This window comes from Sphingobacterium sp., from assembly GCF_032065005.1.
Classification (GTDB): domain Bacteria; phylum Bacteroidota; class Bacteroidia; order Sphingobacteriales; family Sphingobacteriaceae; genus Sphingobacterium.
In genome coordinates, this window is sequence record NZ_DAMBMM010000004.1 from 57,672 (window position 1) to 173,014 (window position 115,343).

Annotated in this window: 100 protein-coding genes (2 of these 100 cut by a window edge); 42 read left to right on the forward strand and 58 right to left on the reverse strand. The window is 41.2% G+C overall.

The genetic code is table 11. The features are described from left to right. The 9 genes from RT138_RS07710 to RT138_RS07750 all read right to left on the reverse strand — a co-directional run. A protein-coding gene (locus RT138_RS07710) for a SusC/RagA family TonB-linked outer membrane protein (protein WP_313190205.1) crosses the window boundary here: on the reverse strand, positions 1 to 935 show its start. The gene continues 2,248 nt to the left of window position 1, outside the view; the window shows 935 of its 3,183 coding nt (coding positions 1-935); it begins with the start codon at positions 933 to 935; its stop codon lies off the left edge, out of view. 639 nt (positions 936 to 1,574) lie between these two features. Further along, a complete protein-coding gene (locus RT138_RS07715; RefSeq protein WP_313190206.1) occupies positions 1,575 to 1,880 on the reverse strand; it encodes an FtsB family cell division protein in 306 nt (101 codons plus the stop codon). A 220-nt stretch (positions 1,881 to 2,100) separates the two neighbouring features. Beyond that, positions 2,101 to 3,399, reverse strand: coding sequence for a phosphopyruvate hydratase (gene eno, locus RT138_RS07720; protein WP_313190207.1), 1,299 nt, complete (start codon positions 3,397 to 3,399; stop codon positions 2,101 to 2,103). Between the two features lie 318 nt (positions 3,400 to 3,717). Beyond that, a complete protein-coding gene (carA, locus tag RT138_RS07725; RefSeq protein WP_254529861.1) occupies positions 3,718 to 4,818 on the reverse strand; it encodes a glutamine-hydrolyzing carbamoyl-phosphate synthase small subunit in 1,101 nt (366 codons plus the stop codon). Between the two features lie 287 nt (positions 4,819 to 5,105). Then, complete coding sequence (gene rseP, locus RT138_RS07730) at positions 5,106 to 6,416, reverse strand: RIP metalloprotease RseP (RefSeq protein WP_313190208.1); 1,311 nt, start codon at positions 6,414 to 6,416, stop codon at positions 5,106 to 5,108. A 38-nt stretch (positions 6,417 to 6,454) separates the two neighbouring features. Continuing rightward, positions 6,455 to 7,615, reverse strand: a complete 1,161-nt coding sequence (locus RT138_RS07735; RefSeq protein WP_313190209.1) for a 1-deoxy-D-xylulose-5-phosphate reductoisomerase — start codon at positions 7,613 to 7,615, stop codon at positions 6,455 to 6,457. Between the two features lie 13 nt (positions 7,616 to 7,628). Further along, positions 7,629 to 8,417 (reverse strand): hypothetical protein, encoded by a 789-nt coding sequence (locus RT138_RS07740; RefSeq protein ID WP_185218188.1) that lies wholly within the window; start codon positions 8,415 to 8,417, stop codon positions 7,629 to 7,631. Between the two features lie 116 nt (positions 8,418 to 8,533). Next, complete coding sequence (locus tag RT138_RS07745; RefSeq protein ID WP_313190210.1) at positions 8,534 to 10,654, reverse strand: DPP IV N-terminal domain-containing protein; 2,121 nt, start codon at positions 10,652 to 10,654, stop codon at positions 8,534 to 8,536. 259 nt (positions 10,655 to 10,913) lie between these two features. Then, on the reverse strand, positions 10,914 to 11,252 hold the full coding sequence (locus RT138_RS07750) for a DUF3276 family protein (protein WP_093098970.1): 339 nt from the start codon (positions 11,250 to 11,252) through the stop codon (positions 10,914 to 10,916). Positions 11,253 to 11,521: 269 nt separating this feature from the next. Here RT138_RS07750 and RT138_RS07755 point away from each other — a divergent pair, with 269 nt between their 5' ends. From RT138_RS07755 to RT138_RS07770, 4 genes are read left to right on the forward strand one after another with little or no spacing between them, the layout of a single operon-like run. Next, positions 11,522 to 12,397 (forward strand): LiaF transmembrane domain-containing protein, encoded by an 876-nt coding sequence (locus tag RT138_RS07755; RefSeq protein ID WP_313190211.1) that lies wholly within the window; start codon positions 11,522 to 11,524, stop codon positions 12,395 to 12,397. Between the two features lie 8 nt (positions 12,398 to 12,405). Beyond that, on the forward strand, positions 12,406 to 13,446 hold the full coding sequence (locus tag RT138_RS07760) for a histidine kinase (RefSeq protein ID WP_313190212.1): 1,041 nt from the start codon (positions 12,406 to 12,408) through the stop codon (positions 13,444 to 13,446). Next, on the forward strand, positions 13,443 to 14,186 hold the full coding sequence (locus tag RT138_RS07765) for a response regulator (protein ID WP_313190213.1): 744 nt from the start codon (positions 13,443 to 13,445) through the stop codon (positions 14,184 to 14,186). The genes RT138_RS07760 and RT138_RS07765 overlap by 4 nt, the downstream gene beginning before the upstream one ends. 20 nt (positions 14,187 to 14,206) lie before the next feature. Then, a complete protein-coding gene (locus RT138_RS07770) occupies positions 14,207 to 15,643 on the forward strand; it encodes a serine hydrolase (protein WP_313190214.1) in 1,437 nt (478 codons plus the stop codon). 337 nt (positions 15,644 to 15,980) lie between these two features. Here the strand turns inward: RT138_RS07770 and RT138_RS07775 are convergent, their stop codons facing one another. The 3 genes from RT138_RS07775 to RT138_RS07785 all read right to left on the reverse strand — a co-directional run bounded on the left by RT138_RS07775 (position 15,981) and on the right by RT138_RS07785 (position 17,851). Further along, positions 15,981 to 16,355, reverse strand: coding sequence for a RidA family protein (locus RT138_RS07775; RefSeq protein ID WP_313190215.1), 375 nt, complete (start codon positions 16,353 to 16,355; stop codon positions 15,981 to 15,983). 74 nt (positions 16,356 to 16,429) lie between these two features. Further along, positions 16,430 to 16,858: an AraC family transcriptional regulator gene (locus RT138_RS07780; RefSeq protein ID WP_313190216.1), complete on the reverse strand. Its 429-nt coding sequence runs from the start codon at positions 16,856 to 16,858 to the stop codon at positions 16,430 to 16,432. A gap of 495 nt (positions 16,859 to 17,353) precedes the next feature. Continuing rightward, positions 17,354 to 17,851, reverse strand: a complete 498-nt coding sequence (locus tag RT138_RS07785) for a hypothetical protein (RefSeq protein ID WP_313190217.1) — start codon at positions 17,849 to 17,851, stop codon at positions 17,354 to 17,356. Positions 17,852 to 17,986: 135 nt separating this feature from the next. Between RT138_RS07785 and purN the strand changes: the two genes are divergently transcribed. Further along, positions 17,987 to 18,562 (forward strand): phosphoribosylglycinamide formyltransferase, encoded by a 576-nt coding sequence (purN, locus tag RT138_RS07790; protein WP_185210444.1) that lies wholly within the window; start codon positions 17,987 to 17,989, stop codon positions 18,560 to 18,562. 241 nt (positions 18,563 to 18,803) lie between these two features. Here the strand turns inward: purN and RT138_RS07795 are convergent, their stop codons facing one another. Next, entirely contained in the window at positions 18,804 to 19,991 is a 1,188-nt protein-coding gene (locus RT138_RS07795) for an esterase (protein ID WP_313190218.1), read from the reverse strand. Positions 19,992 to 20,131: 140 nt separating this feature from the next. Here RT138_RS07795 and purH point away from each other — a divergent pair, with 140 nt between their 5' ends. The 5 genes from purH to rimK all read left to right on the forward strand — a co-directional run bounded on the left by purH (position 20,132) and on the right by rimK (position 25,126). Beyond that, entirely contained in the window at positions 20,132 to 21,658 is a 1,527-nt protein-coding gene (purH, locus tag RT138_RS07800) for a bifunctional phosphoribosylaminoimidazolecarboxamide formyltransferase/IMP cyclohydrolase (protein ID WP_313190219.1), read from the forward strand. A gap of 121 nt (positions 21,659 to 21,779) precedes the next feature. Then, positions 21,780 to 22,391 carry a hypothetical protein gene (locus RT138_RS07805; RefSeq protein ID WP_313190220.1) on the forward strand — a complete coding sequence of 204 codons (612 nt, stop codon included), beginning with the start codon at positions 21,780 to 21,782 and terminating at the stop codon, positions 22,389 to 22,391. A gap of 141 nt (positions 22,392 to 22,532) precedes the next feature. Next, on the forward strand, positions 22,533 to 23,711 hold the full coding sequence (locus RT138_RS07810) for an AIR synthase related protein (RefSeq protein ID WP_313190221.1): 1,179 nt from the start codon (positions 22,533 to 22,535) through the stop codon (positions 23,709 to 23,711). Between the two features lie 8 nt (positions 23,712 to 23,719). Then, positions 23,720 to 24,151, forward strand: coding sequence for an ATP-dependent zinc protease (locus RT138_RS07815; RefSeq protein ID WP_185218196.1), 432 nt, complete (start codon positions 23,720 to 23,722; stop codon positions 24,149 to 24,151). Positions 24,152 to 24,190: 39 nt separating this feature from the next. Continuing rightward, the gene (rimK, locus tag RT138_RS07820; RefSeq protein WP_185210464.1) at positions 24,191 to 25,126 is read left to right on the forward strand and encodes a 30S ribosomal protein S6--L-glutamate ligase; all 936 of its coding nucleotides are present in this window, start codon (positions 24,191 to 24,193) and stop codon (positions 25,124 to 25,126) included. A gap of 327 nt (positions 25,127 to 25,453) precedes the next feature. Here rimK and RT138_RS07825 read toward each other — a convergent pair whose 3' ends face one another. From RT138_RS07825 to RT138_RS07870, 10 genes are all read right to left on the reverse strand, one after another. Continuing rightward, a complete protein-coding gene (locus RT138_RS07825; RefSeq protein WP_313190222.1) occupies positions 25,454 to 28,123 on the reverse strand; it encodes a DUF3857 domain-containing protein in 2,670 nt (889 codons plus the stop codon). A gap of 186 nt (positions 28,124 to 28,309) precedes the next feature. Further along, a complete protein-coding gene (locus tag RT138_RS07830; protein ID WP_313190223.1) occupies positions 28,310 to 29,185 on the reverse strand; it encodes a glycerophosphodiester phosphodiesterase family protein in 876 nt (291 codons plus the stop codon). A 24-nt stretch (positions 29,186 to 29,209) separates the two neighbouring features. Continuing rightward, a complete protein-coding gene (locus tag RT138_RS07835) occupies positions 29,210 to 29,806 on the reverse strand; it encodes a histidine phosphatase family protein (protein WP_313190224.1) in 597 nt (198 codons plus the stop codon). After that, positions 29,807 to 31,240, reverse strand: coding sequence for an FGGY-family carbohydrate kinase (locus RT138_RS07840; RefSeq protein ID WP_313190225.1), 1,434 nt, complete (start codon positions 31,238 to 31,240; stop codon positions 29,807 to 29,809). After that, a complete protein-coding gene (locus tag RT138_RS07845) occupies positions 31,241 to 32,689 on the reverse strand; it encodes an FGGY family carbohydrate kinase (RefSeq protein ID WP_313190226.1) in 1,449 nt (482 codons plus the stop codon). It lies immediately after the preceding gene. A gap of 2 nt (positions 32,690 to 32,691) precedes the next feature. Further along, entirely contained in the window at positions 32,692 to 33,702 is a 1,011-nt protein-coding gene (locus tag RT138_RS07850; RefSeq protein WP_313190227.1) for an NAD(P)-dependent oxidoreductase, read from the reverse strand. A gap of 36 nt (positions 33,703 to 33,738) precedes the next feature. Next, entirely contained in the window at positions 33,739 to 34,992 is a 1,254-nt protein-coding gene (locus RT138_RS07855; RefSeq protein WP_313190228.1) for an MFS transporter, read from the reverse strand. Between the two features lie 145 nt (positions 34,993 to 35,137). Further along, entirely contained in the window at positions 35,138 to 36,064 is a 927-nt protein-coding gene (locus RT138_RS07860; RefSeq protein WP_313190229.1) for an endonuclease/exonuclease/phosphatase family protein, read from the reverse strand. A 10-nt stretch (positions 36,065 to 36,074) separates the two neighbouring features. Continuing rightward, a complete protein-coding gene (locus RT138_RS07865; protein WP_313190230.1) occupies positions 36,075 to 37,469 on the reverse strand; it encodes an FAD-dependent oxidoreductase in 1,395 nt (464 codons plus the stop codon). A gap of 28 nt (positions 37,470 to 37,497) precedes the next feature. After that, positions 37,498 to 38,766 (reverse strand): MFS transporter, encoded by a 1,269-nt coding sequence (locus RT138_RS07870; RefSeq protein WP_313190231.1) that lies wholly within the window; start codon positions 38,764 to 38,766, stop codon positions 37,498 to 37,500. Between the two features lie 153 nt (positions 38,767 to 38,919). On the opposite strand from RT138_RS07870, the gene RT138_RS07875 reads away from it, so the two are divergent. The 4 genes from RT138_RS07875 (at position 38,920) to RT138_RS07890 (ending at position 45,975) form a co-directional block, all read left to right on the forward strand. Then, a complete protein-coding gene (locus RT138_RS07875) occupies positions 38,920 to 39,684 on the forward strand; it encodes a DeoR/GlpR family DNA-binding transcription regulator (protein ID WP_175486313.1) in 765 nt (254 codons plus the stop codon). A 291-nt stretch (positions 39,685 to 39,975) separates the two neighbouring features. Continuing rightward, entirely contained in the window at positions 39,976 to 43,020 is a 3,045-nt protein-coding gene (locus tag RT138_RS07880; RefSeq protein ID WP_313190232.1) for a TonB-dependent receptor, read from the forward strand. A gap of 5 nt (positions 43,021 to 43,025) precedes the next feature. Beyond that, entirely contained in the window at positions 43,026 to 44,786 is a 1,761-nt protein-coding gene (locus RT138_RS07885; protein WP_313190233.1) for a RagB/SusD family nutrient uptake outer membrane protein, read from the forward strand. Between the two features lie 85 nt (positions 44,787 to 44,871). Then, positions 44,872 to 45,975, forward strand: coding sequence for a metallophosphoesterase (locus RT138_RS07890; RefSeq protein WP_313190234.1), 1,104 nt, complete (start codon positions 44,872 to 44,874; stop codon positions 45,973 to 45,975). 936 nt (positions 45,976 to 46,911) lie between these two features. Here RT138_RS07890 and rplT read toward each other — a convergent pair. The 4 genes from rplT to thrS all read right to left on the reverse strand — a co-directional run bounded on the left by rplT (position 46,912) and on the right by thrS (position 50,097). After that, positions 46,912 to 47,256: a 50S ribosomal protein L20 gene (rplT, locus tag RT138_RS07895; RefSeq protein ID WP_093098929.1), complete on the reverse strand. Its 345-nt coding sequence runs from the start codon at positions 47,254 to 47,256 to the stop codon at positions 46,912 to 46,914. Between the two features lie 100 nt (positions 47,257 to 47,356). Then, positions 47,357 to 47,557 carry a 50S ribosomal protein L35 gene (gene rpmI, locus RT138_RS07900; RefSeq protein ID WP_185210477.1) on the reverse strand — a complete coding sequence of 67 codons (201 nt, stop codon included), beginning with the start codon at positions 47,555 to 47,557 and terminating at the stop codon, positions 47,357 to 47,359. Between the two features lie 38 nt (positions 47,558 to 47,595). After that, on the reverse strand, positions 47,596 to 48,159 hold the full coding sequence (gene infC, locus RT138_RS07905) for a translation initiation factor IF-3 (protein WP_214648496.1): 564 nt from the start codon (positions 48,157 to 48,159) through the stop codon (positions 47,596 to 47,598). Positions 48,160 to 48,171: 12 nt separating this feature from the next. Further along, positions 48,172 to 50,097, reverse strand: a complete 1,926-nt coding sequence (thrS, locus tag RT138_RS07910; protein ID WP_185218208.1) for a threonine--tRNA ligase — start codon at positions 50,095 to 50,097, stop codon at positions 48,172 to 48,174. Positions 50,098 to 50,583: 486 nt separating this feature from the next. Between thrS and RT138_RS07915 the strand changes: the two genes are divergently transcribed. Next, positions 50,584 to 51,207: a 7-carboxy-7-deazaguanine synthase QueE gene (locus RT138_RS07915; RefSeq protein WP_185210479.1), complete on the forward strand. Its 624-nt coding sequence runs from the start codon at positions 50,584 to 50,586 to the stop codon at positions 51,205 to 51,207. 89 nt (positions 51,208 to 51,296) lie between these two features. On the opposite strand, the gene RT138_RS07920 is transcribed toward RT138_RS07915, so the two are convergent. Genes RT138_RS07920 through RT138_RS07930 form a run of 3 tightly spaced genes read right to left on the reverse strand, consistent with a single transcriptional unit; the run spans position 51,297 to position 55,055 of the window. Next, on the reverse strand, positions 51,297 to 52,703 hold the full coding sequence (locus tag RT138_RS07920) for an arylsulfatase (RefSeq protein ID WP_313190235.1): 1,407 nt from the start codon (positions 52,701 to 52,703) through the stop codon (positions 51,297 to 51,299). A 1-nt stretch (position 52,704) separates the two neighbouring features. Beyond that, positions 52,705 to 53,778: a Gfo/Idh/MocA family oxidoreductase gene (locus RT138_RS07925; protein WP_313190236.1), complete on the reverse strand. Its 1,074-nt coding sequence runs from the start codon at positions 53,776 to 53,778 to the stop codon at positions 52,705 to 52,707. Positions 53,779 to 53,795: 17 nt separating this feature from the next. Further along, positions 53,796 to 55,055: a Gfo/Idh/MocA family oxidoreductase gene (locus RT138_RS07930; protein ID WP_313190237.1), complete on the reverse strand. Its 1,260-nt coding sequence runs from the start codon at positions 55,053 to 55,055 to the stop codon at positions 53,796 to 53,798. A gap of 115 nt (positions 55,056 to 55,170) precedes the next feature. Here RT138_RS07930 and RT138_RS07935 point away from each other — a divergent pair, with 115 nt between their 5' ends. The 5 genes from RT138_RS07935 to RT138_RS07955 all read left to right on the forward strand — a co-directional run bounded on the left by RT138_RS07935 (position 55,171) and on the right by RT138_RS07955 (position 60,944). After that, a complete protein-coding gene (locus RT138_RS07935; protein WP_313190238.1) occupies positions 55,171 to 56,436 on the forward strand; it encodes a DUF819 family protein in 1,266 nt (421 codons plus the stop codon). Between the two features lie 251 nt (positions 56,437 to 56,687). After that, a complete protein-coding gene (locus RT138_RS07940; RefSeq protein WP_313190239.1) occupies positions 56,688 to 56,918 on the forward strand; it encodes a hypothetical protein in 231 nt (76 codons plus the stop codon). A 23-nt stretch (positions 56,919 to 56,941) separates the two neighbouring features. Then, positions 56,942 to 58,615 carry a fimbrillin family protein gene (locus RT138_RS07945; protein WP_313190240.1) on the forward strand — a complete coding sequence of 558 codons (1,674 nt, stop codon included), beginning with the start codon at positions 56,942 to 56,944 and terminating at the stop codon, positions 58,613 to 58,615. A 408-nt stretch (positions 58,616 to 59,023) separates the two neighbouring features. Next, positions 59,024 to 59,242 carry a hypothetical protein gene (locus RT138_RS07950; RefSeq protein WP_313190241.1) on the forward strand — a complete coding sequence of 73 codons (219 nt, stop codon included), beginning with the start codon at positions 59,024 to 59,026 and terminating at the stop codon, positions 59,240 to 59,242. A gap of 28 nt (positions 59,243 to 59,270) precedes the next feature. Continuing rightward, positions 59,271 to 60,944 carry a fimbrillin family protein gene (locus RT138_RS07955; protein WP_313190242.1) on the forward strand — a complete coding sequence of 558 codons (1,674 nt, stop codon included), beginning with the start codon at positions 59,271 to 59,273 and terminating at the stop codon, positions 60,942 to 60,944. A gap of 103 nt (positions 60,945 to 61,047) precedes the next feature. Here RT138_RS07955 and RT138_RS07960 read toward each other — a convergent pair whose 3' ends face one another. Then, positions 61,048 to 62,103: a phytase gene (locus RT138_RS07960; RefSeq protein ID WP_313190243.1), complete on the reverse strand. Its 1,056-nt coding sequence runs from the start codon at positions 62,101 to 62,103 to the stop codon at positions 61,048 to 61,050. A gap of 12 nt (positions 62,104 to 62,115) precedes the next feature. Further along, positions 62,116 to 64,926, reverse strand: coding sequence for a TonB-dependent receptor (locus RT138_RS07965; RefSeq protein WP_313190244.1), 2,811 nt, complete (start codon positions 64,924 to 64,926; stop codon positions 62,116 to 62,118). A gap of 266 nt (positions 64,927 to 65,192) precedes the next feature. Between RT138_RS07965 and RT138_RS07970 the strand changes: the two genes are divergently transcribed. From RT138_RS07970 to RT138_RS07990, 5 genes are read left to right on the forward strand one after another with little or no spacing between them, the layout of a single operon-like run. Continuing rightward, positions 65,193 to 65,636 (forward strand): acyl-CoA thioesterase, encoded by a 444-nt coding sequence (locus RT138_RS07970; protein WP_313190245.1) that lies wholly within the window; start codon positions 65,193 to 65,195, stop codon positions 65,634 to 65,636. A gap of 20 nt (positions 65,637 to 65,656) precedes the next feature. Further along, the gene (gene rsmI / locus RT138_RS07975; RefSeq protein WP_185210491.1) at positions 65,657 to 66,322 is read left to right on the forward strand and encodes a 16S rRNA (cytidine(1402)-2'-O)-methyltransferase; all 666 of its coding nucleotides are present in this window, start codon (positions 65,657 to 65,659) and stop codon (positions 66,320 to 66,322) included. Between the two features lie 36 nt (positions 66,323 to 66,358). Then, on the forward strand, positions 66,359 to 67,180 hold the full coding sequence (locus tag RT138_RS07980) for a PH domain-containing protein (RefSeq protein WP_313190246.1): 822 nt from the start codon (positions 66,359 to 66,361) through the stop codon (positions 67,178 to 67,180). A gap of 4 nt (positions 67,181 to 67,184) precedes the next feature. Beyond that, entirely contained in the window at positions 67,185 to 68,789 is a 1,605-nt protein-coding gene (gene lnt, locus RT138_RS07985; protein WP_313190247.1) for an apolipoprotein N-acyltransferase, read from the forward strand. A gap of 41 nt (positions 68,790 to 68,830) precedes the next feature. Further along, positions 68,831 to 69,964: a cysteine desulfurase family protein gene (locus RT138_RS07990; RefSeq protein WP_185210494.1), complete on the forward strand. Its 1,134-nt coding sequence runs from the start codon at positions 68,831 to 68,833 to the stop codon at positions 69,962 to 69,964. Between the two features lie 55 nt (positions 69,965 to 70,019). Here RT138_RS07990 and RT138_RS07995 read toward each other — a convergent pair whose 3' ends face one another. The 3 genes from RT138_RS07995 to RT138_RS08005 all read right to left on the reverse strand — a co-directional run bounded on the left by RT138_RS07995 (position 70,020) and on the right by RT138_RS08005 (position 71,551). After that, entirely contained in the window at positions 70,020 to 70,598 is a 579-nt protein-coding gene (locus RT138_RS07995; RefSeq protein ID WP_313190248.1) for a hypothetical protein, read from the reverse strand. A gap of 136 nt (positions 70,599 to 70,734) precedes the next feature. Beyond that, positions 70,735 to 71,151 (reverse strand): copper resistance protein NlpE, encoded by a 417-nt coding sequence (locus tag RT138_RS08000; protein WP_185218218.1) that lies wholly within the window; start codon positions 71,149 to 71,151, stop codon positions 70,735 to 70,737. Between the two features lie 67 nt (positions 71,152 to 71,218). Further along, the gene (locus RT138_RS08005; RefSeq protein ID WP_313190249.1) at positions 71,219 to 71,551 is read right to left on the reverse strand and encodes a tetratricopeptide repeat protein; all 333 of its coding nucleotides are present in this window, start codon (positions 71,549 to 71,551) and stop codon (positions 71,219 to 71,221) included. 291 nt (positions 71,552 to 71,842) lie between these two features. Between RT138_RS08005 and RT138_RS08010 the strand changes: the two genes are divergently transcribed. The 4 genes from RT138_RS08010 (at position 71,843) to RT138_RS08025 (ending at position 75,721) form a co-directional block, all read left to right on the forward strand. Beyond that, positions 71,843 to 72,574 carry an electron transfer flavoprotein subunit beta/FixA family protein gene (locus RT138_RS08010; protein WP_313190250.1) on the forward strand — a complete coding sequence of 244 codons (732 nt, stop codon included), beginning with the start codon at positions 71,843 to 71,845 and terminating at the stop codon, positions 72,572 to 72,574. A gap of 26 nt (positions 72,575 to 72,600) precedes the next feature. Next, a complete protein-coding gene (locus RT138_RS08015; protein ID WP_313190251.1) occupies positions 72,601 to 73,575 on the forward strand; it encodes an electron transfer flavoprotein subunit alpha/FixB family protein in 975 nt (324 codons plus the stop codon). Between the two features lie 104 nt (positions 73,576 to 73,679). Beyond that, positions 73,680 to 74,333 (forward strand): bifunctional nuclease family protein, encoded by a 654-nt coding sequence (locus RT138_RS08020; RefSeq protein ID WP_093098894.1) that lies wholly within the window; start codon positions 73,680 to 73,682, stop codon positions 74,331 to 74,333. 32 nt (positions 74,334 to 74,365) lie between these two features. After that, positions 74,366 to 75,721: a nucleoside permease gene (locus RT138_RS08025; RefSeq protein ID WP_093098893.1), complete on the forward strand. Its 1,356-nt coding sequence runs from the start codon at positions 74,366 to 74,368 to the stop codon at positions 75,719 to 75,721. A gap of 547 nt (positions 75,722 to 76,268) precedes the next feature. Here RT138_RS08025 and RT138_RS08030 read toward each other — a convergent pair. Beyond that, on the reverse strand, positions 76,269 to 77,435 hold the full coding sequence (locus RT138_RS08030; RefSeq protein WP_313190252.1) for a hypothetical protein: 1,167 nt from the start codon (positions 77,433 to 77,435) through the stop codon (positions 76,269 to 76,271). Between the two features lie 70 nt (positions 77,436 to 77,505). Then, positions 77,506 to 80,256 carry a TonB-dependent receptor gene (locus RT138_RS08035; protein WP_313190253.1) on the reverse strand — a complete coding sequence of 917 codons (2,751 nt, stop codon included), beginning with the start codon at positions 80,254 to 80,256 and terminating at the stop codon, positions 77,506 to 77,508. Between the two features lie 176 nt (positions 80,257 to 80,432). On the opposite strand from RT138_RS08035, the gene RT138_RS08040 reads away from it, so the two are divergent. Genes RT138_RS08040 through RT138_RS08050 form a run of 3 tightly spaced genes read left to right on the forward strand, consistent with a single transcriptional unit; the run spans position 80,433 to position 83,006 of the window. Beyond that, complete coding sequence (locus tag RT138_RS08040; protein WP_313190254.1) at positions 80,433 to 81,080, forward strand: ABC transporter ATP-binding protein; 648 nt, start codon at positions 80,433 to 80,435, stop codon at positions 81,078 to 81,080. A 1-nt stretch (position 81,081) separates the two neighbouring features. Next, positions 81,082 to 82,518: an FtsX-like permease family protein gene (locus RT138_RS08045; protein WP_313190255.1), complete on the forward strand. Its 1,437-nt coding sequence runs from the start codon at positions 81,082 to 81,084 to the stop codon at positions 82,516 to 82,518. Beyond that, positions 82,518 to 83,006 (forward strand): hypothetical protein, encoded by a 489-nt coding sequence (locus RT138_RS08050; protein ID WP_313190256.1) that lies wholly within the window; start codon positions 82,518 to 82,520, stop codon positions 83,004 to 83,006. Before RT138_RS08045 ends, RT138_RS08050 begins: the two co-directional genes overlap by 1 nt. On the opposite strand, the gene RT138_RS08055 is transcribed toward RT138_RS08050, so the two are convergent. The 10 genes from RT138_RS08055 to RT138_RS08100 form a co-directional block, all read right to left on the reverse strand. Beyond that, the gene (locus RT138_RS08055) at positions 83,003 to 83,722 is read right to left on the reverse strand and encodes a 16S rRNA (uracil(1498)-N(3))-methyltransferase (protein WP_313190257.1); all 720 of its coding nucleotides are present in this window, start codon (positions 83,720 to 83,722) and stop codon (positions 83,003 to 83,005) included. The two genes, RT138_RS08050 and RT138_RS08055, sit on opposite strands and share 4 nt — an antisense overlap. 11 nt (positions 83,723 to 83,733) lie before the next feature. Further along, positions 83,734 to 85,047: a hemolysin family protein gene (locus RT138_RS08060; protein ID WP_313190258.1), complete on the reverse strand. Its 1,314-nt coding sequence runs from the start codon at positions 85,045 to 85,047 to the stop codon at positions 83,734 to 83,736. After that, positions 85,037 to 85,654 carry an inorganic diphosphatase gene (locus RT138_RS08065; RefSeq protein ID WP_313190259.1) on the reverse strand — a complete coding sequence of 206 codons (618 nt, stop codon included), beginning with the start codon at positions 85,652 to 85,654 and terminating at the stop codon, positions 85,037 to 85,039. Before RT138_RS08065 ends, RT138_RS08060 begins: the two co-directional genes overlap by 11 nt. 8 nt (positions 85,655 to 85,662) lie before the next feature. Further along, complete coding sequence (locus RT138_RS08070; RefSeq protein ID WP_093098881.1) at positions 85,663 to 86,205, reverse strand: inorganic diphosphatase; 543 nt, start codon at positions 86,203 to 86,205, stop codon at positions 85,663 to 85,665. 7 nt (positions 86,206 to 86,212) lie between these two features. Next, on the reverse strand, positions 86,213 to 86,869 hold the full coding sequence (locus tag RT138_RS08075; protein ID WP_185210508.1) for a DedA family protein: 657 nt from the start codon (positions 86,867 to 86,869) through the stop codon (positions 86,213 to 86,215). Positions 86,870 to 86,895: 26 nt separating this feature from the next. Beyond that, positions 86,896 to 87,309, reverse strand: coding sequence for an HIT family protein (locus RT138_RS08080; RefSeq protein ID WP_185210509.1), 414 nt, complete (start codon positions 87,307 to 87,309; stop codon positions 86,896 to 86,898). 471 nt (positions 87,310 to 87,780) lie between these two features. After that, positions 87,781 to 88,254, reverse strand: a complete 474-nt coding sequence (greA, locus tag RT138_RS08085) for a transcription elongation factor GreA (protein ID WP_093098877.1) — start codon at positions 88,252 to 88,254, stop codon at positions 87,781 to 87,783. A 143-nt stretch (positions 88,255 to 88,397) separates the two neighbouring features. Then, positions 88,398 to 89,105, reverse strand: coding sequence for a response regulator transcription factor (locus tag RT138_RS08090; protein ID WP_093098875.1), 708 nt, complete (start codon positions 89,103 to 89,105; stop codon positions 88,398 to 88,400). 13 nt (positions 89,106 to 89,118) lie between these two features. Then, the gene (locus RT138_RS08095; RefSeq protein WP_313190260.1) at positions 89,119 to 90,783 is read right to left on the reverse strand and encodes a HAMP domain-containing sensor histidine kinase; all 1,665 of its coding nucleotides are present in this window, start codon (positions 90,781 to 90,783) and stop codon (positions 89,119 to 89,121) included. Between the two features lie 6 nt (positions 90,784 to 90,789). Then, positions 90,790 to 92,676 (reverse strand): prolyl oligopeptidase family serine peptidase, encoded by a 1,887-nt coding sequence (locus RT138_RS08100; RefSeq protein WP_313190261.1) that lies wholly within the window; start codon positions 92,674 to 92,676, stop codon positions 90,790 to 90,792. A 97-nt stretch (positions 92,677 to 92,773) separates the two neighbouring features. Here RT138_RS08100 and RT138_RS08105 point away from each other — a divergent pair, with 97 nt between their 5' ends. Continuing rightward, on the forward strand, positions 92,774 to 93,067 hold the full coding sequence (locus RT138_RS08105) for a DUF4286 family protein (protein ID WP_185210514.1): 294 nt from the start codon (positions 92,774 to 92,776) through the stop codon (positions 93,065 to 93,067). Here RT138_RS08105 and RT138_RS08110 read toward each other — a convergent pair. From RT138_RS08110 to RT138_RS08135, 6 genes are all read right to left on the reverse strand, one after another. Further along, a complete protein-coding gene (locus tag RT138_RS08110) occupies positions 93,064 to 93,411 on the reverse strand; it encodes a DUF983 domain-containing protein (RefSeq protein WP_313190262.1) in 348 nt (115 codons plus the stop codon). The genes RT138_RS08105 and RT138_RS08110 overlap by 4 nt on opposite strands. A gap of 63 nt (positions 93,412 to 93,474) precedes the next feature. After that, positions 93,475 to 93,753 carry a hypothetical protein gene (locus tag RT138_RS08115; protein WP_185210516.1) on the reverse strand — a complete coding sequence of 93 codons (279 nt, stop codon included), beginning with the start codon at positions 93,751 to 93,753 and terminating at the stop codon, positions 93,475 to 93,477. A gap of 41 nt (positions 93,754 to 93,794) precedes the next feature. Beyond that, the gene (locus RT138_RS08120; RefSeq protein ID WP_185218231.1) at positions 93,795 to 94,496 is read right to left on the reverse strand and encodes an RluA family pseudouridine synthase; all 702 of its coding nucleotides are present in this window, start codon (positions 94,494 to 94,496) and stop codon (positions 93,795 to 93,797) included. A gap of 72 nt (positions 94,497 to 94,568) precedes the next feature. Then, positions 94,569 to 95,561: an MlaD family protein gene (locus tag RT138_RS08125; RefSeq protein ID WP_313190263.1), complete on the reverse strand. Its 993-nt coding sequence runs from the start codon at positions 95,559 to 95,561 to the stop codon at positions 94,569 to 94,571. 8 nt (positions 95,562 to 95,569) lie between these two features. Beyond that, positions 95,570 to 96,346 carry an ABC transporter ATP-binding protein gene (locus RT138_RS08130; RefSeq protein ID WP_313190264.1) on the reverse strand — a complete coding sequence of 259 codons (777 nt, stop codon included), beginning with the start codon at positions 96,344 to 96,346 and terminating at the stop codon, positions 95,570 to 95,572. Positions 96,347 to 96,352: 6 nt separating this feature from the next. After that, positions 96,353 to 97,111 (reverse strand): MlaE family ABC transporter permease, encoded by a 759-nt coding sequence (locus RT138_RS08135; RefSeq protein WP_093098864.1) that lies wholly within the window; start codon positions 97,109 to 97,111, stop codon positions 96,353 to 96,355. A gap of 218 nt (positions 97,112 to 97,329) precedes the next feature. On the opposite strand from RT138_RS08135, the gene RT138_RS08140 reads away from it, so the two are divergent. The 3 genes from RT138_RS08140 (at position 97,330) to RT138_RS08150 (ending at position 100,951) form a co-directional block, all read left to right on the forward strand. Then, positions 97,330 to 98,832, forward strand: coding sequence for a DUF6600 domain-containing protein (locus RT138_RS08140; protein WP_313190265.1), 1,503 nt, complete (start codon positions 97,330 to 97,332; stop codon positions 98,830 to 98,832). Between the two features lie 228 nt (positions 98,833 to 99,060). Then, on the forward strand, positions 99,061 to 100,239 hold the full coding sequence (pncB, locus tag RT138_RS08145) for a nicotinate phosphoribosyltransferase (RefSeq protein WP_313190266.1): 1,179 nt from the start codon (positions 99,061 to 99,063) through the stop codon (positions 100,237 to 100,239). Next, entirely contained in the window at positions 100,232 to 100,951 is a 720-nt protein-coding gene (locus RT138_RS08150; protein WP_313190267.1) for a class I SAM-dependent methyltransferase, read from the forward strand. The genes pncB and RT138_RS08150 overlap by 8 nt, the downstream gene beginning before the upstream one ends. 143 nt (positions 100,952 to 101,094) lie before the next feature. Here RT138_RS08150 and serS read toward each other — a convergent pair whose 3' ends face one another. Then, a complete protein-coding gene (gene serS / locus RT138_RS08155) occupies positions 101,095 to 102,366 on the reverse strand; it encodes a serine--tRNA ligase (RefSeq protein WP_185218234.1) in 1,272 nt (423 codons plus the stop codon). A 117-nt stretch (positions 102,367 to 102,483) separates the two neighbouring features. Here serS and RT138_RS08160 point away from each other — a divergent pair, with 117 nt between their 5' ends. Further along, positions 102,484 to 103,026 (forward strand): hypothetical protein, encoded by a 543-nt coding sequence (locus RT138_RS08160; protein ID WP_185210538.1) that lies wholly within the window; start codon positions 102,484 to 102,486, stop codon positions 103,024 to 103,026. Here RT138_RS08160 and RT138_RS08165 read toward each other — a convergent pair. Continuing rightward, a complete protein-coding gene (locus RT138_RS08165; protein ID WP_313190268.1) occupies positions 103,023 to 105,329 on the reverse strand; it encodes a BamA/TamA family outer membrane protein in 2,307 nt (768 codons plus the stop codon). The two genes, RT138_RS08160 and RT138_RS08165, sit on opposite strands and share 4 nt — an antisense overlap. 52 nt (positions 105,330 to 105,381) lie before the next feature. Between RT138_RS08165 and RT138_RS08170 the strand changes: the two genes are divergently transcribed. From RT138_RS08170 to RT138_RS08180, 3 genes are read left to right on the forward strand one after another with little or no spacing between them, the layout of a single operon-like run. Then, positions 105,382 to 106,143 (forward strand): RNA methyltransferase, encoded by a 762-nt coding sequence (locus RT138_RS08170; RefSeq protein ID WP_313190269.1) that lies wholly within the window; start codon positions 105,382 to 105,384, stop codon positions 106,141 to 106,143. Continuing rightward, a complete protein-coding gene (locus RT138_RS08175) occupies positions 106,136 to 107,329 on the forward strand; it encodes an MFS transporter (protein ID WP_313190270.1) in 1,194 nt (397 codons plus the stop codon). The genes RT138_RS08170 and RT138_RS08175 overlap by 8 nt, the downstream gene beginning before the upstream one ends. A 7-nt stretch (positions 107,330 to 107,336) precedes the next feature. Next, positions 107,337 to 108,614, forward strand: a complete 1,278-nt coding sequence (locus tag RT138_RS08180) for an AI-2E family transporter (protein ID WP_313190271.1) — start codon at positions 107,337 to 107,339, stop codon at positions 108,612 to 108,614. Positions 108,615 to 108,668: 54 nt separating this feature from the next. On the opposite strand, the gene RT138_RS08185 is transcribed toward RT138_RS08180, so the two are convergent. The 3 genes from RT138_RS08185 to RT138_RS08195 form a co-directional block, all read right to left on the reverse strand. After that, positions 108,669 to 111,605, reverse strand: coding sequence for a DNA polymerase III subunit alpha (locus RT138_RS08185; protein WP_313190272.1), 2,937 nt, complete (start codon positions 111,603 to 111,605; stop codon positions 108,669 to 108,671). 139 nt (positions 111,606 to 111,744) lie between these two features. Further along, positions 111,745 to 112,674: an endonuclease/exonuclease/phosphatase family protein gene (locus tag RT138_RS08190; RefSeq protein WP_313190273.1), complete on the reverse strand. Its 930-nt coding sequence runs from the start codon at positions 112,672 to 112,674 to the stop codon at positions 111,745 to 111,747. A gap of 70 nt (positions 112,675 to 112,744) precedes the next feature. Beyond that, the gene (locus RT138_RS08195; RefSeq protein WP_313190274.1) at positions 112,745 to 113,782 is read right to left on the reverse strand and encodes an endonuclease/exonuclease/phosphatase family protein; all 1,038 of its coding nucleotides are present in this window, start codon (positions 113,780 to 113,782) and stop codon (positions 112,745 to 112,747) included. A gap of 207 nt (positions 113,783 to 113,989) precedes the next feature. On the opposite strand from RT138_RS08195, the gene RT138_RS08200 reads away from it, so the two are divergent. Further along, positions 113,990 to 115,165: a glycosyltransferase family 1 protein gene (locus RT138_RS08200; RefSeq protein ID WP_313190275.1), complete on the forward strand. Its 1,176-nt coding sequence runs from the start codon at positions 113,990 to 113,992 to the stop codon at positions 115,163 to 115,165. Next, on the forward strand, positions 115,150 to 115,343 hold the 5' end (the start) of the coding sequence (locus RT138_RS08205; protein ID WP_313190276.1) for a lysylphosphatidylglycerol synthase transmembrane domain-containing protein. 841 nt of this gene lie beyond the right edge of the window; only the first 194 of its 1,035 coding nucleotides appear in the window; it begins with the start codon at positions 115,150 to 115,152; the stop codon falls past the right edge of the window. The genes RT138_RS08200 and RT138_RS08205 overlap by 16 nt, the downstream gene beginning before the upstream one ends.

Genomic DNA, 115,343 nt, shown 5'->3' on the forward strand with positions numbered 1-115,343 from the left:
ATTTCATTGTCCGCAACATTGAATGGGTTGTAAGCTAGGAATCTCTTGATATTATCGAATGCATATTTATTCGCATCTGCTTCTGAAGCACCTTGAGCTCCGCTAGCAGGGAACATTCTTGAGTTTTTGATAGCCTGGAATGCAACAGGATAATAATCATTGATACCTACTGTTTCGTATTCTTTGATACCTCTTTCCGTAATACCTTGAGTTAAGCCAACATTTAATTTTGCCGGACCGCGACCTTTTTTCGTTGTGATCATGATCACACCGTTACCAGCTCTAGATCCATAAAGAGCAGCTGAAGTCGCATCCTTTAAGATGGAGATACTTTCGATATCATCAGCGTTAATATCACCGATGTTACCGTCAAATACAGCACCGTCTACCACATATAATGGAGAACTTGAAGCACTCATGGATCCGATACCTCTCAAGCGTACGCTAGCACCAGATCCGGGTTGACCGTTTCCTGAAGAAACAGAGATACCTGGAGCCATACCAGCTAATGCATTGGATACGTTGGATACGGTACGTTTGTCCAAATCTTCAGCACTCATGGTAGCCATGGAACCTGTTACTTCAGATTTCTTAGCTGTACCATAGGCAACGACAACCACTTCATCAAGTTCTTCACCTGCTGAGCTTAATTGAACATTGATAACTGCATTGTTGTTAAAAGTTACCGTTTGAGACGAATAACCGATAAATGAGAATGTGATGCTGCTTCCAGAAGACACATTGGTTAATGTGTACTTTCCGTTTGCATCTGTTTGAGTAGCATTCGTTGAACCAGACACACGAACTGACACACCAGGCAAGGCCTGCCCGTCATTCGCTGAGGTCACAGTACCACTCAGATTTTGATTTTGTGCAAACGTTTGCCCAATTAGGCATGTAAACACAAAAAGAAGACAGAGTAATTTTTGTTTCATAAAAAATTGATCTTTTAATTGTAATTGTTAATAAAAATTAGACTTACGGCTAAATAAATAGTTATTAATGCCGTAAAAATATTAAAAAAGTCAATATTTTATCTAAACAAAGCGTTTTAAGTAAAAATATTTATTGAACAGAATCAGCGCGTATTTTTGTTAAATCAACTGTCGTTAATATTTATTAATGTAATTTATAATTATCTAATATTCTTACCGATAAGAATTAACATTACATATTTACCAAATAAACGAAATATAGTTTTTGAATATTTTCAATTTACAACCTATACTAAAGGACATTTAAAACATATTTGGCTCATTTGTATAATTATTTATAATTTTTACGGCAAAATATAACTACCATGGCAATTCCAAACACAATTTGAATTAATCATTATAAGAACAATTATTTCAATACATATATTATTTAGTTGCAAATAGATTTATTTGATTTCATTTTGATGAGGGAGTCAAAAAAACAGCCCTCAGATACTCCTAACACATGTTTATTAATGAAAACAGAAGGGAAGAATCGGAAAAACCTTATCGAACTGATGGTCAGATTAAATGACAAAACCGTGATAATTGCAAAGCAATATCATGGAGAGAATGGTAAAACTAGAAAGGGGATTGTAACTATTTTGACTCCTGAGCGTCTATTTCGGTAATGATATAGACATCTTCTTGGTCTTTCTTCATTTTGTATTTTTCGCGGGCGATACGTTGAATCTCACTTTGGTTGTATTGCACATCTTTGATGGACTGGGATATGCTTTCAATTTCATTGGTATAATACTCTTTCTCCTGCTCCAATTTGGTTTTCTCAGTCTGAAAATTGTACTGGGTAGTAATATCGTAACGATCGAAAAAACACATCCAAACTAAGAATGCAACTCCTGCGATAAGATATTGATTACGGATAGTATTAATGAAACGTTCCATAGGCTAGACCAAAGCAATTAAAATTCGGTTAAAGATAACTATTTTAAGATGAACTATACAAGTACAGAAACAGCATATTGGAATAATTAAATTAACCATTGTGGAAAAATAAATATTTTAACAACCTAAAGGCCTTTAGAAGCCATAAACTGATCTGCTAAAACAGAAGCCATTAAAAAAGGGAACCCAAAGGTCCCCTTTTCCCTGACTAGAAAGTCAATTATTTTTTCGGAGCGTATTTAAAATCTTTTCCGATGAATTTTGCGTTCTCGCCCAACTCTTCTTCGATACGCAACAACTGATTGTATTTAGCGATCCGGTCTGAACGAGAGATTGATCCAGTTTTGATCTGACCACAGTTTAGAGCTACCGCAAGGTCAGCAATGGTTGTATCTTCGGTTTCACCTGAACGGTGAGACATTACCGAAGTATATCCATTGGTTTGAGCCAAATGAACAGCGTTGATAGTCTCTGTCAAAGAACCGATCTGGTTAACTTTAACCAAGATGGAGTTACCAATTCCTTTATCGATACCCTCTTGAAGACGTTTTGTATTTGTAACAAACAAATCGTCACCAACTAATTGTACATGGTCACCGATCTTCTCTGTCAATAATTTCCAGCCTTTCCAATCATCTTCTGCCATACCGTCCTCAATAGAGATAATAGGGTATTTAGCAGTCAATTCAGCTAGGTAATCTACCTGCTCTTCGATGCTGCGAACTGCTCCACCTTTACCTTCGAACTTAGCGTAATCATATTTACCTTTTTCGAAGAACTCAGTAGAAGCACAGTCAAGCGCAAGACAGATTTCTTTTCCTGGTTTGTAACCAGCTTTTTTAATTGCTTCCAAAATAGTTTCGATAGCATCTTCAGTACCTTCAAAAGTTGGAGCAAAACCACCTTCATCACCTACAGCAGTAGATAAGTTACGGTCGTGTAGAATTTTCTTAAGGCTATGGAAAACCTCAGCACCCCAACGTAGGGCTTCCGAGAAAGACTCAGCGCCTACAGGCATGATCATGAACTCTTGGAAAGCGATAGGCGCATCGGAGTGAGCACCACCGTTTACAATGTTCATCATTGGAAGAGGAAGAGTATTGGCATTTACTCCACCGATATAACGATATAGAGGCTGACGGCTTTCTTGAGCTGCAGCTTTAGCAACCGCTAAAGAAACACCTAAGATAGCGTTAGCACCTAATTTACCTTTGTTTTCAGAACCATCTAAATCGATCATCAATTTATCGATTGCGTTTTGTTCAAATACGTCAACACCTTCTAAAGCTTTTGCAATCTTTGTATTTACGTTTTCAACAGCTTTCAAAACACCTTTTCCCAAGTATTTCTTTTTATCACCGTCGCGTAATTCTACCGCTTCGTGTGCACCTGTAGAAGCTCCTGAAGGAACTGCTGCACGGCCAACAAAACCGTTTTGCGTTGTTACATCAACTTCTATCGTAGGATTTCCGCGCGAATCTAAAATTTGGCGCGCATGTACGTCAATTATCAAGCTCATTTTATGTGTGGTTTATTTAAATATCTTACTTCGTTAAATACCTTACTTAGTGTATCTAAGACACTAATATAACAATAATTCTTACTTTATCAAAAATATGAAAAATCTAAGTGATTCGGCTTAATGCTTAGAAAAATTAAATCATTGCTAAATTGAATATTATGAAAATCGCAAAACTCAACCGAAAATCCCGCACACAGCAACTTTCAAAATATACAAAACCATCCAATATCCCCTACTGTCCTTCTCACTCGAATTTAAAGTCACAAAAAAAGGCCGCAACATAAAGATGCGACCTGATTTATATTTTATCTGAAATTATCCTTTTACCATAGCGATAAAATCATCGAACAGATATCTTGAATCGTGAGGACCTGGAGAAGATTCAGGGTGGTATTGTACCGAGAATGCATTCTTACCTTTTACACGGATACCTTCGATCGAATTATCATTTAGGTTCACGTGCGTGATCTCCACTTTATCCGAGTTTTCAATATCTTCCGCTACTACACCAAAACCGTGGTTTTGGGAAGTAATCTCACATTTATTAGCGATAATATTCTTAACAGGATGGTTGATACCTCTGTGTCCATTGTGCATTTTTTGTGTTCTGATATCATTTGCAAGTGCCAAGATTTGGTGACCAAGACAAATCCCGAACATTGGTTTATCAGCAGCTAAGATATCTTTAACCGTTTGGATCGCGTAATCCATTGCAGCAGGGTCACCAGGACCATTTGAAATGAAGTATCCATCAGGGTTCCACTCTTGCATTTCTGCAAATGTAGTCTTAGCAGGGAAAACCTTTGCATATACCTGACGAGAATCAAAGTTCCTCAAGATGTTCTTTTTGATCCCTAAATCCAACACAGCTATACGAGTAGGAGCACCTTCTTCACCATAGTAGTATGGTTCCTTAGTAGAAACACGGGAAGAAAGCTCTAAACCATCCATAGAAGGCACCTTAGCCAATTCTGCTTTCAAGGAGTCTACATCTAGGTTCTCAGAAGAAATGATCGCATTCATCGCACCTTTACTACGGATATGACGAACCAAAGAACGCGTATCGATATCAGAGATACCCACCAAATTCTCTTCCTCGAAATAATTCTGGATAGATTGGTCAGCCATTTTACGACTGTAGTTGATGTTGTAGTTCTTACAAACTAAACCTGCAATCTGAATCTCTTTAGACTCTTCATCCTCATCATCGATACCATAGTTTCCGATATGCGCATTGGTCGTAACCATGATCTGTGCATAATAGGAAGGATCCGTAAAGATCTCTTGGTAGCCAGTCGTACCAGTGTTGAAACAAATCTCACCTGTAGTAGTACCGATCTTTCCTGCGGCTTTACCATGAAAAACTGTTCCATCCTCTAGGACTAAAATTGCTGGCAATTTGCTGTAGTTGGTCATTCTTATTTCTAGTTAAAACGTATCACTAATTTACTGATAGATTTCCTTAACTCCTAAACATAAAAAAAGCCCAAACGGGCTAACAGATCAATTAATATATTGACGAGAAGTAGAAACTACTTTTTGAAATGCTATTGGGTAGAAGGTCTCTTTCATTTTTATCGGGAGACAAAGGTACAAATTATTTTAATTCGCAAACAATAGTTTTTTAATTTATTCTCTACCTTATTTCCATTAAAAAAGCCCTGTGGTTATACACCGCAGGGCTTCCCATATCTTTGAATAAATTACTTCGTCAATTTGAAAATATCGTTTCCAAAAACGAATATCATCAGTGCGATAATGATGAAGAACCCAACGATCTGGGCTTTCTCCAAGAACTTATCACTCAATGGCTTCCCTTGGATCATCTCAATCAACAAGAAGATCACGTGACCACCATCCAATGCTGGAATGGGCAAGATATTCATAAAGGCCAAGGCCATAGAAAGCATACCTACCAGACTCCAGAACCTCAACCAATCCACCTCTGTACCGAACATGGTTGCAATCCCTACCGGGCCTGAAAGCGCTTTATCAGCACGAACCTCACCTTTGAAAATCTTTCCGAATCCCTTGATGTTATCCGTAATCACCGAGAAAGCTTTGCTTGCGCCCAATGGCAAGGACTCCATAAAGCCATATTTATGCTGAACTACTGGAAGGTTTAGGAAACCTAGGGTAGCAGAGCTATCTGCAGCTGCCGTTAAAGCCATTGGACTTCCTTTACGAACAATATCCAAGTTCACTTCCTTATTCTTATTTGCCGCCAATTCTGATTTGAATTGATCCAATTGCTGCACTTGAACACCATTGATCGAAACAATGCTATCCCCTACTTGCAATCCCATCTTTTCTGCCCTACTGTTCTTCTCGACCATCGTTACGGGAAGCATCTTGAACATAGGCTGAACCAACTCGTTCTTCTTATGTTCAGAGACATCATTCAGGATGTCGCTAGGCAATTTTATCTCCATTTGCTGACCTGCACGGTCTACCGTCAACACCGCATCCCCCATCAACACATCCGAAGTCAACAGGTCCTGATAGAACAGATTCGCTTTTTTGCCATTTACGGCAAGGATCTTATCCCCTTCTTTCAAGCCTACCTTTTCACCGATAATGCCTGGTTTTACACCATAAAGCTGCGTATTGTTAAAGTCGGTAGTTCCATATTTAAAGGTCAACATCCAGAAAACGACGATACCAACGATAACATTGACAATGATACCGCCCAGCATAACGATCAAACGTTGCCAAGCCGGTTTAGAACGGAATTCCCATGGCTGTGGTTCGCCTTTCATCTGTTCAGTATCCATCGATTCATCGATCATACCCGCGATCTTCACATAACCACCCAACGGCAACCAGCCCACACCATACTCACAACCTTTATAATTGAATTTGAACAATTTCACACCCCAGGCATCAAAGAAAAGATAAAACTTCTCCACCTTGATTCCGAATGCCCGAGCAGCTAGAAAGTGCCCAAGCTCATGCAAGATGATTAATAATGACAAGCCTAAAAGTACTTGCCCAACCATGATTACAATTCCCATTGATTATATTTTTATTATTTTATTTACTATTTAATTATTTAAATACGTTCTATTAAACTTCGTGCCACAGTCCGGCTTTCCAAATCGAACTGTAAATAATCCTCTAAACTTAACGTTTTTTGTGATTTCACCTGACACAATGTCTCTTCAATGATTTCACTCATCTGTAGAAAACCAACCTGGTCATTCAAAAAAGCATCAACAACCACCTCATTGGCACCATTCAGCACACAGGCCGCATTACCACCCGCTTCTAGGGCTTGAAATGCCAGCTTCAGATTTCGGAAAACCTCCATATCGGGCTGTTCAAAAGTCAAATTTGGGTAGTCCAAGAAACTAAATCGCTTAAAGTTATTTTCAAATCGCTGTGGATAGGTCAAGGCATATTGAATGGGGAGCTTCATGTCTGGTAAGCCCAGCTGAGCTTTCAGGGAACCATCTTCAAATTGCACCAACGAATGGATAATGGATTGCGGATGGATAATGACATCGATCTGGTCATATTCTAAACCGAACAGCCATTTAGCCTCTATCACTTCCAATCCTTTATTCATCAGAGAAGCCGAGTCAATGGTTATTTTAGCCCCCATTGTCCAATTCGGATGCTTCAAAGCTTGCGCTTTCGTCACCGACTTTAAATCTTCGATTGATTTCCCACGGAAGGGACCTCCCGAGGCTGTAAGAATAATTTTCTCTATAGGGTTAGCCTCTTCACCGGCCAGGCATTGAAATATAGCGGAATGCTCCGAGTCAACCGGCAACAGTTTAACCTGATGTTTTTCAACCAAGCCTGTAATCAGTTCCCCAGCAACCACCAAAGTCTCTTTATTGGCCAGAGCGATATCCTTCCCCGATTCAATGGCCGCAACAGTGGGCCTTAGCCCTACAGCACCAACCACTGCCGTCAGGACGATATCTATATCATCCCGTTTCACGGTCTCCACCAGTGCATCTTCTCCGAACAGGACGTCGATGCCCTTGCCCTGCAACGTATCGCTTACCTTCTCAAAAGCCGTCTTTTCACAAACGACCACTGCAGCTGGCCTGAACTTAAGAGCCTGTTGAATCAATAAATCGGCGTTTCTTCCGGCAGATAGTACAGTAATCGAAAAATGATCAGGATATTGTTCTACTACTTCTAAGGTCTGTGTCCCAATACTGCCCGTAGAACCTAATATGGCTAATTTCCTTTTACTCAAAACTTAAATGATTTTATATAATGTTATCCATAAGGGAAGGATCAGAACTGCCCTTATAGGCTTTAATCATGTCAATATACACAATTGACATAACAACGCTGACCACAGGAATAATCACAAAGGAATTGATAAGACTCAAGATCTTTGAAACCAAGGAATACCCCATGTATTCAGTACCTAATTGTAGTAGATGAGTGAATGCAATAATAAAGATAATGGCCAATAGCCTCAAAACATTCCCCTTCGTCATTGCCAGACTGAACCGATATGACTTGAAGGTATTGAAGCCATTCTCCACGATGAAGAATGGAAAGAAGGTGGTCCTTATCAATACGAACAACATGATTACACCTGTCAAAAACGGGTGAATCTCGGTCTGAACCGTATTCATGTTGACCCCTAGATACAATAAAGGGAACAATGCCACATACATAACGATGTAAACCACAAATGCGATCAAACTGTAAAGCAAAAGCCCCAAGATGTAATAGCAAAATTGAGACATGGTCGGCAGGTAATCCATCAAGCCATGGCTTTTCTCATCTTTAGCCAAGAAAATAGCCTTCTTTAAAAGCACTAATTGCAGACCAAAATAGATAGCCACAAAAAGCAGCAATAAAAGCACTTTCACGATCAGATTCGAAGAATCCAAATACATCGCTAGAAAAGAGGAAAGATTAGAAGTTACAAAAATTAAAAAACACAGCCCAGCGATAGAAATATAATTCCTCATGAGGATATCTATTGCTCTTAAAACAACGTCGTTAGCTTTAAATGTAATGTCTTTTAGAAAATCTAGCATGGCATGAATAATATTGCAAATATGATAATTTTTTCGGTGGAATCAATTATTTTGAACCGCTATGTGTTATAAAAAAAGGCTAAGATTTTATATTCTTAGCCTTTTATCGACAATTCTTACCTTAAATTTTCTGGAACAGGTTTGTCCAATAGGTATTGGTAATAAAACCTTGTTCTTTCCTTGAAATCATAAGCACTTTTCGAACGGTTGAATCCATGTCTGCTTCCAGGATAGATCATCAGTTCAAATGGAACCGCCCTATCGGTCAATGCATCCACCAACTGAATTGTATTTTGCATATGCACGTTATCATCCATATCGCCATGCATGATACGCAACCTACCTTTGTATTGATTTACATAAGGCAAAATAGAACCATTTTTATAGCCTTCAGGGTTAGATTGAGGGGTATCCATCCAACGCTCGGTATAGTGGGTATCATATAATTCCCAGCTCGTTACAGGCGCACCCGCTATTCCGTAGTCAAAGTAGTCGGCACCCTTGGTCAATGCCAGACAGGTCATGTAACCACCGTAACTATGTCCAGTGATCAATAGTTTATCTTTAGCCACAAAAGGCTTAGCTTTGAGCCATTTGGCAACGGTGATATAATCCACCAATTCCCAGTTCCCTAAGTTTCTGTGCATCCATGCCACACCTTGCTTTCCAAAATGGCCAGAAGCCCTATGGTCAGCTTCAATTTGAATAATACCTTCTTGAGACCAATATTCACCGTTCACCCCTTTCCATGTGTTTCTCACGGTACCCGCATCAGGGCCACCATAGATACTCATGATCACAGGATACTGTTTCGTTTCGTCAAAATCCGTAGGATAAGTGATGATCAATGGAAGATTAAACTTCCCATCTTCCGAAGGAATGGTCATGTACTCGCGTTTTGCCACTTTATAGTTTGCATAATCATCAGCTTTGCTATCCGCCAATTCTTTCAAAACCTTTCCTTTGTTGTCCAAAAGGGCAACCTTATTTGGCGTGTGGATATTGGAGTAGTTCGTGATGAAATATTTCCCATCAGGCGACACCAATACATTGTGTGTATAGTCGCCAAATGTCAATCTCTGCATATTTTTGCCATCAAAGCCGATTCTATATAGATCCTTGGTTGCTGAATTCTCTTTTCTCGCAGAAAAATAAAGGATTTTACCTTTCTCATCGATACGCTCAATGGAAGTCACCTGCCAATCACCCTGTGTAATAGGGTTCAGCAATTTACCATCCAAGGTATATAGGTAGTAATGTGCCCATCCCGTCTTATCCGATTTCAGGATATAGTGTTTGTTATCTGCCAAATAAGTGATACGCTCATCATGGTCCAAATTGATCCATGTTGGCTGCTCCTCATTATAGATTTCCGTTTTTTGTCCATTATCAGGGTTCACAGCATAGAACTTCAAGGTATTTTGCTCCCTGTTCATCCATTGCACCATGATCGATTTACTGTCAAAGCTCCAGTATGGCTGTCCAAAGTATTGATCATCTTTCTCGTTGAAATCTGCCCAAACGATTGGAGACCCCTCAACTTTCACAAATCCTACCTTTACTTCCGGGTTAGGGTCGCCTGCTTTAGGGTATCGAGTTTCTTCGAGATAGCCGTGCTGACCTTTTGAAACATAGATCGGGAACATGGGAACCTTGGTGTCATCAAAACGCATAAAAGCAATTTCCTTACTATCAGGTGACCACCAGAAAGCCCTATAATTGGTAGGGCGACCTAGGATTTCCTCATAATAAACCCATGAAGACCAACCGTTGTAGATTACGTCCGTCCCATCTGTGGTATAGCGAACCTCTTTACCAGAGGCTATTTCTAGGCCATACAAATCGCTTTTTCTCGTAAAGGCTACATATTTACCGTCTGGCGAAAGGGTTGGATTTTGCTCTTCCACTTCAGGGGAATTCGTCAATTTCTTGGCCTCTCCTTCCGGATATTGGATAAAAACATCCTTGTCCTTTACAAAAACCTGAGTCGAACTGTTCACAGGATAGCTGTAACTTTCTTTCTTCCCAGTCTTTACATTGACTTTGAAGAGCTGATTGTTAGCCCTTTCTATATAATGATTGGCATCGGCCCAACCTTCAAAACGACTGATCGTCTTGGTCAATGAAGGTGCTTGGTTCCAAGCCTGTTCATAGGATAATTTTTTCGTTTGTGCGTCTGCCCCTGCTGTCGACAAGATAAACAGCGTAAGACAAGCCGCTGAAAACAACTTGTTCATATGATTTCGTAATTAGTAATTTGTTTCAATAAATCTTCGAAAATAGGAAATTCTTACCGATCTAGTAAAATAATACCTGTAACATATTTAACGAAATCGATAGCATAAACTGCAATGGGATCAAACGGTTATTATTGGAGGATTATCAGACGGACCATCTTACTGTCCGTCAATAAGGGAATTGCAATGAAGATGCAGCTGCCAATAAAAAAGAGCCACTAAATCTTAGTGGCCCATTAATTATGTATTCAAAACTAAATTAAAAAGAGTAATTGTCTTTTTGTACTAGTTCGCCATTGTTCTCAAAACCATTTTCGTCTTGATTTGGCTCATATCTTTTTTCAACAACTTCTTGGTTAGCTTTAATGTATTCAACTACATCCTGAAGGCCTTCTGCAAACTTTTCAAAGTCTTCTTTATAAAGGAAGATCTTGTGTTTAATAAACTGTCCGTCTTCGAAACGCTTTTTACTTTCTGTAATTGTCACATAATAGTCGTTCGAGCGAGTGGCTTTCACATCAAAAAAATAAGTACGTTTGCCCGCTCTCACCTTTTTTGAAAATACCTCTTCACGCTCTTTATTGTCAAAATCTCCCATTAGATTAATATAAAATTTAAGTTTAACCCTCTATTTTCAGTCATAAATATATAATATTTAATTTCAATCATCCAAATTTTATTTAAAAATTATTATTATAATAATTAAAAATTTGCACTTGACTTGAAGAGATTGCAAATCGAATTTGGATTTTTACCGATTAAATACAGTTATTCACCGAAAAAAATGCCCAAGAGACCTATTTGCTCTGTGGCTATGCTTATATTCGCTATACTTTTGAGTAAACTAATTCAAAAGGAAACAATATCATGAATAATCAAACAACGAAAACAGATTACGAAAAGCCACCTAAAAACAACAAATCTTCCAACTTAGTCGGATTTATCATTGTTTTTTTAGGAGTAGCCATCCTATTCAAAAACCTGAACATGGGCAATATCATCCCGAATTGGATGTTCGGATGGGAGACCATCTTGATTGTCATCGGTCTGGTAATTGGGGTCAATTCAAAATTTGAAAAGAAATCCTCTATTGTCCTGATCATTATCGGTTCAGTATTCTTATTAAAGAATGAATTGGATATTCACTTAGGTAGGTTCTTGATCCCTGCAGCCGCTATTGCACTGGGCTTCTATTTGATCAATCGTAACAAAAACACCCCGCAATTGCCTCCAACGACTCCTCCGCGCAACGATGAGTACGACTGGGACAAACGCGTAAACCAAGACTATCCAGGGAATACAGAAGGGCCAACTAACCCCGGCACTCAAAACCCTAACGATACCTATGCTCAGGCCCCCGGTACTGAGCATAGGCCATACGGTAGAAATTTCCTGCCCGATTTCGAAAACTACCTGAAAGTAGACAACTTCTTCAGTGACACCAAAAAGGTCATCCTGAGCAAAAATTTCTTGGGTGGCAATATTACCTCGGTATTTGGAAGCACCCAGTTGAACTTTCTACAGGCCGATCTGAAACAACCTGTCGTTATAGATACCTTCCAATTGTTTGGAAGCACCAAAATCATCGTCCCTACCAATTGGAAAGTATATTCCAACGTATCTTCTATTTTTGGAGAGGTAGACGACAGAAGACCCATGATCGAAGTCGTTACGGACGAGAACAAAAAGATCTATATCACAGGTACCTCGCTATTTGGAGGATTAACCATTAAGAACAGTTAGTTTTAGGCATGCAAAAACCCATTAGTGAACAATCCAAACGCTATGTAATCCATGCCTCCTCGTGGATTATTTGTGTTTTATATTTCCTTATTGTTTATGGACTTTTGCTTTGGTCAAACATTGCCAAGGTCACTGCTGCTTACGATGCAGTCATCGGCGCCTTGACCATGACCGGAATTTCCTATCTGATCTATAGCACCCTTCAGTTCTATCTTCCAAACAACAAGAACTATTGGAAGCTTTTTTCCATGGCCGCAATCTTCTCAGCCATCAGTGTTCTCATCATCCGCATCTTGATTATTCAGCTTTCCCCCGATGAAAACCTGGTCTATTTAGATTTTAGCCTTCCATTTCGCTTTGTGATCAACTTCTTGATCATCACTTGCGTCATGACCATCAATATCTTCTGGAATATCCAGGAGGAACTCGTATTCAACAAAAGACGAAAAGACGAAAGTGAACGTATGGTTCGAGATGCCGAGCTCTACAATTTAAGACAGCAATTGCAACCCCACTTTCTATTCAATAGCTTAAATTCCATCATCGCGCTCATCGGCAGCAAACCTACGGAAGCCCGAAACATGGTCTTCCAACTTTCAGACTTCCTTCGGGGTACCATGAGAAAGGATGAAAAACAGTTTACGACCGTAGAAGAAGAAATAAATCATTTAAGCTTATATTTGGATATTGAAAAAGTAAGGTTCGGACATCGACTCAGTACCGAATTTGATTATGATGAAAGCGTTCTCAATGGCACGATCCCTGTAATGATCTTGCAGCCATTGGTAGAAAACGCCATTAAATTCGGCCTTTACAATGTGACGGACCAAGTAACCATTAGAACCAGTATCCATTTAGAGAACAATATGTTGACCATCCAAATCAGCAATCCCTTCGAACAGGATCAACCTGAACAGAAAAAAGGAACTGGCTTTGGCTTGACCAGCATTCAGCGAAGACTGTACCTCCTATTTGGCAGGACTGACCTATTGGAAACAGCTGTCGATGGAAGTACATTTATATCCACCCTAAGAATCCCTCAACTATGATAAAGACAATCCTTATAGACGATGAACCATTAGCGAGAAGCATGGTCCTGGAATATTTAAAAGAACACCCAGATTTTGAAGTATTGGCAGAATGCAACGATGGATTCGAAGGCGTAAAGGCTATACAGCAATTCCAACCTGATTTGGTGTTCCTGGACATTCAAATGCCAAAACTGACCGGATTCGAAATGCTGGAACTGTTAGACAACCAGCCCCATGTCATATTTACGACAGCTTTTGATGAATATGCACTCAAGGCCTTTGAAAAAAACGCCGTGGACTATCTCTTGAAACCAATCCGACCGGATCGCTTTCAAAAGGCAATTGACAAATTCAAGGCCTCATTCAATGGCCAGCAAGCACCAAAAATAGACTCTGCCAAGCTTCAGGAATCCATGGAAGAGGATACTTCCTTGGAACGCATCGTGGTTAAAACGGGTAACCAAATCAAGATTATCCCGGTCCAACAGATCAATTTCCTGGAAGCCTATGATGATTATGTGAAAATCCACACCCCAGACGGCATGTTCTTAAAGAACAAGACCATGAGCTCCTTTGAGAAACAACTGGATGCTAAACAATATGTCAGGGTCCACCGTTCCTTTATCGTAAAAGTCGATCAACTCCAAAAGATAGAACCCATGGAAAAGGACAGCTATATTGCCACCCTCCTAACTGGTGAGAAGGTCAATATCAGCAAGTCTGGCTATGCAAGATTGAAGCAAGTTATAGGTTTATAATTTGTTTTGTATTTTTGGGCATGAGAATTAAAGCGATCAACCTCCTCATTATCCTAGTTTTATCTTGTTTGGGCACTGTGAAAGCCCAGACGGTTGACGAGAATAACAACAGGGCCGTATTCAATAGAATTGAATTTTTCTTCAATTCCCAGCAAGTTGACTCCATCTACAATCTTGCCAGTGATGGTTTTAAACAAAACATCAGCAAGGAAAAGATGGCTCAATTACTGGACAATCTTTTTATCCTAGGCCGCATTGAGAATGTGACTAAAACAGGATTTAGCAGAGGATTGGCAACCTATAAAGTGGAATTGCAACAGGAAACCCTGACGATGCAGCTTGCCATTGACTCCAACATGAGGTACAACACCTTTTTAATAAAACCTTACTCCCCTGATGAAGCACCGAAAAAGGAGGAAATCCTTTCCAATGTAGAAGCTAAAAGTCCTTTGGATCAATACATCGACTCAGTAGCCCGCAATTATGCGAAAAATGGAAATGCACATTCCCTTGCAGTTGCTGTCATTCACCAAAACAAGATCAATACATTTTTTTATGGTGAAACCACTCCGGGAAACAGCACGCTTCCTGATGCCAATACGTTATATGAAATCGGTTCGGTAACCAAAACTTTTACGGCCACCTTATTGGCGGAGATGGTCAATAAAGGAACCATTTCCTTAGAAGACAGCATCGCGAAATTTCTGCCAGACTCCGTAGCCCAAAATCCAGATGTGCAAAAAATCACGTTCAAGATGTTGGCAAACCATACCTCAGGCCTACCTAGGCTTCCAGACAACTGGAATAAGGTCCCAAAATTCTCCAGCAGTGATCCCTATGCTGCATACGATAAAAAAGCACTGTATGCATTCTTAAAAAGCTTCAAATCCAAAGAAGAGGCAGGAACGGTCTACGAGTACAGCAATCTAGGCTATGGCTTATTGGGCGAGCTCCTATCGACCATTTCGAAAAAGCCATATATGACCATGGTCAAGGAAATGATCTTGACCCCCTTAGAAATGACGAACAGCACGGATAAATTGAACCCAAAGGAAAAAAACATCGCTCCACCATTTGATGCAGAAGGCCAACAGGTTCCTTTCTGGAACTTCCAGGCCATTACCGCTGCGGGATCCCTGAAATCGAGTGTAAATGACCTTCTGCGATATACCATTGCGCAATTGACCTACCCAGAAACTGATGTTCAAAAAGCCATGAACTTGACCAAACAGTTCACCTTCTTCGTGCCACCAAACAGTGACATCGGTCTAGCTTGGCATATGAACATGTTGGATGGCGTTATTTATTACCATCATACTGGTGCAACAGCTGGATCAAATGCATTTGTAGGTTTTGTACCCGATGAAAAATCGGTGGTGATCATGCTTTCCAACTCAAGTAATGAATTGGGAAAGGTAGGCACGGCATTATTGGAAAAAGTACTTTCTACGAAATAACCTTGCCGAGCAGTGGCTTAAAGACTAAGATTCACCACGCCAATCGCCAAAATTAACTGGCGTTTGAAAAAATAAAAATAAAGGGAGATTTCCAGTGGAAACCTCCCTTTTTCATTGTTTAGTTCTCTTATTAATTTACATTCCAATTTCAAGATCCATCCTGGGATAAAAATTTACACTGGAGATAAAATGAAGAAAAAAACCAATCGCTTTTCCATCTTTAATCTGATCTGGAACTTCCTAAGAAAGAAAATAAACTAGTTTTCCTTCAGGGACGCTACTAAACTCAATTATTCGAATGAAAAGGAATATACGGGTTTAATAAATGTGTGCAACACTAAACTTCTGCGATCAAGTCTACCTCGAGCATATATCCATGACGTAATTCAGCAACCGGAACAACCGTCCGGGCAGGCTTATGTTTACCAATGAAATCGGCAAACAAAGCATTGAATTGGGGGCAATATTTCACATCACAGACATAGGCTGTAACCTTGACAATCTTCGACATACTGCTCGAAGAAGCTAATAGAATATTCTCAATGTTCTGAAATACAACAGTAAATTGACTTTCGAAATCATCGTGCTCGTGATGTTTTCCATCTGCCGATATGGGCAACTGACCCGACACAAACAGAAAATGATTTGATACTATGGCTGTACTATAATGTCCATTTGGTTTTGGCAGTCGGTTTCCCTGTAATATTTTCATGTTAAACAATTGATTTTATTCGCTTGTTACAAAATAAACCTATGCTTAAAATTTAAAATAGAACGATATTAGCGTCAGTTCTTCTGTAACTCCTTAGGCAAGAATCCAATCATTTGACGAAAGTACCTCGTAAAATGGCTTTGATCCGAGAAACCACACAAAAAAGCTATCTCTGTAAGCGAATAACCGCTAAAATGCATCAATTCAACTGCTCGAATAATCCTTATTTTCCGCTGGTATAGGAGTACTGTACTCCCTGCATATTTTTCGAAATATTTCGATATTGTTACTTTATGAACCGCACACAGATGCGACAACTCATCTAGAGTGATCTGTTTATTCCAATGTTCCTTGATATAATCCTTGGCGATATTCACCCAGTTCGGAAATTGGCTCAGCACCAATTGCTTCTGAGGTCCTAAATCAAGTGACATAATCAAAGTTTCTACCGCCATAAAAGATTCCTTATCGCGATAAGTTAATTCCTTATAAATGTTAATCATAAATAAATGTATACTTCAACCCCAATTGTAATTTCTTGGCCATTACAATATTTTATTATCGACTGGCTGATATTCGCAAAGACTAAAGAATTTTGAAAATGTTTAATGCGGCTTGAAAATATATTTTCCACTTATACGAACCTTCAGTTAAATTACCCCCAAAGAAATAAATACCATTCATTTCCAGCAATTTATCGCCCCGTAAAACTCAAATACCATCAATTGTTTGTTCAAAAATGTTTCTAAAATTTGATTTCAGCTTTCTTTCTGGTCTTCACATTCGCACAAATCGTTGCCTGCATCTATGTTATCTCCAAAACCAAGATCCTTTTTGTTAGAATTTACTATCTACTACCAATCAAGAACAGTTTTTTCCTTAAAAACTTTCAATATGTAAATATATGAAAACAATTAAATAAGTAATATCACTTTATTTTATTAGGAAAATTTTAGAAATATAAAGTAAAATATAAGAAATGTAAGGTTTTTAATGCTCTAGTCCTGTTTTTGAAGGTACGGAAGTAGCGTTTCAACACGGTTTTCACCGTCAAATTGTTTGATTATTTGTAGAGATTCGGCCTCATAGATATAGGTCGAAGGAAAATTTTTGGGATTAAAACTTAAAATAAATTCACCTTCAGGATCGTATAGGAATCTGACACGCTTATCATTCCGCAAGCCTTTTGCAAACATATTGATATACCCATCCACCAATGGCTTTTCCTGCATGGATATAAAGTAGAAATCAACATCATCCCGAATCATTCCTAAGGACTTGGCAATGCCCTGACCTAGCTCTTGGCAATGCCCACAGCCGGGATCAAACAGGATAAATACCTGGGTATGCTTTCGGTTTAGAGAGTCAGAACTAAACTTGGCCCCCGTATACATATCACTAAATTTGGAAAATGAAGGCATCCTCTCCGGAACCTGCCCTACCGACAAGCTAACGGTTGCGAAAACAGCCAATAGGACTAAAATAATATTCTTCATAACCTGATAATTTGAGCTTAATGCCCCTAAATCTAACAAAAAATACCCCAATATGGAGGGCAAACCGCCCTTTATTGGAAAAATTCAGCTATATTTGTGAAAAATTAAAGTTAAATTTTCAAACGATAACACATTGTGAAAAAGCGTATTGCTATTTTTGCTTCTGGTTCTGGATCGAATGCTCAAAAAATCATGGAGCATTTTAAATACTCTGACAGCGCCGAAGTTGCCTTAGTCCTAAGTAACAACCCGGATGCATATGTTTTACAACGTGCAGATAATTTCGAAATCCCTACGCATGTTTTTGATAAGCACGACTTCTACCAAACCGATGAAATCGTTGACTTGTTAAAAAGACTTGAAATTGATTTAGTAGTATTAGCTGGATTCCTATGGTTAGTGCCTGAAAACCTTTTAAAAAGCTTTCCAAACAAAATCATCAATATACATCCTGCCCTATTGCCAAAATTTGGCGGTAAAGGCATGTATGGGGATAAAGTACATAAAGCAGTATTGGCAGCTGGTGAAGACGAGCACGGGATTACCATTCACTTTGTAAATGAAAATTTCGATGAAGGGGAGATCATTCATCAGGCAAGATTCCGTGTAGAGCCAGGAGACACCTTGGAAATACTAAAGTTCAATGGTCAACAACTTGAACATGCACATTACCCTAAAGTAATCGAGAACCTGTTGAAAAAATACAATTAAACTTAACCTAGTTTAATTTCATAAACATAACAAAGGAGCTACCTCAGGGACAGCTCCTTTTTCATTATCTTCGAGGCCTGCTTCAGCATTCCAATAAACTCAAAATTTCCCCGTATACTACTTGACCTCATTCGAGACACATTCCGAATTTTCCGAATGTGTCTCGAATGAGGTCAAACTGAAACCCAAAGATTTCCTTTCAAATAACTCTTATTTAACTTAGGATATTATTGCTCCTAGTCTAATCAAAATCTCGGAAGAGGAAGGTACCGAATTCCACTAAATAATCCCTCCAATTAGACCAAGTATGACCACCCTCGGATTCATGGTAAATATAATCCAATTTTATCCCATCCAACTTCTTCCTAAAATCAGCTCCAGTATCATAAAGAAAATCATCTTCCCCCATACCTATCCAATATATTTCGTAATCATTTTCCTTTTGTTTCAGCAGGTTTTCATCAAACTTATCATAGACCTCTCTTTTTATCTTATCATTGATCCTATATGCAGCCGAAAACAAACCTATGTATCCAAAAGTGTTCGGATAGAAACTGGAAATAAACATGGCATGGGATCCGCCCATGGACAGACCAGCTATTGCACGGTTTTTCTTATTCTTAATGACTCTATAATTCGACTCCACGAAGTTTATGACTTCATCAAAATTGGATTCCATATCTCCCGAACCTACATCGGGCGTAAAAAACTCGATATTATACTCTCCCTTTTCTGAAAAACCAGGGGCCGCTGAATTGCTGGTATGGCCATTAGGCATCACCACGATCATCGGCACTACCTTACCTTCATCAATCAGGTTGTCCATGATCTGCGCCACCCGACCAAGGGTTGGCCATGCATCTTCATCCCCTCCCATTCCATGCAATAAATACAGCACTGGAAATTTCTCCTTGGAAGACTCATAACCTGGCGGGGTGTAAACGGTCATTCTCCGTTCAGATTTATTTATCCGAGAGGGATACCATTGCTTGATCATGGAACCATGAGGTACTGACATGGTCTTATAATAATCGGCATTCCCTTCATTGGTTATAAAGTAATTGAAGACAGTGCCCACATCCCTCACCTGATACACATTCAAAGGATCATTTATGCGCACGCCATCCACAATAAAGTTATAGAGAAATAGGTCTGACCCTAAACTATCCTGTTTAACCGACCATAGCCCAGAAGCATCCTTTTTCATTGCAACTCTAGGCAATTCTTGCGGCTTCTGAACCATCCAATTTCCCGTTAAATACACAGTTTTTGCGTCAGGAGCAACCAAATTAAAGGTAACCGAATTGTCTTCGGCAACGATAGGGGAACTGACTTTGTTCTCTTTAGCACCAATGTTTTCCTGAGCAATTCCATCCAAACCGATGAGGCCGAGGGCAAAGGTCATTAAAAATATAAGGTGATTCTTCATGGTCAATTTTTTGTTTTAGAATTGGATAATCCAATATACTAATAATTTAAAACTGTTTAGCCAGAGCATTTTAATTATGTAATAAAATTCAAGAAAATTATATTTTAAATAATTATCTTTGCGGCTCCAAACAAAACGCAATGAATCATCCTGTTAAGATTAAAAATGCATTGGTTTCAGTTTATTATAAAGATAACCTTGCACCTCTAATTCAACTACTAAACAAATTCGGAGTTACTTTTTATTCCACTGGCGGCACTGAGTCCTTTATCCGTGATTTAGATATCCCTGTAGAACGTGTTGAAGATTTAACCGGTTACCCTTCCATTTTAGGTGGCCGTGTAAAAACGCTTCACCCGAAAGTATTCGGTGGAATTTTGTCTCGCCGTCCATTGGCAGACGACAAAAAACAATTAGAGGAATACGAAATCCCAGAGATCGATTTAGTAATCGTAGACCTTTACCCATTTGAAGAAACTGTAGCTTCTGGTGCTTCAGAGCAAGATATTATCGAGAAGATTGACATCGGTGGTATTTCATTGATCCGTGCTGCTGCGAAAAACTTCAATGATGTAGTCATTATTTCTTCGAAAAACGACTATACCGAACTGGAAGAAATCTTAGCGGCTCAAGAAGGTGCAACTTCTCTTGAACAACGTAAATCATTCGCTAAACGCGCATTCAATACTTCTTCGCATTACGATACGGCTATCTTCAATTACTTCAATCAAGAAGAGCCTCTAGACGTATTCAAACAATCTGAACAAAATGCTCAAGTTCTTCGTTACGGAGAGAATCCACACCAAAAAGGTGTTTTCTATGGTAACCTTGACGCTATGTTCGATAAATTGAACGGTAAAGAGCTTTCATATAACAATCTGGTTGACGTAGATGCTGCTGTAGCCATTATCGATGAATTCGAGGAGCCTACCTTCGCTATCCTTAAGCATACCAATGCTTGTGGAGTAGCTTCAAGACCTACCATCAAGGCAGCTTGGGAAGCAGCATTAGCGTGTGACCCTGTTTCAGCTTTCGGTGGTGTATTGATCACCAATGGCGAAGTGGATAAAGCAACCGCAGAAGAAATCAACAACTTATTCTTTGAAGTCTTAATCGCTCCTTCCTATACCGAAGAGGCATTACAGATCTTGACGGCTAAGAAAAACAGAATTATCCTTCGTCGTAAAGAGGTTAAATTGCCAACGCAGCAATTCAAAACTCTATTGAACGGGGTAATCCAACAAGATAAGGACAATACCGTAGAAGGTCCTGAACAAATGACGGCTGTAACGGAGGTAAAACCTAGCGAAGAACAGTTGAAAGATCTATACTTTGCAAACAAGATTGTTAAACATACCAAGTCGAACACTATTGTATTCGCTAAAGATGGTACCTTGATCGCTTCAGGAGTTGGTCAAACCTCTCGTGTGGATGCATTGAAGCAAGCGATCGAAAAAGCACAATCTTTCGGTTTTGAAATCAAGGGCAGCGTTATGGCATCGGATGCATTCTTCCCATTCCCTGACTGTGTTGAAATTGCTGGAGATGCTGGTGTTACAGCAGTTTTGCAACCAGGCGGATCGATCAAAGATCAATTGTCAATTGATATGGCCAACGAAAAAGGAGTTGCTATGGTAACGACTGGCGTTCGTCACTTCAAACATTAATAAAAAATTTAAGCTCAGGCTGAAACAAAAGCCCTTCGTAATTCATACGAGGGGCTTTTTTGTTGCTACCCATCCTTGGAATTATTTTTGTACTTCCATAGGCAGACTATTAAAAAATTATATGAAACAACTAGCAATATGTTCACTGGCAGCAGTCCTAGCTTTAGCTGCTTGCCAAGGAAATAAAAATTCAGGTAACACAACTTCAGATAGCACTCTGGTAGCAGATACGGAAGGGATTGACAGTTCAGTGGCAGCAAGCACGGATTCGACATTGCTTGTCCGAGAAAACTTTGAAAGGATCAATGCTATCAAAGATTGGGATAAAATAGACTCTGCACAGGTACATGAGTCAACGGAGGGCGGTGTGGCCACATATTACTTCAAGAACAACAAATTAGAACTTATCAAGGCGAGGAACTATGGTGAAGGTGGTTATTCCTTGCAGGACATGTACCTGAAGGATGATAAGCTATCTTTTGTATTCGAACAGCAGTACAATTACAATACCCATATCATAGATCCGAAATTTGATATGGACAAAACCAAAAAGGCGGGTGAGGTACGGTATTATTTCATGGACGATAAATTGTTCAACCTCATTGCAACCAATAAGGAAAATGAAAAATTCCTGAAAGAAGACCCAAGGACAGATACCCTCATGTTGCATTTGTTCAATCAATTAATCAAGGTCAAGAACAATGGTTTCGACCCGAAAGGGATCTCGGAATAAGGATTTTAAGGAATTGACAGGTCTTAGGAAGTTGCTGTCTACCATAATTATCGGGCATTATAAGGAAGATGTCGATTTGCAAACCTCTCTAAACGAAAATTTTTCGCTATAATCGGGAGGTTTGCTTATTTTTGCAGCAAGATGTCAGATTTAAAATATAACCAACGAGGTGTATCCGCAGGGAAAGAGGATGTACACAACGCAATCAAAAACATTGACAAGGGTTTATTCCCGAAAGCTTTCTGTAAGATTGTTCCAGATATTCTAGCAGCTGATGAGCAATATTGCAACATTATGCATGCAGATGGTGCCGGAACAAAATCTTCCTTAGCCTATGTTTATTGGAAAGAAACCGGAGATGCATCCGTATGGCGTGGCATTGCACAAGATGCCATCATCATGAACTTGGACGACCTATTATGCGTTGGGGCTATTGACAATATAATTCTTTCATCGACCATCGGCAGAAACAAGAACCTGATTCCAGGTGAAGTGATTGCCGAAATCATCAATGGTACTGAGGAAATCCTTGCTGAATTACGTGACTTGGGTATCGGCATCTACTCTACAGGTGGAGAAACTGCTGATGTAGGCGATTTGGTCAGGACTATCATCGTAGATAGCACCGTGACTTGCCGCATGAAGCGTGAAGATGTTATTTCTAATCATAAGATCAAAGGCGGCAATGTGATTGTCGGATTAGCATCTTATGGGAAGGCTACTTACGAAAAAGAGTATAACGGTGGTATGGGATCTAATGGTCTGACATCAGCCCGCCATGACGTGTTCAGTAAGTACATTGCCGAGAAATATCCTGAAAGCTTTGACCCTGCGGTTCCTTATGACTTGGTCTTTGCTGGAGGTAAGGCATTGACTGATATGGTTAAAACAGAAACAGGAGAAGAAGTAAGTGCCGGAAAATTAGTACTTTCGCCTACGCGCACTTATGCACCGGTGATCAAACAGATCTTGGACAAATACCGTAGCCAGATTGATGGTATGGTACATTGTTCAGGAGGTGCTCAAACAAAGGTGCTGCATTTCGTAGACGATGTTCATGTCATCAAGGACAATCTTTTTCCAATTCCGCCACTGTTTGAATTGATCCAGAAAGAATCCAACACCGATTGGCAAGAAATGTATAAAGTATTCAATATGGGTCACCGCATGGAGCTTTATGTTCCTGAGGAAATCGCTGCTGATATCATCAAGATCTCTGAATCTTTTGGTATCCCTGCCCAGATTATCGGTCGTGTGGAAGCTGCAGACAAGAAAAAAGTGACCATTCGTTCACCTTTTGGAGAATTTGTATACGAATAGACTAGGCAGTGAGAGGTAAAAAAACCATTGGCAGAACAGAAACCATTGACCTACCGGAACTAGGTCTATACAATATCCACGCGAAGACGGATACAGGCGCTGAAACCTCTGTTCTACATTGCGAAGAAATGGAGGTGGTGAAAAAAGCTGGCCACCTTTACATTACCGCTTATATCAGGCCAAACGAAGACAGTGAAAAAACCCTGAAACTGACTTTCCCTGTGCACAGAGAAAGAACAGTAAAAAGTTCTTTTGGACAATCGGAGATACGCTATATCTTTTTGACCAAGATTCGTATGTTTAACGAGCTATATGATATCAAATTGTCCTTTCGAAATCGATCAGCCATGTCCTACCCCATGCTATTGGGACGTAATTTTATTACGGGGAAATTCTTGGTCGACGTATCTAAAAAAAACTTAGCAACAAACATCATATAAAACTCATAACATCGTTATCTGTTTAACAAATAAAGAATTGTGAAAATAGCTGTATTATCGACTAACAGGTCATTATATTCTACCCGTAGACTGGTAGAGTCCGCCATAAATAGAGGTCACGAATGCGAAGTGATCGACCATAGCAAATGCTATGTAGGCATACAACAAGCAAAACCATCCATTCATTATAAAGGTCAAGATATTGCAGAGGTTGACGCTGTCATCCCTAGAATTGGTTCATCAGTAACCTTCTATGGATCGGCAATCGTCCGCCAGTTTGAGGTCATGGGTGTCATTTCAGCCAACCCTTCCCAAGCGATCACTCGCTCAAGGGACAAACTGCGCTGCATGCAGATCCTTTCTGGTGCTGGACTTGGTTTACCGATCACGGGTTTTGCCAGGACTGCATCCAATGTGGACGACTTGATCTCCATGGTTGGAGGCGCTCCATTGGTCATCAAATTATTGGAAGGTACGCAAGGGATCGGAGTTGTATTAGCCGAAACCAAAAAAGCTGCCTCATCAGTAATTGAAGCCTTCTACGGACTCGGAAACAATATCTTGATCCAAGAATATATCAAGGAAGCCAAAGGTACCGATATCCGTGCATTCGTAGTCGACGGCAAGGTTGTAGGTGCCATGAAAAGAACGGCCAAAGAGGGTGAATTCCGCTCGAACCTACACCGTGGTGGTACCGCTGAAGTGGTTAAATTAACCAGGACGGAAAGGGAAACTGCTATTGCAGCTGCCCGTGCAATGGGATTGACCGTGGCTGGTGTGGATTTGCTGCCTTCAGCACGTGGACCATTGATCTTAGAGGTAAACTCCTCCCCTGGCCTCGAAGGAATCGAACAGGCAACCGGAAAGGATATCGCCGGAGAGATCATTAAATATCTGGAAAGACAGTATGAAGCCAAACAATTGGCTAAACCGATCACGACCAGAAGGAAAATCAAGAAGGAAAGTAATCTGTAGGGGTTAGATTTGAGATATGAGATGTGAGATGTGAGAGAACTTTCCATCTGATAATAATTGGAGCAGCATGTTTTTACGTGCTGCTTTTTTTGAACCAGGATGGGAAGGATGAGAGGATGGACCAGGATCGGGGACTGAACCACTTAGATGGTCATCGTGCAATGAATGATCTGCAAACAGTCCCTCCATCATAGATGGAGGGAAACAAATTCTTTATTAAGGATAACGAACAGATTCTTTACTAATCGTTCAGAACCAAACCTCTTCCAATTTCATAATTTACATTATCGGCATCTGCTGGGATGTTTTTTTTATTGCTTGATGCTGCTATTCATTCAATGGATGTGGTCCATAGTTTTCCTTTGCTGGATTGTCTTGTCCGGAAGATGATTCTGTACTTGAATTTCCGCTCCCGCCTAAGTAGTAAAAGCTATCTTTATGATAGGGTACTGTAAAGGTTTCCTTAACCCTCTTTGAAAGGTATAGATAAATGGACCAAGCTATAATTACGAAAATAGACCAAAGATCTCCAGGATTCATAAAACCCCAGGTAAGGCTATTTGGATAAATTAGTGAAATGGCGAAATTAGCAAAAATCAGGAGGATCAATCCTGCAATATTCACGAAAAAATAGGTCTGCGGAAAGATATCCCTGCGTTCAAACAATAATATACAGGAATAGATATTAAATGCTAAATAAGCAGCGTGGGACACTAAATATACAATGAGAAAAAGAAGCAAATATCCATAGGCATGATCTGCGTTATCAAGTAATGCCCATAGCGAATCACTGATGGAGGTTGGTGTGAGGAATATCATAACAGTTATAAAAAACACACCAATTACAAGCTTAATTGCCAGAACGATTAACCAACCGCCAATATCATTTCGCTTATGCTCATGATACAGATTGATAAAACCAGTTGGTTTTGATTTATAATGGGTCTTAAATAAAATGATCAGCGTCGCGATGACGATGGTGAAAAACGTAAAGAGAGCTCCAAAATTTATTTTAGGTAATTGTATGGGATTAATTGACCCAATTGTTAAATATCCATTATTATCGACAAAATATAGATACCCCATCCCTTCTTGCATGACCTTGAAATCCTCCACGTACTGCTGAGACTGCTCCATGGGAACAAATGAATCATTATTACGAAAACTAATGGAAATTTTGAGCGTATCCTTATCAGCATACTGCCTTTTTGAATACCAATATGCTTCACGGTCTAAAACCTTTTCTTCTGGTTGAAAAAAGCCTATGGCTTTATTGTCCTTATTGACAATCTTGATTTCATGATGGACATCAAGGGGAAAATTAATGGCAATTGGCTCTAGAATCCCTTCCTCTACTTTGGGCAGGCGATCATAAATGTACTTGGAATACATTGGGGCAGACTTTTGCAAATTCTCTTCGACTATATATGCATCCAAGAGATATTCTTCCTTGATGACCAAAATATTATTTTCCAAATCATCGTCGATGGTCAATGGACTAATATGCTTAGCTTTATCATAAACCCTTTGATAATAATCTTCATACTCCTTTTGCAACTGGTTTTTTGCAGAACTCTGCAGTTGATAGCGGATAGCATCAGCTTCATGGTCATAGTATGTCGTTGTAACCTTTAGATTGGCTTTGCCATCGTCCAAAATCTGGAAAACCTCTAAGATATTGAGAAAGGAACCATGAGTTGCTACCGGTTTTTTCACCTCGGAAAGCCTCTTTCCATTTTCAAGAAACAGAACCTTTCCATAATAAGGAAAATATCGATTCAGGATGCTACCGCCCTGGTTACTAATCGTCGGATCGACGGCAATCAAACGTCCACCGACAACCCCAGCCAAGACCATATGGTTAAATGCAAATGGACTAGGTTGCACCTTATCCAATTCCTTGTCCTGATAGGTATTTGCTAAGATCAAAGAAGACCCTATTCCCTTGCTCTTGAGCATGGAAGCCAATAACAGTGATTTATCCTTACAATCACCATATCGTTGGTTATAGACCATTTCAGGAAGATGAGCACGATGGGAATGTTCGCCCAATTCAATTCCCATATAACGGATGGAGTTCTGAACGAAGTTCAGGCTTTTCTCAAAATATTTCAGACTATCTCCTCCAGCTTCCTGCCAAAGTTTTTGTACCTCCTTATCCAAAGCTGAGCCGGTTTTAATATTAGGGATCGGATTGATCCTCTTTGCCCAATCTGCAACTTGCCTCCAAGTAGAGAATTCAGAAACCTCAACACGAGGTGTATTATCAAACCAGCTGGGTGTATACAATCCCGTTTCTTCGGTCGCATTCATGGGCTGTTCCCAGTAATAATAGGTCAAATTTCCATTGACCTGCTTTTTCTCGACTGATGCACCCTTTTGTTTGCGGATGTTTAATATACGCCCCTCAGGAACGATATAGACCAGATGTACCAGCCCATTGGGTTCTGTGCCTTCTAAATAAAAAGTATTGGCAAATTTCCCTTCAAATACGGGATTAAAACAGATTAGGGAATAGGAAAACACAATCTTATCATCTTTCCTGACATCATCCAAAACAGCAACTGCGGAATAAGTACCGTTGTAAATCATCCTCGAAAGTTCTGTTTCGACAGCTACAGTCTTGAATTTGGAAAGATCCAAGCGATCGAGAACTTTACCCTCTCTAATAACATTCAGTTCATGGATAACCAGTTTTTGGTAAGAGGGATCAAAGCTGACACTCGCCTGCCCTGCATTTTCGGCTCCCGCCGCCTCGCTAACAACTTTGATGGTCCTGTTGAAATGGGTCTGGTTCTGCAGATTAAATTGGTTTTCGATCAATTCAAAATAATAGCCCATACTGATATCATTCAAATCGATGGATTGGGGCTTCATTTGACTTGCTCGCAACCAAGTGGGTAGATTGGCCTTGCTAATCCTCACTGCCGATTGAGCCCATAAAACAGTGCTGCAAACCAGTAATAGGAGAACGGTTATAAAAATTGGTTTTCTCATGTGTTAATAATCAGTAAACGAAGATACTGATTATTCAAGCTGCTTCATCTGGCAATCAAAAATTATTAACAACTGATAAGCAGCCACTTAAATATCAATAATCAACAATAAGCGCTAGAATCATTATAAAACAAAAGAGGAAACCAGTATCGGTTTCCTCCATCTATAAACTTAATTAACCTTAGGTTACTTTATAGCTTTGCTGACTTCAATCGGCAAGTCTGATTCCAGTACAGTTGCTCCGTCTGCAAAAACAGCCCTATACTTTTCAGCACGTTCTTCAACCGTTGCTAACTTATCGTATGTAGGTGCTGTTGATATCATGCATAACACGCCCTTTTCCTTAAAAAAAGAATACATGTCTTGGTTCGAAGGCTTGATTTCAGGCCCGATATAAACGATCATTCGATCGTAAGGGAGGCCTGATGCCTTAAAGGCTTCTAAATCCTTTTCTGTTTTGATATGCATAGACAGATATTGCTTGGGATTTTTATCCAAATAGAACTTAGCCTGCTCCACATTGTGAACTGTTACCCAAACCCAAGCATAGGCATTATGCTTGCGGATGATCTCTGCTGTCATTTCCATCGGGAGATCCTTCTTGTCCAGATTTAAAATCGTTTTGCCCTTTGCCCATTTGATCATCTCCTCCAAGGTATTGATCTTATACTTGGTAGGGTTGCCTTGATGATCCTTTAATTTTAATACCTGAAGCTCTTTCCATGTGAAATCAGCCACTTTTCCCTTTCCGCTGGTCGTACGGTCCAAGGTGGCATCATGTACCATAACAGGCACGCCATCCTTGGTTAAACGCGGATCAACCTCAAAGATCGCAGAGGTATGCTTTAGGACTGCCTCCATGGAAGGAATGGAATTTTCCGGCATCTGTTCCTCCATGGTTCCACGATGTCCGGAGATAATCTTCTTTCCTGGTTGATACTTGAAGTATTCATACATTTCCTCAACAGTTTTAAAATTGAGTTTGTGCAGTTTTTGGGAAAATGCAGGGGCAGCCTGCATCATAGCGATCAAAGTAAATAGGACTAAATGGGATTTCTTCATAGGGTTTTTGTTGAAGCTCTAAAATTAAGCATTCAGTTTTAACAAATTGAAACCTGAATGTTTATCTAATGTTATCAAGGTCAATGCAGAGTTCTCTTGCACGATCCTTCTATAGTTCTTTAAAGGCATACCCAGCTGTTGCGCCATGAAGAGTCTATTGACGCCATTGTGGCCGACCACTAAAATGGTCTGCCCATCATATTTCTCCAACAGCTCAGTATAGAAACTATCCAAACGATTGATCACTTGGCCAGCATTTTCACCGGTCCTACCAGCTTCAAAGCTTGCTGGATCTGACAACCAGTTGTACCATGAGTTTGGATCTTCGGCAATAAAATCTTCAGATCGCTTGCCTTCCCATTGGCCAAAATCGACTTCAATCAAGCGTTCATCGACTTGAACCGCATCGGGTCTTCCAGAAGCAATCTCCGCTGTGTTTTTCGCGCGTTGCAATGGAGAACAGAAAATCTGATCAAAGCTGTAATCCTTAAGCAACTCATTCATACGCTTAGCTTGGGAAAGACCTTTTTCCGTTAAAGGAATATCAGTCCTGCCGCAATATTTATTTCCCTCTGCATTATAGGCAGTTTCTCCGTGTCTCAAAAGACAGATTGTTATCATCTATAAATAGTTTAAATCTTTCAATTTATTTTTAAAGTCTTTGTACTGTTCTTGGTAGGAAGCATGCAATTGAGGTTCTGGATGAACCATTTTTTCAATGGCCGTCATATGCTCTGATGCTTCGATCAAAGACTGGTAATAGGTATTGGAAGCGGCCATGATTGCTGCGCCAAAGGCACCGCTGGCCTCTTTACATTTGTAGATAGGTACATTCAGCACCGAAGCCCTGATCTTTAACCAGACATCACTGTTACTGCCTCCACCTGCAGAATAGACCGCATCGACCTTTTCATCGGAAAGCTCCTCTATAATATCGTAAGCAAGCTTTTCTATAAAAGCTACCCCTTCCAGATTTGCGGCAAACAGTTTCTCACGGCTAATGTTTTCGGGAGCAAACCCCTTGGCATGGGACGCCATAATGGGATATCGCTCTCCTTCTTGGAGAAGAGGCCAAGCCAATTCATTGGTCGGGATCAAGTGCTCAGCTTCTTGGTTCAGATCGTCTAACCCTTCTGCAAACTGTAGGGAAATCCAATCTGCACCGGTATTGCTGGCCCCTCCGGGCATCCAATAACCTTCTGGATGTCTATGGCTGTATAATCTACCTAATTGATCGACGACATTGTTTTTCGTTACGCCTTTGATCACAAGGGTTGTTCCGATCGTAGTGTTCCATGTACCTGGTTTGACAGCTCCTGAAGCCATTTGTGTAGCGCAGCCATCGGTCATGCCCACGACCACCTTGATTTCGGGAATGCCCCATTCCTCAGCCAGGGCTGGCAATAGTGTTCCCAGCACGGTTCCTGAGGGTACTACTTCCTGTAACCACGCTCTTTTTAGGCCGATCTCTTCGGTTACAAAAGTAGGCCATTCCAGTTTCTCCAGATCATAAGCGGACTTCAAAACATTGGTATAGTCGGTCACTTGGTAGTTTCCGCATAGTTTCCCCACGAGGAAATCTGAAGCATGGATCCATTTCGCGATATCCTTAACCTTTTCAGAATAGGTTTCGATATACCAAAGCATTTTGCTGATTCCGCTGGAAGCATTGAATCCAGTATAGCCATGTGGCACGTTTCTTTCAGCGATGGCTTTGATTCGCTTTCCCTGTTCAGCTGATCGGGGATCGCTGTACATAATGGCGGAATGTAAGGGTTGGTTCTGGCTATCCAAAGGTATGACCGTTCCTGATGTTGAGGTAACTGATATGGCAAGGATATCTTTTTTGTCAAGTTTATCCGGAAGGCCCTGGATCAGCTTGGATAGCATCTCCTTACAATCATTCCACCAAAGCAGGGGCGATTGCTCCTCACGGAATTTATCATCCAATTGGAATTTTCGGGAATCAGATGCTAACAATTCACCTTTCTCATCCACCAAAACGACCCTCGCTCCCTGGGTCCCGACATCTAATCCAAAAAAATATGTACTCATCTAGGAAACTACTTCTTTAAAGGTTTTACGAGCGTTTTTCCACTCTTGATATAGTTTTTCAAACTCTTCGTGGTCTTTCGGATGTATCTCTTCCAATAACTCCGGACTCACGTTCTTGACGCCTAAAGCATCGTTGCAGAGGAAAACACCACCCAGCACGGAAGCTTGGCGGAAGGTATCCCTGATCTTGATGCTCTTGCCAAACAGGTTGGCAATAAACTGACGCAGTTTGCGGCTCTCCACACCGCCGCCACAAGCCCAGATGTAGGACTCTTGGTGTGGAGAGACCACACTCAGGAACTTATAGTTCTCATAGATACTGCAGGCAATATCCCATAGAATCGCAAAAACAAAGCTCCCCCGCGTCAATTGATGGGATACCGGTGCATTGAAGATAAAACCTCCCTTGGTCAAGGGTTCTTCCTCATCTGCTATCAATGAACCCAACGAAGCCACACACTGCGAATAGGTTGCATCTTCTAATTCTTTTTCAATGACATCATAGCCCTCATTTGGATAGAAAATCTCTTTCAGGCGTTGATAATTTAGTCCTGTCACGCCAGCATTGGCCTCTAGGATAAAATTATCCGCATCGATATGCCTGCTCGTCCAAGTCCGCTGTTCGGCATCTTTTTCATAGCTATCGACTATCTTAATGATTGGTGTAGTCGTACCCGAAACAATAACCACGTCATTAGCCGAAGGTTCCATACTACGGATAGCCAATTGCGTGTCCCCTCCACCAACGACCACTACTGCCGCTGGATTGATACCAAAAGCGGCCGAGACGTCGGCTTTAATATTGCCCAGGATCGAACCTGAATCTTTCAAAACAGGTAAGATGCTAGAGGAAAGGTTAAATTGATCCAATAATTCTTGGGACCATGATTTCTTTTCCACATCGTACAACAAGGTTTCAGAAGCTTGAGAATGCTCGTATCCTGCAATCCCTGAAAACTGGAATTGGATCCAGTCACTGATGCTCATTACACAGGCAATCTGTTCAAATAGTTCTGGATATACTTCCCTTACTCCGACAAGCTTGAAAGCAGAAAATAAAGATGTAGGGTAGCGACCGGAAAGATTATAGACCAGATCTTTATCCTGTAAGTCGATTTCCCATTTTCTTCCCCTATGGTCAATATTAGGCATGCCGAGCAATGGTTTTCCTTCATGGTCAACCACCACAATACCTTCCCTTTGGCTAGTTGCTGTAATAGCATTGATTTTCACCGCTCCAGAGTCTGCCAATGCTTCTTTGGAAAGCTTCAAGATCTGTGACCACAGCTCTTCAGGATTGAAGAATATGGAGTCTTCATATTGAGCATCCGTTTCGTAATGAACGTTTTCTCTTTTGATACTTAAGATTTCGCCATCGATAGCACAGACTGCAACGCGTGCATTTCCTGTGCCGATGTCGACGATTAAATAAGCTTCTTTTGTTGCCATGTTTAGCTAATTGATGTGTTCTCTAAAACTGCTTTGTTGACAAGCTGTTTGATAGATTTATTACCCTTATGGAAAAACTCCCTAAGGTTGTTGTTCATGATAAATGCATGGTGGTCTTCCACCTCATGGGTAGCACCAGCGATATGCGGCGTTGCAATGACATTCTTGTTCAAGATCATCTTGTAGTCAATCTCATCGGGTGGCTCATTGTAGAAAACATCTAAAACGGCACCACGGATTTGCCCACCTTCGATCAGTTCCAATAAATCTTCACGATTGACAACCGTCGCACGCGCTGTATTCACAAAAATCGCATCTTTATTCAACAATGAAAGATATTTCTTGTCTATCATTCCTGTAGTCTCGGGCGTAACGGGCAAATGGATTCCTACCACATCACAAGTAGCGAACAATTCTTCTAATTCAACCTTTTTGAAATCGCTGTTAGGGTCTGTAAAATAAGGATCGAAATAATAGATCTCACAAGGAAAGTTAACCAACATCCTTGCAATATGCTGACCTACGGCTCCAAATCCAACCATACCGACCTTTTTCCCTGCAAGCTCATTTCCCTTGAACTGTAAATATGAAGTATGCGCACCTTCCCCCCAGTTTTTTCCTTCTAACCAATCGATAGCAGGAACGGTATTTCTCATCAAAGTGATGACATTAGCAATAAACATCTCTGCGACTGCCTGTGCATTCCTTGCCGGAGTATTGAATACGGGAATACCTAATTCTGTAGCTACCTTCAAATCAATATTCGATGGGGTGCCACGGCATATGCCTACAAATTTCAAGTTCGGGTTCTCACGCAATACCTCTTCTGTGATTTCATCATGTTCGGAAATCAAGGCATCAACTCCTGTCTCCTTCAATAACGCTTTTAGTTCTGCTGGATTATAGGCGCGTCCATTTGGTTTCCATGAACGGTAAATGACTTCATCAAAAAGACCTTTCAATTCATTCAAAGCTTTTTCGTTCTCATAAGGCGCAGTTAGCAATACTTTCATAGCTTGTTTATTCTATTTTTAATCTAAATTCTTTAATTATACGGTATTCAATTCTTTCTCCGATTCCCTCAGCTCTTCTTCTGGAATCGTGATAAACTTTGTCAATACTGCGCTGATCAGATATAATACAGCCAATACCCAAATCACCCCCTCACTTCCAATGGTGCCGATCAACAATCCTACGATCGCTGGCCCCACAAATACTGGCAGTCCAGCTCCAAGGTTCAGAATGGCCATCGCTGCCCCTTTATCCTCCTTCACCAAGGAAGGCACTAATGCGGACAAAGGAACATAGCCAGCCAAAAGCCCTCCCCAAGCTATTCCTGCCGCCATTACCGCCCAATAGGCTCCTCCGAACCATACCGGCGAATAATAGAAAAGGACCGTGGTAATCGCACAGCCTACACCACCAAACCACATAATGGTGCGCTGCCAGCCTAAACGGTCCCCTACAAATCCGAATATTAAGTTAAATGCGATGTTACTCGTGAAAATGGTTCCCCAGATCTGTAACCATTCCTTGGTGTTGAATCCATGTTCTGCCATATACATTGGCAAGAACACCGGAAATGCAAACTGGGCAGTCGTATTGATTACCCTCACAATTCCTCCGATCAAAACCTTGGGCTCCTTTTTGACAATGGTCAATCCATTCATCAATTCCTGAACCTTTGAACCTTTGGAAGCCTTTGTTTCAAACTTATCCCTGTTCAGGACCAGTGCAAAAAATGCTCCTATCAAGACCCACAGAATAGAAGACCAAAGCGTGTTTTCATAACCCATTTTGTCCAATGCCCAACTGGAATAGTAAGCGCCCAATACATTCAGCCCTCCAGTGAACACAAACCAAAACCAACCTACCGCTCTGCCCAACATATGTTTTGGACTACGGTAGTTGATCCAGACCATAAAGGAATAGGCAAACAAAGGATAGCCAAAGCCTCGGATGGCATAGAATAACAGCATGGCATTGTAATCCAATTTGGCCATTCCCATGGACACAAAACCTACGGTTCCGATCAGATACAACAGCAAACCCATGAACATGGATTTACGCGGGCCATAACTCTCTGCCAATACACCAGAAAACCAGGAAGAAATTGCAATGGTAATTCCATATACGGTGAAAAGAGCTGCCGACTGCTCCATACTCATGCCATGACTGACAAGGTAAGGACTGAGCCATCCCTGCTCTACCCCATCACCCATCATAAAGATAAGGATACCCAGGTAACCCCATTTTAAATGACTAGGTATACCTAGTCTATCCATTGTGCTTTGCTTTGCCATTAAATTTAGTTAAGGTTTTAATTGAAATATGAGTTTAAGTAAAATAAAAATAAACAAAATATAACATAATTAAACCTATTGCCTCTAAAAAAAGAACAGTACCATGAACTGTTCTTTTTTTAGCTGTTTTTTTTGAATCGTTTCTTTATTGATACGCCAATACAGCACTCACAAAATAATGATCGCTTGGCAGCACGCCTTTATAGCTATCCTTGATGATGTTTGTGTCTAAGGCTTTCAAAGGTCCTTTCAGGAAAATAAAGTCAATTTTCTTGGATTTCTTCCTGTTCGGGTCATTCCCTTTAAATCCATGGGTTGTACCTTCAGGAACTTCATTTCCTCGGACCTGCACATAAGAATCTTTCCATCCCGCATCAATTACATCCTGATAAACCTTAGAATTCATCCCCACATTAAAGTCCCCGGTCAAGATCTGTGGAAAGTCAGGTTGATATTGCGCTGCCTCATCCAGCACCACCTTGACCTGCCCTTCCTTGGCTTCATTACTGACATGGTCCAAGTGCAGGTTGGTTAAGCGGATTTCCTTATTAGTATTTTTATCCAACAACCTTACAAAGACTGCGTTCCTAGCTCTGGCCGAACCCCAAGAAAGGCTCCCTGCCTTTAATGGAGTTTCCGACAGCCAATAGGTACTGGCTGTCAACAACTCAAATCTCTTTTTGGAAAACAATATAGGGTTCTTGGCAATGCCATGATAACCTTCCTTAAACTGATCCATTTCAGGGCCATCAAATCCAAAAGCAAAGTAATCTTTCAGGTTTTCTTTAAGATCCAAAAACTGACCTTTCAAAACCTCCTGAAAACCTATTAAATCTGCTTTCTCTTTTTTAATGATTGCCAAACAGGCTTCCCGACGATCTTTCCAGCCTAAGCCCTTTGCGGCATCTTCCTCTAGATCAACCCGGATATTGCAGGTCAGCACCTTAATCTGATTCCCCTGTGCAGGGGCAACGGCAGCCTGTAAATCCAGCTTAGCCAATAATGGCATCGCTGACAACAAACCTACTTTCTTAAAGAATTCCCTGCGATTGGATGTATCGGAACCTTTCATTGTATTATTTTTAAACGGTAGCTGTTAGGTCTTCCCCTAAATATGCCCCTGAATTAATCAATTCTGCCCTTAGCTCTTCCACGTTGACCTCTGCTGGACTTACGCCATGACGAACCGCTAGTTTTGCAGCACGACCTGCCGCTTCGCCCATCGCCATACATGGAGCCATCACACGGATAGCTGACATGGCCTCGTGCGTCGTTGAAATCGAACGCCCAGCCACCAATAGATTCTTCACTCTTTTAGGAACCAAAGAACGGTATGGAATATCATAACTATCACCACACCAGGTCAAGGTACAGCCCCCACCTTCAGGATGGTGTATATCTAATGGATAACTTGCCACAGCAACGGCATCATCAAAACGACGGCAAGTCAGGATATCATCTGCGGTCATCACATAATCTCCAACAATACGACGAGTTTCACGGATTCCCAAGAATGGAGCCATTTTAGTGAAATGTGCCTCTTCAAATCCAGGAACGAAATCCACCAAATAACGTTGGATCTCTTCCACCTGCCTGCGACCTTCAATCTCCCCAAAAGTCAAACTTTCCGGATTGGTTCCATCTACGCCATTGATCCTGGACATATTGACCCATACCTCGCCTTCACGAAGACCGGTAATCAAGATCGTGCGCTCAACCGGAAGGTGATAGCCAGCTTGACGTGCTTTTTCCATTACGCTTCTCAGACCAACCACGATAAACTGATGGTTTTGCCCAAAGTATTCTGCTGGAATAAAGTCGGTCAGATAGGTTCTTGGCTCTTCAGCAATGGACATCCGCAATTTGTCGGTATCCACACCGGCCATACAGAACATTAAAGTTGGAGGTTGGGCACCACCAACATCGTTCCCTTGCTCGCATTCCACTCCTGCTTTATAGGCAACATCAGCATCTCCGGTACAGTCAATGACCGTTTTTGCCAAAATGACCTCTCTTCCAGATTTGCTCTCAATGATCACACCTTTCAGCTCATCGCCTTCCATCACAACACCTGCAGAGAATACATAAAGCAGTACTTTCACGCCAGCTTCCTCCAAAACCTTCAAGCCTACATTTTTCACTGCTTCTGGTTCCACTAAGGTCAAGCTCATGTGCAATGGACATGGACGGTGTTCTGAGGCTGCATCCACTTCTTTCAGGCGATCAATAAACTTCTGTGGAAGCCCCTTGATGATCTGGTTACCTTTTTGTCCCAAGAAACCCAGGATCGGTAAGCCGATGGTCATATTCCCACCAACAAAGCTTCGGTTGTCAATCAAGGCAACCTTTAACCCGTCTGAGGCAGCAGCCTGAGCGGCTATAATCCCAGCAGGACCGCCACCAACAACCAAAACATCAACTTCCATACGAACAGGAGTCTCTCTTGCAGGCTCCAAAATGGTCTTAACTTCTACCATAACAATAATATGTTGTAATATTTTTTAATTAATTATTCTCTACTAAAACTGCCTCCTTGGGCTTCTCCTTTTTGACCATGGTCCAAAGAATCAATACCGCAATGGGATGCATAAATGCCATGGCAATAAAAATGGTCCCCGCACCCAACGACCCCATCATCTGACCAACGAAATAGTTGAACAGAACCGCTCCTAATGCACCAAAACCACCTGCAATCCCTAAAACAGAAGCTACATTCTTCACAGGGAAAGCCTCTGCGATCACTACTGAAATGGTAAACAACCAGCTTAAACAAGCCACGGCAACCAATGAAAAGATCAGGATGGTGAGATAAGGATCGGAAACATAGGCCGTCAGACAACACAATGGTGCCAATACAGCAATGCTACTCAACATGATTTTTCTGGCCAACAAAGGTTCTTTCCCCTTACGGACCATTTTATCCGACCATGCAGAAGTCCCAATAGCTCCTAAATCGGCAACCAAAAAAGGAATCCATCCAAACATTCCTATCTGTGCCAAGGTCAATCCACTTTCTTCCTGCAGATAGCCGGGCAGCCAGAAAAGACAGAAATACCAGACAGGATCACTCACAAAACGAATCAACAGGATGCCCCACAAGGTCTTGGTCTTCCATAACTGTCCCCATGAAAAGCCATATCCGGCCGATTGAGCATCCGCCTCACCGATCGCTTCCTTGCGGATCTCTGCTGGTGGCTCCGTATAGATCAGGAACCAGAGCAGGGCAATGATCAAGCCTACCACCCCGGCAACAATAAATACCGTATGGAAATTATAGCGCATGGCTAGCCAAGCAACCAAAGGCGGCGCAATGATCGCCCCGATGGAACTACCTGCAACACATAAGCTATTTGCCGTTGCGCGCAATTTTCCCGAAAACCAAACCGTGATTACCTTCAACTGAGCAGGAAAGTTGGTGGGTTCTGCAGCGCCGAGCATACCACGGAAAAACAGAAAAGAACCAAAAGTCCTTGAAAAACCACCTCCCAAACATGCAACTGACCAACCCAATATGCCGACCAACATCACCTTCCGTTCACCGAATTTATCCACCAACCAACCAGACACCGGATACATCAAGGCATAGAACACCGTGAATACATTGATCACCAAGGCATATCCATCGTCACCCAGATCAAACTCATCCTTTAGCATAGGCTTCAAGATCGACACAATCTGCCTATCATAATAATTGAAGACAATGGCTAAAAAAATGACAATTATGATATACCATCTCCTTTTAGTGGCTGGAATAGGCAACGTAAATTTCGACATAAATTAGATTCGGTTATTAAAATAATACCAGTTATGAATTCAAATGTAGGAATAAATGAATATAAAAAAAACATTTTTAAATAAAAAAAAAGAATAGGCAAGTACAGAAATGCTGACTATATTTGCTATTATATTAACTTATTTTAATGAATTATGATGAACATCACAGACAGACACGAATTCATTCTAAAAAGCTTAAAGGAAAAAGGGAAAATTACGATAGACTGGCTCTGCGAAACCATGAAGGTTTCCAGCGTAACGATCCGAAAGGACCTTAAAGTACTAGAAGACAAAAACCTGTTATTCAGGATCAAAGGAGGAGCTTCCAACAGCAACCCTTACGCTATCGACCGCCCTATCATGGTGAAGGAATCCATCAACAGCGAGGAGAAACAGCGCATAGCACAGGCCGCAATCAAACTGATCAAAGACAACGATTCCATCATGATCGGATCCGGCACAACCGTGTTTACCCTAGCCAAAAACATTGAATCCACACACATGCTTACGGTCATCACACCGGCACTAAAAGTTGGTTTAGAGCTCAGTGGCAAGCCAAACATCGAGGTTCTGCAGCTCGGAGGGCTCATCCGGACCAACTCATCTTCCGTTGCCGGGCAGTATGCGATCCGTATCTTGGACGAGATCAGCTGCGGGATCCTGTTCCTTGGCGCCGACGGAATCGACCTGGAATTCGGAATCTCCATCAGCAACCTCCCTGAAGCAACATTAAACCAAAAAATGATCGAAACCTCCCAAAAGATTGCAATCCTGGCAGATAGCAGCAAATTCGGAAAAAGAGGCCTAGGCAAAATCTGCGAACTGATCGACGTAGACTACATCATTACCGACAACAAGGTGTCCCCAAACATCGTCAAGTCTATCGAAGACTTGGGTATCAAAATCATCCTAGCTTAAGCTACCTTAATAAGTCATTTTCAGAAAAAAGATTTTTAAATTTTTGGTTTAAAAATCTTTTTTTTATTTTCGAAACGCTTTATAAGCGAATAACCTATTGTTATTTTTGAATAAAATCTAATATGATATCGGCATTTATGCCTTGTTTTAACATAACGAAAACAAAGTCTTAATATTGATTTAACATTATTAAGCTAATTTCGAAACAATTTTAAACATATTGTAAGGACATTAAAACTCTACTCTAATACATCTGTAAAAAGAACCTATTTATTATTAATAAGCATCTAAATGAAAAAACAACTGCAACTCATTTTTTTGCTGTGCTTTCTACCTATAGGCATGCTATGGGCACAGCAAAAGAATATCTCGGGGAAAGTGACCAATGAAGATGGAAACCCTTTGGAAGGTGTGACCATCAGTATTAAGGGTCATCTAAATGCCTTGTCCCAAACTTCAGCAACTGGCGAGTATGCCATAGAAGCCAACACCGGAGATGTATTGGTTTTTGCAAGCATGGGTTATGCCAATGCGGAAAGAACAATTGCGGACCAAGGTACAATCAATATTATCCTTACAGCCGACCTGACCAACTTGGACGAAGTCGTTGTGGTTGGATATGGAACTCAAAAAAAGGTAAACCTGACCGGAGCTGTTTCGACCATCAATAGCGAACAGCTGGAAAGACGACCAATCGTATCTACCTCCTCTGCCCTACAAGGTCTTGCACCAGGCGTAACAGTAACTTCCCAATCAGGCGCACCAGGCGGCGACCAAGGTCAGATCCGTATCCGCGGTGTCAATTCATTCGGTGGATCAGATTCTGAACCACTTGTGATCATCGACGGGGTAGCAGGATCCTTGGACAACGTAGACGCGAACCTGATCGAGAACATCTCCATCCTTAAGGACGCAGCATCTGCGGCAATCTACGGATCCCGTGCCGCTAACGGGGTTATCTTGATCACAACCAAACGTGGAAAGGACCAATTTGCCCTAAACTACAAAGGCTACACAGGTTGGCAGGACCCAACCTTTATCCCGAAGGTAACGGATGGTGCAACCTTCATGAAGGTATTTAACGATGCCAACATGAACGATAACGGCTCGGTGATCTATAGCGAAAAGGATTTCGAAGAATTCAATAAACTATATGCAGAGAACCCAGATAATTTCGACTGGCAAAAAGGCATCCTAAATGGTTCGGGATTCACCCACAACCATTTTGTTTCCCTCAATGCCGGGGCTGGGAAGATCCGCGTGGCTCCTTCTCTGGGTTATGTATCTCAAGATGGACTGATTGACAATACCGGTTTCAAAAGATACACTTTCCGAAACAATATGGACATCAATCCAAATGATAAATTAAACATCCGTTTTGACCTTTCGGCCGTAAACAGCAACCGCTTACAGATCGCAAATGAAGGAACGATCTGGAATTATATTGGCCGTATGCCAACGAACATCCCTATCCGTGTAGGCAATGGCCTTTGGTCAGAAGGATGGGTAAAAAACAATCCAGTAGCTTTCATTGAAGATGGTGGCAATAAAAAAGTAAACAACCTGGAGTTATTGGGGAACCTTTCCATTAACTATAAACCATTCGATTGGTTGAGCATCTCAGGTATGGCTGCTCCAAGATACCGAACCCGTAATATCCATGAATTCGCAAAGGCAGTCATGACCTATTACGAAGACGGCAGCGAAGCAGGAACAGCCTTACCTTCTACGGAACTGACCGAATCTGCTTATCGTTATTTCAACGGAAGCTACTCTTTCCAAACCACTGCACAAAAATCATTCAATGACCACAACTTCAGCTTAATGCTCGGTGCATCAAGAGAAACTTACGATGAGAAATACCTGATGGGCTACCGTCGTGATTTCACCTACGACACCTACGAAGTATTGAATGCCGGTGCAGACACAGAAACCAAAAACAATGCTGGAAATCAATTCCAATGGTTGTTGGTTTCCACTTTCGGAAGATTTAACTACGATTACAAAGGCCGTTACCTTTTGGAGGCCAACCTTCGTTATGATGGAAGTTCAAGGTTTGCAAAATCAAACCGCTGGGCAGCATTTCCATCTTTCTCCGCTGGATGGAGAATCTCGGAAGAGCCATTTATGGCTGACCTGAAAAGTTCCATCAACCAGTTGAAACTCCGTGGTTCATGGGGAATCCTAGGTAACCAAAACATCGGAACAACATACCAACCCTACATCGAAACCTTGAACCTAGGAAGTATTTCCGTTGGTGGTGCAGTTGATCAAATGATTGCCTTGAATACCATGGCAAACTCAGGTCTATTGTGGGAAGAAACCACGATGGCCGGTTTAGGATTGGATGCATCCCTTTTCAACAACTTCAGCGTTACATTCGATTGGTACACAAAACAGACCGATGGGATCCTGATGAAACTTTACGTTTCTGAGCTGTATGGCAAGAACGCACCATTCCAAAATGCTGCCAAGGTTCAGAACCAAGGATGGGAAGCTTCGGTGCGCTACGACAACCAATTCGGCGATTTCAAATTAGGTATCGGCGCCAATATTTCCGATGTCAAGAACAAGATCCTTGACATGAAAGGACAAGTTTCAGGAACGCTATTGAGACAACAGGAAGGATATTCCATCAACTCCATTTATGGCTATCAATCCGACGGTCTTTACCAATCCCAAGAAGAAATAGACAATGGACCGAAGCAGTTCGGCACCTTAAAACCGGGCGATATCAGGTACAGGGACATCGCAGGTGATCTTGATGCAAATGGCAATGCCATCCCAGATGGTAAGATCACTGATGCAGATAAAACCATTATCGGCAGCACCATGCCTCGCTACACCTATGGATTCAACCTAGACTTAGGCTACAAGGGCATTAGGTTCAGCGCCTTCTTGCAAGGTGTAGCCAAAGCAAATGGTTACCTGGATTCCCATTATGTGATCCCAGCGGTAAACTCTTCGGCGATTAAACCTTGGCAATTGGACTACTGGTCCGAAGACAACAGAGGAGCCTCTTTACCACGCGTATCGGTAACCTCAACAAACAATACGCAGAACTCTGATTTCTGGATGAGAAGCGCCTCTTATCTCCGATTGAAAAATGTTCAGTTAGGCTATGAGATCCCTAAAAGCTGGCTGGCGAACAGTAAGATCGGCGGAATCTTCATCTATGCCAACGGACAGAACCTCTTTACAAAAACAAACTTCTATGAAGGCTATGACCCTGAAATCAATTACAACTCAGGAGCACAGGATGGAGTAACCTTAGGTTCAGGTAACTTCTACCCTCAGGTTAAGGTGTACACATTTGGTTTAGACTTTAAATTTTAAGAACAATGATCAAGAAGACAAAATCTATCATAGGAATCAGTTTATTATGTGCAGCGCTCATGAGCTCTTGCGACCTAGACCGATTACCATTGGACGGCCCATCGTCTGAAACCTTCCCAGCCAGCCAAAAAGAAGCTGAAATGGGACTCTTAGGAGCATACAAAGGCTTAACCCTTCTAGATGCTTCCAGCACCCCTATCTGGCACGTTATGGACAATATTACCGATATTGGATACGCTAGACCGGGTAACAACTATACCTCACCGATAACCAGTTCTATCACGACTGACAATGCCTTGGCAACCAAACCTTGGGCTGCCCATTACAAAACCATCGGGAGGGTACATGATGTCCTGGATAAATTGGCAGACATCAAGAACAGCATGTCTGAAACTGATTACAAAAAGATCGATGCTGAATTGAGATTTATCCGCGCATACTCCTATTCCCAACTGATCGAACTGTATGGCGATGTACCATTATTGAAAAACGCATTGAAACTGGGCGATGAACTACCGGGAAGAACCAAAAAAGCAGAGGTAGAAAAGTTTATCTTGGATGAACTAACAGCCATTGCAGACAACCTTCCCCAATCACAGGCCGGGACCAAATTTTCTAGGGCATCCAGCATTGCTGCCTATACCCTAAAAGCCAGGGTAGCCCTGTATGCCAAACAATACAAGGTAGCTACCGAAGCTTCACAAAAAGCCATAACCTTATCCAATGGAATCCATGCTTTGACGGAGTTCGACAATTCCATCGCCTTTGCCAACAAGTCCCACAAAGAAGGCGAACCAGAAGTTGCCAATATCTTTGGCCACAAAGGATACGAATCCAGCAAAGAATGGATATGGGTGGTTGAATACAACCGCAATATCAGCGATAACGTCCATAATCAAGGTTATTACCTAGCTTCTAGACTTGGCAAAGGCGTATGTTATTGGGGACCGACCCAAAACTTCATCGACTCTTTCCAGGATCTAGATGGCAAGTACATCACGGAATCGACGACCTACAATCCAGAGAAACCATTTGAAAACAGAGACCCTCGTTTAGACCTTTACACCGTTCGTCCGAATTCCAGGTTTATGGGATTCCAATTCGAGCCAAATGCTTCATTCTCCAAAGTGAACAATTATTGGCCTGTAATCAATGGGACCTCTACCAAACCGAGTTCGCAGACCAATGCTGATGCCACCAATGCATACCGTTCCTTTAGCGGGTATCTATGGCGTAAGCATACCGATCTAGTTGACTTCCCGACGACTTCGGTTTCCGGATTCTCGGACTTAAATGTTGGTGTATTGAGATATGCAGAACTCCTGTTGATCTATGCAGAAGCGAAGATTGAAGATAACAGCATCGACGGCACGGTGTATGATGCCATCAACCAGATCCGTAAACGTGCGCATATGCCAAACCTTCCTACCGGACTTTCTCAGGCACAATTACGCCAAGCCCTACGCTATGAAAGAAAGGTAGAATTGGCCAATGATGGTTTGCGCTGGCACGACCTTCGTCGCTGGGGAATTGCAAAACAAGTCATGAACGGCCATATCTATCTCAACCGTTTGGCAAATGCTTGGGATAAAAACGTTTTGACCCGTATCGATGAGAATGCAAACCCAGTGTACAACCACAGTGTAGCCAGTAAAGTCTTCGGCACACAGGCAGTAGTCTTCAAGGAAAACAAAGATGAGTACTGGCCAATCTCTTCGCAAGAGATGGATGCCAACAAAAACCTGACGCAGAACCCAGGTTATTAATACGTTTACAATTCATACAAATACTTTTATTTCTCAAACGTGACCGGCCCAGGTCACGTTTGTTTTTCACAGCAATCCTAAAAAAATGAACGCAATCAAGAAAATCATATGCTTCTGTGTCCTATTGGTCACAGTCTCCCCTTACGCCATGGCGCAGGAAAAAAAAGCCTTTGAACATCCCCATCTATCCGATTCCAGCTCCTGGACCATGGTCCTCTTACCTGACATACAGAACTATGTGAAGTTCCAGCGGAACCAACCTATTTTGGATGTCATGATGAATTGGATCGTGGAAAATGAGGACAAACTTAACATCCAGATGGTCATGTGCACGGGAGACCTCGTGGAACACGATGACATCATCAATCCAGACCCCAAGAAAATGGACCAAACCGGCAAACAGCAATGGGAAGCCGCCGCAAAAGCCTTCGCAAAATTAGATGGTAAAATTCCCTATATAACCGCAACCGGAAACCATGACTACAATATCTTCAGCTATACCCATAAACCTAAGACCACGCATTTCCCAAATTATTTCTATCCGGACAAAAACAGCGAAAACCAAAAGATCCTAAGAGAGGTTACAGAGAACATTTATGGGAACCCAAGCTTAGAAAATGCCGCCTATCAATGGAAATCACCTCATGGCAAGCCGTTTCTATTCCTTTCCATCGAGTTCGCCCCTCGAGATACCGTATTGAAATGGGCAAACAAGGTGGTCAACCAAGAAAAATACCGAGACCATAGCGTTGTCTTGTTGACCCATGCCTACCTCAATTACCAAAACGAGCATATCAAGACCGCCAAGTATGATTTACAGGACGCCAATTATGGGACCGCTGTATTCGAAAGACTGGTACAACCGTCCAAGAATATCGAAATGGTTTTTTCCGGCCATATAGGCTCTCCAAACGACCCTAGGAAACATGTAGGCTTCCGAATCGATAAAAATGCTGCAGATAAGGCTGTGAACCAAATGACCTTTAACGCCCAAGCCTTGGGTGGTGGAACCTATGGAAGTGGTGGCGACGGCTGGATCCGGATATTGGAGTTTATGCCAGATGGTAAAACCATCAAAGTAAAAACCTTTTCCCCATGGTTTGCTTTGTCCAGCAGTACCCAAGATATGGCCTGGAGAAAAGCAGATTATGATGAGTTTGAGATTGTCTTAGGGGAAATCAGACAATAGACATCAGACATTAGAATTTGGGCAAGGATATGGCTCGGCTCCGCTCGCCAAACGAAGGTTCGGGGTTCTCGACAGGCTCCACCCAACGGTTGGACCAAGATTATGATTTGAAGGCTATTCCCCGGCTATAATTGCCCCATTTCCGTAGGGGCTTATTGCATAAGCCCGCTTCATATTTTGGACATATAATAGGTTTATTTGGCGAACAGTTCCCTTATCTTCGATAATGGATAATAGGATCTAAAATATTATTAGCGAACAGAATCAAAATGCGTATAATAGAGATTCATAGCACAGCGAAGAATCTATTTTTTGTTTTTTATAGAGATGTCGTTCATTCCGAAATCGTAATATGAAGAAACCATTTCTTATTGATTGGAGGAAGGAATTTTGACGTCAAATAGAAAGCTTAAAGAACTCCATAATCTGGTGGTGACAGGATGTTGACATTGAAAAATATTGGCTCCATAATTTCTAAATATAGAACCCCATCAGGGTTCCATTATTTTAGCTGGCATGGCAGGTTAGTCTGGAAGTAGCGAAAAACTGATGTTCGATTAATCGAACATCAGTTTTTCGCTACTACTATATTGTTCAATACCATTCATGCTAAAATAATTCATCCCCGCTGGGGATCTATGGCGGCTAGAAATATTCTTCTGATAAATAAATATGGGTCTGAAGATCAAACAAACTTATCATTGGAATCGTAAGATAAAGAAACCATTTTTTATTGATTGGAGGAAGGAATTTTGACGTCAAATAGAAAGCTTAAAGAACTCCATATTTTGTAAATGCATGCGACGGGCGTATGCGATACGCCCCTAAGAAAATTGGAAAACATGCCTCTAAATATGGATCAACACATCTAACCAAAAAAAGCCATCCCTTTCGGAATGGCTTTATTTATATCTAACAAAAAGATGCGGTTTAAACTTATTTTACTGCGTCTACAACTGCTTTGAAAGCATCTGGATTGTTTAAAGCTAAGTCAGCTAATACCTTACGGTTCAAGCCGATGTTTTTAGCGTTTAATTTACCGATCAACTGTGAATAAGAAATTCCGTGTTGACGTGCTCCAGCGTTGATACGTTGAATCCATAAAGCTCTAAACTCGCGTTTTTTGGTTTTACGGTCGCGGTAAGCGTACTGTAAACCTTTTTCTACTGTATTTTTAGCAATAGTATATACTTTGCTACGGGATCCATAATAGCCTTTAGCTAATTTAAGGATTCTTTTTCTTCTTCTTCTAGAAGCAACTGCGTTAACCGAACGTGGCATAATTTTTAAAATTTAATTTGGTAAAAGGCGTTGCGTTTTTCAGCAATCTTACGACCCTATACCCGGTTAAAAAAATATTGTTATAAAATGTTTTCTAAACTTATTTACCGATAGCTAGCATACGTTTTACGTTGCCTGTATCAGCATCACTCACATAACTAGTAGTAGTTAAGTTACGTTTTTGTTTAGTAGTTTTCTTAGTCAAGATGTGGCTTTTGAAAGCGTTTTTTCTTGCTATTTTACCTGTTCCAGTCAATTTGAAACGTTTCTTCGCGCTGGAATTGGTTTTAACTTTTGGCATAATACTTATATAATTTTTATCAATCTGTTAGATACGTCTTATTTCTTTGGGCTGGTTTTAGGCGCCAATGTCAAGAACATGCGCTTACCTTCCAACTTAGGCAACAGTTCCACCTTACCATAATCTTCCAGGGCTTGAGCAAAGCGCAACAACAAGATTTCACCTTGTTCCTTGAACACAATTGCACGGCCTTTGAAATGTACGTAAGCACGAACTTTCTCGCCACTTTCCAGGAATCGCATCGCGTGCTTCAACTTAAATTCGAAGTCATGCTCGCTGGTGTTAGGTCCGAAACGGATTTCCTTAATCACCGTCTGCTTCGCATTCGCTTTGATTTCCTTTTGCTTTTTTTTCTGTTCGTAAACGAATTTACTGTAATCAATAATTTTGCAAACAGGAGGCGTAGCGTTTGGAGAGATTTCAACTAAATCCAATTCTAACTCATCAGCTAATGCTAATGCCTGACGTGTCGGAAATACCCCTTGCTCTACATTGTCACCAACCAAACGTACTTCTGGAACACGGATGTGCTCATTGATACGATGTTCTGGTTCTTTTTTTCTTATCGGGCCTCTCGGGCCGAAATTGTTACTTTTTGCCAAATGTTCCTTTAATTAAACAGTTATTTCTTTTATTAATAAATCTTTAAATTCCTCTGCTGTGATCGACCCTAAGTCCACCCCACCATGTTTACGAACTGAGATTGTTCCGCTTTCCATCTCCTTCTCCCCTACAATCAACATGTAAGGCATCTTTTTCACTTCGGCATCACGGATCTTACGCCCAACTTTCTCGTCGCGCAAGTCAATCAGACCGCGAATATCGGAATTATTTAGGGATTCCAAAAGTTTTTGCGCATATTCTTCATATTTTTCTGACACTGGCAGGATGATAAACTGCTCAGGAGCAAGCCATAACGGGAATTGACCCCCGCAGTGCTCGATCAGAACTGCAACAAAACGTTCCAAGGATCCGAATGGTGCGCGGTGGATCATAACCGGACGGTGTTTCATGTTGTCACTACCGGTATATTCCAGTTCAAAACGCTCCGGAAGGTTGTAGTCAACCTGGATGGTACCCAATTGCCACTTCCTGCCCAAGGCATCTTTCACCATGAAGTCCAACTTAGGACCATAGAAAGCTGCTTCGCCATACTCCACCACGGTCGGCAAGCCTTTTTCAGTAGCCGATTCGATGATCGCCGCTTCAGCCAATGCCCAGTTCTCGTCCGAACCGATATATTTAGTTTTGTTCTCCGGATCGCGCAATGAAATCTGAGCCGTAAACTCATTGAAACCTAATGCCCCAAATACATAAAGCACCAAGTCAATCACTTTCTTGAACTCCTCTTTCACCTGATCGGGACGACAGAACAAGTGCGCATCATCCTGAGTAAACCCTCTAACACGGGTCAAACCATGCAACTCACCCGACTGCTCATAACGATAAACCGTTCCAAATTCTGCAAAACGAACCGGAAGCTCTTTGTAGGAGCGTGGTTTTGTTTTGTAGATCTCACAGTGATGCGGACAGTTCATTGGCTTTAGCAAGAACTCTTCGCCATCTACCGGAGTATTGATCGGTTGGAATGAATCCGCACCATACTTCTCGTAGTGACCAGAAGTGATATACAATTGTTTATGACCGATATGCGGAGTAATCACAGGCTCATAACCAGCCTTGATCTGCGCTTTCTGTAAAAAGTCCTGAAGTTTTTGTCTCAATGCAGTTCCTTTCGGCAACCACAATGGCAAACCCATCCCCACTTTCTCCGAAAAAGCGAACAGTTCCAATTCCTTACCTAACTTACGGTGATCACGTTTCTTGGCTTCTTCGATAAACTTCAAATATTCGGTCAATTCCGAAGCCTTAGGGAAAGTAACCCCATAAATACGGGTCAACTGCTTACGAGACTCATCACCTCGCCAATAAGCACCTGCCACATTGGTCAATTTTATCGCTTTGATAAAACCTGTATTCGGGATATGTGGTCCTCGACACAGGTCAGTGAAATTTCCTTGTGTATAAAAAGTGATCTTTCCATCTTCCAAGTCCTTGATCAAGTCCAACTTGTACTCATCACCTTTTTCCTCGAAATAAGCCAATGCATCCGCTTTTGAGACAGCTTTACGCTCAAAAACCTCTTTTTGCTTAGCCAATTCCAACATCTTGTCCTCAATCTGCTTGAAGTCATCCGAGGAGAATTCACGGTCACCGAAGTCCACATCGTAATAGAAACCGGTTTCGATGTTTGGACCGATACCAAATTTAATCCCTGGGTAAAGGGCTTCTAGTGCTTCTGCCAATAAGTGAGCGGATGAATGCCAAAAGGTAGATTTACCTTTATCATCATTCCAGGTCAATAATTTTACCGAAGCGTCTCCTTCAATAGGTCTTGAAGAATCCCAAACCTCACCATTTACCTCTGCAGCTAATACATTTCTAGCTAATCCTTCGGAAATCGATTGGGCAACCTGCATAGCAGTTGTACCCTGTTCATACTGACGGACAGATCCATCAGGTAGTGTAATGTTAATCATTTACAACTATGATTTATTGTTTGTCTAAAATTGCAACCCTTCCAATATGTACAATTACATTGGTTTATAAAGGCTGCCTTAATTAATGCAATGCAAAAATACGAAAATTTTTAGTCTTTTCGAAATGAACTCTAGGGGAAAAAAGTTTATTTTCAGTCATTTCAGAAAAGTTTTTGCTTATATTTCAAGAAACATGGACTTCTATTTCAAACCCCGTTACAAATCCCAGCTTGAAGAAAAAAACTTCAGCAAAAATAAAAGGAAGCAATACAGCTGAGACTCGCCTTACCCTTATTCGGGACATATTTCGAATTTTCCGAATATGCCTCGAACAAGACTAAAGTGAATCTCGAAAGATCTTTTCGATTTTAAACATGAGGAGGTCTTTTTTTTGACCTTCAGCCGACAGGCCTGAAGGACTTACAAGGGACTGAAATTCCATTTATCTTGATTTTTTTCCTACTTTTGCAGCTCAAATTCAGTAACATGTCAAATCAAGTTCCAGAGGACGGCACATTTCTTCCCTTGATGGAAGAATTCTACACGATACAGGGGGAAGGATACCATACCGGAAAAGCAGCATATTTTATACGTTTGGGAGGTTGTGATGTAGGCTGCCATTGGTGTGACGTCAAGGAAAGCTGGGACGCTGAAATGCACCCCTTGACTTCTGCAGACGTCATCGTGGAGCATGCTTTGCAACATCCGGCAAAAACCGTGGTGATTACCGGTGGCGAACCTTTATTGTACAACTTGACTTACCTGACCCAAAAGCTTAAGGAAGCAGGCATCAAGATTTTCCTGGAAACCTCCGGAGCCTATCCCTTGACGGGATATTGGGACTGGATCTGCCTATCTCCTAAAAAATTCAAGGGTCCAAGAGAAGATGTGTTGAGCGCAGCAGGTGAGCTGAAAGTCATTGTCTTCAATAAAAGTGATTTCCAATGGGCCGAAGAACATGCGAAGTTTGTTAGCTCGACCTGTAAACTCTACTTACAACCAGAATGGTCCAAGGCTGCAGAGATGACACCTTTGATCATTGACTACGTAAAGGACAATCCTAGATGGGAAATCTCCTTGCAGACCCACAAATATCTGAACATCCCTTAATGGCAAATACATTTCGTCCATAAGATATAAAAAGCAAAGGGCTGCAAATTTTGATTTGCAGCCCTTTGCTTTTTATATATCCAATCTTTTTATTGGAAGGGAAAAATATCACTTTCCGTTCTAGCTTCAGCCATGATCTTCCTGGCTTTTTTCACCAGCTCAGGATGCTTGGCAGCGATATTGTTTTGCTCGGCAACATCGGTTGGCAAATGGTAAATTGCTATTTCAGCATCCGGATTACCTTTAGCATTCAAGCGGATGGCCTTATAGTCTCCTAACCTTAAGCCTTGCTTTCCACCTTGTTCATGGAACTCCCAATATAGATATTCATGTTCCTTTTGCCCTTTTTTACCCAATAAGGTTGGCAAGAAACTGACCCCATCGGTCTGTTTCAATGGTTTCGCCTGGGCAATTTCCAATAAGGTTGGTGCAACATCCCAGAAAGCGCCTATATGGTTAGATTTGCTGTTCGCTTTTACCTTCGCTGGCCAATGTACAATAAAAGGCGTTCTCACCCCTCCTTCATACACATCGCGCTTATTGCCACGGAATGGACCCGAGCTCTTAAAGAAATCAGGGTCTGCTCCGCCTTCTCGATGCGAGCCATTGTCGCTCGTAATGATGATAATGGTATTTTCAAGCATGCCTTCTTCTTCCAAGGCAGAGACTACATCTGCTACCTGCCTGTCCATACGGGTAACCATGGCAGCAAAGGTCGCTCTAGGCTTAGCTTGACTGGTATAACCTGAACCTGCATTTGGTCCATAAGGACTTCCTTGGAATGGTTTTTCCTCAAACTTACCATCAAACTCCTTGAAGATTTCATCTTCCGGAACGATCAATTCAGCATGGGGCAATACAGTTGGGATAAACAGGAATATAGGCCCATCTTTATAATTATGGATAAAGGTCAACGATTTCTGATGGATCAGGTCTGGAGCGTAGGTCGTGGTTTTCATTAAGTTCTCATTGCCCTTCAGGTCAATACGCTCCTCATTATCCCAAAGATGGGTTGGATAATAACGGTGGGACTGTCTTTGGCAATTATAACCATAGAATTCATCAAAACCTTTTTCCAGGGGATCACCAGTTGTTCCAACCATTCCCAAGCCCCATTTTCCGAACGCTCCGGTTTTATACCCAGCATCTTTCAAGGCCATGGCGAAGGTTTCAACTTGCTGAGCTAAAGGCTCCTGGCCTTCAGGTACAATTTCTTTATTTCCACGGATATAGGTATGCCCCGTATGCTGTCCGGTCATCAAGGCCGAACGCGAAGGGGCACAGACAGGAGCCCCGGCATAGAAGTCCGTGAACAGCATGCCTTTTTTAGCTAAGGCATCGATATTTGGGGTACTGAATTTTTCTTGCCCATAGATACTTAAGTCCCCATAACCAAGGTCATCAGCAAGGATCAATACAATATTAGGTTTCTTGGATTGAGCTAACAGCATCAGGTTGAGAAACAGCAACCCGAATAAAAGAGAGTATTTGCGCATTTTAAAGTTTTACGATTTCACCAGTCTTTACAGATTCATCACATGCAATAGCAATTTGAAGGCTATTGATGGCATCCTGCATTGATTTTTCCAAATTTAAGTTTTCCTTGATGGCTTTCAGGAAGAAGCGTTGTTCCCTGTTGCAGAGTTCCTGATGGTCAGGCTCATCGGTCAGGTCCAGCCATTCATCTTTTCTCAGAAATTCATTCTGCGCATTGATATCAGCATAATGGACCTTAAGGGATTCTGTTTTGGTATGGGACTCGACAGAATCTGAATTCCCAGCCTTTCCAGCTTCTTTGGCCACGATAGAAACGCAGCCTTTCGGCCCGATCACGTCTTTTACAAAGAATGCCGTATCACTGATCATAGGTCCCCAACCTGCTTCGTACCAGCCTACACTGCCATCATCAAATCGGATCTGCAGCTGGCCATAATTGTAATTATCTTCCGGTATATCATCCGTTAGCCTTGCACCGATGGCCGATACGGTAACCGGATTGGCATTGGTCATTTGGCACATCACATCGATATAATGCACACCACAGTCAACAATTGGGCTCAGGCTTTTCATCAAATTACGGTGAACATCCCACATATAGCCTTGGCTTTGCTGGTTCAGGTTCATGCGCATGACCAAAGGATAGCCCATGGTCTTGGCAACCTCGATAAACTTAATCCAAGAAGGATGATGCCTTAAAATATAACCCACCACCAGTTTTTTATCGGCAGCATTGGCCGCATCGATTACTTTCTGGGCGCCTAACACCGTATCCGCAAGAGGCTTTTCAATAAAGACATGCGCACCTGCCTGAAATGCCTTGATGGCATAGTCCTCATGGGTATCCGGATAGGTAGATATGCAGACCGCATCTGGTTTCGATTGTTCCAGAGCCTGCTCATAGCTGTCATACAAGGGGTATTGCGCAGCTAATTTCTCATTCAATTTCTTTTTACTGTCTCCACGCGAGACTAGTCCTACAATTTCAAATTCTTTCATCTCATGGTAGGCCTGTGCATGGGAAGCTCCCATATTGCCACAGCCAACCACTAAAATCTTTATCTTTTCCAACATTTCCCTTTCAGCAATAATTATGTCGCCAATCCCGGTCTAGGGATACGCGCAGTATCTATTTCCATTTCCCAATTATATCCATCTGAACTCGGACCATAGGTTTTGGTTGAATTCAAGATTTCATCCAAAGAAATAATGCTACCAGAATAAGCTGCTTCACGCGCCCATATAGCCATTAAGGTAGAGTCCGCCATAAAATCACCATCATTGATCACTTGTTTATTCTTGATAGCTGCAAAGAGCTCATCGTGTTGCGTCTGATACATATTGTTCATCTTTCCGTTAAATTTCCACGGATTTGAACCATTGATTGCATAGGAACTCAATAGGCTTACATTGAAATTGCCTTTAGTCCCGATTGCTTCTACGGAGTTCCGTGGCTGGGTCCCATTTTGCTGTCTACCGAAGTGGAAACCTTTCAGACCATCCCCATAATCAAATTCAATGGCAAAATGATCGAACACATTGCCATACTTGTCCCAAGGGCGGCTCTGTCTACCTCCGGTGCCTGAAACGGTTTTCGGCAATCCTCGGTTCAGCATCCAGTTCATGAAATCGATGCTGTGTACGGTCTGTTCAACGATGATATCACCCGAATAGCGCTGGTAGTAAAACCAATTGTACAATTGATATTTTAGGTCGGTCCAATCTGGCTGCCTAGGTTTCTCGGTCAATTCACCGCCCAACCTGAAGGTACTGATGGCATAGATATCACCGATGCTGCCATCATGGACTAATTTTGCCAATTCACGGTTAGGAGTTGAATACCTAAAGCAATAGCCTGAAACAAGGTTCAATTTTTTCTCTTTGGCTACTTTTACCGCTTCACGTACTTTATGCACACCGGGCACATCTACTGCCATCGGCTTTTCACAGAAGATATGCCTACCATGTTTAACCGCTTCGGTCAGGTGATCCGGTCTAAAACTCGGAGGAGTGGCCAGCAACACGACGTCTACGTCGGAGGCGATTAAGTTTTTATAGGCATCAAAACCTACATATTTCCTTTTTTCGGGAACATTGACGCGATCTTTGTGCGCTTCCTGCAGGGAAGCCAGCGCTGTTTCCAATTGTTCCGGAAAAATATCGGCCAGGGCCACAATTTCGACATCTGGATCAGCGGATAGCGCCTGAAAGGCAGCACCTGTTCCACGACCTCCACAGCCGACTAATCCTACTTTTATTTTTTTCTTGAAATCAAGGTTGGTATTTGAGAAGTCTAAAGAAGTGGCACCAAGGATAATACCACCGTTTTTAATAAAATTTCTTCGGTCCATTCGGTCTTTTTTTGAATGATTCAGATTGATCTAATGTTTTTGATATGTTGATTATTTCAATAAATAATTGAAAAATTATCTATTTTCACAGCAAAATAACAATTATTACAATTTTATGCAAATAACCGATACAGAAGCCGGACCATTGATAGAGAACACTACGGTGGTCTTTGGATTATTGATGACGATCTTAGGATTGGTTTTTTACACTTCCAGTCTATCCAACAAATACATCAAAGGATTTTATAATGTCATCCCGCCATTATTGCTCTGTTATTTCTTGCCGGGGCTATTGAATTCCTTTAACATCATCGATGGTGAAAATTCGCCATTGACGACAATTGGCAGCCGTTATTTTCTTCCGGCCTGTTTGATCCTGTTTGTGATCAATCTAGACCTCAAGGAGATGTGGGCATTACGCAAGAGAGCGGGCCTGATGTTCATTACGGGTACAATAGGTATCCTATTGGGAGGTCCATTGGCAGTTTACCTGACATCCTTGGTCGCTCCAGAAGTCGTTGGGGGAACAGGACCCGATGAGGTCTGGCGTGGATTAGGCGCTTTGGCAGGTTCATGGATTGGTGGATCAGCAAACCAGGTGGCCTTAAAGGAGATCCTTCAACCTTCTCCTAACCTCTTCTCTTCCATCATCGCCGTGGATGTTTTTGTAGCCTATATCTGGATGGCCATTCTATTATATGGTGCAAGCAAATACAAGTCCGTGGACAAATTCTTCAAGGCCGATTCGCAGGACGTGGAGCACCTGAAGGCAAAAATGGACGAGCGCGTAAAAGTAAACAGCCGCATTCCTGAGACGAAAGACTTTATGATCATGATTGCGCTAGCCTTCGGTGGAACGGGACTGGCAACCTTATTGGCCGACCCTGTTGCTAACTTTATGGCAACCCATTACCCGGAGACAGAGAAATTCTCCCTGACCAATACTTTCTTTTGGTTGATTTTCTTTGCAACTGCCATTGGAATATCCCTGTCTTTCACGCCAGCTAAAAAACTGGAATTTGCGGGTGCTTCCAAAATCGGAACCGTACTGTTATATGTCCTGATTACGACGATTGGAATGCAGATGAACATTATGGCCATTTTGGGCAATCCTGGTTTATTTGTAGTCGGCTTTATCTGGATCAGTTTCCATGCCTTATTGTTGATCATTGTAGGCAAGATCTTTAAGGTGCCATTCTTTTACTTTTCCGTGGGAAGCATGGCGAATGTTGGCGGTGTGGCCTCCGCATCTGTCATGTCGGCAGCCTTCCATCCCTCTTTAATATCTGTTGGAGTAATCTTATCTGTATTCAGCTATGCCATCGGAACCTACGCAGGTTGGTTAACGGCATTACTGATGAAAATCGCTTCAGGCGTATAAAAAACATATCTTTTTGAGAAACAGCGCTAATTCAAATAGCGCTGTTTTTTTTGCTTACCAGCACGTATTTTGCCAATTTTCCCTGAATCGGCTAAAAACTTAACTTAAAGTTCATGATAAAAACGCTAATTTTTACCTTAGTATTAATATTTTTATTTATTTTTGCTATTATTAGTTAATTAAGAACCAACTAATTAAAAAATAGCGATTATAGATAAACAGCCAATCTGTTTTTAAGAACCGAAACAATCATGAAGATCCCACAGACAACACACTGCTTGGGCGCTGAAGATTTGAATGCCTTGGTATGGAAAAAAGTCAAAAGACCTTACTTGAGCCCGAAAATCTCCATTCAGCCCATACAATTAGATTTTAATGTAATGATTACCTCAACCCATGTCAGAACTGGAGGCCCAGGCAATGTCCCGCAAATTGAAGACTGGGAAGACAGCGAGGGAAACATTAAAGATTTTGACTTTTAGGAAAACCACTAAACCATAAAATAATGAAAACTACAGCCCCCCTATTCTTTTTGAGCGGTTTATTTTGCATTGTCATGTTAAATTGCTGCAAGCCACCCGTCGAAGACATGCCCTCCGAAAAAGGGATCATCTTTCGGATATCGGGTATCGAAGAAGGCAGCAGCACCGAGTTAATGGGCTCCACAAGGTCCAGGAACAGCCAAAACCTCGAGAAATTCCCTATCCACCGAGAACTACACAACGTGAACGGCATGGACATAGACTTAATCATCGAAGAAAATGCGGGGATGAAATTCGCATCGACAAAAGCAGTAAGCAGCAAACCTATTGGCGATAATACAAGGTTCCTCATTATGCTGTTTGAAGCAGACGGCAACGGCAACGCAGTCACGTTTAAATGGCTCGGCAACAGCACCGGCAACGGTCCAACAATCCCGTTTCCTGCTTATCGCAATAGGCAATATAGATGGTTTGCTTATTCATATAACACCAATTATTTCTTCCCCCAACCCACAGTTGAATCTCCTATTCTAAATGTCAACACTACGAATGAAGACGAAAGTGACTTTCTGTATGCCACAGGCGTAATCACAACGAGCAATGACCCGAACGCTCCAAACGTAGTTCCCATTACTTTTAAAAGAATGGTCAGTGCGATTCGCCTTGAAATCGATGCCAGAGGTGCATTCTCTTCCATCAAAGATTTGCGAGTTGATTATCCCGCATCATCTAACGGCTTTAAAGACGGAAAATTTTCCCTGAGAAACGGCGTATTTACGGAGACAAGCGATACGGAGCAATTTAGCAAACCAGCATGGCTTGATCATATAGCTGATACCATCCCAACCGGGTGGGTCAAATACCAGCAACTATATACTGTTCCGAACGGAGAACCTATGAATTTCCAGGCTCTTTTAAAAAGCCTGACCATTACGAGCCAAACCATTAACCCAGATGACCCAACGGCCCGTACCTTTGCAGACCGAAATTTTGGGGTACCTACAGCGGGGATTCCATTAAATTTCCCAGCTTTCACACCAGTTGCAGGAAAGAGATATACCATAAAATTAAGATTGAAGGAGAGTACACTTTTAGTGGGCGGGAGTAATTGGGCCAGGGGAAATTTGACTTACGTAGCCAATTCACCAAAGAATAAGTACAGATTTTGGTATGACAACAACTTTATTAAAAATGTCAATGGCGGAATGAACAACTTTATAGAAACTGATTATTTTGACACCAGACCTCCGAGAGGAGAACCTCAAGCCGAACCAAGCAATTGGGATCCTTGCGCCTTGGTATATCCAGAAAAAACATGGCGGCTTCCTACAGCGGCAGAATACGCAAGATTAGGAGACCTGACTGAGGCATATGATAGACACCGTGTCAATCAACAGAATAATGCTGGATGGTATGCGTCTTGGAGAAACCGACCAGGGGTGGGCACTCCAAGGTACAAAAACAATAATTTTAATTTGGTTGCCGCTGGCTTCAGGGACAGAAAGACAAGAGAATTAAGGAGATTTAATTATCGGGGTTTTGGTACGCTTTCAGCTGATGAAGGATTCTTTAAGACCTCGGACACGACCCAGTTTTTCAATTTTGACTATGGCGGATTTGCAGGCATAGACTTTGGCATGAGGGTGTTTACTACACATGAAGGCATTGGAGCAAATGTTCGCTGCGTGAGGAGATAACCCCCATTTGATTAGCAAAAAAAAAAACAACAATATTAACCTAGCTGTTACTCAATTTATGGACGGAAGAGGGACAAATGTGCGATGTATAAGAAAATAAATAATTAGGCAAAAATATAACTACATATAATATTTTTTCTTGTAGGCGTAATGATTTTCATTGCGCCTTTTTTGTTTTGAATAATTTTCGACTACAGACTTAATAAAACATATTACGAAAGAAAATTTCAAAAAACAGGCCTTTAGTAACATTTTTATACTTTTAATAAATTTTTTACGAAATATAGTTTTGAATTATATAATTTTGAAACAAACGATTATAAACCATTAATAATATTAAATAATTATAGACCAACCAGTTTAAGATTGATCGGATTGAAATATTCATAAACTAAAAAGCATGATTTTATGCCTAATAAAAAAACAAGAAGGAAAACTTTTTTTAAAAACAATGATCATCTCAAACAAGAATATAGCCTTCCAACAATTGAAATCTATGTTGTTAAATTAGATTTTGATGTTGCTATTACATCAACCAGGATAAGGATTGGAGGGGAAAACGAAAATACGCCAAAAGTTGATGAATGGGAAGATTCCGACGGCAAAACCTTTAATGTAGACTTCTAAAAGCAAATAGACCCAAATTAAAAAAACAATGAAGCACAGAATTGACCCAATTGTCTTCATCTCATTTTCTTTTCTAATCCTCTTTTGCCAATGCAAGAGACCTGAGCCTACAATTGGGGGCAAGGAAGGATTAACATTCAGTGTACAAGGCATTGGAGAAACCATAGACACAAAGGAAATCCTTGCAAAGCACAGTTCAAAACAGAGAAGTGCTGAACCCTTGATCTTTAAAAAAGAGCTGACTTCTGCAAATGGTGTAGATTATGACTATATGCTAGCCGAATCGAAAGCCTTTGAACCAAAATCCCGTTCGATAGCCATAGCAAACCCGCTACCCAGCAGCACAAAATACCTGATCGTGCTGTATGATGCCAATGATGCCGGTGAGGCAACTACGTATTTTGGTCAGGCACAGGCTTCGGCAACTTCTGAAATCGTGATCGGCGCCTATAGGAACAAAAACTACCGTTGGTTTGCCTATTCCTACAATAATGGCAATGATCTAGCGACATTTGACCCTGCAAATCCAAATCTGACCATTAATTCTACAGCATTGGGTCAGGGGTCGGAATTTTTATACGCGACAGGGCTGATCCGAACTTCCGATGACCCTGAAGCCGAAAATAGAATTCAGATAACTTTCCATCGGAAAATGAGCTTACTCAGAATTGAATTGGATGCAAGGGGCACCTTTTCCAAGATCAAGAGTACCAGTATTGAATTGCCTCAAAGTGGTGGAAATACTGGTCTTAATAATGGTGTATTTTCAATTATTAACGGAAATTTCACGAGCACCACGCCTGTAGCTTTTAATGCAAGCCAGTGGACCGACGCCATAGCCGATAGCATTCCCTTAGGCTGGGTGAAATACATGGATTTCCTAACTGTTCCAAGTGGTGGAAACATGAGTTTAGCGGGTAATATAAAGAATACCATAATCACAAGTCAATCTGTAAATTCAGAAACGCCCAATGTAGATTATTTTGTTGATCGAACGTTTGACAATGTCCCATTTAGCGTACCTTCTTTTACACCTGAAATGGGCAAACGATATGTGCTAAAAATACGGCTGATCGAATCGGGAATAAATTATGGTGGCGCAAGTTGGGCACGTGGAAACCTCACCTTTGTTGCAAACTCCTTGAAGAATCAATACAGGTTTTGGTATGACAACGGTTTTGTAAACAACAAATCTGGAGGTATGATGAATTTCATAGAAAGGGATTACTTTGATACCAGACCTCCGAGACCACTTCCACAAACTGGTCCGACGATCTGGGACCCATGTGACCAAGTGTACCCGAAAGGGACTTGGCGCCTTCCTAAGACCTCTGAATACCATACCATAATAAATTACACGACCAACAGGGTCCGCTACAACCAACCCGGTGATAAAGGCTGGTATATGGCCTGGACAAATGTTTCATCATTGGGTCCACCGAGATACCCAGACAGGCACCTACCCTTTGTTGCGGCTGGGTATAGGGCAATGAACAGAACATTGAAAGACTTCAATTATGAGGCTGGAAATATAGTACCTTTCTTTCCAAAATATGGGGATATAGGATATTATAGGACTTCGGACACTTCAATGTACATGACCATGTATTACAGGCAGAGCGCCGTGTTTACGACAATGGTACTCGATTTAGAACAGATCAAGGACGGAAGAGGCGCCAATGTAAGATGTGTCCGTAAATAATAAAGAAAGTTATAGGTAGTTTTAAGTATAGGTCAATAGTTAGTGTTGAGAAAAGGCCGCGAAATTTTCGCGGCCTATCTATTATCAATCCAATTGTTGTATGTTATTTTTTTGCATCAATATGATCTTGGAACTGCTGCCAGTCATAATAATGGAAGACCATTCCATTACTCATAGCAACCAACATTCCTTTCGGGAATTTAGCTCCGATCGGGATGGATATCGCATCGGCACCATCACACTCCACAGCTGATACCGGAACCTCAGCAATCCTTGTATATTGATGAGGATTTCCTGCATCCCCTTCTCGAGGGTAAATGTTAAAGGAGTTGTTCTGTTGATTGGAGGCTACAATATAACCTGTACTGTCCGTGCTTTTGTAGATGGCAATACCTTCATGGTCCTCCTTGAAATCCTTTTGACCGAAAACCGCTAGGACCTCATTGCCTTTGGCAGGATCAGCATAGTATTTATGGATACCGAAACCTTCATCAGAATAATAAACATAACCCAGTTCATTATCCACGGCTATTGCCTCGATTTCCTTGCCACCTTGGAAAGCCCCGAACTCGCGTACTTTATTACCTACGATCACGCCATCCTTATCCTGTAGCTCATACTGGTACAGATATTTTCCGGTCGGTCCGATCTTTCTACCTACGATGGCATAAATTTTATTTCCTGTAGTATCCTTTTGCGTATATAGCGCGATACCCATAGGTGACCTTTCTGTTTCGCCTTCAAACACGGGAATACCGCCATTATCCAGTGGCTTAAGATCTGGCAAACTGAACACCCTGATCTTATCTGTACCGCGTTCTGTAACTACGGCTATATCTACTTTCTTACCGGCCAAATTAAAGCCATAAGCAATATCGACATTGTTTGGACGGTCCAAAGGAACGACCTTATTGATGATCTTTCCGTCCATATCATAGGCATATAGCCCACCGGTTTTTTCATGTTTATCTGTCCCGATAACGATTACCTGGGAACTATCCTGAGGGTTGACCCAAATAGCGGGATCATCGGTATCATTAGGCACGACTTCGGTAATTACGGCTGGTTTCAGCGCATTCTCGGCAACAGGGGCCAACTTATCTCCACAAGAGACAAGCACTAAGGCCGCAAAACTAAATATTGTAATCTGTTTCTTCATTTGTTGGTTTGTTTATAAGTCATATTTAATTCCAAGGGTATAGCGCGGCTTGTAATATTCCAATTGGCGCATGCGCTGTACATCACCTTGGTAGTAACGCAAAGGTTGATTGGTTAGGTTGTTGGCTTCAGCAAAAATGCGAAGTGACTTAGTTACTTTATATGCAGCATTTGCATCTAGGAAAAACTGTTTGTCATAATAAGCATCGGTGAATGCATCATCTCCGATTTCATCCAAGTAAGCAGCTGTGTAGTTTGCAGATACACGAGCAGAGAATTTATTGTTTTCCCAAGACAGGGATCCGTTCAACATGTGTGGAGCAGTTCTAGGCAGACCTAGGCCTTCACGCAATACACCATCTTCACCTGAGATACCCTTAGCTTTTGACTCGGTAAAGGTATAGTTTGCATAGATGGCGAAACCTTGAAGGAATTTACCGGGAAGGAAATCCAACTGTCTCTGGAAAGCAACTTCAAAACCATAAACATCCACTTTATCTCCATTTCTAAACTGCGCAAAGTCCCATGTTTCGCCTGCAGCGATAGGGTTTGCTAGATCTGGGAACACTTCCGAGAAACGAGCATTTGTAAAGCTCCTATCATTGTACATGTAGATAAAGTTCTTTAGGTTTTTATAAAATGCACCTCCGGAAATAATACCCACATTTTGGAAATAGCGCTCCAACATGATGTCGTAGTTGGTTGAATAGGTTGCTTTCAAGTTTGGATTTCCCGCGAACAATTCTTTATCCTCTATGTTGGAGTTAACATATGGCGCCAAGGCGTAGTAGTTTGGTCTTGCCAAACTGGTTGTCACAGCAGCACGAAGGATAAAGTTGTCCGAGAAATTATGCTTTAGGGTAATACCGGGAAGAATGTTGGTATAACTGTTTTCATTACGGATCTGACCTTTTAATTCTTCTTCATCAACAACATTATTACCGGTATAGTCAATGCGAGTATGCTCCAAACGAGCTCCCAAGATCAAGGCTGTTCTTTCTGTAATATTTTGATCCCAACGCACATAACCTGCAAAGATCTGCTCTTTTGCTTTATAGTTTTGGGAAAGGAACTCTTTTGGATTTGCCTCTTCTTCAAATTTAGATTTATCGCTTAGGTTTAATCCTCCTAAATAGTTCTTGTCTACAAAGGTCCCTGGAGCATAACGCTCACCTTGGTCCCAAGTTTTTGCGTCCCATGTCACCAATGGCATTCCAGAAGTTAGGGTCTCAAAACCAGTAACGGGCTTGTATTCAAAGAAATTGTTATCTCTTTCTTTGGTTTTCAACCTTACACGTCCACCAAAACGGATCCTTCCTTTTTGATCTGCAATCACCGACAAAGGAATACGGAAGTTTAATTTGGCACCGAATTCATCTTCATGGGTGTTGTTTTCATTTTCTGTGATTTCATTAAGTTCAAATTTGTCCAAATCTGCGTTTGCATTCGCAATAAATGGCAGGTAAGGATCAGAAATATCGACAGAAAGAGGTCCCGATGGTTTTTCATAAGAGATATACCTTTCGTTAGGTCTCCATTCAGAGGCTCTTGAATAAGAAGCAGCCCAGTCCATATCCAACAAAGGTGAAATAAGGTGCTCCCCTTGCAATGAAAAGTTCAATACAGTCTGACGCTCTAAACGACGGCCTTTGTTTCTGCTATTATCAATACCGCCTTTAGTTTCACGTTCAATCAGTCCTGTGTAAGATTTGGTTGCATTATCGTACTTTAGCTTTGAGAACTTGGTTGCAAAACGGTTTTCGCGGTCATCACGCCAGTTGTACATGGCATTTAAGGCAATCCTGTTTCTAGAATTAAAGTTGTAGTCCCAGGCAGCTGATACACTTCTACGGACACGGACCACATCATATTTACGGATCTGCATTTCTTTTAGGAATACATTTCCATCTTTCTGGTCCCATTCGGCTTCAATGTTGTTAGAACCAAAATCATTGGTCTGCATCGTTCCGCTCAATACCAAGCCCATCTTGTTATCCAGAAAACGGTTACCATAGATCAAAGATCCATTGTAGATTGCTTTTTCACGAACTGGGGAATAACCACCACTTAGCGTAGCGGAAATACGTTGCTTATTTGGAACGGCACGAGTGATCAGGTTCACACTACCACCAATCGCATCGGCATCCATATCAGGGGTCAATGTTTTGTTGACTTCAATGGATGAAATCATGTCGGAAGGAATCAAGTCCATCTGAACATTACGGTTATCACCTTCTGCAGAAGGAATACGGTCACCGTTCAAGGTCACAGAGTTCAATTCTGGGGAAAGACCACGGACAATAATATTTCTTGCCTCACCTTGGTCATTTTGCATCGTAATACCCGGAACCCTTTTCAAGGCATCTCCGATATTCTGATCCGGGAAACGGCCCACTTGGTCAGAAGAAATAATATTTGTGATGTTGCTGTTATTTTTTTGCTGGTTCAAGGCTTTTGCTTGACCTTTCGCAATGTCTCCAATGACTTGGATCTCATCGATTGTTTTGCTAGCAGGCTCCAAAAAGATTTCAACAGCCTCATCGGTAGTCTGGATCTTTTGTTCAAAATGTTGGTAACCTAAATAGTCAACCGATACCGTATAAGTTCCAGCAGGAAGGTTTAGGAATTCAAAATTTCCGTTTGCATCGGAAACCGTGAATTTATTGCCCTCTGCAATTCTTAAAGTTGCACCTGGTAAAGAAAAATGATCATTGTTGTCCATAACCTTACCTTTTAGGATGGTCGTTGTGGCCAAAGGGGTGGTCCTTTGAGCGAAGGAAATACAACAAATGAAATTGAATAGGAATAATAGGAATAATCTCATAAAGTTAATAATTTAATGGCCCAAAAATATTTATAGGGATTTACTAGATTATTAACTGGATGTTATTAATTTGTTAACATACCAAGCTGGCGATTTTCCTATAATGAGTAATTATTTCTTTTTATCAGCAAATTAGCCTGAATGGAAGAAATGCAGTACACAAAAAGTTAACATTGAATTCTCATCAGATTGTTAAGCTTCGTATTTCATGGAAAGCTGATTATTTATTTTTCATATTTTTAGAAAAACACTAAAGATTAAGGTCGATGGAAGAAAATATATTTTACGAAGGACAGGTATTATGGTCGCAGATTGATGCAAATGTGCATTTACGGCATTCTGCATATGCAGATTTTTGTGCACAGGCAAGGAGTAATATGCTGAATAAGATGGCGCTGTCGCTAGAGGAATTCAATAAGCGAAAGATTGGACCTATTTTGTTTCGTGAAGAGTTGAATTATTTGCGGGAAATAGGTTTGGATGAGCGCGTAAAAGTAAGCGTAGTGATCACTAAATTCAACAAGCTCAATTCTAGGTTTTCCTTCAGGCATGAGATCTTTAAGGAAAATGGTGTGAAAGCGGCCGTTGTGCTAGTGGATGGTGCCTGGATGAACATTAGAGAAAGGAAATTGACCAACATCCCAGAAGAATGGATGGAAATTATCAGCAAAATACCTAAGTCCGAAGATTATACTGAAATAGATTCTTAGTTAATCGCTATCTTTGGATTATGTTATATATTGTTCCCACACCAATTGGTAATTTGGAAGATATGACCTTTCGGGCCATCAATGTCCTGAAGCAGGTTGATATTATATTAGCTGAAGATACAAGGACCAGTGCCCCTTTATTAAAGCATTTTGGGATTGACAAAAAAGTCTTTGCCCATCATCAGCATAATGAGCATAAAGCCGTCCAAGAAATTATCCGATTGTTAAAGGAAGGGAACCAGATAGCGCTAATTTCGGACGCCGGGACTCCAGCAATCTCAGACCCTGGCTTTTTATTGGTTCGGGAAACGATCAAGGAAGGTCTGGATGTGCAATGTTTGCCAGGAGCAACGGCTTTTGTTCCTGCCCTGGTTAATTCTGGCTTGCCAAATGACCGCTTTTGTTTTGAAGGATTTCTTCCTGTAAAAAAAGGCAGACAGACCCGCTTGAAATCATTGGCTGAAGAAAAAAGAACGATGATCTTCTATGAATCTCCGCATCGGATCTTGAAAACCATAGATGAATTCATTCAAATATTTGGTCCTGAAAGACAAGCTTCGATATCCCGTGAAATCAGTAAGATGTATGAGGAGACCGTGAGAGGCACTTTGGAAGAGATTAAACAGCATTTTGAATCCAACCCTATCAAAGGGGAATTTGTGTGCTGTGTCGCGGGACATGAATAATAATAAAAAAGAATTTTTGACGTAAATATCAAATCAATGGAAAATTATCAAATCGACAAATTTGTTCAGGATGGACAGGATCCAAAAGTGGTAGAAAAGATCCATGGAAAGATTTTGGATATGTTGACCCCTGGAGAATCCATTAATTATATAGCCCTGCAAAAGAAACCGGCCGTGAACTTATTGCCGGATAGCATTACCCTTTCTAACAGGAGAATCTTCCTGTGCGAGTTCACAAAATTGGGTCTTGCTACCAACTTCGAGATCTTCCCTTGGAAGGATATTAAGGATATTGCATTTAAGGAAGAGATCTTTGGCTCCAAGGTTACCGTAATCCCTTTTACCGGCGAGAACTTAACGATTGATTATATTCCTAAAATACAGGCCAGGAAGTTGTACCAACTGATAAAGGATGCTTTAGCTAATCTGCAGAACCAGAAAAATGAAGCTAAGGAAAGCACTCCTGTTTATGGCAATAAACCAGCTTACAGTAATCCTGTGGTTAGTTCTGAAGAGAAGGTTGAACCTGTTAAACCAGCCGAACCTGCAAAGCCTGTTGAAGCTGAAAAACCGGTTGAACTTCCAAAGTTTGAGGAAAGACCTAGCTTGAATTCTATGTTCGCCCAACAAAACCAGCAAGCTCAGGCTGCAAAACAAGAACCTCAAAGCTATCAACAGCCAACTTCTTTCAACTCTCCTGCCCCAACGGCACCTACACCAAGTCCGGAAGTGAATAAAGTTGAGGAGGATGATGAAATCACTTTAAAACTCAAGAAATTAAAGAGCTTGTATGACAAGCAGCTTATTACCCAAGCCGAATACGAAACGAAGAAGGCCGAAGTTTTAAGCCAATTATAATAGCATGAAAAACAATTACCTACTAGCCGGTCTAAGTGCTGTATTACTGTGGCTGGCTTGGCCCCCTATCCCATATTCTAGCTTTCTACTTTTTGTTGCTTTTGTACCCTTATTGATCGCTGTTGAAAACGTGATCCGTGGGGACTATAAAAAGAAAGGCCGCAAGATATTTGGTCTAGCGTTCTTGACAGGTGTCATCTGGAATACCGCATCCATTTATTGGGTATTTAATGCCATGAATGCTGTTTTAGATGTATTTCCATCGTTTATGGTTTCTTTGATTCCATTTACCCTGGCGCCTCTCTTAATGGCATTGGCATTTAACCTTTACTACCAGATGCGCAAAAGGAACAACATCATACTGAGCTTTATGGGGCTTATTTCCTTTTGGATGGCATATGAATACCTGCACCAGACTTGGGAACTAGCATTTCCTTGGATGACATTAGGGAATGGATTTGCCAATTTCCATCAACTGGTTCAGTGGTATAGCGTCACTGGTGTTTATGGTGGTACTTTGTGGATTTGGATGGCCAATATCCTTGTATTCCTATGGTATTGGCAAAGGAAGGAAAAAGTAGAAGTCTACAGCCAGAAACTACTATTAGGTTCATTGGTTGGCTGGATACTCATTCCTGCTATTGGATCTTTAATTGTCTACAGCACTTACGAAGAACATGTCAACCCTTCGGAAATTGTAACAGTACAACCAAATATTGATCCTTACGGTAAATTTGGGTCAATTACCCCAGAGGAGCAATTAAAAACCCTAACCGACCTTTCGCAAAAAGTAGCAAAACTAAATACCGAGTTTTTTATTTGGCCTGAAACTGCAATATCAGGATCTAATGGAATCAATGAGGAGGAGTTTCGGGAGTATGACCAATACAATAAGATCCTTGAATTCTTGGAACCTTATCATAATGGAAATGTGCTTTCTGGGATAGAGAGTTACCAGATCTATGAAGATCAGAAGACTCTGACAGCAAGACCGATTGGGAATGTTTTTTATGACAGCTTCAATGCGGCAGTATTGGTAGACGGCTCTAGTAAGCTGCAATTTTACCACAAATCTAAATTGGTACCGGGGGCCGAAAAAACTCCTTTTGGAAAAACCTTGTCTTTTTTAACCCCACTATTCAAACATTTTGGTGGTACTACCGGAGGATACGGTAGCCAAGAAGAACCTTCGGTCTTTTATTCTGCCAGTGGGATTGGCGCTGCACCAGTCATTTGTTATGAATCTATTTGGGGCAATTATGTAGCTGAATATATTAAAAAAGGCGCCCAATTTATTGCCGTCATCACCAATGATGGATGGTGGGGAGATACCTCAGGAAAGGACCAACACCTACAATACGCTAAACTTAGGGCCATTGAGAACCGCAGATGGGTAGTTCGATCAGCCAATACGGGTATTTCTGGCTTTATCAACCAACGTGGTGATATTGTCCAAAAAAGTTCTTGGTGGGTGCCGACTGCGCTGTCACAGGAAATCAATTTGAATGAAGACCTTACTTTCTATACAAAATATAGTGATTTAATAGTCTATTTATCATTCGTAACAGGCTTAATATCAATAGGCTTAATGATTGTCAGAAAAAAATAAATATAACAGAATTATCCTATTGAATAATTATATTTGCCGCCATGCAAGTTTATTTTGATAATGCCGCCACCACTGCCTTAGATAAAGAAGTTATTGAGGTAATGGTTCAGATGTTGAACGAGAATTTTGGAAATCCATCGTCCATCCATGCACATGGCCGAGAAATGAAGACCATTGTTGAAAAAGCAAGAAGAACAGTCGCTAAATTATTGAATGCATCACCTTCCGAGATTTTCTTTACTTCCGGAGGAACTGAAGCTGACAACATGGCCATCGTTCGTGCTATTGAAGCCTATAATATTACCCACGCAATCAGTTCACCAATTGAGCACCATGCTGTTCTACACACATTGGAAGAACTGGAAAAAGCTGGAAAAATTCATTTAGATCTTTTACGAGTTGATGAAAAAGGAAATGTTGATCTTGGTCAACTAGAGGAGCTTTTGTCTAAAAACCCAAAGACCTTTGTTTCCTTGATGCATGCCAATAATGAATTAGGCAACTTAACTGACCTTAAAAAGGTTAGTGAGCTATGTGAGCAATTTGACGCCATCTTCCATTCAGATACCGTTCAGACGATGGGACATTATGCACATGACCTAGCAGACCTAAAAATCGACTTTATTACTGGTGCAGCTCATAAATTCCATGGTCCTAAAGGCGTTGGATTCTTGTATATCAATGCACGCAATAAGATCAAACCACTTATCTACGGAGGTGCGCAGGAAAGAAACATGCGTGGAGGCACAGAAAACGTTTATGGTATCGTTGGATTGGCTAAAGCATTGGAAATCGCTTATGCTGAAATGAACGAACACCAAACTTATATTCAGTCCCTAAAGGACTATATGAAAGCTGAGCTGATCAAAGCCGTTCCAGATGTAAGATTCAATGGCGAGGTTGATTCAGACAAATCTTTGTATACAGTTCTGAACGTATCCTTACCATGCACTAACATGGGCGACATGCTATTGTTCAACCTAGATATCAAGGGCGTTTCTGCATCAGGTGGAAGTGCTTGTAGTTCAGGTTCCGAAATAGGCTCGCACGTCCTACAGGGAATTGGAGCTGATGGTACCAGACCATCTGTGAGGTTCTCTTTCAGCAAGTACAATACAAAAGAAGAAATAGACTTCGTGGTAGCAACAGTAAAAGAAATCTGTAACCACAAATAAAGTCTCTTACGATAATATTAAAAAGGCTGTTGCAATGCAACAGCCTTTTTTTTGACTAATCCTTATGTAATTTGACAAGGATATAATCTTCATCCTGTTTCAAGGATAGATGCAGTTCATTATTACCAAAATATAGAACTTTAAAAACTGTAAGATGCCTTTTTGTGGAATCATTCAGGATGAGTGCGGCTTCAGGTTGATCAATCCTCCAATTCACCTGCATTCTTTGGTTATATGACTCATCATAAACGGTATTCCGGCAATGTGAATCAAAAGAATTAGCCTTATAGTATTGTTTCTCAAAGATCTCCGCCTTGCCATTAGGCTTAAAATTGATCTTAAAGAATTCCATTTTCTGTTCCACCTTACTTACTTTATCGGGACATGGGGTTTCATTAGATTGGAATTTTATCAGTTTAGCAATTTGATTGACCTTGGAATAATCCAGTTCAGATGATTGGCCTTTTGGGTTGATATTATTGTCATAATATTCATAGGCTGTCCATTGCCCTGTTATTTCCAATGGATCGACTGTATTCTCCTCTTCATTCACTACTACCTGAAAAATACTGCCTATGGATACCAATAGCAAGAGCAAAACGGGCATCATCATAAAAGATAATTTGGTTTTCATCTTTTAATAATTAGTGTTATCCAAAGATAATCAACGCACTACGCGAAAAAAATACCTAGCATTAGGTATTCCTCAAAATAGATATTAATAAAAGTGGGGGGAGTAGCTCCATAAAAAAACCTGCAATAGCAGGTTTTTATTTTATTTTTTGAAGGACATATTTTTCGGCGAGATCGCCTTTTATTTCCTTGCCCGAGAGATCTAATTGATTGAGTTGGTCCTTAGATATCTTAAAACTATAATCTACATTCTCTAAACTCAAAATATCCTGGTCAACCTTCCATTTTCCGGTACTTTCAAACACCTCAGCACTTTTGCCGACATATTCATACCGCATGGAATAATTTTTATTCTTATCTAAGCTAAGTACTGTCGCAATTGTAGTACAATCTGCACAAGGCAATTTACCTTCATAAGTACCAACGATTGCCAAACCTTTCACTGCATTATCTTCGGCAGCAACAAGCTGATTGACGTTGGATTTGTTGTTAATACAACTAAATCCAAAGATCAGCATGATCAATCCGATTAATGACAGTGTTAATACTCGCATAATTTTCTTACTTGCCAGAAAAAATGCAAAAAAGATACCACAAATCTATTTTTTAAAAAATTTAACATTAATCGTCATCGTCGAGCAGTCCATTAGCCATCAACATGGCATTTTTCAGTTCATTAAGCGCATGAAAATTTCTTTTTTGCTGAGCAACCAGAACGCCCTTTTCATAGATTTCAAGTGCAGAGTCCTTCTCCCCCTCGCCTTCCAAAAACTTTCCAAAATGGTAATAGGTACCTACATAATCTGGGTGGGCATGAACAAGGTCTTCAAATCCATTCCTTGCGCTTTGTTTATCTCCCAACTTCACAAACTCCATGGTCAGGGCATACTTCAAAAAAGGATCGTTTGGGCTTTCTCTTAAAAAATTCTGTAACTGTGCTAATCTGCTTTCCATAAACAAAAGTAATCAATATTTGGAAATGGAAAAGCATAGCTTGCACGGAATAGAATTACTATGCTAGCATACAAAATGACAAATCAATGACTATTAGAAATTCCCTTTAATCTCAATAGATTATTAACGATTTATAATTATAATATTGGATAAATTAAAATATTAATATTTTTTAAACCATTTTGGTGTTATTTTAATAATTAACAATTATCTAACAGTTCCTGAAAATCGAGGAAACACAGCTTTGAAATGCTCCTTAATTAATGTAGGTTTGTGTAAAACGTTTGAATTATGAGAATATTAGTATGTATAAGTAATGTCCCTGACACCACTTCAAAAATAACATTCAGCAACGATAATACGGTTTTTAACAGCAATGGTATCCAGTATATCATTAATCCATATGATGAGATTGCATTATCCAGAGCAGTTGAATTGGCGGAAGGTGGCAAAGGCACGGTCACTGTAATCAATGTTGGTGATGCTAGCACAGAACCTACCATCAGAAAGGCATTGGCAATTGGTGCGGATGATGCAGTTCGCATAAATTCTCAACCTAGAGACGCTTGGTTTGTTGCCAATCAGATTGCCAACTATGCAAAAGAACAAAACTTTGACCTGATCTTAACGGGCCGTGAGTCCATCGACTACAACGGTGCTCAGGTTGCTGCCCTATTAGGCGAGCTCTTGAACCTACCTTCGGTTTCCATTGCAAAGAAATTAGATATCCAAGATAACAATGCGACTATTGACCGTGAAATTGAAGGCGGTAAAGAAGTATTGACCGTTTCACTTCCGGTGGTTGTCGGTACTGCTGAAGGCGTTGCAGAACCAAAGATCCCGAATATGCGCGGCATTATGGGAGCTAGGACCAAACCTCTTCAAGTTGTGGAACCAATACCCGTAAATGAATTGTCCAATATCGCGAAATTCGAATCACCTGCTCCAAGAGGCGCTGTGAAACTGGTAGAAGATGTGGATCAATTGGTTCAATTACTTCGTTCCGAAGCAAAAGTTATTTAATTCATTTACCCCAATAAGAAATTATCATGGCAATTTTAGTATATATTGAAAATACAGAAGGTACATTGAAGAAGTCGGCATTTGAGGTCGCTTCCTATGCCAAAGCTATTGCTGACCAATTAGGCGATACTGTAACCGCCCTTTCCATTGGGAATGTGGACAGATCAGAATTAGAAAAATTGGGCAAATACGGCGTATCCAAAATTTTGGATGCCAACCAAGACAAGTTGAAGAACTTTGTGAACAAAGCATACGCATCCATTATAGCATCTGCTGCAAAGCAGGAAAATGCAAAGGTGGTTGTCCTTTCCAATTCATTTAGTGGAAAAGGATTGGGACCAAGGGTTGCCGCTAAACTAGATGCAGGTTTTGCTGATGGTGCTATCAACCTTCCTACCTTCAATGGAGAACATATGGAAGTTAAAAAGACTGCATTCTCCAACAAAGCCTTTGCTACCGAAGTGATCAGCTCCGCGGTTAAGGTGATTGCTGTCAACCCCAATGCTTTCGATTTGAAAGAAACAGGAGGTTCAGCAGAGATCGTAGACTTTACACCTGATTTGAACGATCAAGATTTCAATGTCATGGTGAAAGAGATTGTCCGCGCAACGGATAAAATCTCCCTTCCGGAAGCAGAAATCGTGGTTTCCGCAGGTCGTGGCATGAAAGGACCAGAAAACTGGGGGATGATCGAGGAATTAGCCAATGTCCTTGGTGCTGCAACAGCCTGTTCAAAACCTGTTTCCGATTCCGGTTGGAGACCCCATTCAGAACACGTAGGACAAACAGGGATTGTGGTCAGCCCGAATCTCTATATCGCTATCGGTATTTCTGGAGCTATCCAGCATTTAGCGGGAGTAAGCTCATCAAAAAACATTGTTGTCATCAACAAAGACCCAGAAGCACCGTTCTTTAAAGTGGCGGATTATGGAATCGTAGGAGACGCCTTCGAAATCGTTCCAAAGCTGACGGAAGCTATCAAAAACTTAAAAAACAACTAGGAATAACTAAACAATGAACGAGTGGCCTTGCCTAAAAAAACGCAGGGTCACTTTTTTTTTGCTGTTAATATTCCCATCTTTGTAATCACGTTAACGTGTTATCGATGAAGAAAATCAAGTTAGATATTGTAGGCTTATCTTATAGCCAGACCCAGTCTGGAGCGTATGCCCTGGTTCTGGGAGAGGTAGGAGGTAACCGAAGACTACCTGTCATCATTGGAGGCTTTGAGGCGCAATCCATTGCCGTTGAAATTGAAAAAATGACCCCAAGCAGACCCCTAACCCATGATCTATTCAAATCTTTCGCGGAAACCTTTAAGATAAAATTAGAAGAAGTACTGATCTACAACCTGGTTGATGGGATCTTCTTTGCCAAATTGATCTGTACGGATGGAGAGCAGACTTCTGAGATCGACGCCCGTACTTCGGATGCTGTTGCACTTGCTGTACGCTTCGAATGTCCGATCTACACCTATGATTTTATCATGAATACCGCCGGAATCGTGATCGAAGGAAATGACTTCGCCTTTCTGGAAAACATCGAAAACGTAGGAAACTACAAACAATCGGACACTCCAACCGAGGAAAAAGAAAAAGAACAGGAAAGCGTCGAAAAAGAACCAGCAAAAAACAAACCATCACCTTACGCTTCCCTAACGCTGGAACAACTTGAAAAAACCCTGGAAAAAGCTATCGAAAACGAACAGTACGAGACGGCTGCCAAAATCAGGGACGAAATAGAAAAACGAAAATCTTAATTTCTACCTACAATAACTAATAGCAAAATACGATGTCTATTAAACTGAGGTTAACGATCATGAACTTCCTGCAATTCTTCGTCTGGGGAGCATGGTTGATTACTATAGCAAACTATTGGTTTGGGACTAAAAACTGGGGTGGTACCGAATTTGGAGCCATTTTCTCAACCATGGGCATTGCATCTTTATTTATGCCTACTCTGATGGGTATCATTGCCGACCGGTGGGTCAATGCCGAAAAACTTTATGTAGCCTTACACTTGCTTTACGCGGCCTGTCTGATCTATCTTGCCCAAGTGCAGGACCCTGGTTCATTCTTTACGGTCATGTTGCTCAGTATGTGTTGCTACATGCCAACCTTAGCCCTGTCCAACTCCATTGCTTACACGGCACTCAACCAAGGGAATTACGACCTGATCAAGGCCTTCCCTCCCATCCGCGTATGGGGAACGGTTGGTTTTATCGCGGCTATGTGGATGACAAACCTGAGTGGTAGTAAAGCAACAGAGGGGCAATTCTATATTGCTGCCGGAGGTTCCATCCTATTAGGGCTCTATTCCTTGATCTACCTTCCTAAGTGTCCACCACAAAGACATATACAAGAAAATGCAAGCTTTTCCCAGATAATGGGACTCGAGGCTTTCAAACTCTTCGGAAACTTTAAGATGGCCATGTTCTTTATCTTCTCCATGTTCTTGGGAGCAGCCTTACAACTGACCAATGCTTATGGTGATGTTTTCTTGGATGAATTCAAGTTCTATCCAAAATATGTTGATTCCTTTGTGGTGAAGTACTCCACCATTATCATGTCGATATCTCAGATCTCTGAAACCCTGTTTATCCTTGCCATCCCATTTTTTCTGAAAAGGTTTGGTATCAAACAGGTCATGTTGATCGCCATGGTAGCTTGGGTGCTTCGTTTTGGACTGTTCGCTTATGGAAACCCTTCCACAGGCCTTTGGATGATTATTATGTCCTGTGTAGTCTATGGAATGGCATTTGACTTTTTCAATATTTCAGGTTCCCTATTCGTGGAGACCAATACCAACAACAAGATCCGTTCTTCAGCACAAGGTTTGTTTATGATGATGACCAACGGATTTGGAGCCGTATTTGGCTCTTGGGTATCCGGATGGATCATTGATAGGTTCTACACCCTTTCGTTCAACGACAGCGCTTCTTTAGCCTCTTTCCTGGACACTACAGCCGACAACGGTTCCCTGCAAAAATTCATCAGCTCCAGAGGAGTGAATGTCAGCAATGGAATCTTTGATCAGGTCATTCACTTAAAGGATTGGCACCATATCTGGATCGCCTTTGCCCTATATACCTTGGTAATAGCCATACTCTTTGCCATTTTGTTCAGACACAAACATGAGGTGAAGTAGTATTTAGTATAAAGTATTTAGTATTTAGACTTGATGATATAAGGCCTGACAGATGCTGTCAGGCTTTTCTGTTTGTATACATATTTTGGGAAGGATAGCATAGGTATAAAGTAGGCCTATACGGGTCAAATGTCATAAAAATCTCTGATCATCTCATTTTTGTCATGATAATCTAATCCATCTGTTAAAAGATGTTAAGAGCTGGTATGCGATATACAATCGGCATATGCTTTGCGTTATAGATAGTACAAACAGAGTAAAAAAGAGTAAAGAGTAAAAATTTCATAATTTAGGTTAATAATTGGTTAGTTAAAAATCCTGAGGTTCCCCGCCCCAGGATTTTTTTATTGGATAAATCACTAACCGATATCAACTTACCCCAATTAAGCTTGATACCTATATAGCGATATATTGGCCATAATCTTGGTCTATCCTCCCATCCTCGTTTGGCGAGCGGAGCCGAGCCACATCCTGGTTCAAACCCACAAAAAAAAGACCGCCATGAAGGCGGTCCTTTGTATTTGATAAACTATTTAGTACTATGTTCTTAGAATTGGAATTTAGTCCAAGCAAAAGCATTTACATCAGCACCTTTAGAAGCATCTTTAGTTAACAATGCATTTACCGGATTAACGATTTTCGCTTTGTCTAAACCATTAGCTGGATCAAAGTTGTAGCTGATTGAAGTTGCTGGGTTAGCACCATCTGTATCGATCAACACGTATGGAGTAGTTCCAGGACCGAATTTAACGAATGCGTTAGTGATAGTCGCTTTAGCACCTCTTCTGATCTTGAAAACCTCTTTGTTCATTACCAATGAAACTTTACCATCTTGTCCTTTGATATCAGCTGCATTGACAACGATTGTCATGCCATTTACCTTGAAGTTTGATTGGTTAACGTGAGTTGGGTTTTTACCGTCAAAGTTTCCATCAGCTTCGATACCTCTTGGATCCTCAGTAGCATCAGAGTAACCTTTCATACGGATACCGTAAGCGTTTGTGATTGTACCACTGTAACCTTCAGTAAAGTCAAACATATCATCTGAACAGTTCTCAACCAAAATGTTTGTAGCATTTACTGTACCTCCGAAGAATTCGATTGCATCATCAGCTCCATATCTTAAGTGAAGGTTAGAAAGTTTTGTACCATTACCAACACCGTTCAATGTTAAACCATTGTGCTCTTTGTTTGAGTCCATACGAGCACCGGTATATTCAATCTTCACGTAGTTAAGTACACCTGAGTTGTCAGCAGGATTGTCGCCACCATATTTTACAGTTGCATCCATCTCTGTAGTGTTTTGTGTTACTACACCTGCAGGACCTGAAAGAGGAGCTTTACCATTGATGATTACTCCACCCCAGTCACCTTCTTTTGGTGTAGCTGAAGCTGATGTAAATACAACTGGTTTTTCTGCTGTTCCTTCTGCAACGATTTTACCTCCTGGTTTTACCAACAAGAATACACTTGTTCCACCGCTCTTCGCTTTGATAGTAGTCCCAGCAGGGATCTCTAAAGTAGCGCCAGACTCAACGTATAATGCACCAGTTAAATTGTAAGTAACGTTCGCATCTAATTTCGTGTTCTTGTCAATCTTACCAATTAGATCCTGCTCATTTTTTGGAGTCGTTGGAGTTGGCTCATTGTTGTCTGTACATGCTGTAAAAGCTAAAGCACTTGCTGCTAAAATCGAAAATAATTTTGTCTTCATAATCTTTTTATTTCTACACAAAGGAACCGTTAACAGTTAACCTTTCTGTTAGGTGAAAATTAATTTATTGTTAAAACTTATAAGAAATTCCTAGGTTAAAATCTACCCCTCTTTTGTACTGCTCAATCAGCACTTTTGGCGAGTTCCCACCAATCTCACGCGACAGTTCCCTGTTCGGGTTCAAGATGTTCTCAATCTTTAAATTAACGCCAATACGCTTCTTAATCATCGCCTGAGTAACAAAATCTAAAGTTGGAATACCTTTCTCCATGATGTTCTTGTACCCTGATGTACCATAGGAGAAAATACGATCTGAGAAATAGTTGAATACCACCGAAGGCGTCAAATCCACGTTAGCAAAAGCTAATTTATAGGTTAAGTCTGCGTTAACTAGCAATGGAGATGCTCCTTCCATTTGGTCAGACTCTTTATTGAAGGATCTTCCTTCCAGACTTAACTTCTGGTCCGAATGCAGATAAGAAACATTCAAGCCTCCTGACAACACGTTTTCTCCGTTGGCACCTGAAGTTTTGATCAAATCTTTCTTCAATTCCAATTCAGCACCGAATACGACCGCATCCTTACCGATGTTATAGAAACTCAATGTACTTCCGGATGAACCAGATTCAACCTTTGCAATTGGGTTTTTGATATTCTTGTAGAATAGACCAAGGGATACCAATTCTGAATTGCTAGGGTAAAACTCCCATTTGAAATCTGCATTGATGCTCTCCGATGGATTCAATGCCGGGTTACCTTGGGTGAAGTTGTTATTACCTCTATATCTTACCGGCGCTAACTCAATAAACTGGGGAACGGTATAGGTTTTGGAACCTGAAGCTCTCAAGAACATATTTTCTGTCAACGAATATTTCAAGTTCAAACTTGGCAAGAAATAGTTCTTGTTGATTTTATTATAGTTAGAAGTTGAATAATCCGGTAGGTTGGTTTGATAACTTACAGATTGGAATACATTGTCCAAACGCAATCCCAATACCGCAGTAAATTCTGGGGTAAACTGGTAGATTGCTGAAGCAATACCACTTTGGGTTCTTCTGCTACCTTTATAGTAGAAAGGGTTCAGGTTGCTTACATCTCCATCACCACCTCTATTGGTTACCAAATCAAAATACTTTCTGTAACCTTCAGCACCAATGATAGCCTCGATATTGTTTAAATCTAATGGAGGCGCAGCAACGGCCCTTAATTGATGGTTGAATTCCCACCAGTTGAAATTTCTGTTTACAAAGTTTCCAGTGTAACCGAATGAGATCTTTCTTTCCAGACCTGACTCGTTATCCAAGTTATAGTTCAGGATTGCTTTTCCTATATAACCGGTTTCATCCATGTCACCAAAGTACCTTTCATTCTCTCCAGCACTGTTTCTGGAAAGGTTAGTACCTGTAGCTTCCTTGGTTACCGCTCTGTTTATCCTACGATCTGGCTCATTGCCGATCACATTGTTCATGGCCAAACCTAAATCAGCAGACCATTTTTCATTCAAGAATAGCTTTGACAATAATTGATTGACAAAAACATGGTTATCATTCACCTGTTGTCTTCTCATGTCCACTACGTCAGTCTTAGCATCGCCCACATTCTCTTCAAATCCATGGAAATCACTTAAGTCCTGTCTTTGGTCATGGATGTACAGGGAGTTAAAGCTCACATTACTATTTCCCCAAGTGTATCTTAGGTTCAACATACCAGTTTGGGAAACGGTATATTCATTTCTTACGAAATCTTGGTTCAAGATCAAACGACCTTGGTCATCAGACTGCTGGATCTTTCCATTGGCATAACGGTATTTGGAATCCATACTGGCTGTGAAGAAAATGCTCAATGGATTGTTACCAATCAATACCCTTTTATTTCCCAACAATTTGAAATTTGAATTGAAAAGGGATCCTTGAGGATTAGGATTCCAGCTATTACCAAAATTATAGGTATCAAAGCTGGTCATCTTTGGTTTTGATCCGCCAGGAAGGCTTCCAAACCAATTTGTTCCGTCAATTCTCCTGAAATTATCTGCACCAACTGTTTGCGAGTTAACTCCCCCGCCAACATTGATTTCAAAACTATTTCCGGTAGCTTCCTTTGTAAAGATATCAACGTTTGCACCAGTCACATCACCAGCAATATTCGAGTTGAAGGTCTTGTTTACATTAATGCTCTGGATTACATCTGAACTAAAGAAATCTAGAGAGATATTTTTATTCAATGGATCTTCCGAAGGTAATGGCAATCCGTTTAGGGAAGAAGAGTTGTAACGGTCGCCCAAACCGCGTACAAATACGTTCTTTACACCTTCTTGTCTAGACACACCCGCCATTTTAGTCAATGCTGCCCTTGCATCGCTAACCCCTTTTCTCGAAAGCTCCTGTGCACCGATGGATTCTACCATCAGGTTGGATTTCTTTCTTTCTTCCAATAAGGCTAATTCTGTAAATTTTTCACGGCGTCTGGTCACCACCACTTCTTCGATTACCGCATCTGCATTTTTCAGCGCAAAGGACACAAACTCAGTGTCGCTAGACTGTAGCGTAAAGTTCATTTCCTGGGCATCGTACCCCATTAGAGTCGCGCGAATAAGATATTCTGCAGATTTATCGCTAGGTAGCGGAATGAAGAACTCACCTTTGTCATTCGTTGTTGTGCCCAACTGGGAGTTCGCAATTGTTACTGTAACACCTGCCAAAGGTTGGTAGGACTCCACGTCCACAACCGTCCCTTTTACTCCAAATGGTGCTTGCTGGGCATAGCTCATCATCACGCCGAAGCAAACAACCAACAATAAAAATACTCGTTTAATACAATTCATACAATGTTAATATTATGTTGCAAAAGTATAATCGCATTGTTACGTGAATATTAATACTCTATTATGTTAATATTAGTCTCTAGTTAATTAATTGTTAAGACACCTATCGGTCAAATTGTTACCCTTTAGATTGGGTTTAGCCAACAATTAGTGTTATTTTGCAACAAAGTTTTATTATGAGCGATTTTGTATTAAAAACCTCCAATTTATCTTATCAATACCCTAAAGGTCCCAAACTTTCTTTTCAAGATCTGCTGCTGGCCGATCAGCAACATACCTTGGTCTTAGGGGACTCAGGATCCGGAAAATCAACGCTATTGAACCTTATTGCAGGTTTTTCTTCTCCAACTACGGGAGAGGTCATCATCAATGGGCAAAATCTCTATCAACTTTCAGGAAGTGATCTGGATAAATTCAGGGCACAAAACCTGGGATTTATTTTTCAGGAAGCTCATCTGCTCAAAAATCTCTCTGTAACAGAAAATATCAAACTGGCCCAAAGTCTAGCCGGACTTGCCGTCGATGAACAGGCCATTAAATCGCTATTGGAAAAACTGCAACTTGGTGGTTATGGAAATAGGAGACCCAATGAGCTGAGCCGTGGGCAGGTACAACGTGTTGCGATCGCCAGGGCATTGATCAACAAGCCTTCGCTCCTGATCGCTGACGAACCTACCGCAGCCCTAGATGACAAGAATACCTTTCTGGTGGTTGAACTGATCAAGGGACTGGCCAAAGAACAAGGAAGCACCCTTTTGATCTCTACCCATGACAAAAGGCTAAAAGATGAATTTACTAACAACTATATACTAGCTGCGCAATAAGATGAATACATTACAATTAGTCTGGAAAAACATATCACAACAATGGGGCTCCACGCTGTTAAGTATCATCCTAACCGCATTCGGAGTCGCTATCTTGGTGAGTATCTATATTACCAGTGACACTTTTGAAAAACAACTGGACAGCAATAGCAAACAGGTTGACCTTGTTGTTGGTGCAAAAGGTAGCCCGTTACAATTGATCCTGAGCGCTCTGTACCATGTGGACAACCCCACCGGGAACATTAAATTGGCAGAAGCTGAAAAGCTGATGGACAACCCATTCATTGAAAAAGCTGTTCCCATTTCCTTGGGAGATAACTTCAAAGGCCACCGTATCGTTGGTACTGATACCAGCTTTATGGGCTTATATGAACTTCAATTGGCCGATGGTCAATTATGGAACAAAAGCTATGAGGTAGTCATAGGCAGCGAAACTGCCCGTAAAAACAAATTGAAATTAGGGGATAAAGTACACGGCGCACATGGTCTGGCAGAAAATGCCCATGTCCACGAAGAACATCCCTTTACAGTTGTCGGGATCCTGAAACCATCGGGTTCTATCGTAGACAACCTGCTATTGACCAATTTAGAAAGTGTCTGGGATATCCATGGCATCGGTCACGAAGAACATGACCACGAGCACGATCATGCCGCTGAAGCACATGATCATGACCATGCAGACCATGACCATGACGATCACGGACATGAACATACAGCTACAGAGACCCATCAACATGATGAACATGCGCACGACCATGCTGATCACGACCATGAAGAGATCGTAGCGGAAAAACCTAGCCCCCTTGCTCAAGCAACTTCGGATAGCCTAGTGACAGAACGCCCTAGGTCGGATGTATTTGTAAAGAGCATCGCTGATGATATCGTTCAGGATAAAGGATTGGAGATTACGGCCCTATTGGTCAAATTCAGCTCACCTGCTGCCATTGGTGTGGTCCCTAAGTTGGTGAACCAATCCACCAGCATGCAAGCGGCATCCCCAGCATTGGAAACAGCAAGATTGTTTTCTCTAATGGGTGTCGGCATCGATTCTCTTGAAATTTTGGCCTATGTCATTATGATCATCGCCGGACTGAGCGTATTTATCAGTCTTTACAATGCGCTGAAAGACAGAAAATATGACCTTGCCATCATGAGAACCTTAGGGGCAAGTAAGATTAAACTATTTACGATGCTGATTGTCGAAGGATTGGTAATAACCTTCATTGGCGGTATTGTCGGATTGTTCATTGGTCATATCGGCCTGTACCTGATCAGTACACAGACCAGTCAGAGTGCAGACTTTATCCAGGCATTCCAGATATATAGTAAAGAATGGTTAATTTTGCTTACGGCTTGTTTAATCGGGGTGATCGCATCCCTTATCCCAGCAGTAAAAGCATACAACACAACAATTTCTACCATTTTAGGTAATAAGTAATGATGAGAAAGTTAATATTTTCAGTACTCGTATTGATGATGACAGTGAGCTTTTCCAAAGCTCAGATCGGAAATTATAGCAATGAAACGCAAGTTCCAGATCATACTCCTATGATGAACGGTACTTGGGAAGCCATTGACAAGATGATGTACAAGGTGTCCACCGTGGGCAACAAAAAAGTGTATACCCCGACCTACCCACCTGCATTGAAGAAATTAGAGAACACCGTAGTTGATCTTCCAGGTTACATGGTTCCCTTAGTGAGTGGCAGAAACCACAGCACCTATATGCTTTCGGTATTGCCGATCACCCAGTGTCAGTTCTGTGGGACCAATGGTATCCCCCCAATGGTGGAGATCTTTATGAAAAAAGGTACGGTGAAGTTTACGGATGAGCCGATCAAGATCAAAGGAAAGATGAAGTTCAATCCTGAACCCTTGAAAGGTAATGCGGAAATTCAGATTGTGGATGCTGAACTCGTGAACTAACGGTTCAGTAAAGCAATTTCTGTACAAGCATACAAAGCAGCCGTTTCTGTGCGAAGTCTGGCCTCCCCAAGAGATACCGGAATAAATTCTGCAGAAATGGCTTTTTCTATTTCAGCGGGTGAGAAATCCCCCTCAGGACCGATCAAGACCAAATACCGTTGGCCCTTTTCAAATTCCTGATTCAAGTATTTCTTTTCAGCGTCTTCTTCACAATGGGCAATCGCCTTGTTCAGGTCTTTTTCGGACTCAATCTTGTTCAGGAAGGCATCAATACCTATAGCTTCGTTTAGAAGGGGCATATAAGCCTTTAGGGACTGTTTCATCGCCGAGACGATGACTTTGTTCAAACGCTCGGTTTTGACCTCCTTGCGCTCGGAATGCTCGCTGATGATGGGCGTAATTTCCTGGATCCCGATCTCGGTCGCCTTTTCCAAGAACCATTCGATACGATCGATGTTCTTGGTCGGTGCCACTGCAATATGTAAATGGTAATCCGGTTTTTGGAAATCTGGAGTATAATTTAGGATGCGCAGCTGCGTCCTTTTGGGATGTGCATCCGCTATCTCAGCTTCATAGAAACCACCTACCCCATCAATCAATTGAACTTGGTCGCCCACGTTCAATCGCAATACACGCACGGCATGCTTGCTTTCTTCCTCAGAAAGTTGAAATAAGCTTTGTTCGGGCTTTAAATCCGCTGTATAGAATAAATGCACAATATTATGGATTATTCTTCGTCCTCATCGTTTGGAGTTTCGACAAGGTCCAATTTTACAAATTCAATGTTTTGTTGTGTCTTCTTGATAATGGTGAAGCGGTAACCCAATTGTTCCGTGCTATCGCCAACATCAGGGATCTTCTCGAAGAGATGGGAAACCAAACCAGCTATCGTATCATAATCTGAACTTTCAGGTAGTTCCAATGGCAAATAGCCGTTGGCATCATGAACACTGGCACCAGCATCCACCATAAATTCCGTTTCCGAAATCTGCTCTACTACTGGAGTTTCCTCATCGTACTCATCCTGGATCTCCCCTACCAATTCTTCCACGATATCTTCAAGCGTTACCATACCAGCTGTTCCCCCAAATTCATCCAGGACAAAAGCAATCTGGATCCGCTTCAATTGGAATTCCGTCATCAAGTCGTTGATCTTTTTGGTTTCAGGAATAAAATATGGCTTACGCATGATGTTCTTCAATACCACATCCTTACCCTTTACAATAAGTGGTAAGATATCTTTGGTATGGACAACACCAATGATCTGGTCAATATTGTCATCATAGATCGGAATACGGGAATATCCCTCTTCCGTTACGGTATTGATAAACTCCTCTGCCGTATCATCCTTGTCTACCGCTACGATCTTGGTACGGGGCACCATAATGTTCTTGACGATACGCTCATTGAAATCGAAGACATTCTTGATCAATTCATGTTCTGCATTGTTCAAGGCACCACTCTCCTTTCCTTTCTCCAATAGGTACTGAAGTTCTTCGGAGGAATGGCTGGCTTCATGTGCACTCACCTGGATACCGATCAATCTCAACAAGAAATTGGCGAAACCATTCAACAACCAAATAATAGGTCGGAAGACGTAATAGAAGAATTGAAGCGGCACGGCCACTTTCATGGTCGTTGCTACAGGTTTTTGGATCGCGATGGACTTAGGTGCCAACTCTCCAAAAACAATATGTAAAAAGGTAATGATACTGAACGCCAGGACATGGCCTAGGTTCGTCGCTAATTTACCGGTAAGTTCAACGTTGAAAAATCCGAAGATCTGGTGTACGATTTGCGTCATTACGGCCTCACCTACCCAACCTAAGGCTAGGGAAGCCAAGGTAATACCCAATTGGGTAGCTGCGAGGTAACCGTCCAAATGATCGGTAATGCTCTTGGCCATCTTGGCAACTTTGCTGCCCGATTTGGCCTGAAGCTCTATCTGAGAGGCTCGAACCTTCACAATAGCGAATTCAGCTGCAACGAAAAAACCATTTGCCAGCACTAAAAAGATAGTCCAAAAAATATCAATTGCCATGATTTAGGTTTTTATTAGCGAATTCTTTCTTGTACAATTCTAAACTCTCTAATATAACATTTTGAGCGATAGCTCTTCCACTTATTTTGTTAATAACAACTTTTTTTCCTTCCAGGTTTTTATACTCCAGAAAAAACTGCACGATTTCTTTCATAGTGTGGGGCGGAAGCTCCGAGATATCATTGATATAGTTATAGGCCATATCGTTTTTCGCTACGGCGATAACCTTATCATCCTGATCTCCAGAGTCCGTCATGCTCATCACACCGATTACTTTCGCATCCACGAGGGACGCAGGAACAAGATCCACTGAACATAACACAAGTATATCCAGTGGATCTTTGTCGCCACAGTAACTTTGTGGAATAAATCCATAGTTTCTCGGGTACACCATTGAAGAATGCAATACCCTATCCAACTTGATCATTCCAGAAGCTTTATCAATTTCATATTTGCCTCGGCTACCTTTGGGGATTTCAATTACTGCTGTAACAGTATTTGGGACATCCTTTCCAGGGGAAACCTGATGCCATGGGTGCTGCTCCTGTCCTAGCCCAACAAGGCTTGAAAACAACAAGAACAGCGACAATAAAATTGAGAGGTCCATGAAAATGGTTACTTAGTCCTAATTTCTTTATTGTAAAGTTCGATACTTTCCATGATGATGTTCTGTGCATAGGCACGACCATAAAGATTCTCGATGGTCACATTCTTGCCCTCAAGGGTTTTATAATCTTGGAAGAAACGAACGATTTCCTTCATCGTGTGAGGAGGAAGTTCAGATAGGTCGTTAATGTAGTTTACCGACATATCGTGTTTCGCAACGGCAATGATTTTGTCGTCTTGTTCACCATTGTCGATCATGTGCATCACACCTACTACTTTCGCTTCGATCATACACATCGGGTAAACATCAACTGAGCATAAAACTAAAATATCCAAAGGATCTTTATCGTCGCAATATGTCTGCGGAATGAATCCGTAGTTAGCCGGATACATCACAGAAGAAAACAATACACGGTCTAATTTGATCAAACCACTGTCTTTGTCGATTTCATATTTCGCTTTAGAACCTTTAGGAATTTCGATAATGGCATTTACGGAGTTAGGCAAGTCCTCACCAGGAGACACTTGATGCCAAGGATGTTGTGTACTCATTAAATAATTACTGTTTGTTTATTTCGTTTTTCGTTTTTCTATTCTTAAGCCACTTTTTCAGGAGTGCAATCGCGATAGGTAGGAATGCGATGACGATCAAGGCTACGATGATATATTCAACATAGTCGATGATCCATGGGAATTCTATACCTAAATAATAGCCTGTCAGGGTCAATAAAGACACCCACAACAGCGCTCCCAGCACATTGAACAGCACGAACTTCCTGAAGTTCAGCTGTACTACACCTGCAAAGATGGGTGCAAATGTACGAATAATAGGTACAAATCGTCCAATTATTAATGCTGTTCCACCATATTTCTGGAAAAACTCCTCGGCCATGATCACATATTTCCGTTTGAAAAGTATGGAATCCTTCCGTTTAAAGAGCATGGGACCCGTTCGATGCCCAAACCAATAGCCCGCAAAATTACCGAGTATCCCGGCCGATAAAATCCCGAAATACAATGTAACAATGTCCACATCGATTTTATCCAGCGCACAAAACAGCCCCGCTAAAAACAACAAATAATCCCCTGGGAGAAAAAATCCAAAGAAGAGACCAGTTTCGGCAAAAACTATAAGACAAACGATGTAGAAACCACCGTGACTTAAAAGATATTCAGCATCTAGCAATTGTTGAAAAGACAACAAGTATTCTTGCATAGTAAATTATATTTCCCGCTATCGGATTAAGCTGGGTTTGTTATCGTTGAAATTGCATCCCGAATCTGGTCAGCAATCGTGTTCATGGTGTCTTCCGAAAGCTTCAGCTTTGGCTTTTCAAAGTTCATATCATGCACATGGTTCAATGGAATCAAATGAATATGCGCATGGGCTACTTCTAAACCAACTACCGCTACACCAACTTTTTGACATGGAAAGGCCTGCTTGATGCCTTGGGCAACAATCTTGGCAAAAACCCACATCCCCATATATTCCTCATCGTTGATGTCAAAGATATAGTCTGTTTCTTTCTTCGGGATGACTAAAACATGTCCTTCAGTTAGTGGATTTACATCTAAAAAAGCTAAGTAATCATTGCTCTCAGCAACTTTATAAGCAGGAATCTCTCCTGCAACGATTTTAGCGAATATGGTTGACATAAACTATAGTTCAATTTCGTGAGTAACAAAGATAATAATTTTGTGCACATATGAACAGACATTCAGCCCCCTAGAAGCATAAGATTTAACTTCAATGTGACATTTATTGATTTCTTAACAATAAAATAACGACAAATAGGATTTATAACCGGTTTCATCCCCCTAAATTGCCCCGGTTGTCGAAGTCATTATTCTATCAAAACCCTTAGCCAATTTTTCCGCATAGCAAGTTTTATGGCTACATCAGCTTACCCTCATTCGAGACATATATTGAAAATCCCGAATATGTCTCGAACGAGACCAAAGCCATTCCCGAAACACCTTCCAAAAATTAAATGGATAGTAATCTGTAGCAAAGGTTAGAAAAAACGCTTCGTCGAACCTTGGAGCAAAAAAAAGCCCCGAAAGATCGGGGCTGTAAATTGTAAGAAAAGTGCGGTTATGGCATCACCGCACATAACCTCTATTTCATTATCTCGAAATCTCCAGAACTTCTAGTTCAAGTTGTCCTGCTGGAACTTCTACCGTTGCGATATCGCCAACCTGCAGTCCTAATAGACCCTGCGCAATCGGAGATTTAACGGATATCTTTCCTGCCTTCAGATCAGCTTCTGTTTCAGAAACCAATTGGTAAGACATGACTGCTCCATTTTTCTTATTCTTTATCTTTACATAAGACAGGGCCAATACCTTTGAGGTATCTAGACTCGACTCATCGATGATCCTTGCTGATGCCAAAACTTCTTCTAGTTTCGCAATCTTAGCTTCATGAAGTCCTTGAGCTTCTTTCGCGGCATCGTATTCTGCATTCTCGGAAAGGTCTCCTTTATCTCTTGCTTCAGCAATCGCTTTAGCGATGTTGGAACGACCTTCTGTTTTTAGATATTGAAGCTCTTCTCTAAGCTTAGTTAATCCTTCTTCTGTGTAATAAGTTACTTCTGCCATAATATGTACCTTTTACCCTCTTTTTATAGTTTTCTAATATTTTAATAAACAAAAAAAAGACAAGACCACACTATCCGCTAATAGGACAACATGGTCTTGCTCTTCTGACGAAGTTATATAATTAAATTTAATAAAACAAATATCTAACTTACATCATCAGTCTCTTCATTGATGAATCTATAGCCCAATCCTCGAACGGTTTGCAAGTAATGAGGCTTGTCAGGATTGGTTTCGATTTTCTTTCTTAAGCGCACAACGTGCATGTCCAAAGTACGGGTATTCACGTTGGAACTATAGCCCCATACCACCTCCATCAATTCTTCGCGGGTGATGTCTCTACCTTTGTTCTGTAAGAAGTGCAAGAGGATTCGGTTTTCAAGGATTGTAAGCTCGATTTTCTTGCCATCCCTGATCAGTGAATGTACATTGGGGTGATGTTCGGTATCACCGAAATGGTAAACCTCGTTCTGGGTTTTAGGCACAAAAAAGCGTACTTTATTCTCGATCATGGCCACTAAAACATCCATATTGAATGGCTTGGTGATATAATCGGTCACGCCGTAGCTATATGCATCAATTTTATCGATATCTTGGGATTTGGCGGTCATCATAATTATGATGTTCTCAAATCCAGACTTTCTTACGGACTCACATACATCTATCCCTTCTTTACCTGGCAGCATCCAATCCAATAGAACGATATCTGGCTTTTGGTCTAAGATGATTTTCTCAGCTTCCAAGCCATCACTGCATTGAATTACTTGAAAATTTTCGGTCTGTAGACGGTGACTAACCAAGAACCTTAAGTTATCATCATCCTCTACAACGGCAATAGTTATATCTTTATTCATAGTATTCTAAACATTATTTAGGAAAAGTCAAAGTAAAGGTCGTTCCCTCTCCTTCCACACTACTGACTTTGATCTCTCCACCCATAAATTCGGTAATCTCTTTACAAAATGCCAATCCAAGCCCAACACTCCCACCTTGATTGAACTGGTTCTTTACTCTATAAAATTTCTTGAATATGTTTTTAAGTTCATTTCTGTTTATCCCAATTCCTTTATCACTAAACTTCATGATAAAGTGCTTTTTAGATTGTTGTACACTAATATCAATAAATTTTCTTGAAACTTCTGAATATTTGTACGCATTATCAATTAAATTCTGGAACACGGAATTCAATAAAACCGGATCTGTATGCATTTTGCTGTCCACATCGATGTGATAGCTCAGGTTCAGATCAGGATATTTAATCCGTGTACCCGCAAATACTTCCTCGCAAAAACTGTTCAAATCAATGTATTCTCCTTTAAATTTTAATGATTTATTTTCTATCTGCGTGAAAGACAGCAACTTATTCATCAAATTATTTAACTTATCAGCTTCCTGATCTAGGATCTTTCCGTACATCGCGCGCTCTTGATCACTTATCTTCTCCGCACTCCGGATATTGTTACCCGCTATCTTGATCACACTGACCGGCGTTTTAAACTCATGGGTCAGGTTATTGATAAAATCATACTGCAATTGGAACAACCTACTATTGATGGAGATATTCCTATAAATCAAATAAATAATCAATAACAAAATTAAATATAATAGGGAAACGCCCAACACTACAGGAAAAAATCTTCTATTGATCTCTCCTCTCAAAAAATGTTCCGAGGAATCAAATTGCAGTTTATAGTCGGATAATGCACCTGGCAACGGCATATCTGTGGAAAGAAAGGCTTTTTCTTCCATCACATTAGGGTCAGCTATGGCCTTGATCCGAATGGTTTCATACAATCTCTTTTGGTTATTGACTATTTTTATCTTCTGAGGATTAACCTTATAGACGAATAAATCTTGGTCAAACGCTACAGGCGCCGTCATTGCCGTCGTATCATCCATCATGGATTTATAGGCGCGAAGGGTATTGACCCGTGGGATGTTCAAATAGGTTATCTTTCCAGGGACTGTATTATAGAAGATCCGATAGATATCATTCTCGCTCAAGGAAGTAGAATCATCCAGGACATCCAAGAAGTTCACCATTTTAATGGCCATGCTGTTGAAGTCATCGGCATTAGGCCTATTGTCTACCGAAGAAAGGCTGGCCTTGATCAATTTATTTTCCTTGTCCAATTTATAGGAAAAGATCGATCGAGGATAAATCAAGAGGTTTTGAAAGCGCACACCGCGAACTGCGGGGTTCTGGTTGGTGAACAGCACGTCATAAAACACCAATTCGTCAACAAATGGATTCTTACGCAAGACCTTTTCAGAATAATTGCTGGCATGTGTGGAATCGAGGTAGCCCTGATAATTGGAAACTTCGGAAATATCGTTATTGAAGAAGCTATTGAAGGGTTTTAGGGTCGCATCAAAGACATCGACTTTTCTGTTGTAAAACTCAGATTCCACAAAGTTGGACATCATTGTCCTCGCCAAGAAAACTGAAATGATATACAGGACTGTCAAAAAAGCCAAAAAGGCGATCAACAACCCAATGTTTTTCCGGTATTTGCTTGCTCTTTTCACCATGTGTGATTACTTCAGGTACACTGCAAGAAACTTCTCTATCTCCTGATAATATTCTACGATATTCTCTTCGTTCCTAAATCTCTTGCCTTCTTCTTTCTTAAAGATATAACGCACTGGAACTTCATTGCCCTTCAATTTACCAACAAATTGATTAGCATCGGTTACCGAACTGTATTTATCTTTTCCACCTTGGAAAAATAGGATAGGGATTCGAACCTTATCAGCATGGAAAATTGGGGAAATCGCTTGAAACAATTCTGGTTCAGTCTCTGGATTTCCAATGATTCTATAGAATAACTGTACGTAATGTTTTAGATGAGGGGGTATTTCCCTGAAATATGTAAATAGGTTGCTATATCCCGAAGAGGAAATGGCACATTTATATAGGGAAGGATTAAATGCAGCTGCATACAGGGCAGAATATCCGCCGAAACCGGTGCCCATAATGGCGATCTTATCCTTGTCGGCTATCCCTTGATGGATCAACCAAGCGACACCGTCCGTAATATCAGATTGGATCTTTCCGCCCCATTCCTTGAAACCTGAGGTCCAAAAATCCTTACCATAGCCCACAGAACCACGATAGTTTACCTGGAACACCGTGTAGCCTCGATTGGCAAGGAACTGAACTTCCGGATCAAATCCCCATTCGGACCTCCTGTTAGGACCATCATGCACCAATACCACAACAGGGCTGTTCTTTCTTTTATTTTTAGGATAGGTGATATAGGCATGTATATTCTTGTTGTCCCGAGACAGGAACTCCACTTCCTCCATAGGATTGAACTCCAAATCCTTGAGTTTAGGATTCTCCTCGTTCAACAATTGGATATCATCCTTTTTCTGATTGTAATAGTAGGTTTCACCAGGATGGATATCGCTATATACACGTACTACAAATCCAGTTAAGCTGCTATCGCTATCCAAGAAACCGATTTCGGAACCTTTGAATTTCTTTTTCAGCTTTTTATAGACCTGCTCATATTTTTCGTTGAAGATGTTCTTTTTGAACTTATCGATGAAGGAAGTCGCATAGAGCATTTCCTGTAGGTTGGCAGAATAGCCCTCTACGCCAAGGTCTCCGAGTTTGTTTTCATAGATATTGCGGACTTCTTTGCCATTTTCGGCATCAAATTCCACCAAGGCCATCTTATCTCGATTCTGATTAGAAAGCGCAAAGACATTTTTATCTGAACCCTTTACAAAACCCAGTGGCACAAAAATGGTTTCGAAATCATTCTTCATGACCTCTTTGAAAGGCTGCCCTTCATGCTTTCGGTACAATAATGACTCCTGTACACTATCACTGGTCAATGCCATTCTCACCACGCCATCAGGAGCTCCGATCCAGCTTACCACATTCCCTGGGTTATGCTGCACCAATTGGGGCTTTCTACCGTCTAGGTAAATCCTATACAGGTCAAACAGCGAGGAATCACGTAAGTTCATCCCAGCCATTAGGCTATTGTCTTTCTCAACAATGGGATAGACCCAGCGCAATCTTGATTTTTCAGGTGAAAAAAGAGCTTGCCTTTTTTCAGTTTTCACATCAATCTGGAACATCCTCAAACTATCCATTGGAGATTGCGTATTGGAAAAAACAATTCGTTTGTTGTCTAGCCAGAAAAAGCTTTGGACATTCAGGTTGACCTGGTAGGTAAGTTGTTTGGAAGAATCGGGTTCTTCGAGGTCGAGAATGAAGATATTTTTGCAATGGTCATGCACCCCCAGATAAGCTACTTTGCTTCCATCGGGAGACAGTTTAAAAGAGGTCCTTTCTGGCTTAACGAAAAAGTCCTCGATTGGCACATGTAACTGACCGCCCTGCTCTTGCTTACATGAAACCAAAACCATCATCATAAGTAGAACAGAGAACAAGTAATTTAAATTCATTCTATTTTTTTAGCCTCTAATCAAATATTATAAAAAAATACCGTAAAGTTCCTTTTGCAACCTTAATTTTACAGCTTCAATCAAGCTATAGATTTCTATGTTTTTATACAACGTTTCGATCATCATTGAAGATTCCATTCATCAGGAAGTCATCACTTGGACCAAAGGTCTATTAAATGAGCATCCTGGATTTGCCATTAAACTACTCAAAATGCTCCATTCTCCACACGAAGGGCAAACCTATTGCCTTCAGGTGGTTTTAAACAATGAAGAAGAGATTGAGAGAATTAGAGAGCAGGTTATTCAGAGGCTTCAGGAATATATTAGCACGCATCATGTAGAAAAGGCTTTTCTGTTTGATAGTATCATGCAATACATCCCCCATAATTAGCCCTTTAAGTTTGCACTATTTTTTGGATCCCCATATAATTTAGGGTCGAAGGATACCTTCGGCGAAAGATAGTGCAATAAAACCAAACGTGAATAACGATAATTGAAAGGTGCGAAAATGACGATCGCACTGAAAAGGACAATGATATAGGTCCAAGGAGACTCACTGCCCGTAAAGTAAGCCGTAATTAAGGCCAGCATTAATACCTCGCCTACAGAAAAAGCATAGCTAACATACATGGCAGCATAGAAATAACCGGGTTCTATCTCGAATTTAAATCCACAGTGCGGACAAAACTCGTGCATTTTTTGTTTAGATAGACCATAGGCTGATCCACTATACATATTCCCCGTTCTACACTTCGGGCACTTACTTTGGCAAACAGCTTGAAATTTAGAGATCATTCCTTATTCTTCCACCTGTTTAACCATATTTAATGAATTGGCTGAGCCGGTATTCCTGAATTTCTTATACCAAAGGAATCCAACACCAGCAGCTATCATAAATGGCATTGCTAATAAAAACAAAATCCCATCATTCAGGCCCTTACCTTGGGTATTACCTTCCTGTGTGCTGTTTTCAGCATTCAATGTACACATAGCACATTGTGCTGAACCTGCAGTAGGAACAGCCAACAATGTAATACTTAGCAAACTAGCAATTAGACCTATTCTGAACTTTTGCATGAAACTCATATTGCAAAGTTAACGTTATTATCCCAATTTTCTTATATGTTTCCCTTAATCAGGACATTAAATTTCTCCCAGAAGCCATCCTCGGGCAAAGGAGCCTTAATGATCATTTGCTCATCCTTGATGGGATGTACGAAACTCAAGGACCTGGAATGCAAGCAAATGGTCCTTCTATGGCTACCACGTTGATATCCATATTTATTGTCTCCTACGATAGGGCAGCCCATATAAGCAAGTTGGCTTCGGATCTGATGGGTACGGCCCGTCAATGGGTTGACCTTTAGCAAATAATAACCATCTAAGGTACCTACGACCTCATAATTAAGCTCGGCATAACTTCCATTCTTAACCTCGCGGTCATAGGCTTTGGTGACCATCTTTTTTCGATCCCGCAACAACCAATTTTTCAGGGTCCCTTTTGGATGTGGCGGTTTTTCACGAACCAAGGCAAGGTAGGTTTTCTCCACCTTGCGATCATGGAAAAGTCGGTTCATGCGATCTAATCCTTTACTGGTTTTCGCAAAGAGGATCATACCGCTCACTGGCCTATCCAAACGGTGGATAACCCCTAAAAAAGCTTCGTTTGGTTTATTGTATTTCTTGGCCAAAAACTGCTTGACCATATCCTCCATGGAAGTATCTCCAGATACATCTACCTGAACGATATCACCTCCACGCTTATTGATGGCGATAAAATGATTGTCCTCGAAAAGAACATCTTTCTCTGTAATTCCCATATCCATTATCAAATATAAAAAGCGTCTTTGGCAGACGCTTTTCTATACTTTTTTGACGATCAAATTCTTTAATTATTTAATTGAATCCTGAGCTGCCTCTGCTTCTTCCTTAGCTTTTTTCTTAAAGAAACCTCTTAACAGGAAGTTGCTTTGCAGCGCTTCCATGTTTTCATCCAATTTCTCGGTACTCATATTAAGGTTTCTAAGGATCTGTTTGATTTCATTGGCTGCTTCAGGATCATTGGTCAACACACCAATGGCGTTATCCTTGTCATTTAAGCGTTCTGAGGTTTTATTTAAGTTGGCCATCAAAGCAGTTGCTGTTTGGGTCACCCCTTGCAACTGTGCTGCTGATTCTCTCAGACTTGCAAACACTGCTGTATCCGTAGATAGCTCATGGATCAAGCCTTGGTTGCTGTTCAGTTTTTTGGTGAGTACCACCAAATTATTTACCGCTTGATTGGCCTGCGTCATGGTGCCATTCAATGAATTAACAGATTGCCTTAAGTTGTTAGCAATGGTTTCATCGGTCATCATGGCGCCAACTGCACCTTTTCCTTCGAGCATATTCTTGGATAGCGCAGCAAAGTTTTTGGTGATCTCCACCAGGTTTTCATTGTTGACCTGTAGGGTTGCCAACATGGCATCCATACCTCCAGAAACACCGGACTTGATTTCATCACCATTTTCAATCTGAGGAAAAGTTTCTGTACCGCCCACAAGACTGATAATAGCATTCCCGATCAAACCATCGGAACTCAATGTAGCGATGACGTCTTTACGGATAAATTTGCTGGATTTCTCTTCAACGTTCATGACCACACGAACATTCTCCACACTTTCAAAGCTGATTTCTTTGATAATCCCTACCTTAACACCTGAAAACCAAACGTTATTTCCAACTTTCAAACCTTTAACATCTTTAAAGTAAGTCGTCACGGTCAGGTTTTTAGAGAATTTGTTCTGTTGTGTTCCAATGACCAAAATCCCTGCAACCAAAATGATTAATCCGATGAAGGTAAACAATCCTACAATTATTGATCGTTTTCTCTCTGATGTTGCCATATATCTTGCTATACTATAAAATTATAATCATAAAAAGGTTTCACTCTCTCATCATCCGTATCAAAGATTTCCGAGAATTTACCTACTCGTTCAAATTTGCCATCCAAAAGCATGGCTACCCTATCACCTACCATTTTTGCACAAGCCAAATCGTGTGTAATGATAATGGAAGATGTTTTATATCTTTCCTGAACCTCATTGATCAAGGTATTGATATCCAAACAGGTCAAGGGATCCAATCCGGCCGTTGGCTCATCATACATCATGATATCGGGCCTTAGGATCAAGGTTCGTGCAATACCGATACGTTTTCTCTGACCTCCGGAAAGCTCTGATGGCATTTGATTGATGGTCCTTAAAAGTCCTACTCCATCTAATACGTCTTCGACTTCACGGTCAATTTCCGCTCTAGTGAGGTTTCTTTTATTTCTAACCAATGGAAATTCAAGATTTTCACGCACGGTCATACTATCATAGAGCGCACTGTTTTGGAAAGAGAACCCAATTTTCAAACGCAGATCTCTCAATTCCTTCTCGTTCAATTGGTTTACCACCTCTCCCAAGACGGTAATATCACCTTTATCAGGCTTTAACAAACCGGAAATCAGTTTAATCAAAACTGATTTACCAGTACCTGACCTCCCTAACACCACCAAGTTCTCGCCATTATAGAGATGCAGGTCAACGTTTCTCAGGACATGTAAATCCCCAAAGGATTTACTTACCCCTTGCACATTGATCACTACATCGTCGTAATTAATATTTACTGGCTTTTTCTGTTCCATAATCCGTTATCCCATTAAAGCTAGAACCTGAACGATCAAGAGTTCCTCGATGAACACTATAAACATGGATGCTACAACGGCACTGTTTGCTGCTTTACCCACACCCTCGGTACCTTTTGAAGAGTAATAGCCTACATAGGTACTAACAAAACCAATGGTAAAACCGAAAACAATAGCGCGGAATACCATGGCGAAAATATCTTTAGGAGCGATAGCTTCAAATACCTGGGTAATAAAGCTTAGAATACTCAACTGATCTTTGGAAATAATACTCAAATAACCACCTGCTAATCCAATTCCGGCAACATAAAAACAGAGGACAGGAATCATAAAAGTTGTGGCCAATATTCGACTCACAATCAGAAACTTGAACGGATTGGTACCTGATACCTCCATGGCATCGATCTGCTCGGTAACATTCATGGAGCTTAACTCAGCACCTATCTGTGAACCTACCTTACCGGATGCAATAAGCGCTGTAACCAACGGCGCCAAGGCCCTTACGATAGCGATGGAAATCAAGGCTGGCAACCATGAGGCGGCACCAAATTCCTCCAGGGAAGGTCGAGATTGTTTTGTAAAAACAAATCCTACAATAAAACCCGTTAAACTTATTAATGGAAATGATTTCCACCCAATTTCATAACATTGTCTAATGATCTCTTTAAACTCGTAAGGTGGACTTACCACTTCGCGAAAAAAACGCATCAGAAAGCGGTGAATCTTCGCAAACTCTAGTAATAAGGACTCAATTTTTTTAGCCATTAACTATGTGATTAACGTGTTTTTCCAATTGCTAATTCGGAAATATTTTGTGGCAAATGTACAAAATTTCTTAATATCCATTCGGAAAGTCTATCCAATATTAGCAGAAACATCAGTAAGAGCAAAAAAGTTTGACAAAATAATTATACAATTAAACCTTTTCTTAAAAGTGGCGGTCATACCTACAAATTATGGTAATAAGATTAAATGGTTTACATATGAAAAATTTGAAAACATCCACAATATATACTGCTTTTATGATGATGCTCTTAGGGCTTTTCAGCGTAAATACAGTATCGGCACAGGGATATCAAGATGTCGATTTTGATGTTTTTCATGAAGAACTAGACCCTTATGGGGATTGGGATCATGATGACGAATATGGCGATGTTTGGTACCCAGATGAAGACGATGACTTTCGTCCTTATGGCACCAATGGATATTGGACCATGACCGAATATGGAAATACTTGGGTCTCCAATTACGATTGGGGATGGGCACCATTCCACTACGGTCGTTGGATCCACAGACCGCATAGAGGTTGGGCATGGGTTCCAGGCTATGAATGGGGACCAGCATGGGTAGATTGGCGTAGTGGTGGTGGATATTACGGCTGGGCACCGATGCGTCCCGGCATCAGTGTCAATGTAAACATCGGTTTACCGCTAGACCTGTGGGTATTTATCCCGACTACCCGGATTTATGACCGTTATATCAACAGACATTGGTCTTACGGACGTCGCAATATCTATAATAACACCACGATCATCAACAATACGTATATCGTGAACAACAACCGTTACTATGGAGGTCCTGCACGCAGGGACATTGAAAGACATATCGGTAGACGCGTTGATGTTAGAAATGTAAGTTTTGATAACAGACGTGGGGCATCACGTGTAAGTCGCAGTTCGGTATCGATGTACCGTCCAGATAGAAACAATCGTTCGGATCGCGCTGTCAGCAGCAGAAGTGGACGCCTTGAAAACAATCGTAACTCACGTTCTTCTGACAGATCTCCTGCAAATCGCGTAGAGAACAGGTCAGGACGTAGCCAAAGCGGAAGAAGTAATTCTGACTACAGAATCACTAGAAATGCGAACGGACAACGCGAAATGCATATTGGAAACGGCAATTCAAACCGTAGCAATAGAGAAGCTACCACGAATTCACGTTCTGGAAGAGTAGAGCGAGGAAACACAAACAATAACAACAGAGACCGTCAGCCTTCTTCTCGCGGACGCGTTTCAATGGATCGTCCAACTAGAAATGAATCGATGAACCGCAGTTCTAGACCAACTAGAAATGAGTCTATGGACCGCAGCTCTAGATCGACCAGAAATGAATCGATGAACCGCAGCTCTAGACCAACTAGAAATGAGTCCATGAACCGTAGCTCTAGACCGGCTAGAAACGAGTCGATGAACCGCAGCTCTAGGCCAACTAGAAACGAATCCATGAACCGCAGTTCTAGACCGGCTAGAAACGAGTCGATGAACCGTAGCCAGCAAAGGCAGTCTGCTCCACAGAGAGAACAACGCCAACCTAGAATGCAACAGGAATCTAGGTCGCAAAATAGAGTATTTCAAACACGCAACTCCGAAAGACCACAAAGTCGTCCTTCGGTACAACGTAGTTCAAATCATGAATCTAGATCATCTTCAAGACCACAATCAAACCAACGTTCTGAACGTGGTTCAGGTCGAGGAAATAGAGGATAAATTTTTATATTTAGTTGAAACAATTTGTTAAAGCGGGCTGATTTTGATCAGCCCGCTTTGTTTTTTTACTCGACGACTTAGCCAAGCTAAGACCTGAATGACTAGAAATCTGTGGTTAGTATTTAATCCAAAAGGAGATGATTTTTTGTTTTGTTGTGGATAAAAAGGCATTTTTGTTCCTGCTTTTTGTTAACTTCAATTCAAGCACAAGCATAATTTTTTTAAGGAATGGCAAAACTTACCTCCATTTTAGACAATGATTTTTACAAATTCACCATGCAATATGCCGTGGTGAAACTCTTTCCAAAGGCGAAAGCACGTTATCAATTTATCAACCGTGGGAAGCATGAGTTTCCGGCGGGCTTTGCCGAAAAACTGAGGGAAGCTGTAAATCAATTGGCAAACTTGAAGCTTACGGTTGCAGAAAAAAACTTTTTTGCAAAGACCTGTCCTTATATCGACCCGACCTATTTTGATTTCCTACAAGGCTATCATTTTGACCCAGATGAAGTCAAGATTACACACAATGGTCCCGATCTATCGGTAAAGGTTGAAGGCTATTGGTATAGGACCATTTTATGGGAGGTGCCCTTGATGGCATTGATCTGTGAAACCTATTATGAAGTAACTGGACAAAAAAGGGTGGATGATGCTGAAGTCATGAACATTGTTCATGAAAAGATGTACAAATACGATAAGCTCAACATTACAATTGCAGACTTTGGAACCCGTAGACGCCACTCCTATGCCGTGCATGACTTGGTGATCAAAGCCTTGAAGGAGCACCCTTCCAAGACATTTATCGGAACGAGCAATGTGCATTTCGCCATGAAATACCACACCAAACCAATCGGTACACATGCCCATGAATGGTTTATGTTCCATGCCGCAAAATATGGCTACAAGATGGCCAACCTGTTAGGCTTGGAGAACTGGTCGGATGTTTACCGTGGCGATTTAGGGATTGCCCTTTCAGACACCTATACTACGGAGGTTTTCTTCAAACAGTTTGACAAAAAGCTAAGCAAGCTATTTGATGGGGTCAGACATGATAGCGGCGATGCCATTGAGTTTGCGCAAAAGACTATTGACCACTACAACAGCAAAGGAATCAATCCGCTCAACAAGACCATCATCTTTTCTGATGGACTGGATTATGAGAAGGTCGTAAAGATTGTCAATTTCTGTCAGGATAAAATTGGTCATTCATTTGGTATCGGAACAGACTTCACCAATGATGTCGGTCTGTCGAGGATGAATATCGTAATCAAGATGACGGAAGCCTTTCCAGATGAAGGCGAATGGACTCCTGTAATCAAGCTGTCGGATGAACCTAACAAACATACCGGTGACCCCGAGGAAATAAAAATGGCGAAACGTTTCTTAAATATCGCAAACCATGAATAGAGATGTTTATGGTGAAGCGCTATATGATTATCATGCTGTAGGCAAGCTGAATGAACCTCTCCTATTGCACAGCAGCTATGGCGATATTGAAGAAATGCCCATTGAAGTGTTTTTCAGGGAAGAGGAAGATATTCCGGAGCTGGAATTTATTGCGCTATCCCTTTGCGACGGCAAGGTCCTGGATGTTGGCGCAGGTGCCGGGGTACATGCATTGTACCTGCAAGAGAAGGGATTTGAGGTCGATGCCATGGAAATCTCGGAGACAGCCTGCAAGATCATGGAAAAGCGCGGTGTAAACCATGTCATCCATGCGGATTTCTTTCAGTTCTCGGATAAAAAATATGATACCCTATTGTTCTTGATGAACGGAATAGGGATCGCCGAAACCCTAGATGGATTCAGGAATCTTCTAAAACATTCAAAAAAGCTGCTTACCGATAAAGGACAGCTTATTTTCGACAGTTCCGATATTTCCTACCTCTATGAGGAGTATAGGATTGCCAGACCGGAACACTACTTCGGTGAGATCAACTTTCAATACGAATACAAGGGTAACCTTGGACAGCCTTTCAAATGGCTTTACATCGACCAACAAACCTTGATCAAAATAGCCCATGAAGAGAATTGGGTAGTGCAGGTCCTATTTGAAGATGATAATGATCAGTATTTGGTGAGGATGGAGCCTAGAGGAGATGTGAGTATTGAGATGTGAGATATGAGATAGAAAGGCTCTAAGAGAGATGTGAGTATTGAAATATGAGATTATACAGGTTTCAAATTTAATATCTCAAATTTCACATCTCATATCGCAATACTGACTAAAAAAAATATCCCCGATCTCTCGGGGATATTTTTTTAGTCGATATAGTCAAATCCTACATAAGGGACCAGAACTTCTGGGATCTTGATTCCTTTTTCGGTTTGATTGTTTTCTAAGAGTGTAGCTACGATTCTAGGTAAAGCCAATGCGGAACCATTTAAGGTGTGCGCCAATTGGGTCTTGCCATCCTCGCCTTTGAAACGTACTTTAAGACGGTTTGCTTGGTAAGTTTCAAAGTTTGATACTGAGGATACTTCTAACCAACGTTCTTGTGCCGCTGAATAGGTTTCCATATCGTAGGTCATGGCAGATGTAAAGCTCATATCACCTCCGCATAAACGTAAAACGCGGTATGGCAATCCTAACTTCTGCAATAAAGATTGTACATAGCTACTCATCTCCTCTAACGTTTCGTAGGATTTCTCAGGATTAACGATCTGAACCAATTCAACTTTATCAAATTGGTGCAATCTGTTCAAACCACGGACATGCGCACCATAAGATCCCGCTTCTCTACGGAAACATGGGGTATAGCCACAATGTTTGATAGGGAAATTCTCACTTTTAACAATGGTATCACGGTAAATATTTGTGATTGGCACCTCTGCAGTTGGAATCAGATAAAAGTCGTCGTTTGTGACATGGTACATCTGACCTTCTTTATCAGGTAATTGACCAGTTGCATAGGCAGAATCTTCATTCACTACGATAGGGACCTGAACCTCACGGTAGCCCATTTTAGCAGCTTCATCCAAGAAGAAGTTAATCAATCCTCGTTGCAAACGGGCGCCCTTTCCTTTATACACTGGAAAACCAGCACCAGTGATCTTAGTACCTAATTCGAAATCAATGATATCGTATTTAGCTGCTAATTCCCAGTGAGGCAATGCTCCTTCAGGTAACTGAGGGACCGTTCCATTTTCTAAAACCACTTCATTATCCTCTGGAGTCAATCCAGCAGGAACCAGTTTATAAGGAAGATTCGGCAATTGGATCAACTTATCGTGCAGTTCTTTTTCGATTTTATCCAATGCTTCTGAAAGCTCTTTGATTTGCTCTTTATATGATGCAGAACGCGATTTTATTGCTTCAGCTTCCTCTTTCTTACCTTGACGCATCAAGTCTCCAATTTGCTTAGCGGACGAGTTTGCCTCAGCTGCAACAGAGTCAGATTGATTTTGAGTTTTGCGACGTTGTTCGTCTAAAGCAATGATCTGATCGACCAATTCTACTTCGTTGAAATTCTTAACTCCAAGCCTTTCAACTACATGGTCCCGATTTTCGCGGATGTAATTTAATTGCAACATATAATTATGCTTTTTTATTTGTAACGTGAGCAAAGATAAGAAGACCTCCGCAATTAATAAACTTGAATTTGTAGCCTATCCATTTTTAGAATCCATGCAATTTTGTATCATTGCATCATGAAAAACAGATGGTTTCTTTTCTTATGCCTTGGTATCTTGTACCTTATGCCTCTAGAATTGCTGGCGCAAAACACAATTATTAAGGACTTTACGGTAAAGGAAAACCTTTCGCAGAATGGAAAATTAGCGATAATTGCCATCGATACTGCTGAAAAAACAGACAATACGGTCAACGGCAATTATAATTTCACTATCAATGGTTTTTCGCAGGAACTGAAATTTACCGATGGTGTGGCTGTTACAAGCAATCCCATTGAATCTTCAACCTTTGTATTTTTTAAGCATAAATTCGCAGGGTCCGATTTAGGGAAGCTTTTTTTCCTACGAGTGACCGACAAAGGTATTACTCCATATAAAATCAGTGGGTTTCTACTGATCATTATCCCCTTATTGATCCTGTATATTGCCTATAAGTTCAAACGCTTCTTGATTACCCTGCTAATTCTAGCTGCTATTTATTTCTACCTGAACTATAGCAAAGGATTGGATGTTCGACAGTTGATCGAAAGCAGTATCATGGGATTGAAAGGCCTGCTCTAGAAAGGCATCCCTACCCCGAAATTATATTGGATAAAGCTATATCGGTCTGGCCAGTTGGTCTGATAATAATCCTGTTTGAATTTCTTGGCATTGAAGAAGTCCTTGATAACCCATTGATCCGAACCTGAAAACTGTGGGTCTTTCAGTTTAAGACCTGCATCTAAACGGATAATAAAATAATCTAGGTCGACACGAAGACCGAAACCAGTGCCCAGTGCAATTTGCGAAAGGAATTTATCCCCACGGAACTCCCCATTCGGATTGATAATATCTTCACGTATCCTCCAAACGTTTCCAGCATCTAAAAATGTGGCACCATTTAACTTGGCCCCAAAGAAATTGTTCAGCATGCGAAAACGAAATTCAGCATTGGTTTCCAACTTTATTTCACCAAGCTGATCGAGGTTTCTCAGGTTTACACGGAATTCAGGATTGATGGAAGAACGGTTATAGCCTCCTGGACCAAGCGTACGGGCTTGCCAAGCTCGGATACCATTCATACCCCCTGCAAAGAAACTCTTTTCAAAAATCATGTTCAGGGAAGAGTTGTTACCATAAGGAACCGCAACACCGGAGTTGACCCGAAATACAAACTGCTTATTGCCGCCCAGATGTCGGTACCAACGATAGTCTATTTCACCTTTCACATATTGCAGAAATGGCACCCCAAAGATCAACTTCTCTCCGTCTTGATTCTGCTTAAATTTCATGACATTCCCCAACACTCCTAACAGATTTCCACTGACATCGACCGCTCCCCTGAAATAACTGAAGTTTTCTTTGGTTGTTAATTTAGGTCCGTTGTAGGTATAGGCATACTGTGCACCTAGGCCAAAGTATTTTCGGTCATTGCTTCGAACATACAGGCCATAGCCCTGATCGATCAGACTCTGTTTAAATTCTTCGTTCAGCTGTCCGTGTCTATACTCGATAACCACCGGAGTCAGACTATGCATCTTATTGGTTGCCTCATACCAGATGTAGTTTAAGCTATTGATCCAATACCTGTTGGCATAGGTTTGATCCTGAAAGAACAATTGCAAACTAGATGAAAAGGTGGTTCTAGGCAAACCGTATCGACCCACGCTACGAACCCGGAAAGGGGTCAATAACCTAGGAAAGGACAGGTTAACCCCTACCTGAAAGTCATTGTTAAAGATCTTATCGGCCAAGCTACCCGGCAACCTGGAATCAAAAAGGACTCCATAGCGCATTTTGACCTCAATGGTTTCCGATCCCCCGAAGACATTTCGATGGGAGAAGGTATTACCCACGTTAAAACCGCTCATTCCAGAGCTGAAAGTAAATTCGCCTTCAATCTGGTTGCTCATGGCAGAACGTGGCACCACATTATAATGGACATCCAATTTATTGGAATCTTTTTGCTGGTAATTGATCTTTACCGATCGGAAACCATTCATTTCATATAAACGGTCGTAGGCCAATTCCTCATTCGCACTATTGAACTTTTGTCCTGTTCTCAGGAATGCATATCTGGATAATGGTCTAAGTTTAAAATTGCCGGTTTGATCGGTATAGAAAATCTTGGTCAGGCTGTCAAATTTACCCTCAGAATTCTTCTTTAATTCCGGATCGGCAGCTTCTACCGTAAAGTACACACTGTCAATATAATAAATCTTATGTTTAGTTGAATCCTCTCTATTGGACACCTGGATCAATAAATCAGCTTGATTATCCAAGTCAATGGTATCAATTCCAGCGCGCATATATTGCCTTAGGTAATCATAGTATCCCGATTCTCTCATATTGGTATATAAGCGCTCTCTTTCCAGATAAAGATCAGAAGCGTCATAACGTTTTCCTGATTTTAGGGGACTAATTGGGACGACCTTTTCTTGATAGATGGAATCTACTGCGGGATCCTCTACTGTCCTATCGATTTCCCGAATGGTATAGGGATTTCCCAGGTTCGCATTGAAGTTGATTTTTGCTTTCTTTTTATTGAATTCTATATGAGGTTCAACCTTGGCATTAAAATAACCTTTGGTTTGGAGAAAGCGTTGAATTTGGGTCGCCGATAGCTCGACTACCGCTGAGTCTAGGATTCTCGGAGCCTCACCGACATTTTTTATTTTTTCCGTTTTATATTGACCATCTCGGGTATTGAACATGTTATAGATGGTTAGATAGAGCGGAGAATTCGGACGGATTTCATTGGCCACATACATGCCTGCGGGTTCTTTCAATTCGGGAGTTACGCCATTTAGATCGACATCAGTGACGAGGTATTGATTGTCGTCGAGGTATTTCGCAGATCGACAGGACGCAATAATTAGCGACAAAAACGTTATACTTGCAAAAAATAATAAACTTCTTTTATTAGTCATTCATCCCATGTTGTCAAAAGCTCAAATCAGTCTAATTACTTCATTGCAGCATAAAAAATTTCGAACTCAGCATAACTTATTTGTGGTAGAGGGCATAAAATCCGTTTTGGAGTTTATACATTCCAGCTACAAGATAAGTAAAATATTTGCGACAGTAGATGCCGCTGCAAAATTGGGCAAAATACCGCAAAATATAAAACTTGAAGAGCTTAGTGAGGCAGAGTTTGGGAAAATAAGTGGCTTAAAGAATCCGCAAGGGGCTTTGGCTTTAGTGGAAATCCCTCATTTTAATCAATTACAGGTAAAGGATTTACAGGGCAGGCATAGTTTGATCTTGGATGATGTTCAAGATCCGGGCAATTTGGGAACCATCATCCGTACGGCGGAATGGTTCGGGATTGAAAACATTATCTGTTCAATAGGCACTGTAGATGCGTACAATCCGAAGGTCGTACAGGCAACCATGGGTTCACTTTCCCGTATTAAATTACACTATCTGGATCTGGAAGAGTTCATTCAGAAAAATAGCATGCCGGTTTTTGGAGCTTTATTGGACGGAGATTCTATTTATGGGACCAATTTTGGGAATGAAGGGTTTATCATGATGGGCAATGAGGGAAATGGAATTAGGGAAAGCTTGATCCCCAAAATTGATCAGGCAGTGACCATTCCACGGGTTGGCAAGGCTGAGTCATTAAATGTTGCAGTGGCGACAACAATATTTTGTTCAGAATTGACGCGACAAAATATGGAAAAGAAAAATGGATAATATAGAAAACGAAGATCAACCTTTATATACAATACAATTTGGACTGCTCTGTTTGAGCTCGCTCCTATTCTCTGCGAGTTTCAACATGATCATTCCAGAGTTACCCAACTTCCTGTCCTCTTTGGGAGGTGCAGCCCACAAGGGCCTGATCATTGCTCTTTTCACGCTTACAGCTGGGATTTCAAGGCCATTTAGTGGCAGATTGACGGACAAATGGGGCCGAGTACCTGTGATGGCCATAGGGTCTACCATCTGTGTCATCTGTGGTTTTTTATACCCTATCCTGAGCAGTGTTGCTGGATTCTTTCTCCTTCGCTTAGTCCATGGTTTCTCCACTGGATTTAAGCCCACGGCCACCTCGGCATATATCGCAGATATTATCCCATCGACGCGTTGGGGTGAGGCATTGGGGATGCATGGACTATGTTTCAGCATCGGTGGTGCCGTTGGACCGGCGATCGGAAGTTATATTGCCCTAAAGTATGATCTGAATACCATGTTCTATAGCTCTTCAGCTTTTGCATTCCTTTCCATCATTATCGTGATGAACATGAAGGAAACCCTGAAAGATAAAAATAGATTCTCGCCTAAGATGCTCAAGATTTCCCGCCGTGATATTATTGAAGTGCGTGTTATTCCTGCAGCAATCGTTACGCTACTCTCCTACTCGGCTTATGGTGTGATTTTGACTTTGATTCCGGATTGGAGCGAACATTTAGGCATAGTAAATAAGGGGCTGTTTTTCACGGCCTATACCTTGGCATCCATAGGGATTCGATTTGTTTCGGGGAAAGTGGCCGATCGCTACGGTAGGATCAGTGTGATGAAAGTAGGGCTGGTTGTGGTCGCTATCTCTCTTTTGTATCTCGGTTTTGGAAATAGCATTGCTCAATTGGTGATCGGTGCCTGCCTGTACGGGATAGGTACGGGTATTTTTTCGCCAGCAGTCAATGCCTGGACCATTGATCTTTCGCTGCCACAATATCGTGGAAAAGCCATGGCGACCATGTATATCGCTCTGGAAGCTGGTATTGGAGGTGGCGCATTATTTGCTGGATATATCTATCACGATGAAATCCTTAGGATTCCGTATATTTTCTATGGGAATGCCCTGATCATTTTGCTGGCATATTTTTATGTGATTTACTGGAATTCAAAAAACAAAAAAACTAATAACCTGTTATAGCATTCGTATGGAAAATAAACAAACCAAAAGACCGTATTCCTTTGAGCTTGCATCGAGCTTGATGGCCTTGGTTCTTATCATTGCCGTCATGTACTTTACCCAGGGTGTTCTATTACCGCTCATTTTTTCAATCCTGATTTCAATTTCCCTTTATCCATTGGCAAGATTATTTGAAAGAATCCGCCTTGGAAAGGCCTTTTCAGCAATCTTGGCTGTCATTGTTGCCATAGCAATTATCTCGGGTTTATCGTGGTTTATTGTTTATGAGAGTATCTTGATCGGTAAGGATGCATCAGCGATCACGGACAAAGTGATGTCTGTATTAGAGGGTGGGCAGAAGTGGCTGGAAAGTCAATTCGGCATTGAAAGGACTGAAGTGATGGAAAAATTGCGCGAGCAGGGTGAAAAAGCCATGGAGAATGCCGGAGGTATGGTATCCAGTACATTTGGCTCGATTGGGAATATCCTGGCCAGTGCCATCTTGGTTCCATTATTGAGCTTTTTCCTATTGTATTACCGTGATTTCTTTCGCGAATTTTTCTTTAAAGCTTTTAAAACAACTCCTCAGAGTAAAGTCAATGAGGTGTTGAACAAAATATACGATGTGGTTCAGAGTTATTTGGTTGGGCTGATTACCGTCATGGGAATTGTTGCTGTACTGAATACGGTGGGGCTCATGGCGATGGGAATTGACTATGCTTGGTTTTTCGGCTCATTGGCCTCCCTGCTGATGTTGCTTCCTTATATAGGTATTGCCATTGGATCGATCTTGCCTGCATTATTTGCATTGGCCACAAAAGATAGTGCTCTATACGCGTTGGGCGTGGTGGCATGGTTTCAAGTGGTGCAATTTCTGGAGGGTAACATCATTACACCAAATATTGTGGGTTCCAAGGTCAGCATCAATCCATTGATGGCAATCATCGGAATCCTATTGGGCGGGATGTTATTTGGATTGGCCGGTTTGATCATTGCGCTGCCTTTTATCGCAACGTTGAAGGTTATTTTTGATGCAAACCCAAATATGGAAGCATTCGGTTTCTTGATTGGTGAGCCAGAGAAACTCCATCTCAAGCGGAATTCGACTCAAGAACTGCTGATGAAATGGGGAATTGTCCGGATGCCTAAGACCAAGAAAAAAATTGAAGTTGATGTCAATGTCACGGTAGATGGTCCAGAGGAAACTCCGCATTCTGAAATGACCTATAAAGAGATCAATGAATCTGAAGAGCTCCCTTATGAAGAGCTTCCGCAAGATAAATTCAAGAAGAAAGACGAAGAGTAAGTTTTTCGGACTTAAGACAAAAGACATAAGGCGAACTTTATGTCTTTTGTATTTTTATACCTCCTGCTGAATGTTGAAGCCGAGCTTCCGCATGGCAGAGATCTCGACACTGTACACTCCAAATTCTTCCATAACCCTTCCGTGGAGTTCATAAAAGCCGCTTCCCTGGAAAGGGTATTGACGGAGTACGGGTGGAAAATGCACGGTATCCAACCAGTCTCCCTCCACATCAAGGAATGTCCCGAAACACATCCGTTCTTTTTTAATGGTTCGGGTTTCTTTCAAGGTCACCAATCGGCCTATGATCTTGATCTGTTGGCCAAGGAGATTAGGCAACTGATTGACCAAGACGGACCCTTTCAGATGCTCCTTATTCAACAGCTCAAAGAAGTCACCCACGACAAAGCCCAAGAGATCGAGTTCATCACGCAGGTCATCCATCCTGTTCTTTTCAAATTCAGGCAAGGAAAACTTGATTTCCTCCGTTTGGAAAAGTGTTACGGGATCATCTTTCTCTGTCCGTTTATTCCTGAAGTTTGCTTCCCATAGCAAGGTTTTCTTATCCAAGCCCGTGAACCGCAATGCTCCGATCCGGATCAGGATATTGAGCTGTTCGGGAGCCGGATGCAATCGCTGCAGGACATCATTCAAGCTCTTGTAAGGCCCGTTTCGCTGTCTTTCCTCCACGATCTGATTGGCAAACTCCTGTTCCAGACCTTGCAAGTGGATAAAACCGACATAGACCTGTTGCTCGGTAATATTGGTAAGATGGTCGCTGTTGTTTAAGCATGGAAGTTGGATGATACCGCCATTCCTCCGTAATTCATGGAAATAGAATTCCGTGCGATAAAAGCCGCCGAAATTATTGATAACGGCGACATAAAATTCACAGGGATAATACGTTTTGAGGTAAAGGCTCTGATAACTTTCCACAGCAAAGGAGGCTGAGTGCCCTTTGGCAAAGGAATAACCACCAAAGCTCTCCATCTGCCGCCATACCTCAGTGGTGACGGATTCATCATAGCCTTGTTCCCTACAGTTTGAAAAGAATTTCGCACGCATCAGTTCAAACTTATTTTCAGAACGGTACTTTCCGCTCATGGCCCGTCTCAGGATATCGGCCTCCTCCAAGGATATCCCGCCGAAATGATGGGCAACCTTGATCACATCTTCCTGATAGACCATCACACCGAAGGTCTCTTCGAGGAGTTCCTTCATTTTAGGGTGCAGGTATTCGATTTTATCGCGATCATGATAGCGTTCGATATACTGTTTCATCATGCCCGATTGAGCGACTCCTGGCCGAATGATCGAACTGGCCGCCACAAGGGTAAGGTAGTCTGAACATTTCAGTTTGCCCAAAAGCTGCCGCATAGCTGGGCTCTCGATATAAAAACAGCCAATGGTATCTGCCTTGCGGATCATTTCTGCAAGCTTGGGATCTTCAAAGAAGCGTTCTACCTGATGAATGTCGACATGCTTACCTTTATTTTTCTGTACCAACCCTAGGGCGTCTTTGATATGCCCCAATCCACGCTGACTCAGGATATCAAATTTAAAGAGCCCTATCCTGTCGGCCTCGAACATATCCATATGAAGGGTCCGAAATCCCTTTGGTGGCAATTCCAATACGCCATATTCATTCAATGGTTTTTCACTGATCAGCACTCCGCCGGCATGGACGCTGATGTTGCTAGGAAAATCAACCAACAGGGCTCCATATTTCTGGATCCACCGTTGGATTTTATCCTCAGCACTCCATTCTCGCTTATGCACCAGTTCATCGATCTCCTCTTTAGGCAGGCCAAATACCTTTCCCAGTTCCCTCACAATGGCCCTACGCTGAAAAGTATTGTACATTCCCAGTAAAGAGACATGCTGACGACCATAGCGCATAAACAGGTACTCAAAAATGGCATCACGATCTTTCCAGCTAAAGTCAATATCAAAGTCTGGCGGAGAAGTCCGGTTGGGATTTAAAAACCGTTCAAAATATAGATCTAGCTTGATGGGATCTACATCGGTAATGCGCAGGCAATAGGCAACGACCGAGTTGGCACCACTCCCCCGCCCCACATGATAGAACCCTTGCTCATTGGCATACCGCAACATATCCCAGACAATCAAAAAATAGGAATTGAATTCAGATTGCTTGATAATGGCAAGTTCCTTTTCCACCCGCTCCATGGCCTTTCTGTTCTTGCTGCCATATCGGATCTTGCAGCCTTCAATAGCCAACTTTCTTAACAGTTCATGGTCATCATCCATGCTCGCGGTGAAGTGTTTCTTGTTTTTATCGACATGGAAAGTCATTTCAATCGAACAGCTCTTGATCACTTCCATGGTCTTGCTGATAACAGATGGGAACTTTGCATAGGCAGAGACCAAGCTTTCTTCATCCATCAAGGTCTCATTTGGCCTGGCATAATCCTCTTTGACCAATTTCGACAGTAGCGTATTCTTAGCAATTGCCCTTAAGATCCGATGCAGGTCATAGTAAGTCTTATCTTGATAGGTCACAGGTTGCAGCACGACCAAGCAATCAGCTTGAAGTGCTTCTTGCCAGCTCAATTTATTGAGATCCTCTTTCCTTAATCCAATGAGTTCATTTGACCTTAGCTCTTCGATCTCAGGATGATTCTCAAAAGTATAGATGACCCAAAGATCATCGGATTCAAAAGGTGGCTTTTTGGGGAAATCCAACTTCCTCTGTTTATAAAAGGAAAGGAAACTCTGGATGACGTATAAACCGGCATTGTTTTTCGCCAAAAGGATATAACATAATTCGTTTTCATTGCGAATTTCGACCCCTACAATAGGTTTGACGTTTGCTTCCTGACATTTGAGCACAAAATCCCAACAATCTGCCGTACTGTTGATATTTGTCAAAGCCATGGCCTTAATCCCTAAAGACTGCGCACTTTCTACCAAATCCTTTGTAGGAAAGGTTCCATAATGAAAACTAAACCAGGTCTTGCAATTCAAAAACATTTTACAAGATTAAGGTTTTTTTAATTCATTTTACTAAAAATATTAGCAAAAATACTTACAAAAAAGCTGAGCTATTGTAGCCCAGCTAAATCTATTATTACTAATTATATACTAAATGGTCAATCAGCTATTATGGAGATTAATCTTCCCAGGTCCAGTTTAGCTTCATGGAAACCGCTAAGTGGTCAGACAGGGCTTCCCCATCAGCGCTCGTGAAATGCTGGATCTCGACCTGATAGTCCATTGGCTGAAATTTCAGGTGTTCGCTATTTCTAAAGAAAATCTTATCTAAACTCTCCGTATCGTTGTTGAGGCTCAACATATGCTGCGCAATAAACTTGGGAATAACCTCTGGAAAAACACCTTTACGTAGAAATTGTACCCAACCATCAGAAAGCCCCGTGGTCAAAAGGAATTCATGCAAATTGTCTCTTTTATAAGCATAATGGGCATTAAAATCACCCATGACGATTAAAGGTCTACCTGCAGAATTATCGTTGATATAAGTCGCCAACTGTCTAAAGTTTTCCCTTCTTGCCCGAGCAGCGCGAGCAACATCGCTTGAGTTTGCATGCACATTATAAACATCGACAGTGACTTGATTGGCCAGTTGGATCTGTGCAAAACTAAACCCTTTCACTGTCCAACAGTCAGGACCACTGCAATGGCGCCATGGAATCCTTCTGTATTCAATGATAGGATACTTGGACAAGGTATTCAGACCATCGCCAATTGGAATCTTCCCTTTGGTCTGCGTACGATAAGGATGTAAGTTCTTGGAATAAAAAGAAGTATTATAGTTAAAATCTTCTTGGACATTGACAATATCATAAGGCTCAACTTTTTCACCGATTTCAGCAATACTGAATTTCCGAGGGAGCTTTGCAGCCGAGATCCCTTGGGGTAACCCTGCGATATTATAGGTCAGCAATGATATTTTCCCTTGTAAAAAACGTTCTGAAGAGGATTCTTCTTGGGGGATAGCTACGGAAATCAGCTTTCCCTTTAAGCTCTTGAAAACAAATAGTAAAACTATAATTACCGCTGCGAGTATAAAAAGTATGGTCATCTATTAACTTATATGAAATAAAAGTATCTTCTTCAAATTATCTAAATGGGAATTCTACATTAAGTTTTTGTTACTCACCACCATGAAAACCTTCTAATTGATCAATGACCTTAGATTTCTTATCAGAAGTCATTAAGGAATCGTTCAATTCCCATTCCAATTTTAATGAGATAGCACAATGATCAGAAAGAGGTTCGCCCGTATCCGTACTGAAAAGCTCATGTTGCACTTGGTAATTTTTTGGTTTGAATATCAACTGTTTGCTATTGCGAAAATAAATCTTGTCGATGCTCTCGCAGTCGTCTGTTACGGACAAAGCATGCTGTGCAATAAAGTTATCTTCATGCTCGGGCAGCCGGCCTTGGTTTCGAAGAAAAACCCAGGTATCGACTAAGTCCATCTCTTTTTGGAAGGTCCGCACATTATCTTCAGCAAAGGCATAATGTGCATTGAAATCTCCCATGATCAACAAAGGTTGTCCTGCAGATTTTTCTTTTATGTAGTTCGCGAACTGCTCTAGGTTTTTCTTTCTTGCAACGACCGCAGACCTATTGTCCTGGGCTGTGGCATGTATGTTATAGACATCCAGGAACACATCCTTGGCAATCTCTAATCGGGCATAACTGAAGCCCTTAGGTGTCAAGCAATCACTGCCGCTACAGTCATTCCAGGAAATTCGTTCGGAGTCTTTAATAGGGTATTTGGAAAGGGTACTCAAACCATCCCCGAAAGGAACGGCTCCCATGCTTACGGTTCGAAATAGATGCAGGTTGGAAGCATACAATTCAAAATTGTAATTGAAATCTTCTTGAACATTGACAATGTCAAAGCGGTTGATCCGCTCACCAATGGTCCGGATACTGGCCGCCCTTGGAGTTTCGGCACTGGAAATCAGTTGCGGAAGTCCTGCAATATTATAGGTCAATAGCGATAATTCTCCCGAAGATCTATGTTCCAGTTCAGGATAGTTCAGCAAAGGCATTGCTTTGGAGCCATTGCTTCGCTTGTAACTGAACATAAAAACAAGGGAGAAAATAATCGACATCAGTACTATAAACCTGAAATGCCACGCTTTACTTTTCTGAGGATAAGGAAGGTTGATCAGCATATCTATCAATCGTAATTCCTATAGCAAAACTACCGTACACGGTTAAATCTAATCTTAAGGCAAGATTAAAGGTTTGTTGATTTGATATTTAGGATTTATTAAGACTTCATCATTCCTAAACATTTCATTCACAATAGCATAACACCGAATTAGCAATAAAGAAACACTGAGCCTATACTTTTACCCGATAGACAATTTGAATTCTAAATGAAGAAAGTTGCTTTTTTTTCTGAGATTCTCATAGAAGATTTTGACGGGGCCTCAAGGACCATGTTTCAGATCATAAACCGAATCGATCACACGGCTTTTTCTTACCTTTTCATTTATGGAAAAGGTCCTGAAAACTTCAAGATGCATCAATCTTATCAAGTCCCGACCTTCCGTATTCCGATCAATGATGATTATTCATTGGCAGTTCCCCAATTATCAAAATGGAAACTGGAAGAAGCCTTGGATAATTTTGCTCCGGACGTGATACATATCGCAACTCCCTCCCTTTTAGGGTTCTTTGCCATGAAATATGCAAGGAAAAGGAACATCCCGATCCTGAGTATCTATCACACCCACTTTATCTCTTATATCGCTTATTATCTCCGCAATCTATCTTCTTTGATCAGGCCTGCAGAATATTGGATGCGCAAAGCTATGCTCCGCTTCTACAACAGTTGCCATAAGATTTATGTGCCCGCCAATAATATCATGGATGAACTTAAGGAAATTGGGATACAATCCGATCGTTTGACTTTATGGCAAAGGGGTATCGACCTGAGATTGTTTAACCCTGAGAAAGCTGACCGTGCCTATATCCGGAATATCACAAAAAACGACAAGCCCAATATTTTGTTTGCGAGCCGCTTGGTCTGGGAGAAAAACGTGCAAACCTTAATCGACGTTTATCAGCATCTCAAAAAATCAAAATTTGAATATAACTTAATTATCGCAGGCGATGGAGCTGCAAGGGAAGAAGCAGAAATGCTGATGCCTACAGCTCATTTCTTGGGAAAATTAGACCATACTGAACTATCAAAACTATATGCTTCTTCTGATGTGTTCCTATTCACCTCTACTTCGGAAACTTATGGAAACGTGGTCATAGAAGCCATGGCATCCGGTCTTCCCTGTGTCATTGCCAATGGTGGAGGGAGTTCCAGCTTAATTGAACATGGGAGAAATGGTTACAAATGTGTGCCCAACAATGCCTTGGAATACATGTATTTCATCCATAAGATCCTGAGCGACCCCCAAATAAAAAATGAATTCCAACAGGCTGGACTGAATTATGTAAGAAAATTGGATTGGGGAGAGCTGGCACAAACTTATTTTGATGACATCCATGAGTTAGCTTCCGAACCCATAAACGGTATTGCATGGGCAGGAAACTAAGGATCAGCAAAAAAACGGTCAAAACTGGGCTTATCCTCATCATACTTGGTTTTATAGCTGTCTATATCCTCAACACCGATTTCTCAGCTATAAAAAAGGAATTGCTAACAATTGGATATAGATTCATCTATATCCTTGGGGTTACTTTCTTGGCTTATTTTTTTGGCACCTGGTCTTG

Coding starts and splice junctions, on each gene's coding strand:
- RT138_RS07715 (WP_313190206.1), bottom strand. CDS start 1,880: ATGGAACGTTTCATTAATACTATCCGTAATCAATATCTTATCGCAGGA.
- eno (WP_313190207.1), bottom strand. CDS start 3,399: ATGAGCTTGATAATTGACGTACATGCGCGCCAAATTTTAGATTCGCGC.
- carA (WP_254529861.1), bottom strand. CDS start 4,818: ATGACCAACTACAGCAAATTGCCAGCAATTTTAGTCCTAGAGGATGGA.
- rseP (WP_313190208.1), bottom strand. CDS start 6,416: ATGGGAATTGTAATCATGGTTGGGCAAGTACTTTTAGGCTTGTCATTA.
- RT138_RS07740 (WP_185218188.1), bottom strand. CDS start 8,417: ATGCTAGATTTTCTAAAAGACATTACATTTAAAGCTAACGACGTTGTT.
- RT138_RS07745 (WP_313190210.1), bottom strand. CDS start 10,654: ATGAACAAGTTGTTTTCAGCGGCTTGTCTTACGCTGTTTATCTTGTCG.
- RT138_RS07750 (WP_093098970.1), bottom strand. CDS start 11,252: ATGGGAGATTTTGACAATAAAGAGCGTGAAGAGGTATTTTCAAAAAAG.
- RT138_RS07755 (WP_313190211.1), top strand. CDS start 11,522: ATGAATAATCAAACAACGAAAACAGATTACGAAAAGCCACCTAAAAAC.
- RT138_RS07760 (WP_313190212.1), top strand. CDS start 12,406: ATGCAAAAACCCATTAGTGAACAATCCAAACGCTATGTAATCCATGCC.
- RT138_RS07765 (WP_313190213.1), top strand. CDS start 13,443: ATGATAAAGACAATCCTTATAGACGATGAACCATTAGCGAGAAGCATG.
- RT138_RS07770 (WP_313190214.1), top strand. CDS start 14,207: ATGAGAATTAAAGCGATCAACCTCCTCATTATCCTAGTTTTATCTTGT.
- RT138_RS07775 (WP_313190215.1), bottom strand. CDS start 16,355: ATGAAAATATTACAGGGAAACCGACTGCCAAAACCAAATGGACATTAT.
- RT138_RS07780 (WP_313190216.1), bottom strand. CDS start 16,858: ATGATTAACATTTATAAGGAATTAACTTATCGCGATAAGGAATCTTTT.
- RT138_RS07785 (WP_313190217.1), bottom strand. CDS start 17,851: ATGAAGAATATTATTTTAGTCCTATTGGCTGTTTTCGCAACCGTTAGC.
- RT138_RS07795 (WP_313190218.1), bottom strand. CDS start 19,991: ATGAAGAATCACCTTATATTTTTAATGACCTTTGCCCTCGGCCTCATC.
- purH (WP_313190219.1), top strand. CDS start 20,132: ATGAATCATCCTGTTAAGATTAAAAATGCATTGGTTTCAGTTTATTAT.
- RT138_RS07805 (WP_313190220.1), top strand. CDS start 21,780: ATGAAACAACTAGCAATATGTTCACTGGCAGCAGTCCTAGCTTTAGCT.
- RT138_RS07810 (WP_313190221.1), top strand. CDS start 22,533: ATGTCAGATTTAAAATATAACCAACGAGGTGTATCCGCAGGGAAAGAG.
- RT138_RS07825 (WP_313190222.1), bottom strand. CDS start 28,123: ATGAGAAAACCAATTTTTATAACCGTTCTCCTATTACTGGTTTGCAGC.
- RT138_RS07830 (WP_313190223.1), bottom strand. CDS start 29,185: ATGAAGAAATCCCATTTAGTCCTATTTACTTTGATCGCTATGATGCAG.
- RT138_RS07835 (WP_313190224.1), bottom strand. CDS start 29,806: ATGATAACAATCTGTCTTTTGAGACACGGAGAAACTGCCTATAATGCA.
- RT138_RS07840 (WP_313190225.1), bottom strand. CDS start 31,240: ATGAGTACATATTTTTTTGGATTAGATGTCGGGACCCAGGGAGCGAGG.
- RT138_RS07845 (WP_313190226.1), bottom strand. CDS start 32,689: ATGGCAACAAAAGAAGCTTATTTAATCGTCGACATCGGCACAGGAAAT.
- RT138_RS07850 (WP_313190227.1), bottom strand. CDS start 33,702: ATGAAAGTATTGCTAACTGCGCCTTATGAGAACGAAAAAGCTTTGAAT.
- RT138_RS07855 (WP_313190228.1), bottom strand. CDS start 34,992: ATGGCAAAGCAAAGCACAATGGATAGACTAGGTATACCTAGTCATTTA.
- RT138_RS07860 (WP_313190229.1), bottom strand. CDS start 36,064: ATGAAAGGTTCCGATACATCCAATCGCAGGGAATTCTTTAAGAAAGTA.
- RT138_RS07865 (WP_313190230.1), bottom strand. CDS start 37,469: ATGGTAGAAGTTAAGACCATTTTGGAGCCTGCAAGAGAGACTCCTGTT.
- RT138_RS07870 (WP_313190231.1), bottom strand. CDS start 38,766: ATGTCGAAATTTACGTTGCCTATTCCAGCCACTAAAAGGAGATGGTAT.
- RT138_RS07875 (WP_175486313.1), top strand. CDS start 38,920: ATGATGAACATCACAGACAGACACGAATTCATTCTAAAAAGCTTAAAG.
- RT138_RS07880 (WP_313190232.1), top strand. CDS start 39,976: ATGAAAAAACAACTGCAACTCATTTTTTTGCTGTGCTTTCTACCTATA.
- RT138_RS07885 (WP_313190233.1), top strand. CDS start 43,026: ATGATCAAGAAGACAAAATCTATCATAGGAATCAGTTTATTATGTGCA.
- RT138_RS07890 (WP_313190234.1), top strand. CDS start 44,872: ATGAACGCAATCAAGAAAATCATATGCTTCTGTGTCCTATTGGTCACA.
- rplT (WP_093098929.1), bottom strand. CDS start 47,256: ATGCCACGTTCGGTTAACGCAGTTGCTTCTAGAAGAAGAAGAAAAAGA.
- rpmI (WP_185210477.1), bottom strand. CDS start 47,557: ATGCCAAAAGTTAAAACCAATTCCAGCGCGAAGAAACGTTTCAAATTG.
- thrS (WP_185218208.1), bottom strand. CDS start 50,097: ATGATTAACATTACACTACCTGATGGATCTGTCCGTCAGTATGAACAG.
- RT138_RS07915 (WP_185210479.1), top strand. CDS start 50,584: ATGTCAAATCAAGTTCCAGAGGACGGCACATTTCTTCCCTTGATGGAA.
- RT138_RS07920 (WP_313190235.1), bottom strand. CDS start 52,703: ATGCGCAAATACTCTCTTTTATTCGGGTTGCTGTTTCTCAACCTGATG.
- RT138_RS07925 (WP_313190236.1), bottom strand. CDS start 53,778: ATGTTGGAAAAGATAAAGATTTTAGTGGTTGGCTGTGGCAATATGGGA.
- RT138_RS07930 (WP_313190237.1), bottom strand. CDS start 55,055: ATGGACCGAAGAAATTTTATTAAAAACGGTGGTATTATCCTTGGTGCC.
- RT138_RS07935 (WP_313190238.1), top strand. CDS start 55,171: ATGCAAATAACCGATACAGAAGCCGGACCATTGATAGAGAACACTACG.
- RT138_RS07940 (WP_313190239.1), top strand. CDS start 56,688: ATGAAGATCCCACAGACAACACACTGCTTGGGCGCTGAAGATTTGAAT.
- RT138_RS07945 (WP_313190240.1), top strand. CDS start 56,942: ATGAAAACTACAGCCCCCCTATTCTTTTTGAGCGGTTTATTTTGCATT.
- RT138_RS07950 (WP_313190241.1), top strand. CDS start 59,024: ATGCCTAATAAAAAAACAAGAAGGAAAACTTTTTTTAAAAACAATGAT.
- RT138_RS07955 (WP_313190242.1), top strand. CDS start 59,271: ATGAAGCACAGAATTGACCCAATTGTCTTCATCTCATTTTCTTTTCTA.
- RT138_RS07960 (WP_313190243.1), bottom strand. CDS start 62,103: ATGAAGAAACAGATTACAATATTTAGTTTTGCGGCCTTAGTGCTTGTC.
- RT138_RS07965 (WP_313190244.1), bottom strand. CDS start 64,926: ATGAGATTATTCCTATTATTCCTATTCAATTTCATTTGTTGTATTTCC.
- RT138_RS07970 (WP_313190245.1), top strand. CDS start 65,193: ATGGAAGAAAATATATTTTACGAAGGACAGGTATTATGGTCGCAGATT.
- rsmI (WP_185210491.1), top strand. CDS start 65,657: ATGTTATATATTGTTCCCACACCAATTGGTAATTTGGAAGATATGACC.
- RT138_RS07980 (WP_313190246.1), top strand. CDS start 66,359: ATGGAAAATTATCAAATCGACAAATTTGTTCAGGATGGACAGGATCCA.
- lnt (WP_313190247.1), top strand. CDS start 67,185: ATGAAAAACAATTACCTACTAGCCGGTCTAAGTGCTGTATTACTGTGG.
- RT138_RS07990 (WP_185210494.1), top strand. CDS start 68,831: ATGCAAGTTTATTTTGATAATGCCGCCACCACTGCCTTAGATAAAGAA.
- RT138_RS07995 (WP_313190248.1), bottom strand. CDS start 70,598: ATGAAAACCAAATTATCTTTTATGATGATGCCCGTTTTGCTCTTGCTA.
- RT138_RS08000 (WP_185218218.1), bottom strand. CDS start 71,151: ATGCGAGTATTAACACTGTCATTAATCGGATTGATCATGCTGATCTTT.
- RT138_RS08005 (WP_313190249.1), bottom strand. CDS start 71,551: ATGGAAAGCAGATTAGCACAGTTACAGAATTTTTTAAGAGAAAGCCCA.
- RT138_RS08010 (WP_313190250.1), top strand. CDS start 71,843: ATGAGAATATTAGTATGTATAAGTAATGTCCCTGACACCACTTCAAAA.
- RT138_RS08015 (WP_313190251.1), top strand. CDS start 72,601: ATGGCAATTTTAGTATATATTGAAAATACAGAAGGTACATTGAAGAAG.
- RT138_RS08020 (WP_093098894.1), top strand. CDS start 73,680: ATGAAGAAAATCAAGTTAGATATTGTAGGCTTATCTTATAGCCAGACC.
- RT138_RS08025 (WP_093098893.1), top strand. CDS start 74,366: ATGTCTATTAAACTGAGGTTAACGATCATGAACTTCCTGCAATTCTTC.
- RT138_RS08030 (WP_313190252.1), bottom strand. CDS start 77,435: ATGAAGACAAAATTATTTTCGATTTTAGCAGCAAGTGCTTTAGCTTTT.
- RT138_RS08035 (WP_313190253.1), bottom strand. CDS start 80,256: ATGAATTGTATTAAACGAGTATTTTTATTGTTGGTTGTTTGCTTCGGC.
- RT138_RS08040 (WP_313190254.1), top strand. CDS start 80,433: ATGAGCGATTTTGTATTAAAAACCTCCAATTTATCTTATCAATACCCT.
- RT138_RS08045 (WP_313190255.1), top strand. CDS start 81,082: ATGAATACATTACAATTAGTCTGGAAAAACATATCACAACAATGGGGC.
- RT138_RS08050 (WP_313190256.1), top strand. CDS start 82,518: ATGATGAGAAAGTTAATATTTTCAGTACTCGTATTGATGATGACAGTG.
- RT138_RS08060 (WP_313190258.1), bottom strand. CDS start 85,047: ATGGCAATTGATATTTTTTGGACTATCTTTTTAGTGCTGGCAAATGGT.
- RT138_RS08065 (WP_313190259.1), bottom strand. CDS start 85,654: ATGGACCTCTCAATTTTATTGTCGCTGTTCTTGTTGTTTTCAAGCCTT.
- RT138_RS08070 (WP_093098881.1), bottom strand. CDS start 86,205: ATGAGTACACAACATCCTTGGCATCAAGTGTCTCCTGGTGAGGACTTG.
- RT138_RS08075 (WP_185210508.1), bottom strand. CDS start 86,869: ATGCAAGAATACTTGTTGTCTTTTCAACAATTGCTAGATGCTGAATAT.
- RT138_RS08080 (WP_185210509.1), bottom strand. CDS start 87,309: ATGTCAACCATATTCGCTAAAATCGTTGCAGGAGAGATTCCTGCTTAT.
- greA (WP_093098877.1), bottom strand. CDS start 88,254: ATGGCAGAAGTAACTTATTACACAGAAGAAGGATTAACTAAGCTTAGA.
- RT138_RS08090 (WP_093098875.1), bottom strand. CDS start 89,105: ATGAATAAAGATATAACTATTGCCGTTGTAGAGGATGATGATAACTTA.
- RT138_RS08095 (WP_313190260.1), bottom strand. CDS start 90,783: ATGGTGAAAAGAGCAAGCAAATACCGGAAAAACATTGGGTTGTTGATC.
- RT138_RS08100 (WP_313190261.1), bottom strand. CDS start 92,676: ATGAATTTAAATTACTTGTTCTCTGTTCTACTTATGATGATGGTTTTG.
- RT138_RS08105 (WP_185210514.1), top strand. CDS start 92,774: ATGTTTTTATACAACGTTTCGATCATCATTGAAGATTCCATTCATCAG.
- RT138_RS08110 (WP_313190262.1), bottom strand. CDS start 93,411: ATGTATAGTGGATCAGCCTATGGTCTATCTAAACAAAAAATGCACGAG.
- RT138_RS08115 (WP_185210516.1), bottom strand. CDS start 93,753: ATGCAAAAGTTCAGAATAGGTCTAATTGCTAGTTTGCTAAGTATTACA.
- RT138_RS08120 (WP_185218231.1), bottom strand. CDS start 94,496: ATGGGAATTACAGAGAAAGATGTTCTTTTCGAGGACAATCATTTTATC.
- RT138_RS08125 (WP_313190263.1), bottom strand. CDS start 95,561: ATGGCAACATCAGAGAGAAAACGATCAATAATTGTAGGATTGTTTACC.
- RT138_RS08130 (WP_313190264.1), bottom strand. CDS start 96,346: ATGGAACAGAAAAAGCCAGTAAATATTAATTACGACGATGTAGTGATC.
- RT138_RS08135 (WP_093098864.1), bottom strand. CDS start 97,111: ATGGCTAAAAAAATTGAGTCCTTATTACTAGAGTTTGCGAAGATTCAC.
- RT138_RS08140 (WP_313190265.1), top strand. CDS start 97,330: ATGAAAAATTTGAAAACATCCACAATATATACTGCTTTTATGATGATG.
- pncB (WP_313190266.1), top strand. CDS start 99,061: ATGGCAAAACTTACCTCCATTTTAGACAATGATTTTTACAAATTCACC.
- RT138_RS08150 (WP_313190267.1), top strand. CDS start 100,232: ATGAATAGAGATGTTTATGGTGAAGCGCTATATGATTATCATGCTGTA.
- serS (WP_185218234.1), bottom strand. CDS start 102,366: ATGTTGCAATTAAATTACATCCGCGAAAATCGGGACCATGTAGTTGAA.
- RT138_RS08160 (WP_185210538.1), top strand. CDS start 102,484: ATGAAAAACAGATGGTTTCTTTTCTTATGCCTTGGTATCTTGTACCTT.
- RT138_RS08170 (WP_313190269.1), top strand. CDS start 105,382: ATGTTGTCAAAAGCTCAAATCAGTCTAATTACTTCATTGCAGCATAAA.
- RT138_RS08175 (WP_313190270.1), top strand. CDS start 106,136: ATGGATAATATAGAAAACGAAGATCAACCTTTATATACAATACAATTT.
- RT138_RS08180 (WP_313190271.1), top strand. CDS start 107,337: ATGGAAAATAAACAAACCAAAAGACCGTATTCCTTTGAGCTTGCATCG.
- RT138_RS08185 (WP_313190272.1), bottom strand. CDS start 111,605: ATGTTTTTGAATTGCAAGACCTGGTTTAGTTTTCATTATGGAACCTTT.
- RT138_RS08190 (WP_313190273.1), bottom strand. CDS start 112,674: ATGACCATACTTTTTATACTCGCAGCGGTAATTATAGTTTTACTATTT.
- RT138_RS08195 (WP_313190274.1), bottom strand. CDS start 113,782: ATGCTGATCAACCTTCCTTATCCTCAGAAAAGTAAAGCGTGGCATTTC.
- RT138_RS08200 (WP_313190275.1), top strand. CDS start 113,990: ATGAAGAAAGTTGCTTTTTTTTCTGAGATTCTCATAGAAGATTTTGAC.